The organism is Mycobacterium kubicae, from assembly GCF_015689175.1.
In the GTDB taxonomy this organism is placed as follows: domain Bacteria; phylum Actinomycetota; class Actinomycetes; order Mycobacteriales; family Mycobacteriaceae; genus Mycobacterium; species Mycobacterium kubicae.
Genome location: NZ_CP065047.1, coordinates 2643134 through 2758476, shown reverse-complemented (window position 1 = coordinate 2758476; position 115343 = coordinate 2643134). Strand labels below are relative to the sequence as shown.

Sequence of the window (115343 nt, the reverse complement as noted above, 5' to 3'; positions counted from 1 at the left end):
TCTTGCGCAGCGGTGTAAACGCTTGGGCCGGTATGTCGTCGGCATCGGTGTGGCGGGCGCCAGCAGCCAGTCACTAGCTGCCGCGTGCGACGAGTTCCTCAGCTATGACGCGCTGCCCGGGATAACCACCGATGCCCCGCCGCCGAGTAAGAAGCGTGGCCGCCGAGCAAGCGTAGGCGAGCCGGCGGACGAGCCGGCACCGCCTGATCCGCAGGCCGCTGCCACCGGACTCCTCGAGCGGGCGCTGCGCATCGGCTTGGAGAAGGACGACGTCGAGTGGCTCCACAACTCCGTCGTCAAGGCGCAGATGAAGCGAATGGACCCGTCTTTCAGCGAGAAGTCGCTGGGGTTCAAGTCGTTCAGTGACTTCCTGCGCTCGCGCAGCGACCTCGTCGACCTGGACGAGAGCAGCACCACCCGCATGGTGCGCCTGCACAGCGACACCGACTCCTGAAGCGGCGCATCCAATACGGCCTAGGTGCCCAGTTCGCCGGCGATTCCACGTTCGATAGCGACGCGCGTGTTCTCCGGAAGCACGATCAGGCCGTCGAGCTCACCGCGTGCCAAGCCATACGCCTGCTGGCGCTCCTGCGGTGTCGCACCGACATCTGTGGCCACTCGCAGCAGATTCTGGGCGCGGGTCAGTCGCTGCTGCTCGGACTGGGAGAAGTCGCTTCGGCGTTTGCGCATCGCTTCGGCTTCCGCCGCGGCGAACGCGGTGACGTAATCCTCAACGGCGACGAGATACTGGCGGGCGGCGTCTCGATCGTCCAGAAGATCTTCGGCCCGCAGCGGTCTGAGCAGATCCGCCCGCAGCTTGGCCTTGTGAAACCGCATGGTCGAGGGTTCCCGCATGTCGGTCATCGCCGGAAAGTCCAGCAGTTTCGACGCATCGATCTCGTAATCCAGCCACCGTGAATCTGTCTGGCTGTGCGCGTCGATGGCGCGTCTGATCGCGCGCCAATGCGCCGCCCGCTTCTCGGCGGCGGTGTCGCCTGATTCCCCTGGTTTGCCCGACGGCGGTGCACTGGGCGCCGGGTCGCTATCGCGCTGCTGCGATCGGCGGTTCAGCGACGAGATGGCTTTGAGGCCGGCAAAGATCAGGCCGATCAACGGCACGATCATCAGCAACAATTCGACCAAGCGAAACAGCAGCCCCACTCAGCCAGGATGCCATCACCTCAGCGCTTGTCGGTTTGTCCTGCGGCGACCGCGTCGGCGACCTTGGTGGTGACACTGCCGGCCAGACGCGAGGAGATCTCCGGGGCGTTCGATCCGAACCGGGCCAATGCCCGTTGGCGCAGCGGCGCCACGGTGACCTCCGCGCGGTTGCGTTCAATGGCGCTGACAACGGCGGCACCTACCTGCGCGGGCGTTCCCGCGCCGATCAGCGGGGGCGGCGGCGCGCCCGACTCGGCGAACATTCCTGACCCACTGATGACTCCCGGACTGACCAGCGATACGCCTACCCCAGTAGGTCGTAGATCGTCTCGCAGGCACAGCGCGAAGCCGCGCAGTCCGAATTTGGTGGCGGCGTACAGCGACGCGCGTGGCGTGGCCGTCTTGCCGGAGAGCGACGAGATGTACACGAAGTGACCGGAGCCGCGCTCGACAAACGCCGGGATGAGTTCGCGGGTCATTTGGACCGGCGCCTCGAGGTTGACCCGCAGCGCTCGGTCGACTTGTTCGGCGCTGAAGCTGTCGAGCTTCCCGGATGCCGGTAGTGCGGCGTTGGCCACCAGCACGTCGATCGGCCCAGCGTCGGCGAGTAACCGCAACGCCGCACCGGGCTCGGCGAGGTCGCTCACCACTGTCCGGTGAGCGCTGCCAGCCAGGGACGCGGCGAGCTCGTCGAGTTCACGCTGCTTGCGTGAACTCAAGATCAGGCGCGCTCCCCGCTGGGCGAGGGCAGAAGCGATGGCTCGGCCCAGGCCGCCGGTGGCGCCGGTGAGCAGAACGATCTTGCCGGTGAGGTTCATCTGGATGACGCTAGTCGATGCGGCTGTGCGGGTCAGCACTCGAACCGGTTCATCGGCGCCGAACTGGCGAACCCGCTGGCAGGCAATCGATTCCGGCCAGCTATTAGGCGTTGTTGACGTCGCGCTCCCACGTGACCGATAGTTCGTCGCGTTCGCCGAATCGCACCAGATGTTGCTCGACGACTTCCTGCAGACGGGTGAGCTCCTCGTCGCTGGTGGAAGTGACGCGCAGCAGCAACACCCCTTCGGCGGCTGTCACGATCGCCTGACCACTGTCCAGGTCGATCCACCCGGTGCCGTTGCCGGAGTCCCATTCGCCGCCATGACGGCGGCCAAGGTGCGACACCAGTTGCTTGCCATAACGTTCGGGCCGATCGGTGCTGACGGCCGCACGTGCGGCTGATGAATAGGCGGGCTCGGCCATGAAACTCCTTGCTGTCTCGGGGCGCAAGCAATTGCTTGCGTTCGTCGCACGATGTCCTAACAAGTACCCGCTTTCGCCGGCGCTGCCCGAACCGGTGAAGGTATGGCCAGATATCGATCCGAGTCCGTAGGGTTGACCCGCCAGTGGCCAGTGACAACAGGAGTTCATATGCCGAACAGATTGACCGGCAAGGTCGCCATTGTCAGTGGTGGCGCCCGCGGAATGGGCGCCGCTCATGTGCGGGCGATGGTCGCCGAAGGCGCCAAGGTGGTTTCCGGTGACATCCTCCACGACGAGGGCAAGGCGGTGGTCGCCGACCTCGGTGGCGCTGCGCGCTATGTGGATCTTGACGTCACCGATCCCGATCGGTGGAACGCCGCCGTCCAGACGGCGTTGAGCGAGTTCGGCGGCGTGGACATCCTGGTCAACAACGCCGGCATCATCAACGTGGGAACTCTCGAGGACTATGCGCTGGCCGAATGGCAGCGCATCCTCGATATCAATCTGACCGGCGTATTTTTGGGCATCCAGGCGGTCGTCAAGCCGATGAAAGCCGCCGGCCGCGGCTCGATCATCAACATCTCCTCAATCGAGGGACTGGCCGGAACCATCGCCTGCCACGGATATACAGCCACCAAATTCGGGGTGCGCGGGCTGACCAAGTCCGCCGCGCTCGAGTTGGGGCCCAACGGAATTCGGGTGAACTCCATTCATCCGGGGCTGATCAGGACACCAATGACCGAATGGGTGCCCGACGACCTTTTCCAAACCGCACTGGGCCGTGCCGCCGAACCGCAGGAGGTGTCCAACCTGGTGGTCTACCTAGCCAGCGACGAATCGAGTTACTCCACCGGCTCGGAGTTCGTCGTAGACGGCGGATGCGTCGCCGGACTGGGCCACAAGGACTTCTCCGCCGTCGACACGACTGCTCAACCCGATTGGGTGACCTGACCCGCGGGCGTCCTCAGAAGGCGTTGGGATCGCGCTGGACTTCCTCCGGCACCGGGTGGCGATACAAGCGGGCGGCGTTCTCCCAACTGATTTTGCGGATCACGTCTTGCGGAAGTTCGCCAATTTCTTCATGGATCGCCTGCTGGGTGCGGGGCCAGGTCGAGTCGCAATGCGGGTAGTCGGCTTCCAGCATGATGTTGTCCACGCCGATCCGCTCGTACTGGATGAACGACGACTTGTCCTCGACCGCGCAGAACCAGAAATTACGCTGGAAAACCTCGGCGGGAGTAAGTGTTTCGTTCAAAGCTCGCCAGGTGCCATACATCTCGTGATAGCTCAGCATGTGGTCCAGACGGTCCAGCAGGCCCGCGACCCAGCCAATTCCCCCTTCGGACAGACATATCTTCAAGTCGGGAAATCGGCTGGGCAGACCGGAGTACAGCCAATCGACTGCTGCGGAGATGGCATAGGCGAAGAACAGCACCCCGGGAACATCCGGCGGCGCATCTTCGGTGGTCGACGGGGACGACCCGGATGAGCCGATGTGGAGGTTGACGACCGTGCCGGTCTCAGCGCAGGCCGCCATCATCGGGTCCCAATGGCCGGAGTGAATGCTCGGCAGACCCAGCATTGCCGGGTTCTCGCTGAAAGTGACGGCGTGGAAGCCGCGTTCGGCGTTGTCATAGATCATCTGGGCGCCCAGCGCAGGGTCGAGCAACCAGGGCAACTGGCACGGGATGATTCGGTGCGGGTATGAACCGGCCCAGACCTCCAGATGCCAGTCGTTCCAGGCCCGCACCGAGGCCAGCGCCAGATCGCGATCCGTGGTGACCTGTTGTAGCCGCTGGCCGGCGAAGCCCGGCAGAAACGACGGGAAGTTCAATGACGCGTAGACACCGTTGAGGTCCATGTCTTTGACCCGTTCATGGATGTCCCACGCTCCCCTGCGCATTTCATCGAAACGCACCGGCTCGAAACCATACTCGGCAACCGGTCGCCCAACCACCGCGTTGAACCCGACATTGGGCAGGAAACGACCGTCATACACCCAGGTTTGGCCCCCGTCGGCGGTGTCCACCACTTTGGGCGCGCGGTCGGCGAACTTGCGTGGCAGGCGACCGGTGAAGGTATCCGGCGGCTCGACGATGTGGTCGTCCACCGAGATCACCGTGTAGCGCCGTTCGGCTCGAGGTGGGTCCGGAAGAAACGTGACAGAACGATCGGCGCCGGTCTTCGCGGTGGTGAAGTTCAGGTTGGCAGCCAGCTCATCGATCGATTTCATCTGCGGAAATCTCCCATCGGGTAGTCAGCGCAGAACATCGGCGTCGGCTTTGATCGTCATCCGCGCCGCTCCCGCCCAATAGACGTCGGCGGCGCGCTCAATCAATGACCGTTGCATGCCCGCCATGTCTGCCCATTTCATCTGCAGCGGTTCTTTGCCCGTCAGGAGGATGTCGTAGGCGAGCTTGCATACCCGTTCGATGGATGCCGCACGGTAGACCGCCTCGGCCAGGTTGCGACCGGTTGCGATGACGCCGTGGTTGGCCAGGATCGTCAAGTTGGCTTTTCCGATATGCGCTGCCAGATCGGCTGCGCCCGAGGCGCTATCGATTTCGCCGCCGTAGGTGTCGACCAGGCACAGATCGTCGAGGAACAGCGATCCGGTCTGGTGGACCAGTTCGGGCAACCTGCCCAACGCGGCGAGCACGCACACGTAATAGGGGTGGTTGTGGATGACCACCCGGGCGTCGTCGCGGGCGCGGTGTAGTTCGGTATGGATATGGATGGCCGGGGTGACATCCCACCGGCCGCGCACCACCCGGGCATCGGCGTCTACCGCGCAGATATCGGATGCGGTCAATTCCGACCACCACAGTCCCCACGGGTTGACCAACATGTCGGTCTGCCCGTCGAGTTGCCAGGTGATGTGCCCGGCCATGTTCTCGGCGAAGCCGATCGCGGCCAGGTGGCGGAAGGCCACCGCCAGCGCCTGCTCGTCGGACAACTTCACCCCAATAGGGGGCAGCACCGCGGGCGCCCACACTTCCCGCCCGCCAGGTCGTGCTTCAGGAACGTTCATTCGAGCCTCCCTTGTCGGCCTCGATCCGGGCGCGAACATCTTCGCGCAGTACACCTTTGGCGATCTTGCCGCCCGATGATCGAGGCAGTTGCGCGACGACGATGAGTCGCTCGGGCAACAATTCCTTGGAGACTCCGAGTCCCAGCAGGTGCGCGATCAGGTCACCGAAGGTGATGTCCTGCGAGTCGGCGAGTTCTGCATAGACGCAGACCTTTTCGCCGAAAACCGGATCCGGCATGGCCACCGCTGCCGCTATTGCGACGGCGGGATGGGTCATGACCGCGTCCTCGACTTGACTTGCGCTGATGTTCTTTCCGCCGCGCAGGATGAAATCCGAGGTACGGCCGGTCACGCTCAGGTAGCCATCGGCATCGATCTCACAGATGTCTCCCATACGCATCCACCCGTCCCGGGTGAAGAGTTTGTCGTGGTCGGTGCCGCCCAAGTAGCCCAGGCTCGTCGCCGGGCCCCGGCACGCGGGCTGACCCCGGCCCGCTTCGGTGACGTCCAGCTCGCCGTCGAACAGCCGCACCGACATTTCCGGCACGACTCGGCCACCGGTCCGCAACCGGTGCTGCAGCGAGTCGTGCACCGTTGTGCAGCTGAGTACACCCGTTTCATTAGAGCCGTAGAACTGCAGAATCTTGGCACCGGTGAGTTCCTCGAACTCCGCTGCCGGCCGATACGGCAGGGCCTCACCACCGGTGAAGACCACTCGCAACGAGCTCACGTCGTAGTCGCGGCAGTTCGGGTCGGCCATCAACATGGTCAGTTGCGTGCTCACACAACACAACACGGTCACCCGGTGTTGGGCTATCGCTTCCCAGGCGGCGCTCGTCGAGAACCGGTTGAGGAGGACCGCGGTGGCACCCAGATAGATCGGTGTGGTGTGGCTGGTCCAGATACCGAAACCGAACGGCATCGGTATCACGGGAAGGAAGGTGTCGTTGGGAGTCAACTCGCCGTTGGCGACGGCCTTCTGGTGAAAGTAATGCCACCGATTCTGGGTGTGCACGACGCACTTGGGCAGGCCGGTGGTGCCCGAGGTGGAGTTGATCAACCATACGTCGTCGGGGCCGAGTCGGGATCCAGCACCGACGGCGCCGGGCGGTGCCTGGCCGGTCAGGCGCAAGCCACTGGTGTCATGCCTCAGCACCAGCACCGCACAGCCGCCTGTGGCGGCCTGAGCGGCTGCTTCACCACGCTGTTGGTCGCTGATGATCAGCTTGGGCTGCGTGGTACGCAGCAGATGAGCGGCCTCGCGAGCGCCGGCGCGCGCGCCGATGCCGACGACCACCGCACCGCAGCGCTCGATGGCGACGAACAGCACATGGATGGCGACCGAGTCCCCGTGCCACACCGCCACCCGATCCCCGTGCCGGACGCCCATGCCGGTCAACTGCGCAGCGAGAGCGTCTGCAGCACAATCGAATTCACACCACGTCAGCGATGTTCCGGGATGGTCGACATAGGCGACGCCCTCGGGTGACCGTTGCGCGTTGTGGCGCACCGCGTCGGAAAGCGTCGCATTCGACCACCAACCGGCCGCGTGGTAGTGGGCGGCCTCCTGCGCGGTGAAAGCAGGTGACTGGGCAATGTCCAGAGCACCGGCGACCATAATCAACGATGATAAGCAGGGTCCACGCCGGCGAGTCTGCAGTGACCACACCCACCAGCGGGCGCCCCAAGAATCCGTTGAGGATCCTTCAAGCGCGGTCGCTCACCCTGAATCGTCCGAGAATGCCCGTACCCGTCCAACTCAGGAGTCCGAGAGCAGCTATGGCCATCATGGATTCGCCGACCCACCAGTATCCGCACTTCCCAGCCGCCCCCTACCAGGAGCGGCCCAGGCGTCATCCGTGGGAGATCGGGCTCCTCGTACTGGTCATCATGTCCAGCGTGGTGCTCTACCTGGTAGCCGCTGTCGTCGTGTTGTCGGGCAAAGCCGGCCTGTTGTGGCTATCGGTCCTGGCCACCCCGATCGTGCTGTTTCTGGTGCGCGGATTGACCTACGGGCAGCAACGCGCCAACGGAGTCAAGATGTCCCCGACCCAGTTTCCGGAGGGCTATTGGCTGGTGGTCGAGGCGGCCCGGCGCTTCGGTCTCAGTGAGGTGCCGGATGCATATGTGGTGCTGGGCAACGGGCTCATCAACGCCTTTTCCAGCGGTCACGGCTATCGCCGCTATGTCGTGGTTTACAGCGACCTGTTCGAGATCGGCGGTCAGGCCCGTGACCCCGAAGCGCTCGCGTTCGTCATCGGCCACGAAGTCGGACACATCGCCGCCGGCCATGCGTCGTACTGGCGGCAGCTCAGTCAGCTGGCGATGAAGATTCCGTTCCTGGGACAGTCACTGTCGCGGTCGATGGAGTACACCGCCGACAACTACGGTTACGCGTTCCGTCCGGAAGGCGCGCGTCGGGCCATCGGCGTGCTGAGCGCCGGCAAGTATTTGCTGCGGTTCGTCGATTTCGACGGCATGGCCGATCGGGCCGGCTCGGAGACGGGCTTCTTCGTCTGGCTGGCCAACATGTTGGCGTCGCATCCGGTGAACACCTGGCGGGCGGCGGCGCTGCGTAACCGAGCGGTCGCCGGCGCGTTGTTCTTCCGGCCCAAGCCCCCGGTCGCGCCGCCCATGCCGCCGCAATGGCCTGGGCCGCAGAATGCCGGCTGGGTGCGCTGACCACCTGGCGATCTGGGGTGATCAGCCGCCCTTGAGGCGAATCTTCCAGCGCACGAAGCTGAGGTAGAAGATGCTCAGTACCACCAGCATGGCCATGTCGAATGTCCAGGCGCCGGCCGTGTGCTTCCAGTGCGAGTCCTTCGGGACCTGCGGAACAGGACACAATGTCGTCAGGTCGATGGTGGAAGCCGATGTCGCGAAACCCCACCTCGCCGGGGTAGCCCAAGACATCTGATCGAGCCCCAGACGGTTGGTGACCGGGATCATGCCGCCGGAGAACACCAGCTGCGACATGACGGCCACGACGAGCAGCGGCATGATCTGCTCATTCGACTTGGCCACCGACGACAGCACCAATCCGAGCATGGCCGACGCTACGGTCGTTGCGGCGATGTCGACGTACAGCTCCAGCGCTGGGCTGCCCAGGACGACGGCCGCGGTCTTCGGACCGGGCTTGCCCAGTAGCGCGATCACGGTCACGATGGCCGATTGAATGAGCGCGAGAATCGTGTACACGCACACCTTGGCCAGCAGGTAAGCGGTCGTCGACAACCCAACCGCCTGTTCGCGCAGGAATATAGCCCGCTCGCCGATCAGGTCGCGGATGGTGAGCGCCGTTCCCATGAACACCGCACCGACATTGAGCAGCACCAGGATCTGCGCCGGCTCGGTGGGTGCTTCACTCGTCAGTGGCGGGGCATTAAAGCCGACGTCGCCGGGCACCGACATCGACAATGCACCCATGATGAACGGCAGTATCGCCAAGAAGATGAAATAACCGCGGTCGGAGATGATCAGTCGCAGCTGACGCCTGCCGATCGTGGAGAACTGCCGGAACAGGCTGGTATGTGAGGGGTCGCCCAGCTCGGCCGGCTGCTCCATCGGCGGCACGGGCGGCGGCGGACCGGTGCGCGCCAGATACCGAGCCTTGGCCCCGTCCGGGTCCTCAGCGACCGAGCTGAAGATGTCAGCCCAGTTCGTCGTGCCCATGGCAGGACCGATTTCCCGGGGCGGGCCGCAGAACGCTGTCTTACCGCCGGGCGCCAGCAACAGCACCTGATCGCACACGTCGAGATAGGTCAGGGAGTGGGTGACCACCAGCACTACACGGCCGGCGTCGGCCAACTGCCGCAACATCGTCATGACCTGCCGGTCCAACGCCGGGTCCAGGCCGGACGTCGGCTCGTCCAGGATCAGCAGGGACGGCCCGGTCAGCAGCTCCAGCGCGACCGACGCACGCTTGCGCTGACCGCCGGAGAGTTTGTCGACGCGAGTTTCCAGGTGCTTGGTCATTTCCAGCTCTTCGAGCACCCGAGCGACCACCTGCTCGCGGTCTTCCTTCGTAGTGTCCGGCGGCAACCGCAGTTCGGCGGCGTACATCAGCGCCTGCTTCACGGTCAACTGACCGTGCACCACGTCGTCCTGCGGCACCATCCCGATCCTGCTGCGCAACGAGGCATATTCGGAGTGCACGTTGTGGCCCTCGAACATGACCGTGCCGCTGGTCGGGTGCGTGTATCCGGCGACGAGTCGAGCGAACGTCGACTTGCCCGCACCGGACGGGCCGATCACGGCGGTGAGCATGCCGGGGCGGGCCGTCAGCGAGATGTTGTCCAGCAACGTCTTGTTGCCCTCGATGGTCCACGTCACCCCGCGCACGTCCAAGCCGCCGGTGCGCGTCTCGAGCAGACTCTCCTCGCGGCGCGACAACGCCCCGTTGGCGAAGACGAGGTCGATGTTGCCGATGGTGACCACGTCGCCGTCATGCAACAGCGCCGACTCGACGCGGGTGCCGTTGACGAAGGTGCCGTTGATGCTGCGGTTGTCCCGGATCTCGGTGCCGGTCGCCGTCGGAACCAAGGTGGCGTGATGGCGCGACGCCAAGACCTCGGGAATGACGATGTCGTTGTCGTCGGCGCGGCCGATCTTGATCGCGCCCGGCGGCAGATCGCCGGCCTTGCCCGGGCGCAAGATCTTCATCATCGAGGTCGCGACGTTTCCGGCCGCGGTGTTGCTGCGCGGCGCCACCTGCGGCGCTGGGGATACCGCAGGACCCTGAGGCAGGTTCGACGACGATCGGTAGATGTGCGGGGCCGACTGTGGTCCGCTTTGCGGCCGGACCGGTTGCGGCCCAGACGGGTACCGCGGTTGTTGACCCGAAGGCGGAACCTGCTGCGCTCCTGTTGGCGGTGCCGGGATCCGCGCGGTCGACGGGTGCTGTGGCGGCTGGCCGTAAGGCTGCGCGCCGGTCTGCGGCGGGCCCTGGGTGGGATACGAACCGCTGGGCAACGGCGGCACTTTCATCGCCGTGGTTGGCGGCGGGCGACCGACAGATCCCTGGTGGCGACCCACTTCGAACTCGAGCGCGGGGCCGTCGGGATTGCCGATGTTGATCCGCTGGCCGTCCTGGATGTCGACGACCGGCACTCGGCGGTTGTTCACATAAAGGCCGTTGAGGCTGCCATTGTCGATGGCCACCCATCGGCCCTGGTCAAACCGCAATAGCAGGTGGACTCGCGAGATCAGCGGGTGGGCGACGCGGACGTCAGCCCGCAGGTCGCGTCCAATGACTACGTCGTGACCTGCTGCGAAGGTGCGCTCGGCTCCGTCATACCGCACAGTCAACGCAGGAGGGGCGGCTATTTGGGTCATCGCGTCCAACTGTATCGGCACCAGCGCAAACTGCGTCGCATACCGGCAAGTATTTCCTGACGATGGCACGGCCAGCCGTTGCTGCGGCGGATTACTCCACGGCATTCCCCGCCGCCTCCGCCGGCTGAAGTGGTGCAGTTGCTGCTGGCGCTTGGTGCGGCGGCGTGTTCGTGGTGTTCGACGGGTGATGGTGCAGCCGGCAAACACCGAACCGTCTTCGAGCGGCTTGGCGGCAGCGTAACGCCGACCAGTCCTGGCTGCCTCTGGCGAAGCCCGTTTTCGATCACGAGGGACCGGGTAACCCGCCGTCTATGCACGAGACCGACGGTGTGTTTCCCGACGACGTGCCCATCGCAGATGCCGCCGAGCAGGAGCGGCCTACGGCGGAGTTCCTGTCGTCGTCGTCCGACGACGACTACGTTGGCCCGCCGCGCGGCGACGTCCCGTTAGAGGCCAATCCTGCTGACTGGCAAGAACAAGAAGAGACGGTGCTCATCGATCCGGAATTGGAAGAGCCCACGCAGTTCGACGCGGACGGGGACTGATACTGGCCTTAATGCGTTGCCGCGCAGGCGGTCATCCCGCAGCCGCAGCGACGTGTTGGCCGGATCCGGCAGTCACTTCCTGAATGAACTCGCCGATGTAGTACACCGCGCGCCGGCCTTCGGGCAGGATGTCGGCCGCGATGGGAAAGTCGTGTATCTGTCCTTCCCACAGGTGCAGATCACAACGAATCCCGCTGGCGCTCAAGCGTTGCGCCATCAATTCGGCATCCGGAAGCAGTAATTCGTCAGAGCTGGCGTGAATGGTGACCGGCGGCATCATCGACAGGTCGGCGTCGACGGGCGCGGTAATCGTATCCGGAGTGATCCCGCGCTTGTCTCGCAGCGGCGCCTCACCCAAGAATCGGGCGAACCTGGTGAACGCGGCACTGGTGAACATCGAGCAGCGGCGCGCGTTGCGGTGCTTGAGTTTTGGCGCTGGGTCGGGGTTGGTGAACGGTGAGATCGCTGCCACTCCCGCGGGTGTGGCCAACCGGCTTTTGATGGCAGACAGCGTGGTCATGAATGCCAGGTATCCCCCGGCAGAGTCACCTGCTACGACGATTCGGTCGCCACCGTAACCGCGATCGTGTAACCAGCGCAGCCCGGTCAGGCCGTCGTCGATCGCATCGGTTATCTGTGATGACGGCAGTTTTCGGTATCCGACGGTGAGGATGGGAGCGTTGGCCGCCTTGGACAGCCGGACGACGAGCGACCGGTGAGTGTTGAGTCCGCAAGTGAGAAACGCGCCACCGTGGAAGTAGAGAATCGCGCGGTTCGACGAAACTCCGGGCGCGCGCACCCATTCGGCGGTGCAGTTCTGTAGCTCAACCCGTTCAATCTTCACATCGGACCACCGGCGGGGCAGCAAGCCGGCCATCGCATCTACGTACTCGAAAGGCCAGGGCACATCGGGCTGCAGGGCCCACACCCGCACGAAGTTCTTTATCAGCAATCGACTGGCCACGGACACGCCCAGCGATTGCGGGCTGTGACGACGATGCACTCGACAATTGATCGCCCCATTGCCCCGCGTGCGGCGCCGGTTCTGCGCTCTGCCCATGACGACTACTCCTAATCCCGGGCTCCCGGGGTACCCGAGCCGTCCGACGGCAAACGAGGGAGGTAATCACCTATGTGTGATCTATGCCACGAATGGGTAGTCAGGTGAAGCAGCTCACCCACGCAGAGCGCACACTGGAGCGGCACGTAGCGCGTGTCAAGCATGATTAGTGAACGCATGTAGTATTCAAACGCGGCCAAGTTTTCAACGTTTAGGCTTGGTAACAAGGGAATTCGCGCGGCCGATTTGTATTCAGTATACGACTGTGTACGATTCGACTATGGCCGAACGCGGAGCTACCCCTCAGGTCCCACGCGGCCGGCGACTCTTTCTTCGCGCGGTGCGGCAACTCTTCAGCCCCCTCAAGCCCGACGACTACCTCGAGATGATCAACCCGCTGTGGACCACCAAAGAGTTGCGGGGCAAGGTCGAGCGGATCGAGCAACAGGGTTCGGAAGCCGCCAGCGTGCTGATCCGGCCGGGATACGAATGGCCGGGTCACAAACCGGGTCAATATGTCCGGTTGGGCGTCATCATCGACGGGCGCTACCACTGGCGCGCCTATTCGCTGACCTCAGATCCCGAACCGGAAGACGGTTTGATCAGCGTTACCCCGAAGAAGGTGGACGGCGGCGCCGTTTCGCCGTACCTGGTTGAGCAGATTCAGCCCGGCGAGGTGGTTCGACTCGGCGAAATCGAAGGTGTCTTCACCCTGCCCGAGCCTCTCCCACCCAAGATGCTGTTCATCAGCGCAGGCAGTGGCATCACTCCGATCATGAGCATGCTGCGCAGCCTCGACCGGCGCAACGAGTTGGGTGACGTCGTCGTCATTCACTCCGCACGCACCCGGGAACAAGTGATGTTCCTCGATGTTCTGGAAGATCTCGACCGCCGCCACGAACGACTGCGGCTGGATCTGCGGCTCACCTCCGAACGGGGGCGCATGTCGCCGCAAGATCTGGATGAAGTGTGTCCGGATTGGCGTGAGCGTGAAGCATTCTGTTCCGGCCCGGGCGAATTGCTCGATGGACTGATCGAGCACTGGGAAGCCAACGCTGATCCGGATTGCCTGCACTATGAGCGGTTCCAGCCCAAGATCGGCGGTGACGGGGAAGCCGGTGAGGGCGGTGAAATCAATTTCTTGGAAAGCGAAACAACGGTCGAATGTGACGGCAGCACACCGATTTTGGAAGCCGGCGAGCAAGCCGGTCTGAAGCTTGCCTATGGCTGTCGGATTGGCATCTGCCATACCTGCGTCGGAACGTTGAAGTCCGGCAAGCTGCGCGATCTGCGCTCCGGTGACGTCATCGAGCCGGTCGGACAGGACGTGCGGATCTGCATCCACACCGCAGAAGGTGACGTCGAACTTGAACTGTGATGGAAAGGAGCGACAGTGACTGCTTCACTGGACAAGCCCATAGAAAAGCCACTGCACCGGCTAACCGAACAAGAGCTGGAAAAGCTCGCCAAAGAGTTCGACGCGATACACGACGAGGTATTCGCCGACCTGGGTGATCGTGATCGGCAGTACATCAAGACGGTCATTTCGGTGCAACGCCAGATCGTGGTGGTGGGTCGAGTGCTTCTCTTGGCGTCGCGATCCAGGACCGCGTGGGTACTCGGTACCGCGTGCCTCGGTATGGCCAAGATCTTGGAGAACATGGAGATCGGCCACAACGTCATGCACGGCCAATGGGATTGGATGAACGATCCCGACATTCACTCGTCGGTGTGGGACTGGGACACCGCCTCGACCGCGGAGGCCTGGAAACACTCCCACAACTACATTCATCACACCTACACCAACATCTTGGGCCAAGATAAGGATCTCGGTTACGAGATCATGCGCATCGATCCCGCTCAGAAATGGCGACCGGCCTACCTGGCGCAGCCGCTGTACAACCTGCTGCTCACCGTTTTGTTCGAGTGGGGCGTAGCGGTACACGACATGGATATCGAGGCAATCCGCCGTCGGGAAAAGCCATGGTCGGAAGTGCGTAAGGACCTCAAAGGAATTCGGCGTAAAGCCCGTTCGCAGATCCAAAAGGACTATGTCGGTTGGCCGGTAATCAGCGCGGGCGCCTTCGCGCTGGCGCAACTGGCCCTGCGCGGCCGGCTCGAACAACCGGAGCAGTCACGGATCGGCCGGCGGCTTCGCCGGATCTCCAGCACTGGCCGGGTGGGGGCGACGGCGAATCTTCTCGACCGGTTCCTACCTGGGGTAGAAAGCACCTACCTGCGCACTCTCGCCGCCGATGCGCTGGCCAACGTCATCCGTAACGTGTGGGCGCACGCCATCATCTTCTGTGGGCACTTCCCGGACCAGACCTACACCTTCACCCAGGAAGAGGTCGAGAACGAGACGCGCGGTGGTTGGTATGTGCGCCAATTGATCGGCGCCGCCAACATCGAGGGCAGCCCACTGTTCCACGTCATCAGCGGCAACCTCGGCTATCAGGTAGAGCATCACCTGTATCCCGACATGCCCAGCAGTCGCTACTCGGAGATAGCGCCGAAGGTCAAGGATATCTGTGAGCGCTATGAACTCCCCTACAACTCAGGGCGTTTCGGCAAGCAGTGGTACACGGTGCATCGCAGCATCTTTCGACTAGCGTTCCCCGGCGGAAAGCCGCGGCCCAAGCCCGGCCCGTACCGCGGGGAGGAAAGGTCCACCGGGACACACGAATCGAGTGAGGCCAGCCGCTTCCGGGACCGGGTTCCCGCCGAGCACCCCGCCGCCGGACCCGAGCACGACGCGACCGGTGTGGAGGTCCAGCCGCCACCACGCGGTAAGGACTGATCGCTCGACGGTCAGATGACCGTCACCGGGATGCCGTTCAGCACACCGTTGCCCGACGGCTCGTCGATCAACGTCGGCGGAGAGAGCACGTTGGTATTGACGCCGGGCGAACCGTTAGCCACCGCCATGCGGGTGCCCGGTTTGCCATGGCCCCAGCCGTGCGGCATGGACACCACACCTGGCTTGATTGCGTCGGTGACCTCCACGGGAACCGAAATCTCGCCGGCTTCAGACTTGACCGTGACGACATCGTCGTCGGCAATGCCCCGCTGGGCGGCGTCGTCGGGATGGATCAGCAGCGTGCACCGCTCCTTGCCTTTCATGAGCGCGGGCACATTGTGCAGCCACGAATTGTTTGATCGCAGGTGTCTGCGGTTCACCAGAACCAGCGGTTCGGCGGGCCGCTCGACGCGGGCGGCCAGTCGCGGCAGGTCATCGAGCAGGTAGGGCGGAGCGAGCCGGATCTTCTTGTCCGGCGTGCCGAGGATGTCGGGCAGTTGCGGCACCATCGGTCCGAAGTCAATGCCGTTCGGGGTGACCTTGAGCAGGTCCAAGGTCAGTCCACCGGGGTGCTCGCCGTACCGGTCGCCGAACGGCCCGGTGCGTAGGGTGAGGTCGAGGATTCGTTGCGGGCCGCCCCGGTCGTAGAGCTTGCGGATCTCGGCGCCATCCAGGCCGCGGGTGAACGCGAGGTAGTCGAAGAAGCCGTCGTCGATCGCCGCGACGTCCACATCCTCGGCCGGCGTGCCGGTGCACAGGCCGGTGAGCCTGATCAGAATCTCCCACTCGTGCGGCCGGTCGCCCGGGTCGAATACCGGCTCGGAGTATTTCGCGAAGCTGCGGATGGCGAACTGCAACACCAAGTCATCGTGATGGGGCTGCTCGAGCGCGGAAAGGCCGGGCAGGATGACGTCGGCGTGTCGTGTCGTCTCGTTGAGCCAAAGGTCAACGGAGATCATCGCATCCAACATGGGCAGCACTTCGTCAAGCTTGTCACCGCCAGGTGTGGAAAGTACCGGGTTTCCCGCGACCGTGATGAGCGCCTTGAGCTGACCGTCGCCGGGCGTGGCGATCTCTTCGGCCATGCACGACACCGGCGCCTGCCCGAGTACTTCCTTGGCCCCGCGCACCCGGGTGTGCCACCGCCCGAATTCGGCGACGCCCCCTTCTAGCCCCGGCAGGGGTTGAGTGGTGATGGACCAGGCCGCCGGCCGGGGGAACATCGCTCCGCCGGGAGTGTCGAAGTGACCGGTCAAGATATTGATGACGTCGACCAGCCAGCTGGCCAGACTGCCGAACTCTTGATTACACAGCCCAATTCGGCCATACACCACAGACTTGTCGGTGCCGGCGAGTTCGCGCGCCAGCTGCCGAATCCGATCTTCGCTGATGCCGGTCGCGGCGCTCACCCGACTCGGTGGCCAGTCCCCCGCGACGTCGCGCATCGTGTCGATGCCCTCCACATGCGGTCCCGGATTGATCAGGTTTTCGGTGAAAAGGGTGTGTGCGATGGCGAGCAGCAACGCGGCGTCGGTCCCCGGCACGATCGGTAGCCACTCGTCGGCATGGGCGGCCGTGACGGTGCGGACCGGGTCGATCACAATCACCTTGCCGCGCTTGCGAATGCCGTCAATCAGTCCCATCACGTCCGGGGCGGCCAGCAACGATCCCTGCGATGCGGCCGGATTGGCGCCCATGATGACCAGTAGGTCAGTGCGTTCGATGTCGGGTACCGGAAAGCTCCACCAGCCGCCGTACATCAGGTGCGAAGACAGATTCTTCGGCCACTGATCGACCGTTCCCGGAGAGTAGGTGATGGGCATCCCGGACATGCCCAGCAGGACACCCGAGTAGCGGGCCAGTGAGAAGGAATGCGCCAACGGGTTGCCGGTGTAGGCGGTGACCGCCCCGATTCCGTACTTGCGGATCACCGGGGTCAGCAGCTCGGTGCAGCGCCGGAATGCCGCATCCCAGCTGACCTCCTGCCAACGCCCATCGACCTTGATCAGCGGACTGCGAATTCTGTCCGGGTCGTGGTGCAGGGCACCCAATGACACGCCCTTCGGGCAGATGTGCCCGCGGCTCCAGACGTCTTCACGATTGCCGCGGATGCTGACGACCTGGCCGCTTTCGACGCGAATATCTAAGCCGCACATCGCTTCACACAGCGGGCATGTATGCAGATAGCTGCCACTTCCGAGGGTTGTCACCCACCCAGCTTATTCCGCTACCGCCGGTAGCGGAAGCAGGCATAGAACGCGATGGTTTGCCGACATCGCGCTCGCTTTGATTATTGCTAGGCGTGTCGCCGCTTCTTCGTGTGTGACGTCATTTCGGTCAGCACTGATGGGCTTACCCCACGCGGTGATTCTTCCGCAGCGGCGACTAGAAGGGCGACTGATTCGACTATGCCAGAGGCAATTTCGTCAACAAAAGGTACGTTGTCCGGGCAAACGCATACGCTGATGTCCACCTCGGACTCGTGAGTGATCAAGGTGATGTTCAAGCCGGCGCGGTCCAACAGCGGCGCTGCGGCATGCAGAGCAGTGACCCTGGCGCCAGCGCAATATAGCGGCATACGCACGCCCGGCAGAATCGAGACAACGCCATGTGAGGCAGGGGCGGCGCGGCACGACAGTCCCAGCCCGTTAGATAGCTGCGTGAAGGCGTGGACAGCGCTTGGGGGGAGCAGGGAAACGATCGACGAGAAATCGCCAAGCGGAGCCAATGTCGATATTTTCCGATTGAGCCCCATTTTCAACTTTTCGGTAGCCGTATGGAGGTCGGTAAGTACTTGAACCGGATCATCGAGCTGCACAGGGAAGCGGAGACTGCCGAAAGCGAAATCGTCACTGCGCCGCGCGAAACAAGAGTCCTGAACCGACAGTGATACCTGTAGGGACAGAGGTTCGTCTGGCACCGCGTCATGACGTTTCAACCAGGCACGCAGGGCGAGGGTGCACGCAGCTAGAACTACGTTATCGACGCTGCCCCCGAACGCGCGCGCCACCTTCTTGAGTTGAGCGAACGGAATCGACGCAAACGCGGTTGATCGCCGATCAGTCAGCGGCAAGTTGAAAGGCGTGCGCGGCAGTGGCCCGCGCATCGATGGCGGCGTGCGCGGAAGCTTAAATGCCGGCCCGTGCAGTCGGCGCAGTACCCCTCGCACAAAACCGGGCATAGCGCCGACGATCAGCCAAGCGCCGGTGACCTGGTTCTCGAGGAGCTCACGCATGGTGTCACCGATGAGTTCACGAGCAGAAGGCTGGTCACCCAAACTGGGTTCGGCTCGAGGGTAGCTGGGGGGATTGTCATTCGGACTAGTCACCAGAAAATGCCGCCAAACCGCAGTTAATCCGGCCGCGCCACCACTTAGCGCAGGCGCCATCTTCAGTGCCAACGCCCACCGGCCGCCGTCTAGGCCATCTATTGACCACATCTGCCAAAGCGGTTTGCGCCGATCCAATGGCTCGGCTGTCAGTCCGGCGATCAGGTCGGTGAAACCGCGCTGGCCGGTCGCGGCCGGAACTGTGGCGCAGCGCAGGTGCGGAGAGGGATCGAAGTCGTGGACCTCTGCCCACACCGGCTGCCCCAACCCCAGCGGCTTGCCTACCACCCGAGATCGGAACCGCGCCATCCGTGGCAGCGACAAACTGAACAGCTCATGTAGCCGAGGATGGCTGAGTTGATCGGAAGCCTCGAGGACCACACACGCAACAACGTGTGCCGGCGCGGAGCTCTCGACGTTCATCGCCACCGCGTCCATATCTGCCAAACGATTGACCATCACCGCGCCCTCTGGTCGGGCGCCGAATTTGCTTGGGACAGCAGCGCGACGATTGCCGAATCGACCGTATGCACAGGCCGCTTAACCGTTTTCCTGCCGAGCAACGGTGGACATCACCACATCCTTCGAGAAGGCGCCGCAACGAGTTATGACATTCACCGTTGGTGGCCGCATCACCCACTCTAGCCCTCTTGGCGGCCATAAGCTCGTCGCGAAGCTGACCTGGCAGCCGCGGATAGTCGCGACGCATGTCACCAACGATGGCTTTTCCTAGCAACAGCCGACTGCGGGTGCGACAGCGAATCGCAGCACGAGTCTCCCCGGCTGGCGAATCCGGAGGCACTGGCGCATTATCGCGCTATGAGACGAGAAGTAAGCGCAGAGATGGAAGTCGAAATCTCCGCGCCGACCACGTTGGAATTTCAGATTGCTGTGGCACCGCATCCGGGCACCGAGGTCTTCGAGTCGCTGAGCTTCGTCTTGGACGGTAGAGCCGTACACCCGTTGGAGATCAGCGGCGTGCATGGCAACCGTATCCACAAGTTCGACGCAGCGGTGGGCACATTGACGGTCGACTACGCGGCGACGATTGTGGGCCAGACCGATCCGGCCCCCGTGACCGAGTACGACCAGTCGATGTATCTGCGACCCAGCCGATACGCCGAGGCGGATAAGTTATACGGTTTCGCGGCAACCGAATTCGGCGGCGAGGCCGATTCGGCGAGACTGCTAGAGCACGTCAGCTCTTGGGTAGGAACAAGACTGAATTATGTGCCCGGCTCCAGCGATCCCATTGACGGAGCGGTGGACACGCTGCTCGCCGGCGCAGGCGTATGCCGCGACTACGCGCACCTGGTCGTGGCACTGCTGCGTGCCGTCAACGTGCCGGCCCGATTGGTTTCGGTGTACGCGCCTGGGGCATCTCCGATGGACTTTCACGCAGTGGCCGAGGCTTTCGTCAACGGGCAATGGCGGGTCGTCGACGCGACGCTGCTAGCGCCGAGGCAGACCATGGTGCGTATCGCGACTGGGCGCGACGCGGCCGATACAGCCTTCCTCGACAATCACAAAGGCACAATAACCTTGAACCGGCTGATGGTGTCTGCTGTGGTGGACGGGGATTTGCCGCCAGACTCGATAGATCAGCTTGTCTCCATCCGGTGACTGCGCGGGGCTACGGCCACACACACCATCTACTGATCAAAGTCGAAACTGTTGTACGACAGTCTCTTACCTGCACCCACCGCGCGCCCAGGCTACTGCGCACACATACCCGCTAGTGCCAGAGCATGAAGAGGCGGTTCTGGGACAGCGCGTCGGTAGGTGTTTCGGCAAAGAAGAGTAGACTGGAAGCATCTGCGGTATTTCGCGCCTGGTTATTCAAAGCCACGCCGTCGCCGATTCGAATGATTGGCCGGTCTTGCGGTCAGACGGGAGCGTCGCTATGACGCTGAAACATGACCACACCAAAGTCGAGAGCCGGCCGACTCCGCCGGAACACACACCGAGGTTGAGGCTGAAGCCCAAGGCGCCCGTCAGCGGGTTCGTCGACGGAGCGTGGTGGCCCCACAGTCGCGACCTTGCGGTAGAGCTGCCAGATCTATTGGCGGTGCTGTCGGTTCGCCTCGGACGGATCAACCGCGTGATCTACAGCCTCAGCGAATGGGCATCGTCACCCGCGAAGTTGACAATAAGTGGACACACCGTGCGACTCGGCGGATATCGCTATCAGCCGGTCAACACCGTTGAGGTTCTCGGACTCAATGGCGCCAGAATCGTCCTACTCGTCGTATCCCCGGAGGCGGAGCCCGACCAGGCACACGCCGTGATGATGGCTGCGGCTGGCCCAAATAACGCCTTGACAGTCGAAACCCTGCTCACGATCAGCGCCGAGGACAGCAAGATCTGAAACGCTTCGCTTGAAGCCATTGCGCGAGAACGCATCTGAGCAGGAGGGTCCCGGACGCCCACGAAGCGGGACGGTGTCGCCGCGAATGCCAAGCTTTTAAGCTGTCGAGTTGCTTGTGTTACGGTTGCAGCCGGGTGTAGCTGATTGCGCCCACTTAGAAGAGAGAAGTAAGTATGACACAGGGAACTGTGAAGTGGTTCAACGCGGAGAAGGGCTTCGGCTTTATCGCGCCGGATGGCGACGCGAAGGATGTGTTCGTCCACTACTCCGAGATTCAGGGGGGCGGTTTCCGTTCCCTCGAGGAGAATCAACGAGTCCAGTTTGACATCGCCCAGGGCCCCAAAGGTCCTCAAGCGGTCGGTGTGACCGCGGTTTAGTTATCGAAGCCCCCCAGGGCTAACCCGTTCGGCCCGTTGCAAAGCCGGCCCATGTTGGTCGGCCCTGGGGGTTCGTACGCAGCACATCGCGCCATCCCGTCGCCCCGGCTAGTAGTGCTGTTTGCGCCGCTTGGCTTGGTGCGCCCCGCGATCCATCCTTTCTCCGCCTTGGATTCTCCGATTCGGTACGCCACTGCGCAGTCCGCGAGGACGCGTATCGCCATTTCTCCATAAGCAAGTGATGTGTGGGTTGACGTCGCGAAACTTGTTCTCCGACATCTGAGCTGCGGCTTGCGAATGCTCGTTGCTGGACTCAGCATCGCGCAATGCGACCGGCTTGGAGCGGGCATGCCAAATTCCGTTGTACAACACAGTCGCAAGGCCTGCCGCATGCACGCAGTGGCCACAGCGAGCGGCGGTAACGATGACATTTGAGTGGCGAGTCGGACTCAGTCGGCGAGTTGTCCGTCGCGCGCATGCCTCTTCGATGGTCCGGGGGCTGTCCGCCGCAACCAGTGAGGGCGGCGGTCAGGCCACAAAGCAGATCGAGGACGCGGTCCAATTGGCGGCACCGTCGTAGGACATCAGGCGGATCCAGTGCACGCAGTCGAGGATTTCGGTGATCGCGAGTCGGGGAACAGCAGCAAGTAGATGTGGAAGGTATCCTCGCCGGCGAAGCGGGCGATGTGAGCAGTGCGAGGACGCCGCAGCATTCCGGGCGGCGGCTTGTCCGAGCGAAGTGGCCAGAGGGCGCGTGACCGGCCGCGGCATCACTTTTTGTCGGCTCCGGTTGAATTCTGAGCAGCCTGCTCCGGTTGAAAAGTGAGCAGGTTTACGGGGTTGAGTCTGCCTGACGATCGGCTTCCACGGAGGGTAGGGATTCGATCGCGGTGTGTTTGATGCGGTAGCTGGCGCCTTTGAGGGCGATGACGTCGGCGTGGTGCACGATCCGATCGATCATGGCTGAGGCGATGGTGGCTTCGCCGAAGACCTGTCCCCATCGGGAGAACGGCAGGTTGGAGGTCAGGATGATCGACGATTTCTCGTATCGGGTGGAGACCAGTTGGAAGAACAGGTTGGCCGCTTCGGTGTCGAAGGGGATGTAGCCGACCTCGTCGATGACGATGAGCCCGTAGCGGGAGATTTTGCGCAACTCGGCGTCGAGGCGGTTGGTGCGGTGCGCTTCGGCCAGGCGGGTGATCCAGCCGGTGGCCGGGGCGAACGCAACCCGGTGCCCGGTGTGGGCGGCCGCGATTGCCAGGGCCGTGGCCAGATGCGTTTTACCGGTGCCCGGCGGGCCGAGCAGCACGATGTTGCGGGCTTCGGCCAGCCAGCCGCCGGCTTCCAGGCGGGCGATCTGGGCGCGGTCGATGCCGGGTTGGGCGGTGAAGTCGAAGTCGGTGATCGTCTTGATCGCTGGGAATCCGGCATACCGGATGCGTTGACGGGCACCGGATTCAGCACGGGCATTGGACTCCACTGCCAAGACGGCGCCGAGGTAGTCCTCCAGCGACCAGTTCGCTTCACGGCCTTGTTCAGCTAGCCGGTGGTAGTGCGCGGCGATCCGCGGCGCCTTGAGCAGACGAGCTTGGTGGGCGATCAGCTTGTCGGCCTCACCCGGCGCCGAGGGGCTGCGTTTCGTGGTGGCCATCAGGCGACCTCCCCGGTCCCGAAGTGTGCGTCATAAGCACTCAGGTCGGCGATCTCGACATCTACCTGCAGGTGAGCTCCCTTGGCTGGCCGGGTCCGGAACTGCTCGCGCAGCACCGCCGCAGCCGCCAGATGCTGCGGATCGGTGACCAATCCGGCTGTGCCCCAGAGCCGTTCATGATCAGCGACCAGCCGGTCACCACAGCGGACGGTGATCCGATCCAGGCCGGCGGCCACCGTGATCATCCGCCCGATCACCTCCGGGTTCACCGAGTAGGCGTTGCCGCCGACGCCGACGTAGTAGTCGCGACCCAACCGCGTCGTGATCGTCGTCCCGACCGCCGGAGCCACCGGCGGAAGTATGGCCATCGCCGCCCGGTCCGCCGCCAAGGCCTCGGCAGGGACCAGCCGGGTGCTGGCGTGCACGCGGCGGTTGGCGATCGAGATCAACCAGTCCCACAATTGGGCGTTGAAATCGGCTGCGCAGGTGAACATCCTGCCCGGCAGAAACGACGTCTCAAGGTAACCGTTGACCCGCTCGACCAGACCCTTGGTCTCCGGATCATAGGGCCGGGCCTGAATCAAGCGGGTGCCCAGCACACCACAGAACCCGGCCACCCCCTCAGCCAAACGGCCGCGCCGACCGATACCGGCCTCGTTGTCCCACAACAGAGTCCGTGGCACACCACCGATGTTCCCGGCGATCAACTGCCACATCCCGGCCAACAGATCCCCGGTCACCCGTGACGGGATCATCATCGCGGCGATGAACCGCGAGTACGCAGCGACCATCACCAGCACCGGAAACGACCGCAATACCCCAGCGTGATCGGGAACCAGCTGGCCAGGAAACCACAGATCGCACTGCACCTGCTCACCGGGCAGATGCACCAGCCGATCGCACGGATCGACCGGGGTGTACTCCGGGCGGATCCGCGCAACGTTCTCGGCGAACCACGAGTGCCCGCCAGTCCAACCCACCCGCTGCGCGATCACCGTCGTCGGCATCGTCGGAAACTGCCCCAACAGCACCCGCACCGCCATCTCGACCTGGGCCCACCCCGACATCACCGCCGGCTTGCGTTCATAGCGCGGTGGCGCCTCCGAGCGCAGCGCCTTGGCCACGGTGTTCCGCGACAGACCCAGCCGCCGCGCGATCGCAGCCTGCGACAGCTTCTCCGACCGATACAGCCGGCGAATCTCCGCCCAATCCTCCACAGTGATCACTCTCCAATCAGAAGGGTGCTCACTTTTCGACCGGAACTACCTGCTCACTTTTCGACCGGAGCCGACAACTTTTGAATGACTCAGGGCCAATTGGCGAGAGTTCTGCGCGACGGCACGCAGTCGGCCGAGCCGATTCGGGTCTTCACTGGCCACCGAAAGCTTTTCGAGCACGTGCTCGACGACGTGCCGGTAGAGCATCACCGGATCTCGACCCACCGCTTCATTGAGTCGACGCATCGACAGTCCGTCCACCGTTGCGGCCCAAAATCTTCAGCGCGGCCTGCAGGACCATCTACCGGTTGAGCGGACCTTTGGGGCCAACCGCGATGAACGAGTCCTCGTCGTCAGGGCCCCGAATAGGCCCAGTCGTCTGTCTCGGCTTAGGCGCGAAATATCCAGCACCGGATAATCTTTGGCATCGTTGGCATTCGCCGGCCTAGGAGCTGATGTCGCTGCGCCGGTTGAACTGGTACGGGCCCGGCGATCGAACACGAACTCGAGGGGTTTCGAGATCTCGCCAAAGCTGAACAGGCAGTCCGTTTGTCAAGATGCGCGGCTGGTCGAGAGGTCGCCAGGTCGAGAAGATGCAACCGTCCTACTCCCCTTGTTGACTACTCCGCCGTCGGAATCCCACGCCGAAATGCGGCAGCCATTTTCGTTCCGGCCCGCAGTAGTGGACGAATTAAATACATTTTTTGTTCTTTGCAATTGGAGTACTTGCCACGGCAAATGCAAGAAGGCTCTAATGACGGATTGTCGCGCTGTTGCGCGGACGGCCGCCCATTGGGTCGCGCGCCGACTTCTGGTGTTCAAGCTGTCGGATCAGCTCCCGCTTCGCTTCGCTTATAGCGCGGGTGATGTCCGGGTTCTGGGCGACCGCTATTAGCGGCGCACGGCCGGGCAGGCTGGTGCGCAAAGTGACGCGCTGTTCTTTTCCGCCACGGTCTTGCAACGAGACTTCCACATCGATATCTCGTGCATCCCATCGTCCTAGCAGATGCGGACCAAGCGTCGACAACGTGTCTAATACGTGCTGGCACTCCCTTGCTTTGAAACCCGCACCGACGTGAAGCACGTGGTCCCCGAAGGCGTCTTGCTGTTCGTTTACAGGTTTCATCGTGCCTTCTCCTTGACTAAAGGGGAACGCGGGCACTCAAAGTGGCCCGCGCAATTGTTGTGCGGTGATCGGCTCGAATTTGCCGGTACGACGGAAACTCACGCTCTATCGGCAAATTTCAGTGCAGCGACGGCTATAACCGCCCGCGCTCAATTAAACGCCCCTTCCGGCGGTTATGTCAATAATTCTGACCTGCGGCGTAAATACTTGGACCCGCTAAAAATTCCAGAATTTCGGCGCTCCGTCTGCAGTGAGTTACTACCCCGGCGGAGGTGGACCCCAATCTGGCTTCTTGCGCCGCGTCGGGGCCATAGTTCCGACCTGGGAACCGTTGCCTTAACGCGATCGACTCTGTCGCGCGTGCAGGGCCGCTCGCTGTGTGAAGTTAATCCCTTGACGCGAACCAGGACCCGACCTTTGGTTGGCCGGTTCAAGGCGAAGGTGGGCGTTACTCCTGAGCTGTCGGGGGCATTGAGCTGTGCGGAAGCACTCAAGCGGTGTAGTGTCATAGCTGCTGAAAATCTCAGCTGGTCCGGGGCGGGTTTTCACCGTTCGCTGCCAACCCGAGGAGCCAGTTAGCTCCGAACCCGGACACGCCGGTGATTGCCCGAACGACGGGATCACCATGACCGACAGATCGTTACTCTCTCCAGCCCTGCCCGGACACGCCGGTTTTGATACGCAATTGTCTAAGCCGGAACAAGGCTGAGTTAGCCCGATTTGACACTCAATTGATGGAACCGTCGGTGGCTGTTCTCAGCGCCGACGGCGACATTGACCGACCGAACGCACGGATCCTCGCCGAGTATCCTCTCACCGCCCTGGTGCGTTGCCGTCAACTGATTCTTGATCTGACCCGCCTCGAATTCATTTGTGCTTGCAGGATTCTCGGCGTTGCATAGGATCTTGAGTTAGCTGCGCGCGTGCTGAAATCGACGGGACGTTAGTGCCTATAACCGCTGTACTCCTAGTGTTACGATGCTGCGACTCGGACAGATCGCTGCCAACTGTCGACACCGTCGGTGCGGCACTGCTCGGCCTTCAAAGTTCCGTGTTCGACGCGACCCCGCCCCGTAAAGCCGTGTGGTATCTGTGAGGTGGGGTAGTGACCTGATGGCCGGTCCCGCGAACCGGATAGCCGCGACCGTACGGAACGGTGTCGAGGTGCTCCGGTTTGGTGGGCTTCAGACGGGAACCCGTCCGTCGCCGTTTCAGACCGTTGAACGCTGTGACATGTACCGGCTACGACGGTACTTCGCGGGCAGCGTGAATGATCCGCCACGGCCACCGGTGATACTTGTACCGCCGATGATGATGTCGGCCAACATCTTCGATGTCACTAGAGACCAAGGCGCGGTCGGTGTCCTCCACGACCTGGGTGTGGACCCGTGGGTGGTGGACTTTGGCTCACCGGACCGGGAAGCCGGTGGGCTCGAACGCACGTTGAGCGACCACGTCGTCGCGCTGAGCCGGATTGTCGATTCGGTACATGCACACACCGGGCAAAAGGTGCATTTGGCGGGCTATTCACAGGGCGGCATGTTCTGCTACCAAACCGCTGCCTACCGCCGTTCCGAGGGCCTGGCGAGCATCGTCACCTTCGGAAGCGCCGTAGATTCGTTGGGCGGACTGCCATTTGGAATCCCGGCGGCCCTAGCGGGCCGCGGTGCGCAGCTTGTAGCCGATCACATATTTAACCGTCTCTCCGTATCCGGATGGATGGCCCGTACCGGATTTCAACTTCTGGACCCGATCAAGACAATCCGGGCGCGATGGGACTTTTTACGCCAGCTTCACGACCGAGAGGCGTTGCTACCCAGGGAACAGCAACGTCGATTCCTTGAGGTGGACGGCTGGGTGGCATGGTCGGGTCCCGCCGTCGCCGAACTGTTGCGGCAGTTCGTGGTCCACAACCGGATGATGGCCGGTGGCGCCGTGATCGATGGCACATTGATCACGCTCGCCGAAATCACCTGCCCGGTCCTGGCCTTCATCGGCGAGATCGACGACATCGGCCAACCTGCATCCGTGCGCGGTATCCGGCAGGCCGCCCCCCGGGCCGACGTGTCCGAAGTGTTATTGCAGGCAGGGCATTTCGGGCTCGTTGTCGGATCGACTGCCGCCACCCACACCTGGCCCACGGTCGGTAATTGGGTGCTGTGGAAAGACGGCCGCAGACTCAGGCCGCAGGGCGTACTTACGATGGGGCCCGACCCCAGCGTCGGGGTCGATGGCGCTACCGGACTGTCTGCGCGAATTGGGCACTCGGCCGGTGTGCTGACTGAATTGAGCATCGTCCTGAGCCGGGGATTGGCCGACTCGGCGGTGTGGGCAGTACGCAGCGGCACGGAGATCGCCGGAGAGGCGGCGCGTACCGTACCGCGGCTCGCCCGTCTCGGACGCCTACAGCCCCACACCCGAGTGTCGTTGGGCAGGTTGATAACCGAACGAGCGAACCGAGCGCCCGGTGACGAATGCTTCCTCTTCGAGGACCGGGTACACACCAACGCGATGGTTGAAAACCGCATCGACGACGTAGTTCGCGGCCTCATCGCCGTCGGTGTCCGTCAGGGAGCCCACATTGGTGTTCTGATGGATACCAGCCCCGGCGCAGTGGTCGCGATCGCGGCATTATCACGGCTTGGTGCTGTAGCGGTGTTGCTACCGCCGGACCGCGACCTCGCCGGCGCCGTTCAGTTGTGCGAAGTGGCTGATATCGTGGCGGACCCACACCATGTGGCGGCGGCCGTCGCGACCGGCGCCAGGGTGCTCACGCTCAACCACGGCCGCACCGCGGACCTGCGCCGGACAGATTCGAGCCGGATCGTCGAGCTGGACTGCCTCGACCTGTCGAGTGCACGACTGCCTAAGTGGTACCGGCCGAACCCGGGTCGGGCATGTGACCTCGCCTTCGTGTTCTACAGCACGATGGGAGGCCGCCGGGTGATTCAGGAGGTCACCAATAATCGGTGGGCGCTGTCGGCCTACGGCACCGCCACGGCCGCCGCACTAGACCGCCGCGACACGATCTATTGCCCGACTCCGCTGCACCATCCGCTAGGTCTGATGGTCGGCCTCGGCGGCGCGGTCGCCGGCGGGTCGCGCATCGCCTTGACCCCGAGCGTCGACCCAACGCGGTTCGCCGACGAGGTTCATCGCTACGGGGTCACGGTGGTGACTTATACCGGGACCATGCTGCGTGAACTGGTGGATGCGGCGTCGCCCGAGCTTCAGGAGCATCATCCAATTCGCCTGTTCATCGGGGCTGGAATGCCGACCGGGCTTTGGCATAAGGTCACCGACCGATTCGCCCCGGCCCAAATCTTGGAGTGCTATGCCTCAGTCGAGGGGGACGCGGTGCTGGCCAATATTTCTGGCAGCAAAGTTGGGGCCAAGGGTAGGCCGCTGCCGGGCAGCACCGAGATACGGCTAGGCGGCTACGACGCAGCGACAGGCCGGTTCATCGAGGATGACAACGGTTTCGTGCGCGCGTGCGCGAACGATGAAGTGGGCGTGCTGCTAGCGAAGGCGCTCTCGGGACCCGACGCCGCACGCGGGGCAATGCGCTCGGTATTCGCCGAGGGAGACACGTGGGTTACCACAGACCACCTGTTTCGCCGGGACTACGACGGCGACTACTGGTTCGTCGACAACAGGAGCACCGTCATCCAGTCGGCACTCGGACCGGTCTTTTGTCAGCCGATTTGTGACGCGCTCGGCGAAGTCATGGTCATCGACATGGCCGTCGTCTATCCCGTTGCGACCGACACTCATGATGTCGCTGTCGCAGCCCTGATGCTCGACAACGACGGCGTCCTCACCTCGGCCGCTCTGACCGCCGCGTTGGGCCGCCTACCGGGGGACCAGCGGCCCGCGTTCGTCCAGATCGTTGACCACATACCGCTCACGCCGTCCTACCGCCCGCTATCGGCCGCGCTGCAATCGGCCGGGCTGCCGGCAGCGGGGGAAACGACTTGGTATTACGACCGTGCCGACGGCAATTATCGGCAACTGACCACCACCGGAAGCACGCACAATGTCTAGCTTTGGAATCGCAGACCCGCGGGTCTCGGACAGTCAAGAGTTGGTGCTGTTGGTCGATGCTGACATTGTTGTGTCTCTATTGTGTCAATGGTGATCGCCGCTTATGTCGGCGGCATCGGCGCGCTTCCACGCCTTGCCTTGCGCGAATGTGTAACGTCAACGCATTCGAAATACTCGACACCTCGCTTAGCTCGAAGTGACGGCCCGTCAGGATTTGCGGGAAAGGGGCGTGCTGCGTGCCGATAATTTCGCTACAAGGCTTGCGTCGTGACGCCGGACCTTTCCGCGCGCTACTAGTGCATGCGCGTCCGCCGTTAAGCTCGCCGGCTCACGGTCAGAGGTTAATCGCCCGGCCGACCCGCTGCACCCAAAAGGAACGACCATGAGCGAATTCACTGAAACGATGTATGCCAGCGCTCATTCCAGTTCGAACGGCATAGTTACCGGGGAACCGAACTGCCCTGTCCGGCATACCTGGGGCGAGGTCCATGAGCGGGCCCGCCGGATCTCGAGTGGCCTGGCTACGGCCGGCGTCGGACCCGGCGATGCCGTGCCGGTGCTGGCCGGTGCTCCGGCCGAGATTGCACCTGCGGCACAGGGCATCTGGATGCGCGGCGCCAGCCTGACCATGCTTCACCAACCCACGCCGCGCACCGACCTGCAGCGCTGGGCAGAAGAGACCACCGCCGTCATAAAGATGATCGGCGCCAAAGCGATTGTCATCTCCGACCCGTTCATGCCCGCTGCTCCGTTGCTCTCCGAGTCGGGTATTGGAGTGCTGATCCTCGACCAGCTGCTCGACAGCAATCCGATCGATCCGGTGGAGACAGACGACGACGATGTTGCGCTATTGCAGCTGACGTCGGGATCCACCGGGGCACCCAAGGCTGTGCAAATCACACACCGCAACGTCGTTTCTAACGCCAAAGCGATGTTCATGGGCGCGAACGTCGATATCGAATCCGACGTGATCGTGAGCTGGCTACCGTTGTTCCACGACATGGGCATGACCGGCTTCTTGGCTGTGCCGATGTTTTTCGGAGCCGAGTTGGTCAAGGTCACTCCGATGGACTTCCTTCGGGACACCCTGCTGTGGGCCAAGCTGATTGACAAGTACAAGGGCACAATGACCGCGGCGCCGAACTTCGCCTACAAGCTGTTCGCGAAACGCCTTCGCAAGCTCGCCGAGCCTGGCCAATTCGACCTTTCCACACTGCGATGGGCGCTATCGGGCGCTGAACAAGTCGATCCCGCCGATGTCGAAGACCTCTGCGAGGCAGGCAAGCCGTTCGGATTGCGCCCGGAAGCAATCCTGCCGGCATATGGCATGGCCGAGACGACCGTGGCGGTGTCGTTCACCGAGTGTGGCGCAGGCCTGGTGGTCGACGAGGTCGACGCCGACCTGCTTGCCGTACTGCAACGGGCAGTCCCGGCTAGTAGAGGCAAAACCCGTCGGTTGGCTACCCTTGGCCCTCTGCTGAGCGGGCTGGAGGCACGCGTCGTCGACGAAGACGGCAACATCCAGTCTGTTCGGGGCGTCGGCGTCATCCAGGTGCGCGGCGAACCAGTGACGCTCGGCTACGTGACGATGGCCGGCTTCGTCTCGGCACTGGACGACCAAGGTTGGTATGACACTGGCGATTTGGGCTATCTCACCGAGACCGGCTCCATCGTCGTTTGCGGCCGAGTCAAGGACGTGATCATCATGGCCGGTCGCAACGTCTACCCGACCGACATCGAACGCGCCGCTGCGCGTGTCGCGGGGGTCCGGGCCGGCTGTGCGGTGGCGGTACGCCTGGATGCCGGACACTCGCGGGAGACGTTCGCAGTAGCTGTGGAGTCTAATGACTGGCAGGACCTGACTGAGGTACGCCGAATCCAGCATCAGGTGGCACATGAGGTCGTTGCCGAGGTCGATGTGCGGCCGCGCAACGTGGTTGTACTCGAGCCGGGGATGATCCCGAAAACTCCTTCGGGGAAGTTGCGGCGCGCAAATGCGTTGGTACTCGTCGCCTGAGTTTCTTTGCGATGCAGAGAAACCTGGCGCGCATCACGTTGCACGGGTGCATGGGCGGTTGGTTGACTTCGAGGGGCAAGTCTCAGCCTGCCGCCGCCACCCGAGCACGGCGATCCCGATACCTCTCGAAGGCGACCAAACCCGCGTGCAGGGGCCCCCACTCCATCAGGACGTAATCCCGCGCTCGGACCAAACGCGCAGCCAACTCAGGTGATTCGTCACGAAGGATCTGGCGTGCACGACGCGCGTGGAACGTATTCGATGCGATCTTGATGGCTGGACTATCGGTCATCAACGGCACCGAGTTCACGACGTTCTCGACAGTTGTCCTCGACTGGTCCTCCACGACGACGTTGTGCACCGGCACCCCAAGATGGTGCACCGCGTAATTGGCCATCATCTGCGCCTCGGGAACCGGACCGTGCACGGCGCCACCAGAGAACACGAAGCGAGCACGGTGGGGATCGGTTGAACGCACGGCGATACGAACACGCCAACGTTGCAAAATCGGAAGTGGACATCCCAATACCAACACGCTTTCACCAGACGCGATTCGGCGCGGATCGGTAGCTCCGGTCGGAAGAGCGTCTCGCGACGCCTTCCATGTAGTCCACTCAGCCCATCCAAACACCACGCTCAATACGGCCACAACGCCCGCGACCCAGCTTCTACCAACAGTCATCGACCCATTCGATCACGACCGCCAGGCAGGCTCACCAGAACACCCCCGGGCAAGAATTGATGACGACTCTGTGGCCAAATCACTTGACGAAACCCACCAGCCCGAAGAGTGGGATGCGCTGGATGTTGGGACGCAACCCGATTCGAGACATAAAGTCCCGCATCGATAGTCAGCACCGCTATGTCGGTGCCGGAATGCCACCAGAAGTTTCATGCTGCAGGTGGGACCTCTGGCCCAGCATCTTTGCCGGTCACCGCCTTCGGCCCGCCCAACCCCAGGTCAAACCCTGTACCCGGGTCTTATTCAAAGGCCTCGAGGTCAGCGTCGAAAACCAATATGGGATCGAGGATTACGCCATTGTCCTCCACATAGCTGTCCCACAGCGCCACCAGTTCGGCCAGTTTGTCCGTCCGCACGGCGGCTTGATCGTGAATCTCGCCGGGGTCGGTAGAGAGGTCGTAAAGCTGCCAGGCCCCCGGACCGTACGGCGCGGGCAGGAAGAGCGCTTTCCAGTTGCCCTGACGAATCGCACGCCGGCCGAACAATTCCCATCCCGTGCCGGTGTCCGCGCCATGCACCTGCGGTGCCGAGCCGGAGAGGTACTTTACCAGCGAGCTGCCGCGCATCGATGCGACCTCGCGGCCGCGGTAACTGGTGCCGGGGTGCGTAACGCCGGCAAGCTCCAACAGGGTGGGAGCGATGTCCATGACGGTTGTGAACGCCGTCCCGATCTCGCCCTGTCGCTTGAAACCAGGCCACGTGACGAAGCCGACCACCCGTATGCCGCCTTCGGTGGTGAAGGCTTTGTGCAATCGCGACGGAGCGGTGGCGGCTTGCGCCCAGCGCGGGCCGTACCAGATGTAGGAGGTGGGACCGCCGAGATTGTCGAGGCTGTTGTCGCAATGCTTTTCGATCTGTGCGGCGATTTGAGGACCTCGAAGCGGCATCGCCTCCACGATCGCACCCTCGGCGCCGTTGTCCGAGAGGAAGATGACGACCGTATCATCCAATTCACCTGTCTCGCTGAGGAAGTCGATCACCCGGCCGATGTTCCAGTCCATCCGATCCACCATCGCGGCATAAACTTCCATGCTGCGGGCAGACCGGGCGCGTTCGTCGGCCGTCATATCAGCCCATTCCGGGGCTCCGTCGGCCACAACCGGGTGAGCTTCCACGTCTGGCGGGCACAGGCCAAGCCGCTTCAGCGCCGACAACCGCTCCTCGCGTAGCGCGTCCGGCCCGTCGTCATAGCGACCGCGGTAGGCCGCAATCGACGCCGTGGGTGCTTGCAAGGGCCAGTGGGGCGCTTGAAACGGCAGATAGGCGAAGAACGGTCTGTCGTCCTCGGCGGAACGCTCACGGAAGTAGCGCAGCAGAGTGTCGGTATAGAAGTCTGACGAGTAGAAGTCGTCCCCGACCGTGACGAACCGATCGTCCTCGGTGTAAAGCGTTGGTACCGGCGAAAATCCGGCCCCGGCGGCACCGCCGTAATGGCTGGCGCCGGCCGGCAGCAGTGCGAACGATCGCTCGAAGCCGCGTGCCCATGGAGAAGTTTCGATCGTTGCCCCGAGGTGCCATTTGCCGGCCATCAAGGTCAGATAACCGGCATCGCGGAGCAGCTCGGGTAAGGCGACGACCCGGTCGTTGAGATAGCCCTCATAGCCGGGCGCACCACGGAAGCCGGGAATGGCAACCTCGAGCATCGTGCCGATACCGGCGACGTGGTGATCGGTTCCGGTAAGCAGCATCGCCCTGGTCGGCGAGCATGCCGGCGCGGAGTGGAAATCGGTGAAGCGGATGCCCGCGTAGGCCAGCCGGTCGAGGTTCGGTGTGTTGATCTCGCCGCCGAACGCGCCGATATCGGAGAACCCGAGGTCGTCGGCCACAATCACCAGGAAATTTGGTCGCGTCACGGTGAAGCATCCTGTCAGTTCTGACGTCGGTAGGAAACGGCCGTGGGCAGGCGGTGCACTCGTGACCGAAGATATGAGCATGGTGCAGGCAACAGGCCCGCTGCTTGCCGACCGGGTCGCCGTAGTGACCGGTGGCGGGGGCGGCATCGGTGCGGCGACGTCCCGGCTATTCGCACAGCACGGCGCGGTGGTGATCGTCGCCGACATCGACACCGAACGCGCTCATCGCACCGCCGACGAGATCGGCCCGTCAGCGTTGCCGATCGTCGCCGACGTGCGCCGCGAACACGACGTCGACAGTCTGGCCCGCACGGTGCTCGATCGCTACGGCCGGGCGGACGTGTTGGTGAACAATGTGGGCCACTGGGTGCGCCACCCCGGTAGCTTCGCCGGCACCGACCCGCACCTGTGGGACGAGCTGTACCAGGTGAATCTGCATCACGTGTTCCTGGTCACCCGTGCGTTCCTGCCGGCAATGGTCGCCCAGCGCTCTGGAGCGATCGTCAACGTCTCCTCCGTGGAAGGTCTGCGCGGGTATCCCGAAGATCCGGTGTATGCCGCGTTCAAGGCGGCCATCATCCAGTTCACCCGAAGCTTGGCGGTCCAGGTGGGCGGCGACGGCGTGCGGGTTAACGCGATCGGTCCCGACGTCACGGAATCGCTGCAGGTCCCCTACACACAGTGGTTGACCGCCGACGAGCAGACGCGATGGCCGCAATGGGTCCCGGTCGGCCGGATGGGAGTGCCCGAGGACCAGGCGCGGGTGATCTTGTTCCTGGCCTCGGACCTGTCGGCGTTTGTCACCGGCCACACGATCCCTACCGACGGCGGTACCGGCGCGGCCGGCGGCTGGTTCCGCTCCTCGCGGCGTCCCGGCCGGGAATGGACGAATCGGCCCATCGACCCTTGACGCCTGTGTCCAACGAGTTAACTGTTCGAAGCCGGGCGCCGGACCCGATATCTATTAAATATGTTGGTGGATACGGCTAAAGTCTGTGTGCCGCGATGCCGAGGCGCTGAATATCATTCTTTCCCGGGGAGATCCTGTTGAACGTGCCACCCCTGCGTGCCCCAACGTCGACGCTGCCCCGCAACGTGACCGGTATCGTACTGCTGGTATTGCTGGCCGCGGGGCTCACCTTCGTCGCCGTCAATGGCGGGCAGCAGCACAACAGCACGTCGCGCCCGTCCGGCGCCCCGTCACCGTCGTCGGCGGCCGCACCGGCCAGCACCTTCGCCATCCCGGGTTGCTACACACCGTCGTTCCCGCCTTTCGCCCGTCCCATCCGGTTGAAGATCGTAGGCTGCGCCAGCACAGCCGTTGCGCTACAGGACATGTCATGGAGTTCGTGGGGCCCGCAAGGTGCCGACGGCACCGGCGTAGCCAACTTCAAAATCTGCGATCCCAACTGCGCGCGGGGGTATGAGGTCACGCGACCGGTTGTGGTCCACGCCTGGAATCCCCAGCCGCCACGCCCGGACTCCGGTTGCACCGCCGGTGTGCAGATCTTTGCCGACATCATCCTGGCCTTCCCGCAGGGGCCCCCGCCGGACACCGGTCAATCGATGAATGCGCAGTACAACGGCATGCCGGCAGTGCACTACGTCAACTATTCGGTGGGGAATGCGCCGGATCGCCGATTCATCGGCAATACCTTCTGCAACTGATCAGCGATGCCGAAACGCTCGGAAACCCTTGTCGCACATAGTGATCGATGTGGTTTTGCGACGGCGGCTCGCCGCTCCCCCGCCGATCAGCGCCGTGGCGAACATCATCCACCGAATACTCGCGGCTACCGAGATGCTTAGGCCTCTGGTTCAACGGTTATACAGTGCAGCGCGACCGCAGGTGTTCGCGCCCTCAAGTCTGGTCGAACCCCAGCAGGAAGTCAGGAGACACGGTGACTACGAGTGCCAGTTCGCAGCACACGGCGGCATCGACTGCCAGCGGTGAAGACCGACCTGAAGTATGGCCTGGCAAGGCGTATCCCCTGGGAGCGACCTACGACGGGTCAGGAACGAACTTCGCCGTCTTCAGTGAGGTGGCCGAGCACGTCGAGTTGTGTCTCTTCGACGACGACGGCAACGAAACCAAAGTCGCGATGCCAGAGGTGGACGGATTCGTGTGGCACGCGTTTCTGCCTAGCGTGCAGCCAGGCCAGCGCTACGGATACCGGGTGCACGGCCCCTACGACCCAGGCAACGGACAGCGATGCAATCCGAACAAATTGCTGGTTGACCCCTATTCCAAGGCGATCGACGGCAGCTTCCAATGGGACCAGTCGTTGTTCAGCTACAACTTCGGGGACCCGCAGAGCCGCAACGACGAGGACTCCGCGGCCAACATGCCCAAGTCGGTGGTGATCAACCCATACTTCGACTGGGGAGTCGACCGCCCCCCGGGGCATGAGTACGCCGACACCGTCATCTACGAGGCGCATGTCAAGGGCCTCACCCAGACGCATCCAGCCATCCCCGAGCGGATGCGCGGCACCTACTCGGCGATCGCGCATCCCGCGATCATCGAGCACTTGAACAACTTGGGTGTCAACGCCATCGAGCTGATGCCCGTGCACCACTTCGCCAACGACTCCACGCTGATCGAAAAAGGCTTGTCGAATTACTGGGGATACAACACCATCGGCTTCTTCGCGCCCGACTTCAAATACGGGGCGACGGATACCCCTGGCGGGCAGGTACAGGAATTCAAAGCGATGGTGCGCACGCTGCACGAAGCCGGTATCGAGGTGATCCTCGACGTCGTCTACAACCACACCGCCGAGGGCAACCACATGGGCCCGACGCTGTGCATGCGTGGGATCGACAACGCCGCCTACTACCGGCTCGTCGACGACGACAAGCAGTACTACATGGACTACACCGGCACCGGCAACAGCCTCAATGTCGGCCACCCCCACACGTTGCAGCTGATCATGGACTCTCTGCGGTACTGGGTCACCGAGATGCATGTGGACGGATTCCGTTTCGACCTGGCATCCACCCTGGCCCGGGAGTTCTACGACGTCGACCGGTTGTCGGCGTTCTTCGAACTCGTGCAGCAGGATCCGATAGTCAGCCAGGTCAAACTCATCGCCGAACCGTGGGACGTCGGGCCCGGTGGGTACCAGGTGGGGAACTTCCCCCCGCAGTGGACCGAGTGGAACGGCAAGTTCCGCGACTCGATCCGCGATTTCTGGCGCGGTGAGGACGCCATCCTCAGCGAGTTCGCCTCGCGGATCAGCGGTTCTGCGGACTTGTACGAACACACCGCGCGCCGGCCGGTGGCCTCGATCAACTTCGTTACCGCGCACGACGGCTTCACGTTGCGAGACCTGGTGTCCTACAACGAAAAGCACAATGAAGCCAACGGCGAGGACAACAACGACGGCGAATCGCACAACCGATCGTGGAACTGCGGGGCCGAAGGCCCGACCGACGACCCGGAGATCAACGCGCTGCGCGCCCGGCAGCAGCGCAATTTCCTGGCGACTACCATACTGTCGCAGGGCGTTCCGATGATCTGCCACGGCGACGAACTCGGCCGCACCCAGAACGGCAACAACAACGGATTCTGCCAGGACTCCGAACTCACCTGGATCAACTGGGACAACGCTGACACTGACTTGATCGAGTTCACCAGTGCGGTGACCGCGATCCGCGCCGCGCACCCGGTTTTTCGCCGGCGGCGGTTCTTCACCGGCGCTCCGGTGCGCCGTCGCGGGGCTAAAGGGTTACCCGACATTTCTTGGTTCCGACCCGACGGTTCGGAGATGAGCGACGAAGACTGGGACTCGGGATTCGGCAAGTCGGTCGCGGTCTACCTGAACGGCCTGGGCATTCCGGGGACCGACGCGCGGGGGCAACGCATCACTGACGACTCGTTTGTGTTGTGCTTCAACGCCCACCACGAGCCCATTGACTTCGTGCTTCCGCCAGATGAGTTCGGCCCGGGGTGGATTCCGGTGTTGGACACCACCGTGGCCACTGGTCGTGTCGAACAGGACGGCGCGTTGAAGGCGGGCGGGACGATTACCGTGCAGGGCCGCTCGATGGTGCTGCTACAGGCGACCGCCTAAAACGGCAGGTCATGCCAAAGGGGTTGTCCGCGGGGACGTTTGACTGTCCTTGACGCCGCGGCGGCGGCCGTTGGGTGGTATGCCGGTGAGTGGTGTCGGCTTAACTATCTGCCGATCGGGGAATGAGTACAGATACCCCTGTGCAATCCGCCCGATGAGTGAGGATCACCATGAGTGCGAAGTCGAAAGCCTTGTACATGCCGCTTTCCATTGCCACCAGCGTCACCGGAGGTCTGCTGGCGGGCGCAATCTTCAGTCAGGTGTGGAAGCGGTTCAGCAACGAAGAACAGGCGCCGCCGGACCCGAAGGACTTGAGCAACTCCGCCCGGTCGGCGCTCATAGGTGCTGGACTGCAAGGCCTGATCTTCGGCGTGGTGAAGGCCGCGGTCGACCGGGTGGGTGCCCGCGGCTACCAGGCCGTCACCAACGAGTCCCCCGTTCCCTAGTGTTACGCCGGCCTTGACAGCCACGCCTGAGCGCGGCTAGAACGTGTTACAGTTTGCCCCACCCTTCCACTGGGCCGGGGCGACCGGGCTGTGCGCATCGAAGGAGCCTGCTATGGATCCTGTTCGCCGAAACGCGCTGCAGCACAGGGATTTTGGAATCATCCTCGGCCGCCGCCCGCGATGATGACGAAATCGCGCTCACTGCTGATCGTCGGGGTAGCGTACGTCGTCGCGGTTGGCGTGGCTGCCGCCTGGCTTATCTGGGGCCCGTCCACTGGGCGGCTCTGGCTGGACACGTTGGTCGCCGATGTGCTGGCCACCGTGGTGGTGTTCGCGTTCAGCCGCGCCTACCGCAACTCGAGCTTCTATGACGCGTACTGGAGCGTCATTCCGCCGTTGCTGACCTTCTACTGGTGGAGTCAGGCCGGCGCGGGGGTCGATCAGCCGCGCTGCTGGCTGGTCGCAGCCTTGGTGCTGTTCTGGGCGGTGCGCCTCACCGGCAACTGGGTGTACGGCTTCCCCGGGCTAGACCATGAGGATTGGCGTTATCCGATGTTTCGGGAGCGTGCGGGACGCTGGGCAGTGGTCGTCGACCTCGTCGCGATCCACCTCATTCCGACGGTGCAGGTCTTCGTGGGCATGCTGCCGGTTTACGTTTGTCTCACCCGAGCCGGAACCGGTATCGGGTGGCTGACCGTCGCCGCCTTCGCGGTCGGCGTGGCGGCGGTGACCCTCGAGTTGCTGGCGGACCTGCAGTTGCACCGGTTCGTCCGGACACGGAAACCCGGCGAGGTCATGGACCATGGACTTTGGGGTTGGTCGCGGCACCCGAATTACTTCGGAGAGTTCAGTTTCTGGCTTGCCCTGGCGTTGTTCGGGGTGGCCGCCGCGCCGTCGGACGCATGGTGGTTGTTCGTGGGTGTGCTGGCCATGTTGGGCATGTTCCTGGGCGCCAGCATTCCGATGATGGAAACGCGCAGCCTGCAACGGCGACCCAGCTATCAAGAGGTCATTGACCGGGTGCCGCGTTTCGTGCCCAGGCCGCCTCGCCGGGCTGCGGCATGAGCCGCAAACGCGTGGTTATCGCCGGACTGGGTGATGTCGGTCTGCTGACCGCTATCCGGCTGTCTCGGCACGTCGACGTGGTCGGTATTTCGGTTAAACCCGCGTTGGTGAGCGGCCAAGAACTCGGCTTGCGGCTTTCCCGGCCGAGCGATTGGGTTCGTGATTATTGGATCCCGTTCGACCGGTTCCGCCGACTGGACGGGGTACGGACAGTTCAGGCCGAGCTCACCGGAGTGGACCTGGCGACCCGAAAGGTGTTAGCTCGGGGCCCAGACGGGGCGCCGGTTGTCGAGCGCTACGACGCGCTGGTGATTGCGACCGGGGTGAGCAACGGCTTCTGGCGCCGGCCCACATTGCAATCCGCCGCCGAGATCAGCGCCGAACTCTACGCCGCCCATGACCGACTGGCCGCGGCCAAATCGGTGATCGTCATCGGCGGCGGGGCGGCGGCGGTCAGCAGCGCCGTCAACCTGGCCACCACCTGGCCGGACAAACGGATCGATCTGTATTTTCCCGGCCAGCGTCCGCTGCTCGAATATCACTCCCGGACATGGAACCGAATCGAGCAGCGGCTCAACAAACTTGGCGTGCGGATTCACCCGGGCCACCGGGCTGTCATCCCGACCGGGTTCACCGGTGAGGAGATCACCAGCGCACCGGTCGACTGGAGTACCGGGCAACCACCGGCTTCGGCCGAGGCGGTGCTCTGGGCCATTGGCCGGGTACGGCCCAACACCGGCTGGCTGCCACAGGAGATACTGGACGACGATGGATTCGTCCGGGTGAAGCCCGACTTGCGCGTCCCGGGACATCACGGTGTCTTCGCCGTGGGCGACGTCGCGGCGACCGACCCGTTGCGCAGCTCGGCGCGAAATCGTGGAGACGCCCTGGTAGCGCACAACATTCGAGCGCGATTCGCCGGCCGAAAGTTGCGCTCGTTCAGCCCGCCGAGTCGGAGGTGGGGTTCGGTGTTGGGTAGTCAACCGGACGGGATGGAGGTGTTCTTCCCCACCGGCCATGCCTTCCGATTCCCCGCCTGGGCGGTCGAACACTTGGTGATGCCGTGGATCGTGCGGTGGGGCATGTACCGCGGAGTACGCCCGAATTACCCATTGAAACAATTGGCCGACAACGACGTCGGGTGAGAGGTCGCAGCCATGGAGATGTGGGAGCTGATCGCCCGTGAGCAGATCCGCGACACCCTCGCCCGGTACAACTGGGCGGGCGATGCTGGACGGCTTGACGGACTCACCGAGACGTTCGCCCGCGACGGTGTACTCGAGATCCGCGGCACGGCGGCGCTTTCCGGACGCTCGGAGATTCTGGCGTTCCTCTCCGCGATCACAGAGGGCCTCTCCGGCGCCGGTGGCAGTGCGGCCGGCACCCGCCGCAATGTCGTCCGCCACAACCTAGCCAACGTGCTATTCGATGACGTGACCCCCGTCGAGGCACGCGTCTCGTCGTACTTCACCGTCGTCACGCACATCGGGCTCGACCATTTCGGCCGCTATCGCGACATTTTGGTTCCTCACGGTGACAGGTGGCTGATCAAGCATCGCAAGGTCACCACCGACTGGGCCGCTCCCGACTCGGCCATGGCCCGCCGCTAACCGCGCAGCGGCCGCCGCAGCCAGGAAGCAGCCCAATGCCGTCCAGCCGGCAAAACCGCTCAACCCGTTCTTAGCCAATAGAACCAGCGCGACACCGGCGAGGCACACCAGCGTCCCAGCTGCCACCGACCACCGGCCAGTAGCCCGCACTGGCGCATCCCACCACGGCAAACGGCGATGCTCCAGCGGGGCGAGCAGCCGGAACATCCCGGCCATGACGGCGGCGAAGACCACCGCCCGCAGCCCAAGCAGACCCCAGAACCCCGACGCATGCGGGTCATAGGCGTCGAGGCCGAATGCATGCAAGGAAAAAGCGGCGACCGCAATCGCCGGAATATGCCAGAGATAGAGCGTCATCGCTCCACCGTTGCCGACGGCGACCAGCTGCCATACCCGCGGCCGGGCGGCCCAGCGACGGACCCAACCGGCGACCGCCACAAACGCGCACGACGTCCACGTGCAGTGCAGCGCCAGCAGTAGGGTCGGCGGCGACACGTTGGACATCCGCTCGGCGCCGGTCACGACCAGCGAGACGTCGTAGGCCCCGGCGACGGCCAGCACCAGCTGCCCGGTGAATGCGACGAGAGCCGACATCAGCGCCATCGGGTGGTGATCAGTTGGCGCGCGTAGGCGACACCGACGACGACCGGGATAAGCCACACCACTAGGAAGTTCAGGACCCCCGATTCCGGTGTCCCGACGGCGAATCGGATACCGTCCACCGCGACCGTCGCTACCAGTAGCAATCCGACGACCGTGGTGACCGCACGGCCGCTGCGCAGCCGCGCGCACGCGGGAACGAAGGCGAGTGCCACAAGGTACACCCCGAGGAACCACAACAGCGCCACGCATTCTCGGCCGAGATCGGCAGCGGACGGCGCTCCCAACACCATGCGGACTACCAGCAGTGCGGCTGACCACGCCGCTAGATACCACAACGCCGGCCGACACAGACGTTGCGCCCGCACGAATAACCAAGTGCCCCATGGCGTACCGGCGCGCCAGCCGTATGCTCCCGCCGCTCCCCCGGCCAGGAAGAACAGGGGCATCACCTGAACGATCCAGGTGATGGGCTGCAGCGCGGGCATTTCACCGAGCAGGTTCCCGATGTGCACCCCGGACGAGTCGATGGTGGCCAGCAGCAGGGCGCAGTGCCCGAACATCACCACAATGAGGGCGGCGAGCCGCGCGACGTCGACGGCGCGGTCGCGTTGCGGCGGGGTTTGGGCGGCGAGGCGGCGCGGGTCGGCCATGAGTTGAGCAGGCGTCATGCGACCAGCATGGGGGGCCGCGATGCGCGTCGACATGAGTAGGACTACTCGTCTGGTGCCTGGATCAGCGCCCGAAACCCGCGTCACGCAACGCCTGGGCCATCGATCCGCCCGCGGCCTTCGACGCCCGGCGCTCGGGCTTCTTCTCAGGCGCGCGAGGAGATCGCGACGGCTGACCCGAGCGTCGACCGCGGGAAGCCTGTGGTTCGTCGTTGAGGCGCAGGCTCAACGCGATGCGTTGTCTGTCGAGGTCGACATCGACGACTTTGACGCGGACCACCTGTCCGGACCGCACGATCTCACGCGGGTCGGAGACGAATCGGTCGGACAGCGCCGACACGTGTACCAAGCCGTCTTGATGCACGCCGACGTCGACGAAAGCCCCGAAGGCCGCGACGTTGGTCACCACGCCTTCCAGCACCATGCCGACTTTGAGGTCGGCCACTTTCTCGACGCCCGCGGCGAACGTTGCTGTGGTGAAAGCGGGCCGTGGATCGCGGCCCGGCTTCTCCAGTTCGGCCAGGATGTCGGTGACGGTGGGAACGCCGAATCGGTCATCGGCGAAATCCGCGGGTCGCAGCGAACGCAATGATCTTGTGTCTCCGATGATCTCGCCAAGTGTCACACCCGAGCGGTCCAATATGCGCCGCACCACCGGGTACGCCTCGGGATGGACACCGGACGCGTCCAGCGGATCGTCGCCGTCGCTGATCCGAAGGAAGCCCGCACACTGTTCGAAAGCCTTGGGGCCCAGTCGAGGAACTTGAAGCAAAGCCTGCCGGTTGGTGAACCGCCCTGCCTTGTCGCGATAGGCGACGATGGCTTCGGCCAAGTAGTCGGAGATGCCCGAAACGCGGGTGAGCAACGGAACCGACGCCGTGTTGAGATCGACGCCGACCGAGTTGACCGCGTCCTCGACTACGGCGTCGAGGCTGCGGGCGAGGATGCCCGGGGTCACATCATGCTGGTACTGCCCCACGCCGATCGACTTCGGCTCGATCTTCACCAGTTCGGCCAGCGGATCCTGCAGACGACGAGCGATCGACACCGCGCCCCGCAGCGTCACGTCCAACCCCGGTAGTTCGTGCGCCGCGTATGCCGACGCGGAGTAAACCGACGCACCCGCTTCACTGACCATGGCCTTCACCGGCGGCGGGGCGCCCGCCGCCCGAATGTCGGCGATGAGTTCTGCAGCCAGGGCGTCGGTTTCACGGGACGCGGTGCCATTACCGACGGCGATCAGTTCGACGCCGTGCCGCGCGACCAACGCAGCCAGTGTGGCCTTGGCCGAATCCCATTGCCGCTGCGGCTGATGCGGGAAAATCGCGCACGTATCCACCACTTTGCCGGTGCCATCGACCACCGCGACTTTTACGCCGGTTCGATAGCCTGGATCCAGGCCGAGTGTGGTGCGGGCTCCAGCCGGTGCGGCCAGCAGCAGGTCCTTGAAGTTTTCCGCGAACACCGCGACGGCTTCTTGTTCTGCGCGTTGCCGCAATCGAGTACGGGCATCGACGGTCGCAGAAAACAGCAGTCGGGCGCGCCATGCGAGGCTGACCGTGGTGGCCAGCCACGAGGTCGCCGCGGCCTCGGACGACATGTCGATACCGAGAGTGTGCGCCACCATGGCTTCGTACCCGGCGTCGTGCCCGCCGTCGAAGGTCAGTCCGAGAACTTTCTCCTTTTCGCCGCGAAATACGGCAAGTACTCGGTGCGACGGCACGGTGTCCAGTGCCTCGGTGAAGGCGAAGTAATCGCGATATTTCTGCGCCGCAGCGGAGTTGGCGATTTCCGGCGAGCATGGGGCGGTCCGCAGGCAAGCTTGCGACCAGAACTTGTCTCGAATGCCACCGACGAGTTCGGCGTCTTCTGCGGCGCGTTCGACGAGGATGTGCCGTGCGCCGTCCAACGCAGCGGCCGTGTCGGGGACCTCGTCGCGAACGAAGGCTGCGGCCGCAGCCTCCGGAACAAGGTGGGGGTGGGCGAGCAACCGGTCGGCCAGCGGCTCGAGTCCCGCTTCCCGCGCGATCTGCGCCTTGGTTCGGCGTTTGGGCTTGTACGGCAGATAGATGTCCTCAACCCGCGCCTTGGTCGTCGCGGCCACCAAGGCGGCCCGTAGATCGTCGGTGAGCTTCCCCTGCTCTTCGATGGAGGCCAGCACCGCGCCTCGGCGTTCGTCCAGTTCTCTCAGGTAGCGCAGCCGCTCTTCGAGAGTGCGCAACTGCCCGTCATCGAGGCTGCCGGTGGCCTCTTTACGGTATCGCGCGATGAAGGGCACCGTGGCGCCCTCGTCGAGAAGCCGCACAGCGGCAGCCACTCGGGCCTCTTCAATGGCCAGTTCCTCAGCGAGACGGGCAGTTACGGACTTCACGGTGGCGGTCGGATGCACGCGCAGGACCCTACCGAATACCTGCGACAGAGACAGCAGTCAGCTTCTCAGCGTGTCTGACGGGTTGCGACCGTACGTGCGGCGATACAGCGCAGAGAAGCGTCCGGTGTGGGCAAAACCCCATTGTGTCGCAACCGTTTGCACAGTGGTGGTCGCCGGATCGGCAGCGAGCAGTTGCCGGTGCGCCTGATCGATCCGCACCTTGCGCACGTATTCCATCGGCGAGGTGTTCAGGTGCCGGCGAAAGGTGTATTGCAGCGCCCGAGGGGTGATGAACACGGCGGCGGCGACATCGGTCAAAGCGATGTCTCTGCCGATGTTGGCTTCAATGAAGGCAATCGCCCGCCGCAGCAGCGCAGATTCAGCGGCGCAGCGATCAATCGAGGTCAGTTCCCGCGGCGCGCTGGCGGGGAAAGGCGACTCCACGACGGTGACGCCGTGCCGCTGGAAGCGATCGCGTTCGGGCGTGACAGGGGTCGAGGGAATGCTCAATCTCATAGGCTGCTCCGCACCCGCGTCAGACGCAGGGCCTGCTGCTCAGCCCTCGATGACGTGAACCCTACCGCACGAGGACCGGCCCTTCCCGTCGGCGGCATCTACAGTGGATGCAGTGGAGGACCGAGCTGGCATCCAGCTGAACCGCAGAACCTTTGTCGGGGGCTCCGTCGCGCTCGGCGGGGCCATCGCTGCGAGTGCCGCCGTAGCCGGATCGGATCGCACTGCCCACGATCCCGGCGACAGTCACACCACGGTGGTACGGGCCCAGATCAACGGCGAGCAACGCGAGATCGCCGTCGACAACCGCACCTCGCTGTTGGACATGTTGCGCGAACGCGCCGGGTTGCCGGGCACCAAGAAAGGCTGCGACCAGGGAGCCTGCGGTGCCTGCACGGTGCTGGTCGATGGTCGGCGGATCAACTCCTGCCTGACGCTTGCGGTGATGCATGACGGCGCGCACATCACCACCATCGAGGGTCTTGCCGAGGGCGGCAAACTTCACCCGCTGCAACAGGCGTTCATCGACGAGGACGCATTCCAGTGCGGCTACTGCACGTCCGGCCAGATCATGTCCGCACTGGGCTGCATCGCCGAAGGGCACACCGGGTCTGCGGCACAGATCCGGGAGTCAATGAGCGGCAACATTTGTCGGTGTGGGCGTACACCAACATCGTCAATGCCGTGCAGAGCGTGGCACGAGCAGACTAGCCCGTGTACCAGTTCCACTACAGCAAAGCCGCCGACGAGCAGTCGGCGCTACGGGCCGGTGCGGGCGGCGCTCGGTACATCGCCGGCGGGACCACCCTCGTCGACCTGATGCGGGAAACCGTTGAACGTCCCGAGGCACTGGTCGACATCAATCGCCTGCCCTACACCTCGATCGAGGTACAGTCCGGATTCCTTCGCGTTGGGTCATTGGCACGGATGGCCGATGTCATTGCACACCCGCTTGTGCGCCAACAGTTTCCGGTGATCAGTCAGTCTCTAACGCTCAGCGCATCCGCTCAGCTGCGCAATATGGCGTCTATCGGTGGCAATCTTCTGCAACGCACCCGGTGCCTGTACTTCCGTGACGTGTCCGCCGCCTGCAACAAACGTGTCCCGGGTAGCGGATGCTCGGCTTTGGAGGGGCGCAACCGCACCCACGCAATACTGGGCGTCAGTCGGCACTGCATCGCCACCCACCCTTCGGATCTGGCGGTCGCATTGGTTGCCCTGGACGCCGTGGTGGTGGCTCGAAGCACCGTGGGCGAACGACGGATCCCGATTTCGCAGCTGTACCGCCAGCCGGATGACAGCCCGCAACTGGAACACAACCTGCAGCCAGGCGAACTGATCGCCGCCGTAGAGGTGCCGGTCACCCCGGAAGCCCGTCGGTCCGGCTACCTCAAGGTTCGCGATCGCGAATCCTACGAGTTCGCATTGACATCGGCGGCGGTGGCGATGGATATCGCCGGTGGGGTGATACGTAATACGAGAATCGCGGTCGGAGGCGTCGGCACCGTGCCATGGCGTTTGCCGGCTGTCGAAGCGGCACTACACGGGCGACCCCCGACCCCGGACGTCTTCCGCACCGTCGCCGCCATCGCCGCAGAAGGCGCCCGGTCGTCCCGCGAAAACGGTTTCAAGATAGAGCTCCTCAAGCGCACCGTGGAACGCCAACTCAATACCGTGGCGGCGATGCCATGACGCACGCGCTACCCTCAGCCCATATCACTTCCGGCCAGCCCATCACCCGCGTGGACGGCCAACTGAAGGTGACCGGCAGGGCCGCATACGCCGCCGATAACCACATCGCCGGCGTGGTGTATGCGGTGCTGGTATGCAGCACGGTGGGCTCCGGCGGCATTGAACGCATCGAGACCCGTGCCGCCACCGGGCTCCCCGAGGTGCTTCGGGTGTTCACCGACTTCACGGGCCTGAAGTTGCCCTTCGACGCCCGCCAGGTGTCCTTCTTCGGCCAGCCGGTCGCCGTGGTGGTCGCTACCACGCTGGAGGCGGCGACCCAAGGTGCCTCACTGGTGACCGTGCGGTACGCCGCTCACCCAGCGCTGACGAATATCGATGCGGCTCAAGCGGTGCCGCAGCCGGGGCGTAACACTCGCGACTACGTCCGCGGCGACCCGGAGCACGCGATTCGGGATGCGGCAGTGGTGACAGATCTCGAGTTCAGCATCGCCCGTAACAATCACAATCCGATGGAACTGCCTGCGACCGTTGCCAGTTGGGACGGGGACCGGCTCACCGTCTGGGACAAAGTGCAAAGCATCAGTTCGGCGCGGCAAAACTACGCCAAGGCGTTGGGCATCCCGCCGGAGGACGTGCGAGTGCTCTCCCCGTTTGTGGGGGGCGCCTTCGGTAGTGCGGGCCAGACCTGGCCGCATCAGGTCCTCGCCGCGTTCGCTGCGCGGCGCATGCAACGCCCCGTCAAGCTGGTGTTGACGCGCAAGCAGATGTACAGCGGTATCGGGTATCGACCGACCAGCCGGCAGCGCCTGGCGATCGGAGCCGACCGCAACGGACGCATCGGCGCCATGATTCACGAGGGACGCACGGAGACAGCGAAATACGAGACCTACGAAGACGGCCTGGTCGGCAACCCGCGGTTCATGTATCGGATTCCCAGTGTTCGTTCGACGTATCGCATTGTGCGCCTTGACGTTAACTTGCCAACCTACATGCGGGGTCCCGGCGCCGTCACCGGCATGTTCGCGCTCGAATCCGCCATGGACGACCTCGCGCACCGCCTCGGCATCGACCCGATCGAGCTGCGGATGCGCAACGAACCCGACATCGACCAGACCAGCGGCACTCCGTTTTCCACCAGGCGACTCACCGAGTGCCTCACCGCGGGTGCGGCAACGTTCGGTTGGAACCGGCGCAATCCCGTACCGGCAGCCACCCGCGACGGCGACCGACTGGTCGGAATGGGAGTGGCGGCGGCCGCCTACCACACCTCGCGCAGTCAATGCGCTGCCGCCGCCAAGGTATTGGCCGACGGCACCGCCGAGGTCCGGACGGGAACCAGCGACATGGGACCGGGAACCTACACATCGATGACGCAGGTCGCCGCCGACGCTCTTGGGTTGCCGTTGAGTCGGGTGCGCTTCGCCTTGGGTGACAGCCTCTTTCCGCCGGCGCCTTCCCATTCCGGGTCGCGGACCATGGCCAGCGTCGGGTCGGCGGTCTTCACCGCCACCAGCATGCTGCGGGACAAGCTTATTCGGATGGCCGTGACCGATCCCGCGTCGCCATTGAGCGGCCTGCGCCCGCAGGACGTCACCGTCGCCGACGGCCGCCTGTTCGCCACCGCCGCGGCCGACCGCGGTGAGTCCTATCAGGACTTGCTGCGCCGCCGCGGTTGGCCGGAATTGGAAGCCGAACAGACCTGGACTCCGGACGACGCCGACAAGCGGTATTCGATGTACGCCTACGGCGCGGTGTTCGCCGAAGTCGCCGTCGACTCGCTGCTCGCCACGGTCCGGATCAGGCGGATCTACGCCTGCTACGACGCCGGCCGAGTGATCAATCCCAAGCTGGCCCACAGCCAGGCCATCGGTGGAATGGTGGGTGGTATCGGGATGGCGCTGCTCGAGGCGACCGAACTCGATCACCGCGATGGGCGGATCGTCAACGCGAACATGGCCGATTACCTGGTGCCGGTCAACGCCGACGTGCCCGCCCTGGACGCGACGTTTCTCGCGGCAGAGGACACGATCGCCGATCCCATCGGTGTGAAAGGCCTCGGCGAATTGGTGATCGTCGGGGTGCCCGCCGCAATCGCCAACGCGGTTTTCAACGCCACCGGCAGGCGCGTCACCGATCTTCCGATCACCGTGGAAAAGTTGCTGTAAACGAACTGCGCCGCCTTAAGCTGCGAGTTCACTGGCAAGCCACTTGGTGCCGCGTCGTTGGTCCCCGATGTCGTGTCATGATGATTTATGGCTTTGGGTTCTCTAGACATCTCGCACCGGGTCGCGGCGGGCTGGCCGAGGTAGGACAATCAGCGAGGTGAGCAATGCACACGAGAATGGCTACCGCAACCTCGCGGTGGACCATTTGCGGCCCAACGAGATTCGCTGGGCCCTGAACCACGATGCCGTACACGGAATCGGGTACGCGTTCAAGAACCCGTTGGCCGTCGCCGACGCCAACGACGATCCCGGCGATGACCGCAAGACGTACCTGGTCCGGGTCAAACGCGACGACCTGGTCAAGGCGATGGCCCAGATCAACACCTGGATCACCAGGAACCCCGGCGCGGCCGGTATTGCCGCATACGGCTTTTTGCGCGCGCTGTCCAGAGAGGGAGCTGTCGAGCGCCTCGCCGATGACGAGGATCGTCGTTAGAGGCGCAACTCGGGTCCGCTGCTCTCGAAGAACCTGACCGGGCCTACTCTCGACAGGAAGCGTCCGGGAGGGAGCCGTCTGTGCAACAGCTCAGTTGGACCGATGACATGCTGCTGCGCGCGGAACGGCCGGCGACCCCGCTCCACATTCAGCTCCTGCTGATTTATGACCCGGCGACTGCGCCCGGCGGCAAGGTGACGTTCAAAGGGATTCTCGAGGAACTCGACGCACGCCTGCACCTCGCCGATGTCTTCCGGCGGCGGTTGACCGAGTTGCCGGGCGGACTGCACCAGGCTTATTGGGTCGACGACCCCAACTTCGATCTCGAGTACCACGTCCGTCATATCGGTTTGCCGCAACCGGGCGACTGGCGCCAGCTGTGCATTCAGGTGGCACGTCTGCACGCGCGGCAGATCGACCTGCGACGTCCGCCGTGGGAGATCACCGTCATCGAGGGTCTCAACGCGGTGCCCGGGGTCCCGAAGGGTTCCTTCGCGATGGCGCTGAAGCTGCACCACTGTGCGGTCGACGGCATGGCAAGCGTGCAGATGATTGCGGCGTTGCACGATCTGGCCGCCGACAGCCCCCGCCCCGCCGGACCCGACCGGCACTGGCAACCCGACCCACTTCCCACGACCAGCGACTTGGTCGCGCGCACCGCGATCAACGCCGCCTTCTACCCCCTGCGGGCAGGCAGGGTCATCGCCACCAGCGCCCCGAAGGTGGTCCGCGGCCTGGTCGCGCTGCCGGGCAAAGTGGCCGGCACCGTGATGTCCCGGGTCGCCGGGAGTAGCCCGCCGTCGTTTCCGCCGAAGACGCGTTTCAACCAAGCCGCCTCGCCACACCGCGTCTTCGAGGCCCGTTTTCACGACCTTGCCGACTTCAAGCGGATCAAAGCGCGGGTGCCGGGCGCCACCATCAACGACGTGGCACTGGCCTACGTCGGCGGCGCGTTACGCGAGTATCTGGCCGGGCACGGGGAGCTTCCCGACGAGCCCCTCGTGGCTGCCTGCCCGATCTCCATGCGGGATGCGGCCGACCACAGTGGGCGGGGCAACATGGTGTTCGGCCGGTTGCAGACGCTCGGCACCCACATCGCCGACCCGCTGGAGCGTCTCACCACCATCGCCGAGGAAACCGCCAGCAGCCGAACGGAATCCGAGCACTCCACCAGGTCGCAAGTGCTCGACCTGATCGGCACCATGCCGACATCGCTGCTGGCGATCACGGCGAAGGCGGCCAGCGTACTGCCCTTCTCCGGCCCGACCGTCGCCAATACCACAGTGACCAACGTGCCCGGTCCACCCGATCCGATCTTCTTCCGGGGAGCGCGGTTGGTGCGCGCCACCGGATTGGGCCCACTGGTGGGCGGCCTGAACCTGATCCACGTCATCGCCAGCTACAACGGAACGCTGTCCATCGGCGCCACAGCCGACCGTGACGCCTTGCCGGACCCGGCTCGCTACGCCGAATGCATGGATAAAGCGTTCCAAGAGTTGCTCGCCGCCGCCGGATGACCTGAGCGATTTTGGTCCCGATGGAAAGACTTGACGAGTGACCGAGCCAGACGTCGAACCGTTCGAGAAGCTGGTAGCGCGGCTTAACTACCCGATGTTCGTGGTGACCACCCAAGCCGAAGGGATACCGGCCGGTTGTCTGGTCGGGTTCACGAGTCAGACCAGCATCAATCCGCCCCGGTTCTTGGTCGGTCTGTCCAAGAAGAACCACACTTACCGCATCGCCACCGAGGCCACCCACCTTGCGGTGCATGTGTTCGACCGTGAGCACCTTGACGTCGTGGAACTCTTCGGCAGCCAAACCAGCGACAGGATCGACAAATTCGGCCGCTGCTCGTGGCACCCCGGCCCCGCGGACATGCCCATCCTGGACGACGCGGCCGCGTGGTTCGTCGGTGAAATTTTGGACCGCTTCACCCTCGGCGACCACGTCGGGCACCTGCTGCAACCGGTGGCCGGTGACCCGCCGCACGGATCGGAGGACTTGGTCTCCTTCACCGACGTGCACCACCTTGAACCGGGTCACGAGGCGTGAACGACGCGCCGCGCGTCGGCGTCGTCAGCGGCATCGACGAACTGGCAGCACACTACGCCGAACCCCCGGACGGCGTACGCGCCAACATGATCTTCAGCGCCGACGGTGCAGCGGCGTTCGGCGGCCGGGCCGGTTCCTTGTCCTGCCCCACCGATCAACGGTTGCTGCGCCTGCTGAGAGCATTTGCTGACGTGGTGCTGGTGGGCGCCGGCACCGCCCGCGCCGAGAACTACGGTCCTGTGCACCTCACCGACGACCAGCAAGCCTTCCGAAACCGCGAGGGGCGCACCAGCCCGCCACCGATCGCGGTGGTCAGCCGCAGCGGTGAGCTGCCGAGGCGGCTGCTCAGTGATCCCCAGCAGCCGCCGATCCTGCTGACCTGCGCAACGACCGCGGTGCGCGACGATTTGCCGGAGGACGTGCGAGTGATGGTGGCCGGCGAGGATTCGGTGGACGTGGCCCACGCGGTGGGGCTGCTACGGGAGGAGGGCCTGCGCCGCATCCTGTGTGAAGGCGGCCCGACGCTGCTCGACGAACTGGTGGACAACGACGCCGTCGCCGAGATCTGTGTGACGCTGGCTCCCAAGCTGGCCGCCAGCCAGCCCGTGGGGCAACGCCTGCAGCCCTCGGGACTGGCCCGCCCCATCACGCTGCGACTCGACCACGCCCTGGTGCACGACGACTACTTGTTCTTGAAATACCGGCGCTAACCGCGCGGGTAACCTCGTCGCACGGTCCGGTCGAGAATGCCCAACGTCGCGCGCAGGGCGCCTTCGGTCAACACCGGGAAGATCCCGGCCTCGCGCCACTTCGCGTCGATGTTCGACCAGTCGTAGAACGACGTGACCACGGTGCCGCGGCCGTCGTCGGTGGGTTGCAACCGGTAGCCATACACATGACCGATCTGTGGGCGCAGTTGTCCGAGGATCGTCCATGCGATCAGTCGATCCTGCTCGTACTCGGTGATCGAGACGGTCACGTCGTACCTGCCCAACTCCGGGTAGTCGTTCAACGCCTCCCGGTCCATGTGGACGATGAAGCTGTCGCCTGCGGCTCGGACCGGCTCGCCTTCGGCTTCTTGCAGCATCCCCGAGGAATCGATGGCGACATGGCCCTGCGGGTCGCACAACAGCGCGAAGATGTCCGGGGCAGGGGCCTCGATGGTGCGCTGCACCTCGATGCGTTCGGTCATTTCTGCAAAGTGAACTGGTTGACGTCGATGTAGCCGTCCCGGAACAACTCGGCGCAGCCGGTCAGGTACTTCATGTAGCGCTCGTAGACCTCGTCGGATTGGATTTCGACGGCCTGGTCTTTGCGCGACTCGAGGGAAGCGGCCCAGGTGTCCAACGTCCGGGCATAGTGCAGACGCAGCGACTGCCGGCGCGTCAGGGCGAAGCCCGCCTTGGCCGACTGCTCCTCGACCATCTCGATGGTCGGCGGATGCCCGCCCGGGAAGATCTCCGTTTGAATGAACTTGAGGAACCGCAACAGGCCCATCGTGATCGGCAGGCCGGTGTCGGTCATCTCTTGCCTGGTGAGTCCGGTGATGGTGTGCAGCAGCATGACGCCGTCGGCGGGCAGGATTCGGTATGCCAGGGCGAAGAAGTCGTCGTAGCGGTCGTGGCCGAAGTGCTCGAAGGCGCCGATGGACACGATGCGGTCGACGGGCTCGTCGAACTGCTCCCAGCCGTTGAGCAGCACCCGCCGGGTGCGCTCGGTGTCCATCTCGTCGAAGCACTTCTGCACGTGCGCGGCCTGGTTCTTCGACAAGGTCAGCCCCACGACGTTGACGTCGTACTTGTCGATCGCGCGGCGCATGGTGGCTCCCCAGCCGCAGCCCACGTCGAGCAGCGTCATCCCGGGCTGCAGACCCAGCTTGCCCAGCGCCAGATCGATCTTGGCGAGCTGGGCCTCTTCCAGCGTCATGTCGTCGCGCTCGAAGTAGGCGCAACTGTAGGTCTGCGTCGGATCGAGGAACAGCCGGAAGAAATCGTCGGACAAGTCGTAGTGGGCCTGCACGTCATCGAAGTGCGGCGTCAGTTGCTCGGGCATGCGCGGTAACGCCTTTCTGTGGACCGGAAACGGCCCTCGGTGCATGCCCAATATGCGCCCAGCTAATCCCACTCAGCGGGCTCGGGGCAGGGTATCCCGCATGTTCAGCCGGTCAGCTTCGTCAGCCAGCTGGGATCTTGCATGTTGATGGACTTGGATCCGTCCCATACGAACGGCGTACCGCTGGCGTTGAGGCTCGCCAGCGTCGCGTCGGCGTTGGTGGCTTTTGCTTGAGCGGTGCCCAGGTCGGCGCCGGACTTGATGCAGTTGAGGGCCGAAGTATTGGCACCGCTGGTCTGTGCCAGATGGGCAAGCTCGGCGTCGGTGCGGTCGGAGGCCGCGCCCTCTTGCGGCTGGAAGTCGCTCGCGAAGAGGCCGTAGTAGAAGCTGGTGTAGGCCTTCGGGTCGTTCTGCGCGGCGACGCAGTAGGTGGCTGCAACCGCGCGGGTCGAGTAATTCTTGGTGTGCGACTTGTCGTCGAGGAAGTTGAGCAGGTGGTAGCGCACCGCCAACTTCCTGCCGTTCACCGCGGCGTCGATGTCGGTCGCATATGACCGAATGAAGGCGCCGCACGGCGGACACATCGGTTCGTTGAACACATCGATAGTGTTCGGTGCCGTCGAACTGCCAACCAGCACACCGTCATTGAGAACTTGCAGCTGCACCGCGTCCGGCGGCGCCGCGGAAGGCGACGCTGACGTCGGCCCCGGCGGACCGGGACGGGGCGGATGCACGAGCGCGACGATGAGGGCGCCGGCGAGGGCCAGCACCACGACGACGGCCAGACCGGCCCATAACCACGGCTTGCGCAACAACCCACCGCTCGGCTGCGGCGGCTGACCCCATGGCGGAGCCCCGGCCCACCCCGTCTGGTGCCCAGGCGCCACGGCGCTGGGGGCGGCCGGTGACCACGCACCCGAGGGTGCCGGCCAGGCCGAACCCGGCGGCACACTATGGCTCGACGGTGTGTGGGTGGGCGGTGGATAGAAAGCGGAAGGATTGGCGAATCCCGCTGGCAGTTGTGCCTCTTGGCTGCGTTGCAAGATGTCGCTGGCCCGATCCTGGTCGGGCGTCGTCAGTGCCGCATAGGCGGCTGCGGACAGATCACCGCAAGTCGCATACCGGTCGGCCGGATCTTTGGCCATGCCACGGGCGATCACTTCGTCGAAAGCGACCGGGATGCCCGCCCGGGCGGCGCTGGGCCGTGGGATCGGTTGATGAAGATGGGCTCCCATCGCACTGAGCTGATCGCCCCGGAACGGCGGCGACCCGATCAAGCACTCGTAGAGCACGCACGCCAATGCGTAGATGTCGGCCCGGTAGGTGACTTCGCCGTCACTGAAGCGCTCCGGCGCCATGTAGTACAGAGTCCCGACCGTGCTGCCCAGTTGGGTCAACTTCTCGTCGTTGGTGGCGCTGGCGATTCCGAAGTCGACCAGATAGGCGAAGTCGTTGGCACTGATCAGGATGTTCTCCGGCTTGACATCCCGGTGAGTGACACCGGCGGCGTGCGCGGCGTCCAGCGCCGACCCGATCTGGCGCACTATGGCCACCGCCCGCGGCGGGGGCAGCGGACCATAGCGCTTGATCGTTGCGGCAAGGTCCTTGCCGTCGATCAGGCGCATGTCCACATACAGTTGGCCGTCGATCTCGCCGTAGTCGTGAATCGGAACCACATGCGGTTCCTGCAGACGTCCGGCCGTGCGCGCCTCGCGCTGCATGCGGGCTCGGAAGACCGGGTCGCCGGACAGCGACCGCGACATCAGCTTCAGCGCAACCACGCGCTCACGCACGGTGTCTTCGGCTTCGTAGACGTCGCCCATGGCGCCGCTACCTACCAGCCGTCGCAACCGATACGGTCCGACTTGCGTACCTTCCCGCGATTCCGCGGTGTCACCCATCCCGACTCCTCATCAAGCCATCCACGCGCGGCGAACCGGAGTACGCGGTGGCGTGCCGGGATAAGGCTAACGGCTAGAGCCGCGGTGAGGGGTAATGACGTGACAGCCGGATAGCCGAACCAGCGCGCAAAGCCGCGTGGCATCCTACGATGTCGCTGTGGTCAGCGAAAACACTCGCGCCGCCGATAGCGACCGCAATGACACATGCGAACTGCTCGACGCGGCGCTCGCAGACGGACAACTGTCGACCGAAGAGCACCGCGAGCGGGTGAGCGCCGCGACCAAGGCGCTTACCTTGGGCGAATTGCAGACGCTCGTGTCCGATCTGCAGAATCGAAAGCTACCGACCCAGCCGCCGTCGCGCACGTCGTCCAACCGCACCTGGGGCATTCGCGTCGCGGTGGGGTTGGCGGTGGTGGTGCTCGGCGCTGGGATTGCCTGGGGCTTGCACCCCAAGCCGACCTCGAGCGCTGCGTCAGCGCACCCTCCGGCTCCGCCCGCAGCCATCGTCAGTGTCGGCGACACCGCAATCGCCCCGACGAAGCCGATCGCACCGGCTCCCCCGCAAATGCTGACGCTCACCGGGCTCACCGAGCTGCTCGCCCAGATGCGGACGCAGTTCGGCGACACGCTGGGCTACCAGCTCAACGTCTACCAGGACAAGGCGGTCGTCCAGCGACCTGACACCGCCAATGCCCACAAGATCGTGCAATGGGTCTACCGCAACGGCACCTGGGCGAACCAGGGACCGAGCACAGCGGTCTTTTCCGGCTCCGGTGTGGGTGACCTCAGTCGGTTCGACGTGCAAGCGGTGCTGGGCGTGGTACATGAGGCGCCCACTACTCTGGCGCTCTTCGACGCGCCAGAGACGTTCTTGGCGATCGAAAGCCGCAAAGACGGCACGCTGTACCTCAACATCCACGTCTCGGACAACACGCGACGGAGCGGGTCCATTGTCGTCGGCCCGGACGGCAGCATCGCTGAGATCGACCGTCCACCCCGGTAGTCATCTCATCTGCAGGCCGCGTTTGCGGACCCACATCTCGGCCGCGACCGTTCCGCCTATCCAGACCGCTGTGGCGAACCCCAGGTGCACGAAGCTTTTCGTGTCTCGCCCCAACACAGGACCGATCGCCGCCGGAAGCTGGGTCCAGAACACCTTGTGCTCGACGCCGTCCATCGGGTCGGCGACGTAGTACACCGCATACGGCAAGGTCACCGCCGCAAGCCAGGCGCTGGTCCGGCGCAGGTCGTGGCGCTGCCGCCACCGCCGGATCAGCGGCTCAGCGGCCACCGGATGCAGCACCGAGACGAGATTGCCGACACCGAGCCACGACAAGATCGGCACCGCGACGTTGGGAATCGTAACCGCAAGGCGCTGAGGTGATTCCAGCTGCAGCGTCAACGCCATCGCCACCACCAGGGTGGGCATCCCCACCAGCACGAGCAGCGCCATGTTCTTGATCAACAGCACCCGCCACAGCGGCGTGCCTGCGGCAAGTCCCTTGACGACGCGATAATGGTCGCCGCCAAGGACATTCGTCGTGGTGACGTCGGCCAGCACAAAAGACGAGAAGTAGGTACTGACCAACACCACCCAGTCCAAGTGGTGATGGTGGTAATGACGCGTTTGATGACCATGCGAGGCCAGCGGCTGCACGGCCAGCCAAGCCACCGCCAGACATAGATTCGCCACGACACCCGATAACCAGGTTCGCGGCGGCGTGAACGCCCAGCGGATTTCTGACCACAGCGCGGGCCAGAAACCTTGGTTGAAATTTGTCGCCGCACGCACCGCCGACGCCGGGCGGGGTGCCGACGCACGCACCACCGCTCGCACGACCGCACGCACCTGCCGACGCATCGGCGTCTCCGGCTCCGTCATCCGCGTCCGCTGCCGCCCTAGCTATTGTCAGCGGCCGAGGTCATCTCGACGGTCGCGATCTTGCTGAATCCACTGATGGTGAGGACCCGAACCATCAACGGATGCACGATGACTCGCAGCCGGTCGACTTCATCCGCGTGATCGAACAGGGCGTTGATGCCCGCGCTGTCCACGTACCTCACCGCGCTGAGGTCGATGGTGATCGGGTTGCGGGTGCCCTCACTGGCGGAGCTGAGCGCTTGAGTGAATTGTTCGATGTTGCTGAGATCGATCTCCCCCGTCGCGGTCACTCTCGGCCGCCCGTCCACACCACGGTCGGTGTTCACGGAGAGCTGCGTGGCCATCAGGCGATCCTCGCGTACATCTGCACCGTGGTGCCAGTGTCATCGGAGTGAATGCTCAAGTCCTCCATCAGCCCTCGCATGAGGGTGATGCCGCGGCCCCGACTGACCCCAGGTGTCTGGCGGGGCGGTTTCCAGCTGCCGGAATCGGTGACCGTCACCCATAGCCGGTCCACGACGGCGGTGGCCTGCAACAGGACGGTGCCTTCTGGTCGGTCACGGTGACCATGCTCGATCGCGTTGGCCACGGCTTCGCCGGCGGCGATGAGCACGTCTTGGATCTGCTCGGGTTCGACTCCCGCCTGCCTCAACCAGCTACGCAAAGCGGCACGACTGGGTCCCAAGTGGTTGGCGTCGGCCACGAATCTCATGGTCAGCGGTGCGGGTTGGCGATAAAGCAGGACGGCGACGTCGTCCGGATAACCACCCCCCGGTTCCAGCCGGGACATCAAGTTGTCCGCCACCTCGTCGATGGAGTCGGAACGGCCGCCGTGGACCACGTCGGCAGCTCGGTCCATACCGTCGTCGATAGAGCGGCCGCGGCGTTCCACCAGCCCGTCGGTATAGAGCAGCAGCGTCGCCCGCGGCGGCATGGTCACCCGCGCTTCGGTCCGCGACCAGTCCGGGCGCAGCGCCAAGGGCAGCCCATGCCCGCCGTCGAGCCTTGCTTTGGTGCCGTCAGCGTGCACCAAGATGGGCGGCGGATGCCCAGCGCTGGAATACACCAGTTCACCCGTGTCAAGGGTGAGGACCGCGCAGAATGCAGTGGTGCAGCGCGCCCCCGGTAACCGCGCGGCGAACCGGTCGAGACCCGTGAGCGCGGCGCTGGGACTGGTCTGCTCAAGCAGCAGGGCCCGGCAGGCGCTGCGCAACTGACCCATCACCGTGGCGGCGGACAAGCCGTGACCGACACAATCACCGACGATCAACGCAACGCGGCCCTTGTCGATGTCGACGACGTCATACCAATCCCCGCCGACCTTGAGTGGTCGGCTCGCGGGGTGGTACCGCACCGCGAAACCCTCAGGGAGACTTGCGGGCCCGAGCATCGCATGCTGAAGTGCGACGGCGGTTTCGCGTTGCTGGTCCAATTGATAGACGCGCTGCAGACCCTGACCGAGCCGTCCGCTGAGAACCGTCAACAAGGTTTGGTCCTCCGGGGTGAACGGCCGGTGCTCGGCGAGCTCCACCCAAATGACCAACACACCGTTGGGATGCTGCAATGCAATACCCGCCGCGCCGGCTTCCTCGGCGAGCGGAGTGAGCAGGTCGCCCTCACGTAAAGACGAAATGCGTTGCTGTAGTTGCGCTGGCAAGTCGCTCCATTGTGCCGGTTCTCCGGCGCACACAACATGCGGCGGGACCGTTTTCCCGGCATCGCCGAAGGTTATGGCAAGTATTCGCCGCGCCTGCCATAACCGCAGCAGCTCGGCGGTGGCCTCGTGCAGTGCGTCATCGAGCGTATCTGCCTGCGCCAGTTGCTGATTGAGCGCAGCAAGAGCAGTTTGGCGTTGCACAAGATAATGCTCGGCCGTCACATCGCGGAAGGTGCCTACCATCACCCGCCGGCCCGAGTCGGGATCTTCAGCATGGTTGAAAGTCACCGCAACCCAGCGGCGCTGCCCGTCGCGGTGCGTGATGGGAGCGGTGAACGTGCCGTGGGTGTCGCTCAACATCCCCTCGAACGCGACCTCAACTTGCCGGAACGCTTCGGAGTCGGTCTCTTTGTTCGGCCACCAAGGATGGACGGGGTGGTACGGCAATCCTTCGGGACCGTAGCCGAGTATTTCGGTGAACGCGGTGTTGATCTCGATGACGGCACCGTCTTCGTCGCAGACGAAAAACGCCTCCTGCAATGAGTCCACCAACGCCGCACGCCAGCGGGACTGATGGCCGCGCAAGCGAGCCAATTCGACATTGGCGCGCACCCGGGCGAGAAGCTCTGCAGCGGCGAAAGGTTTGACGAGGTAGTCGTCGGCTCCCGCTAATAACCCTTCGATGGAAGCTTCTTGCCCGGCGCGAGCGGACAGCAGCAGAACCGGTAGGGCGGCGGTGCGTGGGTCGTTGCGCAGCGCCGCAAGCAGCTGCAGCCCGTCGAGGTTGGGCATCATGACGTCGCTGATGACGAGTTCGGGCAACTGCGAGCGGATGACTTCGAGCGCCTGGCTGCCGTCGGTGACGTCCGTTACCTCATAGCCTGAGGTTCGTAGCAAGTTGGTCAGGTACTCGCGCATGTCGGCGTTGTCATCTGCGACCACTACGTGGATCCGCTCGCCAACTTTTTCGGCCGGGGTGATGGCCGTCATGGTGGCGGTGGTGCCGGTGTCCGCCGGTGTGGTGCCACTGGGCAGCCACCGCAGGGCTTCCTGGACATACGGTTGGGCGATCACCCCGGAAACGGCACGGGCGGACTGCGGTGAGCCGATCTCGTCGGCGGGCAGGTGAGCGGTGCCGAAGGGCACACGCACCGTGAAGGCGGTGCCTGACCCCTCCACACTTTCCGCGGTGATGGTGCCACCGTGCAGCCCGACCAGTTCTCTGACCAGTGCCAGGCCTATCCCGCTGCCCTCGGTGGATCGCGCTCGCGAGCTTTCCACCCGGTGGAAACGTTCGAACAGCCGAGGGATTTCGGTGGCAGGCACGCCGATCCCCGTATCGCTGACCGTGACCACCGCCTCAGCACCTTCGCGGCCGACCCGGACGGTGATCGAACCCTCGAAGGTGAATTTCAGCGCGTTGGAGAGCAGGTTGAGGATCACCTTTTCCCACATCTCCCGGTCCAGGTACACCGGTTCGTCGAGCGGTGGACAGTCCACAGTGAACGTCAGACCGGCCCGCTCGATGGCCGATCGGAACACGCTGGCCAGTTCGGCGGTGAGGGAGGCGACGTCGACGGGCTCGAACAGCGCCTGCATCCTGCCTGCCTGGATCCGGGAGAAGTCCAGCAACGTGTTGACCAGCTTGGCCAACCGCAGTCCGTTGCGGTGTACCAACTCCAATTCCTGACGGGTGCGATCGTCGATTCCCGTTGCCTTGGTGCGCAATTCGTCGACCGGTCCGAGGATCAACGTCAGCGGCGTCCGAAACTCATGGCTGATATTGGAGAAGAAAGTCGTCTTGGCGCGATCGAGTTCGGCCAGTTCCTCCGCACGCTGTTGCTGGGCTCGATAGCTGCGTGCACTCACCACCCCGGCGGCGATGTGTCCGGCAACCAACTCGATGAAGCCGCGGTAGCCGTCGTCGAATGGGCGGTACCGGTTGAGCCCGGCGACCAGGAAACCGACCGGTGCGCCGCCCTGCTGTAGCAGCGGCACGACCACCGCCTGTATCGGCGGCTTTCGCCAGGCGCCGGCGGGTAGGTCCGTGGCGCGACCGGCCAGGTCGACTAGCTGTGTTTGACCTTGCTCGGCGTTCTCCAGCGGCCATATCGAATCGCCATCGCGGGTAAGGGTTTCCGGTGCGGCGGGATGCCCCGGGGATATCCCGCTGACTCCCGCGAGCTGAGCATGCCCATCGTCGCCGAACAGATAAGTCGCAGTGAAGGGCAGATCGTACGGGTTGTTGGCGAGCTGGTCGGCGGCGAAGTTCAGCATTTCTCGCTCGGTACGCACGACGCTCGGGTCCGACCCCAGGTCGCGCAGCATCGCCATGCGCCGTTGGGCAATGACTCGTGCGGTGTCCTCGCTGACCACACAAAGCATGCCGACTACGCGCGCGTCCTCGTCACGCAGCGGGCTGTAGGAGAAGGTGTGGTAGCTCTCTTCTGGGTAGCCCGAGCGTTCGAGGATGAGCAGCAAGGCTTCGTCCCAGGTCGCCTCTCCGGTGGACAGGACGTGCTCGACCCGTGGTCCGACGTCCGGCCAGATTTCGGCCCACACTTCGCTGGCCGGGCGGCCCAGCGCCCAGGGATATTTGCGGCCCAGGGTGTCTCGGCGATAAGCGTCGTTGCAGAAGAAGGTCAGCTCTGGTCCCCACCCCATCCACATCGGGAACCGGGAAGCGAGCAGGATGTTGACGGCGGTGCGAAGGCTCTGCGGCCAGTCGTCCACTGGCCCTAACGGGGTTGATGCCCAATCGACGGCGGCAAGATCACGTCCGATCTCCTGGCCTGCGCGGAAGACCACTTGAACCCTCTCAACTGTGACCGTCCCGAACGGGTGGTCAGCGGCAATTCTTCAAGAGAACCACTTAGCGAGATGGCCTCGCCAGTGTTTGCTCAGCTCGACGTCTTGTCTGCGTTGTCCTCCCGTTCGGCGTCGGCCACCGTCAATGGCAACGCCAACTCCTCGAGCGGGCGTTGCTCGGCGGCCACACCCAGCCACAATTCGACCAAGCCGCCGATTGCCATGACCGCAGCCCCGATGAGGAACGACCAGACGACGTGGCCGCGCTGCCCCGACTCGATCAGCTGACCGAACAGCAGCGGACCGGTGATGCCTCCGATCGCCGTTCCCAACGCGTAGAAGAAAGCGATCGCCAGCGCCCGAGTCTCCATCGGGAAGATCTCGCTGACGGTCAGATACGCCGCGCTGGCGCCGGCGGATGCCAGAAAGAACGTCACCGCGAGGACGCCGATGAAGGTCCATACCCCGCCCGTTTGGGTAAGGAACACCACGGCGAGCACAACCGCCACGGCGGCAGAACCGATGTATGACATGGTGATCATCTTTTTCCGGCCGACCGTGTCGAACAGGTGACCCAACAAAAGCGGGCCGGCAAAATTACTCAACGCCCACAAAATGAAGAACAGCGGCACTTTGTCGGAGGCGACGCCATAAAAGCCGCTCAACAGAGTGCCCAGGTTGAACGTCACGCCGTTGTAGAGAAACGCCTGCCCGATGAACAACGCCAACCCCAGGACCGCGCGCTGCGGATACAGGGTGAAGGCCACCCGAGCGATCTCGCGGAATGAGATGGTCTCGCGCTGGCGGATTCTGAGGGGTTCACCTCGCGGTTCGGGAAGCGGTTTGCCGGTGTGCCGCTGCACATCGGCTTCGATCTGACCGACGATTTCCTCGGCCTCCCGGTCGCGGTTGTGGATGAACAACCAGCGCGGACTTTCCGGAACATTGCGCCGAACCAGCAGGACGAAAATGCCGAAAATCGCACCGATACCGAAGGCGAGTCGCCATCCGATGTTTTGCGGAAAATAGGAGGTGTTGAGTAGGAGCAGAGAGCCGGCGGCCCCGGCGGCCGACCCCAACCAATAGGTTCCGTTGATGATGAGGTCGACTCGACCGCGCACCCGTGCCGGAATGAGCTCGTCGATGGCCGAATTGATCGCGGCGTACTCACCGCCGATACCGGAACCGGTCAGGAAGCGCGCGAGGTAGAAGTACCAAGGAGCGAAGGCGAAAGCGGTTGCCACCGTGGCAACCAGGTACACCGCAAGGGTCAGTATGAATAGATTGCGACGGCCGAATCGGTCGGTGAGGTGACCGAAGAACAAGGCGCCCACGCAGGCGCCGGCGATGTAGAAGGCCGCCGCCACACCGATCTGTGCCGGGGTGAGATTGATGCCGCTGCCCTTCTCGGTCAACCGCGACGACACGTTACCGACCATGGTGACCTCGAGCCCGTCGAGAATCCACACGCCACCGAGGCCAACGACGATCCGCCAGTGAAACTTCGACCACGGGAGCCGGTCGAGTCGTGCGGGTACCTGTGTGGTGATGGTCCCGGTTTGCGCGCTCGCGCTCATGCTGGCTCCAATCTGAAGGGACAGAGAACGACGTACCCCACGGCGGCCAGATCTATAACAATTCCGTGTCTCACGCCGGCGAGGAGGCAGCCCGCACGACGCTAGCCGAGCTTGCAGATGGCGGTCAGCCGCAAGAGACCGGCCGACGGTGGGCGGTGTCCTGAGTTCTCCGACAGCCCGGCCAGAACATGAAGCTGAGAATCTTTCCCGTTGCTGTCAAAATCTGTCACATGCGTCGCTTACGACACTAGAGTGCTCTTTCGTGGGCACAGCCGTGTTAGCCAACGGCAGAGGCCGCTGGTTGGCAGTCGCGGCCTCACTCGTCGTTTCTGCCGCCATGGTCTATGCGCAAGCCCAAACGCCGCCGCGTCATGTTGAGGTCCAGGCCCAGGCCCAGGCCCCGACGGCGACCGCCTCCCCACCGGCCGGTGCAACGCACACCGCCAGTCCCGCCGAAGCGGAGATTCTTGCGGCGAACGCGCCAATGGCCGCCCAGGATTTTCAGCTCTCCTTGCCCGCCGGTGTGGCATCGGAGCAGGGATTGCAAGTCAAGACGATCTGGGCGGCGCGGGCTATCAGCGTGCTCTTCCCTCAGATCAAGACCATCTTCGGGTACCGGCAAGATGCGTTGAAGTGGCACCCCAACGGTTTGGCCATCGACGTGATGATCCCGAACCACGAGTCGCCAGAAGGTATCGAGCTCGGGACTCAGATCGCCGGCTATGCCCTGGCGAACGCGAAGCGATGGGGTATCTCCCACGTGATCTGGCGGCAGAAGATCTACCCTGGCGTTGGCTCGGGTAGCTGGACCGCGGACTACGGGTCAGAAACGCTGAACCACTACGACCATGTGCATATTGCGACTGACGGCGGCGGATATCCGACGGGGCACGAGACGTATTACATCGCGTCGATGACCCCTCCGCCGCCAGAATGACGTCTCACTAACCGATTTCGTCAATCGGGCAAGATCTCTTGTCGGGCATCTACTACAGGGCGTAGTATTCGATCGAGTCCCATTCCGTTTGACGGAGGCACACAATGAAGTGGAGCTTCGCCCAAGTCGGCCTGCTGGTCATCAGCGCTTTTCACGTCGTTCAGGCGGTGATCGGCCTGATCGCCGAACCAAGCTTCGCGACCGGACCCAGCGCCCCGACCATCCAACTGCTCGGCATGGATTACAACGGCTGGCATGCCGTCGCCGGTTTGGCGTTGTTCGGGCCGGGTTTCGCGTTCGCGATGCGCAAGTCGTGGTCGGTGCTGTATCTATTGCTGGCCGCGATAGCCGGTGCGCTGCCGGGTATTTGGGCGTTCTTCTCCCATCAGGTCGCTTATGTCTTCACCTTCCCCAACAACACCACCGACGCGGTAGTGCACCTGGTCACTGCGGCGGTGATGGTGTCGGTTGCCGCCATCCAGATCCGCATCGATGGCGGGTTGAAGAATTCGTTGAGCGATCTACGGCAATCGGCTAGCGGCCGCTGACCCCGCTGTCGACGACTTTCACCCGCTTGTTCGGGTAGCGGCGTTCGGCATGCTCCTTGGCGTTCGAGTTGGGCAGCACGTAAAGCGTTTCCTTCTTGTCCTGCAACGGCTTCAAGACCATGTCCATGAAGCCCTTGCGGTCCTCGAGGTACGGGGCGATGACATCTTCTCCCGCCGGACACACCGCGAGGCAGTAGGCGGCTTTGTAGTTGGGCTTGAACGCCAAACTCTGCCACATGGAAGCGTTTTCGGAATCGCTTACCCGAGAACGGAATCGGTTGCATCGCTGCTGTCGGCGATTGTTTGCACCCAGTCGGTGAATCCGCCCATGAATTCGCGGTAGTTGTGCACCGAGCAAGCGACGAAGTCGAATTCGCCCTTCTTTCCTATTGCGCCGACGGGACACGCCGCGACGCACAGCTTGCACTCCAGGCACGGGCTGTAATCCAGCGGCTGGCCGTAACTACTGACCGGAGCATCGACCAAGATGGTGCCAAGCAGGATGAAGTTGCCGAACTTGGGATGAATCACGTTGCGGTGGATGCCCATTACGCCCAAGCCCGCAGCGACGGCGACGGGTTTGTGGGCCACCACCCAGATGCGACCGGGGAAGTTGTCCATTTCCATCGGGAACGTGGCCGACGGATTGAGCGCGCGGTAGCCGGCATCTTGGAGTCGGCGCACGATGCGATGCGCCGCCTCGTTCATGACTTCCCCGCTGCGGTGGAACTCCTGGTTGGCCACACTGCGTGCCGTGGACCGGACGTTGTCGCGGTTCATCCGGACGACCAGCGAGATGAAGCTTTTCGTTCCCGGCAGCGCTGCATCGACGTGCTCTCGCTCAGAAGCGAGGTCGGGATTGTCGACGCTGGCGAACGCGACATCGTCAGCGCCGGCTGCTAGGCATAGCTCGCGCAGCCAGGCCGCGTCCAGCACGCCGGGACGGGGCGTCGAGCGTGATCGCACCTTGCGAACCGTGGGGTGCTGGGCCAGTCGCGCGGGAATTTTGTCCACCATGCTGAGTATAGTACACAATACTTAGATGGCACGGCGCATAAGTCGGAAAGGGCGCCGGCCTGCACCGGCGCCCTCCCGTCAAGGCTCTAACCGATCGGCGTAATAGCCTGCGCGAGTTGCGAACCGAAGCTCAACAGACCAGGGATCAGGCCACCGAGCGGGGTGTTTCCCGAGAGGATGAGCGGCAACATCGTCCCGTCCACGTCGACGATCACTTGCGGAAGGGTGAGCGGCGTGAGAAGGCCGCCGAGTGGGATGTATGTCGTGGATGGAAGGGTGGCGCCCGGGAAGAGACTGACCGAGGCTGGCGGCAGCGCGATGACGGTCGTGCCGTTGAGGAATCCGTCGGCGATGACAGCCGGAGCATCGAGCAATGCCGCGGCTGCCGCCGACGCGTTGCCGGTCTGAACAGCGCTGAGGAACGCTACCGAGCTGGAATTGAGGGCGCTCAACGCGTTGGCTGGTCCGCCGATTCCGTCCAACACGAGTTGCAGAGGTATGCCGAATGTGAGGTTGGCCTTGTCGCTGATACTGAGCGTCGTTCCGAAGTTGGTAGCAGCCGAAAGGACATTCGTCGCGTTCTGGGCGATCTGTGCCGGGATCGAACCGGCGGGCAGAAGGTTGGTGAGGTTCTGCGCCATCTGTGCGGGGATACCGAAGATCGGCGCTAGATCGCCCAACGGGCCGATCGGCACGATGTCGAACGTAGCCAGTTGCCCTACTTGTGCGACGAGAACCCCGTTGAAGCCGGGCAGGAAGGCGTTCACCAGAGCCGAATTGATGTCGCCGTAGGCGGCGACGTTGTTGCCCGCCAGCAGATCGAGGGCGGCCGCCTGAAAGCCTGCCGGCAAGGTCTGCACGCCGGCACCGAAGTCCTGGGCTGCGCTGACCAGACTTGTGCCTATCGTCTGTGCGTAACCGATTTGATTGTTGATGAAGCTTTGTACGTACGGGGCTGGGTTGAACGCCAACAACTGCTGCAGCCCGGCCTGGATGGTCGCCGGCAAGCTGGCCACCTCGGCGGGGAGGTTTTGGATGCCGGTGGCTATCGACGAGGCGATCGTCTGCGCATATCCGGCCTGGTTGCTGGCCAACTGATTCAAGAATGGGAATGGGTGGGCGGCGATGGTGTTGCCGATGGCTTGCAAGTTATTGATGGTGTTGGTGGCCAGCGCTTGATAGGGCGCTACCACGGCATTCGCAAAACTGTTGAAGCCGGTGATCAGTCCCGGCGCGCCACCGGACTCCAGCGCCCCGAGGCTAGCGGTGAAGCCGGCGATCGACTGCGAAAGTGATTGCCCCCCAGTCTGAATAGCGCCCGATAGGGCCGCGGGAGCACCGGTGATCGCCGATGACAACGCGTTGACGCTTACTTGGATTTCGCCGCCGAGATTCGAGGCGACGGTGAGACTTCCGAAAAGGGACTGGGCGGGGGCGGTCAAGCCGCTGAGGAGCGTCTGCTCGACGTTGGCCGCCTCCGCGGTGGCATAAGCGTTGGCACCTGCATTCACCAACCCGACGAACTGCTGATGGAACGCTTGCGCCTGAGCGCTCAAGGCTTGGAATTGCCGGCCGTGGTTGCCGAATAGCGTAGCGATCGCCTGCGATACCTCGTCCTGAGCCGCAGCCACGACGCCCGTGGTGGGTGCCGACACTGCCGCAGCGGCCTCGGCCAGCGAGGATTGAATACCAGCCAGATCTTGGGCCGCACCCTGCAGTAATTCAGGTGCCGCGACGACAAACGCCATAGCAATCTCCTTGATTAATTTGCCCGATGACCAACGGTCACCCCGTTGATTGACATGAGATTAATAGCGAATTTCTTACTTGCAAGTAAGGTGTCGTTACTCGGGAGTAATATCCAGGGAACTCACAGGTTCGTGCGGATGCGGGGCGCGGGTCCGACTGGTACGGCCGCACAGCCGGGGGCGTTCGCAGCTATGAGCGGACGTGGCCGATTCGGGCTAACTCACCCGACCGCACCGCCCGCACTTCAATCGAACACCCGGTGAAATCGCTTGGCGCAGCGGACTCTTCGAATCGATGTCCCTAGCGGCTTGCGGTCGCCGCTTGGGTATCAGTGCGGCCCGCGGTCCCGGGCGAGATCGGTCGCGTCGGCGATGCCGCGAGTCCATGCCTCGCCATGACCTGGTAACACAATCCTGGCGTTGGTGTTGCGCAACACCGCCAGTGACTCCAGGGCCTGTGCACTATCGGCCGTAGCAGCGCCGGACACGATCTGCGGGCCGGTCCCCCCCGTGTAGGGGTCCAACGTCACCAGGGCGTCACCGGTGATCACCGCATCTCGGTCGGGAAAGTGCAGCGCGGTATGGCCGAAGGTGTGCCCCGGGGTGAACACCGGGACGGGTTGACCCGGCACCTCCAAGGAACGGCTGTGGTCGAACACCTCGACGTCGTGGACACCTCGGGTGACAAGCGCGCCCGCCAGTGTCATGCGAGCAATGATCGGAAGCGACCGAGGATGGGTCAGGGGCACCGCGAAGCGATTACGCTCATGCTGATATCGCAGCGGATGCGTTGCGAGTTCTCGCTCATCGGTGTGCGTCCACACCGGCAAGTGCCACTCTTTCTGGATGGCCGAGGCGGCGCCGACGTGATCGAAGTGCGCGTGCGTGAGAACGACCGCGGCGATCTGGTCGGGTTTCGCGCCCACTTCGCCCAATAGGCCCTCCAGATGCGGCCACACGCCGGGCAAACCCGCATCAACCACGGTGTACTCGCCGTGGTCCCCCTCCACCAAGTAGAGGTTGACGTGGGCGTGTTCGATGCGATGAATGCCATCCGCGGCGTTTCGATGCAGCGTTGCCATGATCACTCACTTCCCAGGGCAGGCTTTGGACGCCGTGCTGCCTCATTGCCCCGATGCTGTGCAGTACCCGGTCGCGGGCCAGGGAATCCTCTGCTGCGCGATCGGTTGTGACGCGGCGAACATTGTTTGTGCGCTATTTGTTAGGGCACGATGAAAATATGCGTACCGCTGCCGACGTCGATCCGCTCGCATTGGAGCAGCAAGTCTGCTTTGCTCTGGCCATTACGAACCGTGCCGTGCTCGGGGTATACCGACCGCTGCTCGAGCCGCTTGGTCTGACGCACCCGCAATACCTGGTGATGCTCGCCTTGTGGGATCACCAGAAACAATCTTCGAGTGGCCCGTCACCGATGTCGGTGAAGCAAATTGCCACGGCGCTGCAATTGGATTCGGCCACGCTGTCGCCGATGCTCAAGCGCCTGGAGGCGCTCGGCTTGATCACCCGCACCCGTAGCGCCGTCGACGAGCGATTTACCGACGTCAATCTCACCAAGGCGGGAACCGACCTGAGGCAACGGGCATTGGCAATACCGCCCGCCGTGATAGCGAGTCTCGGCGTGAAGGTGTCGGAACTCGAGCATCTGCACCAAGTCCTCACCCGCATCAACGCGGCCGCTCTGGCCGCCGGCGCACTGCAATCCTGACCCGTCGCCGCCGACTACAAGGAGCCGTCATGGCCGCCGCCAAGCCCAACTTCTGGCAACACCTTACTTACTCATACGGGCGTACCTTGCCGAACTCAATGCGTAACTGGGTCGCCCAAGATCTCGCCGGCGCCGGAGCGATCCGTCGGCACATGATTCGCTGGGCAATACCGCCGTTCCTGGTCTTGGCTCCGTTCTGGCTACTACCCGCTTCGCTATACGTCCACCTGGAGATGACGGCGCCCCTATTCACTTGGGCGCTGCTGATTTCCCTTGCCCTGAACAAGGTTTGGCGTAGACACCGACTGGCACAGCACGGCCTGGATCCAAATCTGGTCGACGCCATCAAGCGTCGAACCCAGGCCAGCATGCACGAAGACTACGTCCGTAGATACGGACCGCGCCCGCAAGAGGCCAACCGGCAGGCCAATAGCAGTCCCTTCTAGTCAGCACGGTCACCAGTGTCCGGGTTCGGCCATCCGGTGGTGAAGGCAAATGGCGGCACCGTAGCGCCGGTCGCCGGGGTCACACCGGCCCATTGGTCCACCGCATCTTCGGCCCATTGGCACCATCGCAGCACCGCCTCGTATTGACTCATCAGCAGTTTGCCGGTGAGGGCGATGACGGGCAGCCGGTCCGGGAAGGAGCCTCCGGTTTCTGCATAATCGGCTGATCTAGACAAGATTTCAGCAAGTCGCGCTTGCGCGTCGGCCCGGATCTCGGCCAAGGCTGGTCGGAGCTGTGCAAGCCGGGTGGCAGGCCATCCTGCTCATCCATCCGGCATCGCGCACCATCCTGGAAGTTCAGCAGCACGACGACAACCGGGGCGAACTGTTCGACCCGCGGCGAACCGGATTCGACCACATGGGATTCAAAGTTGACGATCGCGCTGAGCTTGACGCGTGGTTGTCAAGATTCGAGCAACTCGGCGTGCGCCACTCCCCGATCGTCGAGCGCGACTACGGCGCGGTTCTCACCTTCAAAGACCCCGACGGCATTCAGTTCGAGATCTTCTATCGCGCCGACCACCCTTGATCGACAACTCGAGGCAGCACCTCGCCGCTGACAGAGGTTGCACCGAAATCGTTGTCGAACAAAACCGGCGCAATTGTCGTTTAACTACCCATGGTGCAAGTCGATCGGGCGTTCACCGGAATGTGGAGCCAGGACGATCCGGCCGCGGCGGACAGCAGCGTATCGCGGGCAGGCAGCCCGCACCTCGAGCCCAACATCCGCCGCATCACCGAAAGCGACACGACGGCATGCGGGAGCGTTTGCTATCACGCATTCGCCACGATCGCCCAGCAGCACAGCTTTCCGGCTGACTTCCCGAGCATCGACGTTGCGACGACCTTGGTTTCGAGTCTGATCCAGCACCCCAAGTTCTATGGTGTGGTCGCCGACGTCGAAGCCGAGGTTGTCGGTGCCAACTTCCTGGATGAGCGCTCAACGATTTCGAGCGTCGGCCCAATCACAGTCGACCCGCGCACCCAGAATCGGCGGGTCGGCCGCATGTTGATGGCTGCGGTCTTACAGCGCAGCGCGCAGATCAACGCACCGGGAGTGCGATTGGTGCAAGCTGCCTACCACAATCGTTCGATGAGTCTGTACGCCAAGTTCGGGTTCCAGGTGCGCGAGTCGCTGGCCGTGATGTCGGGCCAACCGCTGCGCACGCACCTGCCTGGCTATCCGGTGCGCGCAGCAACCGCCGAGGACTTAACTGTGTGTAATCTCCTGTGCTACCGCGTACATGGTCACGACCGAGCCGGGGAGCTCATTGATGCGTTGACCGCTGGCACCGCATCCGTCGTCGAGCGTGGGAATAGGATTACCGGATATACGACAGGCGTCGGCTTCTATGGCCACTCCGTCGGTGAAAGCGACGACGACATCGTTGCGCTCATAGCCGCGGCCGAGCAATTCGGTTCTGGCGAAGGCTTCATCGTTCCCCTGAGCAACAACAATCTGATGCGCTGGTGCTTGGCTCGACGGTTTCGGGTCAGCTACATGGTGAATCTGATGAGCCTTGGGCTGTATCAGCAACCACGCGGAGCGTTTCTCGCCTCGATTGGCTACTGAAGCGCCCCAGGATTTGCAGCCTGTCGGCTGTGATTTCAAGACTGGCCCAGACACCGGACTGACTGTGATATGAGCCACTCGACCGGGGCCCGGCTTCCTAAAGCGGTTGTGCGCGCAGCAAATTGACGGCTTCGCCAGATTGTCCGGTCCTTGTCGAGGGAGAACCAAATGCGACCTGATTTGCCGCACCACGCGCGTGGCATCGACCGAGTGCGGAGGTAACCTAGCTGCCATGCAGAACTCCTCGGTCCTGTCCATACTGCGTGAGCGGGCTGGACTGCAGCCCGACGACATAGCGTTCAGATTCACTGATTACGAGCAGGATTGGGCCGGGGTTTCCGAAGCGCTCACGTGGGAGCAGTTGTATCAACGCAGCATCGCTGTCGCGCACGAGGTGCGCCGCCATGGCTCGGTCGGGGACCGCGCTGTGATCCTGGCGCCTCAGGGTTTGGAGTACATAGCAGCGTTCCTGGGCGCCATGCTGGCGGGCCTGATTGCAGTTCCCCTATCCGTGCCGCAGGCCGGCTCACACGACGAGCGAGTCAGTGCCGTCCTTGCCGATACCACACCCACTGTTGTCCTGACGACCTCAGCGATCGAGGAAACCGTTGCGCCCTACGTAACGCGGCAGAACGCAGACAGCAACACCACGATCATCAACGTCGATGCATCGGATCTGAAAACCCAAACTCTGCAAAGCATTCGGGTCAGTAATCCGCCGGGCACCGCATACTTGCAGTACACCTCTGGGTCGACGCGTCTGCCGGCCGGGGTGATGATCACCCACCGCAACCTGATGGTGAACTTCCGGCAACTGATGGCCGACTACTTCGCCCCCACCAACGGCCGGGCGCCCAGTGATCTGACGCTGGTCTCGTGGCTGCCCTTCTATCACGACATGGGCTTGGTGCTGGGCGTCATCGCACCCATCCTCGGCGGCTGGCGCGGTGAACTCACCAGCCCGGTCGCGTTCCTGCAACGCCCTGCGCGCTGGATTCAAGCCATGGCCAACAGCAGCCACTCGTTTTCAGCGGCACCCAATTTTGCGTTCGACCTTGCCGTACGCAAGACGACCGAACAGGACATGGCCGGGTTAGATCTCGGGTCGTGTCAGGGCATCATCAGTGGTAGCGAACGAATACACCCAGCGACGCTCAAGCGATTCTGCGACCGGTTCGCTGCTTACCGCTTCCGGGACGAAATGATGCTTCCTTCCTACGGTTTGGCTGAAGGGACCGTCTACGCCGCCAGTCGCCCCAAGGGGGGCTCGCCGCGGGTGGTGCAGTTCGACCCCGAGAAACTGTCGGCGGGCGCAGCGGAGCAGTCCACAGAACGAACCGGTGCACCGCTGCTGAGCTACGGCACGCCTACCTCGCCCATGGTGCGCATCGTTGATCCTGAGACGTGCGTCGAATGCCCGTCAGGAACGGTCGGTGAGATCTGGCTGCACGGCGACAACGTCGCCAAAGGCTACTGGCGCAAGCCAGAGGAAACGCAGCGCACCTTCGCAGGAATGCTGGCCGACCCCTCCCCCGCCACGCCACAAGGTCCGTGGCTTCGCACCGGAGATCTCGGATTTCTTTTCGAGGGTGAGATGTTCATCGTCGGTCGCATGAAAGACTTGCTGATCGTCTACGGGCGCAACCACTATCCCGAAGACATCGAATCGACGGTGCAGGAAATCACCGGCGGACGGGTCGCCGCGATCTCCGTGCCAGTCGACCAGACGGAGAAGCTTGTGACCATCATCGAAGTCAAGAAGCGCGGCGACTCCGACGAAGAGGCGAAGCAGAAGCTGACCGTGGTGCGAAACGACGTCACCGCGGCTATTTCTCATTCGCACGGGCTCAATGTGGCCGACCTCGTTATGGTGCCACCCGGCTCCATCCCCACCACAACCAGCGGGAAAATTCGGCGTGCCGCGTGTGTCGAACAGTACCGGCGGCAAGAGTTCACGCGACTGGACGCCTAGGCGGATCAGCAAGCTACCAATCCCAAGGGCATTCACAGGTGGTACACGCTCAACGGCCAAGCGGCAGAAGACGTTTTGCAGTAGCGTGAAGTCCGAACTGCATTAAGCGCAGGGCTTCGCAGGCGTAGTGCATTAGACCGCTACCCCTTCGCAGAGCCGCGAACCCGTTGGGGAGAAGCATCGATGAAACGACTGATCGCCGGGGCTCTAACGGCTCTCACCGTGGGCACGGCCGGTGCGTTGGGTCCCGCCGTCGCGGCGGCCGAGCCAGGCAATCCTTGGGACAACCCGTTCCTGCCGCCCACTCCGTCCCCGGTGGGTGAGGCCGCCAATGCCAAGGTCGTCTACGCGCTCGGCGGCGCCAGACCGCCCGCATTCGACTGGTGGTTCTACACCAACCGCGCCGGAAACGGGTTCTACCCCAACGCCAAACGCGACCTCATCGATTACCCCGCTGGCGCCCCGTTCAGCTGGATGCCGACCTGGCTCGTGCCAGGACCGCGCGACAAGGTGACCATCGGCGAGGCGGCCACGCAGGCCACCAACAGCCTCAATGGAGCCGTGCATCGGGGAACGGAGCCGGCGGCTGCCGTCGGTCTGTCACAAGGTAGTCTTGCGCTCGACCAGGTGCAGGCCCGCCTGGCCACAGACCCGACCGCCCCATCACCGGATAAGCTGCAATTCACCACCTTTGGTGACCCGTCAGGGACGAACGGGTACGGCAAGAGCTTCCTGGCAAGCATCTTCCGTCCGGGCAGCTACATCCCCATCATCGATTACCGGATGCCGGAGAAACCGGACAGTCAATACAACAGCAACCGGGTTTTCGCCGCATATGACGGTCTGGCCGACTTCCCCGACCGACCCGACAATCTTCTGGCCCTGTTGAATTGCGCGGCTGGCGCGGCCATTGGCCACACCCCGGCGGCCTTCATCAGACCCGACCAGATTCCCCCGCAGAACGTACGGACCACCGTCAACTCCCGCGGCGCGACCGAGACGACGTACATGATTCCGGTGAACCATCTTCCATTGACGCTGCCGCTGCGCTACCTAGGCTGGTCCGACGAAATGGTGGACCAGATGGATGCCATGCTGCAGCCACAGATCGACGCCGCGTACTCGCACAACGACAACATGTTGAGCCGGCCGGTTTCGGTTGACCCGGTGAACGGCATGGATCCGGTAGCCACGGTGGATCCGGGCATGCGCGCAGGAATCGAGAAGACTTTCGCCCAGCTACGTGACCTGTTCAGTCCGCCGCCCGGCTGATTCAACCCGAAAGCCGTTACCTCTCTTCGGTTGCCGGCTCTGCGACAGCATCGAAAACCGTCTTGTGCCGTGTCACTGTCTGATTCGACATACGGCGCCGCCAGGGGCGCGCGGGCCACCAACTGGCCCGGCCTACCAAAGCGGCGATGGCCGGTACGGTGATGGTCCGCACGACGAATGTGTCGACCAGGATGCCGCATCCGATCACGAAGCCGGACTGGATCACGGTGCTTATGCTGGCGAACACAAGTCCGAACATGGATGCGGCGAAGATCAGGCCGGCCGCGGTAATCACTCCGCCGGTGGAACGCACAGTGCGGATCACGCTGGAGCGCATGCCATACGCAGATTCGTCGCGCAGCCGGGAGGCGAGCAGCATGTTGTAGTCAGCGCCCACGGCGACCAGCACCACAAAAGCCAATCCTGGCACGCTCCACTGCATTTCCTGGTGCAGAATCACCTGGAACATCAGGACCCCGAGGCCAAGCGCCGAGAGGTAGGAGACGATGACCGATCCGACCAGATACAACGGCGCCACGATCGCCCGTAGCAAGGCGACCAGGATCAACAGCACCACGATGATCGTGACGACGACGATCAGCAGGATGTCGTGGCTGTAGTAGTCGCGGGTGTCGCGCAGCGTCACGGGGTAACCGGAGATGGACATGGAGGCATCCGCAAGCGTCGTGTTGGGTTGGGCCCCCTTGGCGACGTTGAGGATGGTGTTCACTTGATCCATGGCCGCGGTGCTGAACGGGTTGAGATCGGTTTGAATGAAGTAACGCGCCGAGTGTCCGTCCGGCGAGATGAACGTTCGAGCGAGCTTCTTGAAGTCCTCGGTGTTGAGTAACTCCGAGGGCACGTTGAAACCCGCCATCGATGGTTGTGACGCGTCGTTGCCCATTTCCATGAGGAACGCCGATGCCTGGCCGAGCCCGTTGCCCATCAGCTTCGTCTGGTCGACCAACATTGCGACGCCGTCAGCGATTTGGCGACCCGCGTTGGCCAGGTCTGTCGCGCCTTTCTGGATGGTCACCATCTTGGCGCTGGCGGCCGCGGGATTGTCCATCCCCAACGAATGCAGCGAGGTCATGATCGAACCGAGCGTGTTACTCAGTTGGGTGACCGTGGAGCCCAGGGTCTGGGAAGATTGCACAGACCCCAGCTGCCGCCACAGGTTGGCGATGTTGTCCAGAGTTCCGTCGTCGGATGCGGTCAGCAGTTTGTGGAATTGACCGCGGGCCTCGCCGCACACCGGGTTGGTGTCGCACACGATGCTGGCGTCCAAAGCCAGGACGACGGCGCCGACCCAGTTGAAGTTCCCCATCATGGTGGAGAAGTTGATCCCCATGGTGCCGCCGAGTTGACGAATGCTGGACACCAGCTTTCCCGCCGTGTCGATCTCACCCAAGGTCTTGCCGCCGCCGAACATGCTTTGCACGGTTGCCAAACCGTCGACGAGGCCGCGGACCCCGGCCACTGCCTGACTGACCTGCGTGCGGACATCACCGAGCTTGTCGGCGAGAAGGTCAGAGCCAGAGGACAATCGGTTGAGATCACTGCTGCGCTCGCTGATCAGTTGTGAGGCACCGCCGAGCTGCTTGCCGACCATGCCCGCCTGAAACGTCGCTCTGGTCTCTTCCAGTGATTCTCCGGTGGGCCTGGTGATCCCGCGTACCTTGGCAATACCTGAAACCTGACTCAGCCGTTGGGCCAACTGCTCGAGGTCGGCGAGGGCCCGCGGGGACCGCAGGTCGTGCGGCGATTGAATCAGCAGGTATTCCGGAATCGTCTGGTTCACCGAGAAGTGGTGTTCCAGCGCGGCGTACCCAACCGAGCTCTGGGCGGAGGCCGGCAATTGTTTGCGATCGTCATAGTTGAAGTGCACCAGGCTGCCGCAGACGGCCAGCGCCAGCAATAGGACCAGGCTGGCGGTCAGATAGGCCGCGGGCCGCCGCACGATTCCCACGCCGGATCTGCGCCAGAATCGCGTGGTCAGACTCCGCTGCGGCCCAACCCATCCGAGGCGCCCGGCCAGTACCAGGATGGCAGGCAACAGGGTGATGGCCGCCAAGAACGCCGAAGCGATCCCGATTGCCAACGCCAGACCAACTGTGGAGAACACTCCCAACTTGGCAAAACCCATGCCGAGGAACGTGACGGCCACGGTTGCCGCGGAGGCAGCGATCACCTTGCCGATCGAGGCCAACGCCCGTTGTACAGCGCGTGTCGAGTCCTCGGCAGACCCATCGCCTTCCCGAACGTAGTCGTGATAGCGGCTGATCAGAAACACCGCGTAGTCGGTTCCCGCACCGGCAACCATTGCGCTGAGCAATACGATGGTTTGGTTGGAGACGGGCAGACCGGTCAACTGCGAGACGACGGCGACCAGCCCCTGCGCGGTCAAGAGCGATGCGCCGATCGCAACCAGCGGGAGCATCAGGGTGAGCGGATTGCGGTATATCACAACCAGAATGACCAATAACATCACAGCAATGGCCAATTCGATCGGCAGGCGATCCTTGGCTCCGGCGTCGGTCAAGTCGGCGACTGTGGACGCCGGTCCGGTGAGATTGGCTTGCAGCGCTGACCCGGCGACGGTCTCCTTGACGATGCCGGTCACGTTGGTGAAAGCACGATAAGCCGACGGTGTGCCGAGCTCGCCGGTAAGGCCGATAGGCAGCAACCACCCCTTGCCGTCCTTGCTGGCAAGCACTTCCCGTAGCGGCGGTGTGCTCAGGAAATCCTGCAGCATCACAACGTCTTTGGAGTCCTTACGCAGCCGGTCCACCAGCGTGCGGTAGACACTTTCGTCAGGGGCTTTCAGTCCCTTGTCGTCCGTCAGGAGCACGACCAGGACGTTCTCCGAGCCCGCCTCATGGAAGGCCTGAGACATGTTCCTGGCGGCGACGGCCGACGGTGCGTCAGACGGCAATATGGCAATGGGATGTCGCTGGGTCATCTCCGTCAACGACGGAACAGTCATCGGAAGAACGAGCGCGAGCAGCACCCAGCAGCCGATCACAATCCACGGATGTCGGGAGACCACTCGGCCTAACCGGGAAAAGATAAGGTCACCCCCCGTTGCGCCGGCAACACCCCGTCAGAGGCTTGGTCCGTCGGCTCCCAATGTGTCTTGGTCACGCAACATTCCGCCAATGTCCGCTTTCGGCGACGCGTTCAAACACCGACTTCAAAGTGGCCAGGTAGCGGGCCACCGATTCCTGGGCGATCGGATTGTCGGGGAACATCACAGTCACCGCCGTCTCCTGCTCAACGCGAATCACGTAGATGCACAGTTGGTAGGAGTAGCGGTTGTCGCTGAAGACACCAATGTTCAAGTTGGCCAGATCCGCGGTGAGCATTACCGACAGCGGAGCGGTACTGGCGTCGAGGAAGTTGATGACGGGGAAGTTCGGGCGGGGCCGGTACACCGTGGGACAGAGTTCGACAACCCGGTCATAGGGAACTTCGGCGAGGTGCTGGCCGGAGTCGAAGGACACTTGCGCGGCACGTGCCGCTTCCCCGAACGACGAGCCGGCGATGGGCACGGTGACCGGAATCAGGCCGGTGAACCACCCTTGTGTCATCACCTCATCGGGGCGGCGAGTGTCTTTCGGGGTGAGGCCGTAATAGGTTTTCGCACCGGTCAATTCGTGATCTGCGAGGCCGCAGCAAGCCATCACGCCACCGATGAAGCGTCCGCCGGCGGCGATGCAGGCCGCTTCGAATCGGCTGGTCTGTTCTTGGTCCAGCATGGTCATGGTGACGATGTCGGCTACGACGGGTTGGGAAACGTCGCCGAGGGGCAAGACGAATTCGGGCAAGCTCCCGTTGTTGGCTTCGGCGAATTGCCGCCACGCGCGTACCGGCGCTGAGTCAGCCGTCAGTGAACTGGTGAACCGCTTTTCGCGCCAGCAGAATTCGTCATAACTGCCCGCCTCGGGAAGCTCCAAGGGACCGGCACCGCTTACCAGGGCGCCGTACATCATGTGGAACTCCATCAGCGTGACAGCGATGATCATTGCGTCTACATGCACGTGGTCGACGCTGACGTAAAAGGTGAAGTGATCACTGCTTTGCACTACCCCGAAACGAAAGCAGCCCCATTGCAATGGGTCAGGAGTGCTCGCGACCAGTTCGCGAAGTTGCTCGAGCGTCAACTCGCCACGGGACACGGGTACGAATTCGATGTCGGCGGGCTCAGCCATGGTGTGCCGGATGATCTCGCCGGCATCGGTGTACTCAAACCAACTGCGATAGGTGTCGTGGCGGCGCAAGTGAGCGTTGATGATGTAATTCACCGCTCGGACGTCGCACTGGCCGGGCTGGTCACAGCTCACGATCATCAGCCGCGAATAGTCCAGCCCTTTTTTCTGCTGTTCGCAATAACCGCGGATGTGCTGGGCCTGCATGTAACTCACCGGAACATTGCTCACCGGCGCTTGGCGCGCGCTCGCGACGGCGGCCGGTGTCGGCTCTTATGAGATGGTCTTGCCCGCCGTCGGTTCCCAGTCGAGCAGTGTGCCCACTGCCAATGGTCCTACTCGCAACGGTCTCTCCTTGACTCGGTCGAACTCGATTGCCCGGGAGCTTGACCCGGGTGTGTGGCCGTCACGTCACTGCCTGCGCTGCTTCAAGTTCTGTCAGCTCGTCACACAAGTGGTCGGCCAGACCTCGAACGGTGGTGATCTTCGTCGGGCTAATGCGCACTCCGGTCTCCGTCTCGATCCGCGTCCGCAACTCCAAGTTGCCCAGCGAATCCAGCCCGTAGTCAGAAAGTGGCCGGTCCGGATCGATCGTGCGCCGCAGCAGCAGGCTGATCTGTCCGGCGACCAGGCGCCGCAGCGTCCCTGGCCACTCCTCGCGCGGCAATTCCTGCAATTCGGCAAGGAATTTGCCCGTATCCGGCCGACCTTGGCCAGCGCTTTGGAACGCTTCGGCGAAACGGCTGCGTTGCGCGAAGGACGTCAGCCACGGGGTGCCCATGATGGGGGCGTAGCCCGCGTACGGACGGTCGTAGCGCAGCAGCGTCTCGAATGCCCGATATCCCTCGGCCGGCTTGATCGCGATGCCGGCGTCTTCAGCCAGCGCGGTAGCGCGCCCCACCTCCGACCAGGCGCCCCAGGCGATCGCCACCGTATGCAGGCCCTGGGCACGACGCCAGTGGGCGAAAGCGTCCAACCAGCTGTTGGCGGCTGCGTACGCGCCTTGACCGGGAGAACCCACCAGGGCGGCAGCCGAGGAGAACACGCAGAACCAGTCCAGCGGCTGATCGCCGGTGGCTTGGTGAAGATTCCACGCGCCGTAGACTTTGGGCGCCCAGCAGCGGTCGATGAGTTCCTCAGTGACATTGGTCAGCGTCGCATCCTCGACCACCGCCGCCGCGTGCAGCACGCCCCGGACCGGAAGCCCGGACGCGGTCGCGCAGGCCACCAATCCCTTTGCAGTCTGTGGCTGTGCAATGTCACCGCATTGGACTTGGATGTCGGCGCCGGTGGCTCGAAGCCGCGAAATGAGCTCCTGCGCTTGGGCGTTCGGTGTGGATCGGGAATTGAGCACAATGCGCCCGCAGCCTGCTTCAGCCATCTGGCCGGCCAAGAACAATCCGAGTCCGCCGATGCCTCCGGTGATGATGTAGGCGCCGTCGGAACGCAGCGGTCGCACCTGTGCGGGAGGTACCGCAGCCACCGTGCGACCGGTCTGCGGCACATCCAGTACCACCTTGCCGGTATGGCCGGCACCGCCGACCAGCCGAACGGCCACTGCGGCGTCGTGCAACGGATAGTGCGTGGTCTGCGGCATGGGCAACACACCGTCTGCCGTCTGGTGGTACACCGTGGTCAGCAGGCGCCGAATCGTCGCCGGATGGGTGTAGGTGAGCAGCGCCAGGTCGACGGCGAATAGCGACAGATTGCGCCGGAACGGGAACAACCCGACCCGGGTATCCCGGTAGATGTCGCGCTTGCCTAGCTCGATGAACCGCCCGCCGAACGCCAGCACGTCAATGCCGGCGCGTTGAGCCGCGCCGGGCAGCGAATTCAGCACGACGTCGACGCCGTAGCCGTTCGTGTCGCGACGGATTTCCGCGGCGAACGCGGTGCTGCGTGAATCGTAGACATGCTCAATGCCCATGTCTCGCAACAGCTGACGGCGCTCGGGACTGCCTGCGGTCGCGAAGATTTCGCAGCCCACCGACCGGGCGATGGCGATTGCCGCCTGGCCGACACCGCCGGTGCCCGAGTGAATCAGCACCTTGTCACTGGGCGCTATACGCGCCAGATCGTGCAGGCTGTACCACGCTGTCGCGGATGCCGTTGGCACCGCGGCCGCGTCGTGCAGGGCGATCCCGGGCGGCAGGGTGACCGCGTGCTGGGCATCGGCAATGACGAACGTGCCCCAGCAACCGTTGCGGGACATACCGCCAACTTGATCGCCGACGTGGTGCTCGGTGACGCCGGGTCCGACCGCAGTCACCACGCCGGCAAAGTCGCCGCCCAGCTGCTGTTGGTAACCCTCGAAGGTGGGATACCGACCGAAGGCCACGAGTACGTCGGCGAAGTTGATGGTCGATGCCCGCACCGCGACCTCGATCTCCCCCGGGCCCGGTGCAACGCGCTCGAACGAGGTGAATTCCAGTGATTCGAGGTCACCCGGAGTGCGGATCTGTAGGCGCATGCCGCTGTGTTCGTGGTCGACGCTGGTGGTGCGCCGGTCTGTCGGGCGCAGTGCGCCGGGACGCAGTCGAGCCGTGTACCACTCGCCGTCCCGCCACGCAGTCTCGTCTTCTTCCGAGCCGCTGAGCAGTTGGCTTGCCACCTGGTCAGCACTGGTTGACTCGTCGATGTCGATCTGAGTGGCGCTCAAATGCGGGTGCTCCGAATCGATTACCCGCATCAACCCGCGTAGGCCGGTCTGTTCCAAGTTGGCTTGGTCGTCGGCCCGCACGCTGGCGGCGCCTCTGCTCACGACGAACAGACGAGGTGGCTGCCCGGCCACTTCGGACAACTCGCGGGCGACGGCGACGAGGTGTGACACGTAGTCGCGGCCACGCCGCAACTGCGTCGAGCCGCTGACGGGCGGCGCGGTCACTACGACAACGCCGGTGAGTCCCTTGAGCACCCCATGACCATTCGAACCGCTCAGCCCACCGCCGCTGAGCAGCGATCGCAACTGTGCCGGGTCCATCCGATGATCACCATCGGAAGCCGGCGGTGAATCCAGGTGTCCGAGCGGCAGGGACACCGTCGTGCATTGGGCTTCACCAGCATTCAACGCCGCAGCCAGTTGCTTGGTCAGCGGGTCGTCGAGGCTGGCCGCGGTGAGCAGTAGCCAGGAGCCAGGCTCGATCTGGGCTGCCTGCGGCAGCTGGCGAGGCTCCCACTCTATGGTCAGCAATCGCTCGTTGAGCGTGCGATGATCGCGTTCGCCATCGGAAACGCCGCCGCCGAGCCGCAGGCCCGCAACCGTCAACAGCACCGTTCCGGACTGATCCATGACGTCGAGGTCGGCTTCGCATTCACCTGCGCGCGTCGCCTTCACGCGGGTCAGGCAGTAATGCGCGTTGCGCAGCGAATGATAGTTGCGCAGGGTGCGCACGCCCATCGGCAACAGCAGCCCACCTCGGCTTGCCTTTTGCACCTCGGGATGGACGATCACCGATTGGAAGCAGGCGTCGAGCAGGGCGGGGTGCGTCGCGTACGCAGATTGCTGGGAACGGATGGTGGGGGGCAATCCCACTTCGGCGAGCACGGTGCTGACCGACCCTTCACCCACGTGCACGGCGGCCAAACCGCAGAACGCCGGGCCGTACTCAATCCCCACGCTCTCGAAGCCTTTTCGCAGCTCGTCACCTTCCACCGCGGACGGATGCGCGGCACGCAACGCATCGATGTCATGCGGGGGCGGCTGGGCCATGTCTTCGAGGGCGTGCAGGACTGCAGTGGCCCGGTGCATGCTCTCCCCCAATTCGTGTGTCTGGACGGCGAACTCGAGCCGGTCCGGCTCGCTGACCGTCGCCGCGCAGGACACCTGCGTGTGATCGTCGAGCAGCAGCGTCTGCTCGAACTTGACGTCGCGTACCTCCGATTTCTCACCCGCGGTGGCGCGTGCAGCGGCCAGTGCCATCTCGCAGTACGCGGCGCCGGGCAACACTGCCACGTTGTGGATTTGGTGATCACCCAGCCATGGGTGAGCTGCAATTCCCACGTCGGCCTGCCAAACGTGGCGTTCGGGTTCCTCGTGCAGGTGCACATGGGCGCCGAGCAGTGGGTGCACCGATTGCACTGCGGCACCGTGCGCGGGTTGATCGGCTGACTCGCGACTGAGCATCAGTTCCCGGTGGGTCCAGGTAGGAAGGGGAGCATCGACCAAACGTCCGCCGGGGTAGACAACCGAGAAATCCACTACGGCACCCGCGCTGTGCACGTCACCGGCGAAACCTCGTAACCCGTAGGGCAAGTGTTGTTCCCGACGCATGGCGGCCAACGCCGTGATCGGCATGTCGAGGCTGGCGGCGTTCTGCTCAACAGCGTGGGTGAGCAGCGGATGCGGCGACAACTCACCGAAAACGCGGAACCCGTCTTTGAGCGCCGCTTGCACGGCGGCCGCGAATCGCACGGTGTAACGAAGGTTTTCCGCCCAGTAATCTCCGTTGAACGACGGCTGTTCGCGCGGATTCCACAGGGTGGCCGAGTAGTACGGCACTTCGGGTCGCATCGGCGCCAGATCGGCGAGGGCTTCGACGAGCTCCTCCAGGATCGGCTCGACCTGGGGCGAATGCGAAGCGACATCCACAGCCACCTCGCGTGCCATTACGTCTTGTTCCTGCCAGGTGGTGACCAGATCACGGATTGTGTCCGCGTCACCGCCGACGACCGTCGACGTGGGTGAGGCGACCACCGATAGGGCCACATCGGATACGCCCCGGATGGAAAGTTCGGAAAGTACCTGTTGGCCGGGGAGTTCCACCGACGCCATGGCGCCACTGCCTGCGATCCGGGTCATCAGTCGCGACCGGCGGCAAATGACGCGGAGGCCGTCCTCGAGCGACAGACCGCCGGCCACAACGGCCGCCGCGGCTTCGCCGAGCGAATGCCCGATTACGGCGCCGGGGCGCACACCATGGGACTTCAGCGCCTCAGCCAAGGCCACCTGCAGGGCGAAGATAGTGGGCTGGACGCGGCCGATACCCGTCACCGTTTCCGGCGCCGTAAGCGCCTGCGTCACCGAGAATCCCGACTCAGCACGGATCACGGGTTCCATCCGCGCAATGGTCTCGGCGAAGACAGGTTCCGCGGCCAGCAACTGCGCACCCATCGCGGCCCACTGAGACCCTTGCCCGGAAAACACCCATACCGGTCCCCGGTCATCTTGCCCGACGGCCGGTTCGAATAAAAGGTTGCTGCCGGCGACTTCTCGTAGGGATTTATGCAGGTCGTCGAAGTCGTTGGCGAACAACACAGTTCGCACCGGTCGATGAGCGCGGCGACATGCCAGCGTGTAGCCCACGTCGCGAAGGGCAATGCGCGTCGACGTGGTGTCGAGCTCGGCGACCCAGTCGGCCAGCCGGGCGGCAGTCTTCTGCAATTGTTCGACCGAGGTGGCCGACAGTGGAAATGGCAGTGGAGCGTCGGAGTGTGCTGGCGGCGCTGCCGGGGCGGTCTCGTCAGGTCCTTGTTCGAGGATGGCGTGCACGTTTGTGCCGGACAGACCGTACGAGGACACCGCCGCGCGCCGCGGCTGATTCCCATCGGTGGGCCACGGGGTGTTCTCCGGCGGCACGAACAGGCCGGTGCTGATTGCACTGATGGCGTCGGGCAGCCGAGTGAAGTGCAGGTTCTGCGGAACCACACCGTGTTGCAGCGCCAGGATGGCCTTCACCATGCCCAACGGTCCCGATGTCGACTGGGTATGGCCGAAGTTCGTCTTGACCGACGCCAGCGCGCAGGGGCCTTCGGTCCCGTAAACAGCGGCGAGGCTGGCGTATTCGATGGGGTCCCCGACCGGGGTGCCGGTGCCGTGCGCTTCGACCATGCCGATGGTGGCGGGGTTGACGCCGGCGGCGCCTAATGCCTTCTTGTAGACCGCAACTTGCGCGCTTTCGGACGGCGCCGCAATGTTGACGGTGCGCCCATCCTGATTGGCTGCGGTTCCGCGTACCACCGCGAGGATCCGGTCGTCGTCGCGCAGCGCGTCCGGCAACCGCTTCAGCAGCAGTACGACGCAACCCTCGCCGGATACGAATCCATCCGCGGCGGCGTCGAAAGAGTGACAGCGTCCGGTGGGCGACAACATGCCCTGCAGCGAACCGGAAACCGACTTGTGTGGTTCCAGTGTCACCGACACACCACCGGCGAGCGCTAATTCGCTTTCACCGTCGTCCAGGCTGCGGCAAGCCTGATGGATGGCCATCAATCCAGAGGAACACGCAGTGTCCACGGTGACCGCTGGGCCATTGAGGCCCAGGGTGTAGGACACTCGGCCGGAGGCGAAACTATTGGAAGTACCGGTGAATCCGTACGGGCCCTCGGCGGCGCCGGTGTCGGCGGACAGCAACTCGTAGTCGCCATGAGTCAGTCCCACAAAGACACCGGTCTCCGACTGCACCAGCGCCGATGGGTCAATGCCCGCATGTTCGATGGCGTCCCATGATGTTTCCAGCAACAGGCGATGCTGTGGGTCGATCGCGGTGGCTTCACGTTCGGTCATCCCGAAGAAATCGCAGTCGAAGCCGCCGACGTCGTCGAGAAAGGCACCCCACCGTGACACCGACCGGCCCGGTACGCCGGGCTCCGGGTCGTAGTACAAGTCCGCGTCCCAGCGGGCGGCGGGAATCTCACCTACTAAGTCGTCACCACGAATCAGCGCCTCTCACAATCGTTGCGGAGAATCGATGCCCCCGGGAAGTCGGCAGGCCATTCCAATGACAGCAACGGGTGTGGCGGTTGCGGAGCGCAATATTGAGTCCTTCTTCAGTCGACCCTTAGACATACAGCAGACGATGAAAGTTTCGATGCGAGAAGGCGCTTCGCGTAGTCACGCCGGCCCTCAGAGTGCATCCGGGCTTGGCATCAGTCAGTTGCAAACGTCAGCCTAACGACAAAATGGCACGGGTGTGCCCTCCGACAGCGGCTTTCAGGGGATTAATAGAGCGGAGTGAGCAACGACACAGTGGCCACTTCTTCGAGTCGACAACCTACAGTCAACGCACAGCCAGGAACTCTTGCGAGACAGGAGATTTGCAGCGATCATCCCGGTGCTGCCTGGCGAGGAGAACACGGCCCCGAAGGTTCATCAGGATTCGCTCGAGCAACGGGCGCACAGACAACACGTGCCGAGGCTGCACCCGCGAATTCCGTTCTGAGCAAACGGGATCCAGCCGGATCGCGCATTACCCGTTATCGCCACCACGTCCGCGCTTCGCCTCCGAGTTCGCGTGACTCCTCGAATCCCGTTGCCTCTTATAGATTTTGCTTGCTCGAGAAGAGCGACTTTGCTGTGGGGTGCCCAGGATGGCGCCGCCGCGGTCGCGCCGCTGGGCGGCCCCGAACCGAACTTGCGCCGTTGACGGTTGCCGATCGGCGATCGGCGCGTCCGGCTCGGTTCGCGCCGTCCCGCCCGGACTACACCCGACGGCGTGGATAGGTTCGGTTGCGGCTGCCCCGGGCGGTGTTTAGTCGGGTTGCTGGCGGTTGCTGCAGCGGGCGGGCACGCAGTCCGACGCCGGTCTCCGCGTCGCTTAGCCAGGAATGGCCATATCGCGATTGTCGTTGTCGCTGTGTCGTGCGCTCCGCCAGACGCCGCAGATGCGGCGGCTCTACTATCGGTGCTGGCGGGTAGGTGCACGACCGGGAGGATCTCAGCAGTCGCTGACTGGTCGGGTTCCTTCACCGCAAAACCGACGGACGCTGAATCCTTTCGGGTGGAAGCGCTGGGCCGCTCGATGCGGCAAGGCCTGCGGACGGTCGAGTTTGATAGAAGTGTTGCCCAGGATGGTATTAGGGAAGTCGATTCCTGAACGGGCCTACGACGTCGACGGAGACAACACTCATGGCCAAGCTACATATCGCCGTTCTGCTCGCGTTGGGTTCTGCGCTGTGCGTCGGTATGGGAGACGTTCTCCAGCAGCATGTGGCGCACCGGTTCACCGACAGGTCGGTCGGCCATATCGCGATGGTGCTCAAACTCCTACGGGATAAGTGGTGGCTCCTGGGTGCCGTGTTGCTGGTTTCGAGCATCGGGTTGCAGGCGGCGGCGCTGGGCCTGGGTTCAGTGCTGCTGGTGCAACCGTTGTTGATGCTTTCGCTGCTTTTTGCCCTGCCGGTCAATGCGCGGTTGTCGCGGCGAGGCGTGAGCGGCCGAGAGTGGATCTGGGCCGGTCTGTTGACCGCGGCGGTGATCGTGATCGTGACGGTAGGCAAGCCCCAAGCCGGTAACTCGAGCGCATCGCTTCAGAGCTGGGCGGTTGTGGCCGCGGTGTTGGCACCCTTGCTCATTGGATGCGTCGTCGCGGCGGGAATCTTCGGCGGTGTGCTGGCCGCGGTGCTGTTCGCCTTCGTGGCGGGTTCGCTGTGGGGGGTCTTCGCCGTCTTGACCAAGGAGGTCGTCCATCGGCTCGGAGAAGGCGGATGGGTAGTGGCCCGCACCCCCGAGTTGTATGCCTGGTTACTCGTCGCACTGGGCGGATTCGTATGGGGGCAGGCGGCGTTCCGCGCCGGCCCCCTGACGGCATCGATGCCGACACTGCAGGTGATGCAGCCGATCGTGGCGGCAGTGCTGGGTGTCGTGGTCCTCGGCGAAACGCTCGATACGGGTCGCGCCGGCATTGTCGCCCTAGCCGTAGCGGCGGTGGTGATGACGGGGGCAATCTTCGAGCTGGCGCGTGTTGAGGCCGGCGCGGCACGCGATCGCGCCGAGGAACTCGATGGGGCTGTGAACCAACCTGCCTAGTTGGCTCGATCGCCTCGGGGGTCCGGGAGTGCGCACCGGCTAACTGGCATCGGATACCGAGGATGCTCGCTGCTCGTCGAGATCGGGCGTCAGTGGGGCCGCGTCGGCCGCCCATCGCTGGCGACCTACCGCAGCCGCGGCGCCTTCACCGGTCACCAACCGTTCTCGTTCATGCAGCCAGGCCAGCGGTTTGGGTGCCCACCAACTCCACGGACCCAGCACGTGAATGAAGGCCGGAACCAGGACCATGCGCACCAGAGTGGCGTCGACCAGCACGGCGAGCGTCAAGCCAAGTCCCAGCATTCGCATGAATGACACCTGCGCTGGAATCAGCGCGGCAAAGGAGATCGACATCACCAATGCGGCTGCGGTGACAACCCGCCCAATGCCTGCCAAACCCAGGGCCGTACTTTCGTCGTTCGCGGCGCGCAGGTTCGCTGGGCTCGATGCGTTGCCGTGGTCGGCCTTGGCGGCCAGCCAGTACTCACGAATCCGCGAGACGATGAAGACCTCGTAATCCATGGAGAGCCCGAAAGCGATGCAGAACAGCAGCATTGGAATGTTGGCGTTCAACGTCGAGGTAGGGGTGGTCCCCAACGCGCCCAGGTGCCCATCCTGGAAGATCCACACCATCGCACCGAATGCCGCGGTCAACGACAACACGTTGCACACGAGCGCTTGCAGCGGCAGCACCACGCTCCCGGTGAGCACGAACAACAGAGCGAAGGTGATGAGTGCGATCAATCCGAGCACCGTAGGCAACCGCGTGGTGATGGCGTCGACGCTGTCGCGGTTGGTCTGCGCCAACCCCGCCATCTCCACGGACCGTCCCGCCGGTCGGGGTACCTGGTGTAACCGGTCGAGCTGGGCGGCCGAAGCCTCGGAGAACAGCGGCGCGGTGCTGGTCACGGTCAAAAACGCGCTGCCATTGGCCAGGCCGGTAGGTGCGGCGGGCGGGCCCGCGCGCTGCCCGGCGACGAATGTCGCGGTCGGTGCGGTCACCGCCGACACGTCCGGCACCCGAGACAGCTCGGCAGCGTAGCGCTCGAGATCGGCGGGGCTCACGCCCCGGGCATCGGGAACGACCGCGAACACCGCCATACCCAGGTCGTCGACGAAATCGTGTTCCAACGCATCGGCGACTTGGCGCGCCGACGTTGTTTCGGGCAGCACACGCTCGTCGGGGAAGCCCCACTTCACTCCGAGGAAGGGCAGCCCCAACAGCAGGAGCAACGCCACCACAGCCAAACCGACCGGCAGGGCATGGCGCAAGACGAATTGGGTCGACCGGTACCAGAACATGTCGTGGACCGGTTTGCTCACGCGGTTAGGGGTGCTCTGCCCCCAGAACACCCGGCGCGCGAGTGGGCGCACATCCACCGCGTCCAGACGCGGCCCCAGCATTACGATCACCGCCGGGGTGATGACGATGGCGGTAATCGCCACGATGGCCGCGGTAGCCACAACGGTGTAGGCGGACGACTTCAAGAAGTACATGGGGAACACCATCAGCACCGCCATCGACAAGGCGACGGTGGTCGCAGAGAACAACACGGTTCGGCCTGCGGTGGCCATGGTTCGGAACAGGGCCTGATCTCGGTCACCGCATTCGGCCAGCTCTTCGCGGTAACGGCTGATGATCAACAAGGTGTAATCGATCGCCAGGGCGAGACCCATTGCCACGCTTAGGTCCAGCGCGTACGTCGACACGTCCGTGGTGAAGCTGATGAGTCGCAAGACCGACAAGGTGCCAACGATGGCCAGCCCGCCGAACACGATGGGCAGCGTCGCCGCGACCAGACCGCCGAACACCCACACCAGTACCGCGAAGCTCAGCGGAATGGCGATCGATTCCATCACCACCAGATCGCGCTGGTTCTGCTGGTTCACCTGGTTATAGGCCACCGCCATGCCGCCGGCGCGCACGATGACGCCGTCGCGGTCGTGCACCAGTTGCTGGGAAAGTGTGTTGGCGTACTTCTGCGCATTGTTTTCTCCGCCCCTGAGGTTGGCCACAATCAACCCGGATTTGTTGTCCTTGCTGATGAGCCGGGCAGCGGCCTGCGGCGGAGAGGTCCACGCCGAGGACACATCGAAGACCCACGGTGACTTCTTCAGCTGGTCGACGATATCGGTGGCGACCCGACGGGCTTGATCGCTGCGGGCACCGGCGGGTGCGGTGACCAAGATGATCATTTTCTGATCGGTCTGCTGAAACTTCTCCCTCAGCAGGATGGTCGCCTGCGCAGACTCGGAGGTGGGGTCTTGAAAGCCGCCGGGCGAGAGGCTGTTGATTACCGGAACGCCGAAAATCGCCGCGGCCAGCGCAATGAAGACGGCAAGTACGATGATCCGTCGTGGCGCGGCGATAGCAAGTCGAGTGATTCCGTGCAGCATCTCGACTTCCTTCCGCTGTAAGTTCCTGAGCCGCACTCGCTACACCCAGGAAGGTCTGACCGCCCACACCACTGATGTTGCATAAGTCCGATGGCCGGTTATGCATTCCCTCGATCATTGCAGGAGCCGGATCTTGAGCGGCGTCGACGAATACCGGGTCAAGCTGAGTGCTGCTTACTCAACTTCTGCCGGTGACCACCCTCGCCCATGTTCACCGACGGGCAAGTGTAGCTTCGTTTCGCGGTCCAACACTCGGGTACCGATTCCGAGCGACACCTCAATGACCAGCGATGTGGGATCGGTGGAGGCGCCGGTTCAACTGAGCCACTATCGAATTGGATGAGGATGAACACAACGGACGAATCCCTCAGGATCAGGTTCGCGACGGAAGAGGATTGGCAGGCGGTCTACGAGAACCAGGCTCGCGCGTACGGAGTTTCGGTGGAGGCGCCCGACGTCGAAGCTTGGAAACGCCGGGTCAACCTCGAGGACATCCTGGTCGCCGAGGATGTCACTGACCCGCAGGAGCCGTTCCTAGTCGGAACTTCCCTCTACTACCGGCTGCGGCTCACCGTGCCTGGTGGCGCCAGTCTCGAAGCCGGGTGGCTGGCCATGATCGCGGTCGCGGCCACGCATCAAGGGCGGGGAGTCTGGCAGCAGCTCAGCATCCGGGGCTTCGGCATCCTGATGGACCGCGGCTATTCCATCCTCTGTGGCGTTCCGACCCAGCCAACGGTGTACGAAATCCTGGGCGCCGGCGTGGCCAGTTACTCCCGCACCTACAACCTCGAGCCACGATTCACCGAACTACGAACCAAACCCGGCCGGACTCGGGCGCGTGAGGTCGACGCTTCCCAGGCGAGGCGCCATCTACCGGATATCTACGAGCGATGGTGTGCCGTAACCCATGGGGCGCTGAGCCGGCAAAGCGGGTGGTGGGACGACTACTTGGAGGACCGGGTCAGTCAGCGCGACAATGCATCAGCGCTGAATTTCATCATCCACCCGGACGGCTTCTTGACCTACCGGGTGACGGGAGCGTCGCCGCACTCGTTTCGGCGTCCTTTCGGTGACGCGATCATTCAAGACTTCTGCCCGATCACAGACGAAGCACATACCGAATTGCTTGCTGCCCTGATGGGATTGAAGATGTTCGACAACATTGTGATTGAAGTCCCGGTCGATGATCCGCTCCCCCTCAAACTCAAGGATCCGCTTGCGACTCAAACGACGGGCCTGAGCGATTTCCTGTGGATGCGCATCATGAATGTGCCCGAGGTGCTCAGCGCGCGTGAATACTGGGCCGATATCGACGTCGTGCTGGAAGTGACAGATCCGCTCGGCGTGGCCGGAGGGGTATTCCGTCTCCAAACCCGCGATGGTGTCGGGACATGCACTCCCCACGACGGTCCCCCAGACATCACGATCGGTCTGGCTGATCTGGGAACGATCTACATGGGGGCGCATCGAGCAGTGGAGCTGCATCGAGCCAGCCGCATCACCGAACTGCGCAGCGGTGCGCTACGGCAGCTGGATGCCGCCTGCAACACCGAACGCGCACCCTACTGCGGCACCCTTTTCTGAGGCACGCCCCCAGCTCACAGGCTGCGCAGCCGACGAACTACCTTCAGAAACGCGCCGGTCGACGCCAGGCCCTTCCGCAGGCTCGGCTGAAGGTAACCGACGTTGCACACCACCAGGTAGCTGGCTCCGTGGTCCCGCCATACCGCGGCCTGGTCGACGACGTCGTCAACAGTGCCCGTCAGAGCGGCCTCACGCAACAGCGACGGCGGTACCTGCGCTGCGTACGCCAAAGCGGTTGCGGCGTCCATTGTTTGGGGAACCAGGTCCTGAGATCCGCTGAATTGACTGCCCAGCGGATGGGTGGCGCCGTGGCGGCGCCACTGGTCACCGGATAGGCCGAGCGCGATGAGCTTCGCGATGTCCGAGTCGAGCGCTGCGGCGACGTCGTCGCGGGTGGGGGCGGCATTGACGAACAGCCAGATCGCCGGGACAACGGCCATCGGATCGCGACCCGCATCGGATGCGGCTGAACGCACGACGTCGAGCCGCTCGGCGTACTCCCGCGGAGTCTGCGGAAAACCTGGAAACCACGCGTCGGCGTAGCGGCCGGTGATTCCGAGCATGCGAGGTCCGTGCGCGGCGATCCAGATCTCTGGCCACTTCCCTCGATAGGGCGGGAGGTCGAAGACGGCATTGTCCAGCGGGAAATACGGTGAATCCCGCGACACGAGTCGGCCGCCGGAATCCCACAGCGCCCTGATTGTGGCGACGGCCTCCTCGAACCGCCCGACCGGCTCGCGCCAATCGACGCCATAGGGCTGATTGCCGACGCGTTCGCCGGTACCGATGCCCAGTATTGCGCGGCCACGGGTGATGAGGTGCAAGGTAGCTGCCGCCTGCGCCGTAACGGCGGGACTGCGGCGGCCCGAATCGGTCACGCCGACCCCAAGTCGCAACCGGCCGAGCCGATTCCATGCAGCGATGTGACCGAGCACCGTCCACGGTTCGAGGTAGGCATCAATCTTCGGTGTAAATCTGGTGGTACCGAGGTATTCGGGCGTCGCGAGCGAGCGCGGCAGCAATGCGTTCAGGTGGTCGGGGAGCCAGAACGAATCGACACGGCTGACAACCGCTGCTAGATAGTTGAGTCGCAGCAACGCGGTGGACGAGAACCGGGTGTTGACCGGTTCGGCGACGACCCCGACCTTGACTTGCCTGCGCCTCAAGGGGTTCCGTTGCGGCTTACGAATGTGGGATCGGTGAGACCGAGAACAAGAAGCAGTCGTCCGATCGTGACGCTATCCAAGTTCAGCACTGCTTCGAACACCTGCTCGCGTAGTCGCAAACTCGGACGGGCCTTGGCGTACCCACACACGGATACCAGATGGGTCACCCGCTCGGGATACATTGCGGCAACCTTCATGGCGAGCGGACCTCCCAACGATGCGCCGGCGATTGCGAACCGGCGCAACCCAACTCGCGAGGTGACAGCGACGATCTGTGCGGCTACGGTGGCGGCTTCGATGGGTGCTGCGGGCAACGGACTGTCACCCGACCCGGGGAGGTATGGCAGAACGACCGTATGCGATTTCGCCAATGCTTCCACACACGAACCCCATGTTCCGTGGGGTGTGCTGCTGGTTCCGTGAATCAGGACCAGGCCGGGACCGGTGCCCGCCACTTCATATGCGAGATGCTGCAAACTTCACCACTCCCCTGATGCGGTGACGAGTTCCGCCAATCTGTCCAGTTCACGAAGGCTGTCCTGTTCGGGCATTGTCGGCAACAGAAAGGCCGATTCGTTCACGCCGGCCGCCGCGTACTCGACTAGCGCCTTCGGGTTCGCAGTCGCGGCGAACAGGGTGATAGCGATGTCACCCCGGCCGTTGTCAGCCAGCCATTGTCGCGCTTGGGCGATGTCGTTGGCGGGCATAGGAGGAGCCAGCCAGCCGTCACCGACATCGCGCAGCCGTCGTAACGCGGCGCGACTGCCCCCGCCGACGTAGATCGGTGGGTGTGGACGTTGTACTGGTTTGGGCCATGAGTAAATTGGCGCGAAATCAACGATGCGGCCGTGGAATTCGGCGATGTCTTGGGTCCATATCTGTTTCAGCGCGCGGACCTGTTCGGTCATTTTGACACCCCGGGTCACCGGGTCCACGCCGCAATGCCGCATCTCCTGCTCGTTCCATCCGACGCCGACACCCAGCCTGAACCGGCCCTGGGCAACGAGATCAAGACTGGCCACCTCCTTCGCCGTGTAAAGCACATCGCGCTGGGGAAGCAGGATCACTCCGGTCATCAGTGACAGGTTTCGGGTCGCCGCAGCCGCCGCGGTCAACACGACGAACGGGTCCAACGTCCGGAAGTACTCGCGTCCCGGCGTGCCCGCCCCTGCGTATGGTTCGTGGTAGGCAACCGGCATATGGGAGTGTTCGGTGACGATCAACGAGTCGAAGCCGCGCTCTTCGACCGCCACAGCCAGCCGATCGGGCGCGATGCCCTCGTCCGTGACAAAAGTCGCGATGGCATATCTCATGCAACGCACACGCGCTCTGACACAACGGGTCCTACTTCCAATCAGGACGGCGAATCTCCTTGACCAGTATCGTCGTCGGCTTGCCTGAGGTCGTTGCATCTGCGCGCAGAAGTATGGACGATGCGCGCACGGATTCGATCGGGCGCCTAGGCGCACAGGTGCTCGGTGAAGAAGTCTCGAGCCGCCGACTTTGCGATGTTGCTCGACGGTCCGAAGTAGGCCTCGAAGTGACCACAATCGATCGTGACCAGGCGCTTTGGCCCGAAAGCGTTTTCGTACGCTGCGAGCGCCAGTTCGCCCGCCGTCAGCCGGTCCCGTGTCGCGATCACCATCAGCACTGGCGTGGCAGTGATGTGCGAGAGGTACCAGCCCGGCTCGTAGCCGAAGCAGTTCTCCACGCTGCGGGCGGTGATGCGGTTGGCGAAGCTCGGGTCCCGTTCTGCCACGCCGCCTGGACCGAAGAAGTACTGATAACTATCCGGGGTCGGTAATGCCGCTCCGGCACAGGGGTTTTGATCCGCTATCGGCAGGTACGCCGCCTCGTCGCCGCGGGCCCTGGCACGCCTGTCGGCGGCGAACGATGCGAAGGTGGCCTCGCGCGTGTCGGCGGGGAGCAGATCACCGATGTGGCGGCTGCCGCTGATGAAGGGCACCTGTCCGACGACGGCTTTGACGCGCCGGTCGATCGCCCTGAGGACATACACATGACCGGCCGACAGGCTGGTCCCCCACGCGCCGATCCGGTCCGGGTTCACATCTGGACGATTTTGCAAGTAGGTCACCGCGTGCTGGTAGTCGCGGATCTGCTGGAACGGGTCGCTTTCGTTGCGCGGCATGCCCGACCCGGTGTCGGATCGGCCCCAACCGCGGTGGTCGTACACCAATGTCGAGAGGCCCGCCGCGGCGAAGACTTCGGCGTAATCGGTGATGAAGTGGGTCACCTCACCTGCCAGCCCGTGCGCCATGACTACCGCCGGTGCTGGTGCGGGTCCATCGGCTGCCGGAAAGAACAAGCCGCGCAATATGACACCTTCGGCGTCGAATTCAATGTCCTGATGCTGGTTCATCCTGCTCCTCAGCCGCAATGGTTCGCGCGTGCCCCGCTTGATGCCGGCGACGGCTAGCGTAGGCTCGCCGAGCGCAATCGGGTCTGGGAGCTCCCGATGTCATCGGTCGACAACCCTCAGTGCACGCACACCCGACCTTTCGTCGCAGTCACTCCGACGACCACGATGCACGGCGCGCGAGAGTTCATCTGCGCCATCTTCGATCGGGCTGCGTGCAATGGGCTTCCTCGAGGATGGCAATCTCGGCGGTCAGCACCCGCCGGATATCACCGCGCGATAGGCCGTAGGAAAGGAAACATTTCTCGATGTCGATTCTTTCGATGCCGGTCGTGGCGGACACGCTTGCGCGAGTGTTCGCCACGGTGGTCAATGCAGGCCCCAAGGCCGGTGTGCGATTTCCAGAAATCGACGGCCGCACTTCAGCAGAGGTCATTCCCACCCGGCACGGCCCTACGGCTGCGACCGTCTATCACCCGCCGACCAGCGCCGGCAAACCACCCGTGTACGTCAACGTCCACGGCGGCGGATTTGTGATCGGGCAGCCTGAACAAGACGACCCATGGTGCCGATACCTGGCCGCAAAAGCTGGTGTGGCCGTGATCAACGCCAGCTACGTGCTTGCCCCGGGACACCGTTTCCCCGCAGCGGCACAACAGATCTACGACATCGTGTGCTGGGCGGCGCGCACTGACCACGACTGGGACGGCACCCGGCTATGTGTGGGCGGTCAGAGTGCCGGCGGCAACCTGAGCGCTGCCGCCTCCCGGCTAGCCCTGGAGAACGGCGGTCCTCGGATCGCGCTGCAAGTGCTGCATTACGCACCCCTTGACCTGGTGACGCCCTCGGCTGACAAGCCGTCCGTGGTCGGGCGGCGCGCCATCATGAAGCCGTGGATGGGTGAGATCTTCGACACCGCCTACGTTCCTGACCCGGCGCAGCGGCGCCACCGGCTCGTCTCTCCGGCCTGGGGTGCCAACGCCGACGGAATAGCCGGCATCGCCCCCGCTCTCGTCGTGACAGCCGAGCACGACCGACTCCGCAACGAAGGTCGCCGATACGCAGACAAGCTCGATGCCGTCGGCGCATTGGTCGAGTACTACGAAGTGCCCGGTGTCGACCACGGCTACAACATCATGAGTGAGGCCGTTGATGTCACGCGCCGGGCGTACGCCCATATCGCCGAACACGTCGCCCGGGCTACGGACGGGAGGACTCGCGCGTCCTCGACATAACCGAGGTTGCATATCGAGAGCATCGTGATAGATTCCGATACATCGGTAAGTCGGTTGGTCGCAGACGCTGCCGACCACCGCGACGGCTTCGATGATCGGACAACTCCAATGACAGACGTGATCGACTGGGACGAGGTCTACGGGCACGACGGGGGTCCCTCGTGGAATATCGGCGAACCTCAGCCGGAGATGCTCAAGGTGATCGAGCGGGCTGGCACGGTTCGTGGCGAGGTCTTGGACGCCGGATGCGGGTATGCGGCTTTGTCATTGGCTCTCGCTGCGCGCGGGCACACTGTGGTCGGCATGGACCTGTCAGTTCGTGCCGTCGCGGCAGCTACCGAAGCCGCCCGCCAACGGGGGTTGGACAACGCACGGTTCGTTTCGACCGATATGACCTCGTTGACCGGATACGACGGTCGCTTTTCGACCATCTTTGATAGCGGACTGCTGCACGCCATACCGCCCGAGCGCAAACCGGACTATCTCCGTTGCCTACATCGGGCGGCGGCTCCGGGCGCGACGCTCTACATACTGGCGTTCGCAGCCGGCGCTTTCCCGGGGCACACCGAAGCGTTACCCACGCAGTTCACCGAAGCTCAACTGCGCGAGCTCATCTCAGAGCTCTGGCATGTCGATGAGATTCGGCCGGCCCGGCTTTATGGATTGACCGACCAGTTGCCCGGCGTACGTCCGTCAGCCGGTCCGCTGCACGACGGGCGCGGGCGGGCCTATTGGCCCGGCTATTTCGTCACTGCCCATAGCCAGCTTCAATGATTCTTTATTCGTCTGGGACGCAATGTGATCGAGTTGCGTCAACCGCCATTGACAAGGTTCGCGAGGAACGCCGGTAATCGGCCCGCCCCAAAGTCATAGAACCGCGCCCAGTGTGGCTCGATCGAGATACGCACCATCTGCTGATACGTCGACCGCACGTTGCGTTCGAACTCGGCAAGTTCGGCTCCGTCCATCGAACTTCTGGCTGATGCGAGGTATTCGTCGGTGACGCCGTCGACCGTTTCGAGAGTGGCGATGCCCCGCACCAAAAGGGCCTTTGCTTCTTCTGGCGTGGAGCCGGTGTCGATCGTCAATGCGACTTGAGGGCGGGAGGAAAGGGCGCGTGCTTTGGGAGCTGTCGGCGCCGTGGAGACAACAATGCGTTCGCCGGTCCAATGAAATCCGACCGGGATCACCCGCGGGAAGCCATCTCGTCCGTTGTAGGCCAGCCGGGCCATGGAGCCGGAGAGCAGCTTCTGGGCGCCGGGGTGGCCGAGTTCTCGGGCCAACTCCTGCTGGTTCATCACACCGTCCTCTCCTCCGCCGCATGCACACGTTTTCACCCGCCGCCGGAATCGTAGAAGCTTGGGTAACCCCGACCGAGCACCGAGGGTTCGGGTGCCCTCGGTGCTCGATCAGGGCCCAGCTCCCACCTTGTGACCGTCCCGGTCAGTTCCGTCACCGCTCGTCGGGCACCAGAATCGTCTTGCCGGGCAGGCGCCCGGCGTCGGCGACGGCGTGCACGGCTGCGGCCTGCACGAGCGGACGGCGGTCGGCGACGCCGATGCGCAGTTGACCGGCGTCGACGCGGCTGACGAGGCCGGCCAGTTGCTCGGCGTCGCTGCGGACGAACACGCGCTGAGTGCGGACCTGACGACCGGGGTCCTCGGGCCCCGACGTCATGGTCCCGACGTGAAACCCGCCGTCTGCGATCACGCTGATGAGGGCGTCGGTCTGCTGCGGCGACGTACTCACCAGATTGAGCACCACGTCGAACGGCGCGCCATCGACGACGATCGGCGAGTGTCCGTAGTCGAGGTAGCCGATGAGCCGATCCGCGCCGTAGCCGCGCAGCCGGTCGGCATCACGCGGCTTGGAGGTCGCGGTGACGACCGCTCCGGCTTGCTTGGCCAGCTGAACCGCATAGCCGCCGACGGCACCTGATGCACCGTTGATCAGGATCGTCTGACCGGCCGTCACACCGGCGACTTCGAATAACGCCTGCCATGCCGTCAGCCCAGCCACCGGTAGCGCGGCCGCATCCGCCAGTGACACTGACCGCGGCGCAGCGGCCAGCACCTCGGCCGGTGCGAGCACATATTCGGCGGCAGCGCCGTCGGATTCCATCGGCAGCAGCGCCACGACGGGGTCACCGACGTTCCATCCCTGCACGCCGTCTCCGAATTCGGCGATCGTGCCTGCGACGTCGATGCCAGGTATGTGCGGGAACGTGATCGGGAAAACGTCCGTCAGGTACCCACCGCGAATCCCCGCGTCGACCGGGTTGAACGAGGTCGCGGCGACTTTGAGCAGGACCTGGCCGGGGCCGGGCGTCGGCCGTGGCACATCTTCGTATTGCAGGACCTCGCTACCGCCGTAGCGGTGGAATAGCACAGCCTTCATGACTCCCCTTCCTCAGTTGCTTCGATTTCGAAGCAGATACCCATGGCGTAACTTGCTTCGATCTCGAATCAATTCCGACGGAAGGTGTGATCGTGGCCACTTCGCTTCGAAGTCGAAGCATTATGCTCGACTCATGCCCCTCGATCCGGCGCAGATGCGTACGTACTTCGCCCTCACCGAGGCGGTCAGCTTGCTGCAGTACGCGGTGCGCCAGCAGCTGCAAGCTGAAGGCGATCTCAGCTACGTGCAGTTCGAGGTCTTGGCCAAACTTGCCGCGGCCGAGCGCCCGCTCACGATGACCGACCTGGCCGACGGAGTGGTCTACAGCCGCAGCGGCCTGACTCATCAAGCGGGGCTATTGGAGAAGGCGGGCCTCATCACCCGCCAAGGCAGCTCCCACGACCAGCGCGCCACCGTCGTCGAGATCACCGAGGCGGGCCGGGCCCGCGTTGACAAGGTCCTACCCGGCCACGTGCAAGTCGTGCGCGACCTGTTGTACGGCGCGCTGTCGGATCAGGACGTGCGCACGCTGGGCGACCTCATGAGCCGCGTCCGCGACCACATGCGCGGCCGGCCACCGCGTTCGGCCACCTCGCGGAGGCAGCACGCCGGTAGCGACTGATCAGGTAAGCGCTGCCCGCCGCTACTTGTCCTTGGACTCGTCGGAGTCCTTCGAGTCGTCCTTGTCCTTCGACTCTTCAGAGTCATCCTCGTCGTCGGAGTCGTCCTCGTCGTCGGAGTCCTTGGACTTGTCCTTCTTCGATTTGTCGGAATCTTTGGACTTGTCGGAGTCCTTCGATTTGTCCTTGTCCTTCTCCTTGTCCTTCGAGTCGTCCTTGTCTTTGTCCTTGTCCTTCGAGTCGTCGGAGTCCTTGGATTTGTCGCTGTGGTCGAGCTTGTCTGCGAACTTCGTCAACAGCTCAGCTAGTTCGCGAGCCTCGTCAGACGCCAAGGAATCATCGAATAACCGCTTGTTGGCGTCCGAGACACGCGCGATGTAAACCGCATCTTCCTTGATGCCGACGTCCCACCGGCCTCCATCTTCACGACCCATCTGTTGCCACCTTCCGACTACTGACCTGGTTTGCAAATCGGCGCGTCGGGCGCGCTAGTGCGTTGTCTACCCACTTGTGCCGCTGCCGTCTCATGCAGCCGTGCCCGCAAATGCTTGGGTATCCGCAACAGAGGGGTTGAGAAGAGTGCTGGTTCTGCGCCGTCGCGCTGCGTCTCGACACGGAGCTGCTCGGCGCACGGCGACGCGGGTGGAAACGGCCTACAGGCGTCTACCTGTGTGTTGTTCGGTCGGGCTGACAGTGTGTGATTTCTCGACATAGTTGGCAGCTGTCTCGCGACATAGTTGACACTTCTGCACATCGGGAGGTCAGCCATGTCGAAGGCGCAGCTCGTCATCACTGCCGTGGTCCTCGAAGGACGCAGCAAAAGCGCCGTGGCCCGCGACTACGGCGTCTCCCGACAATGGGTCCAGCAACTGTGCAAACGCTACGAGGCCGAAGGCGACGCCGCCTTCATCTCCCGGTCACGGCGACCCCACCACAGCCCGCAGGCTGTCACCACCGAGGTCGAGGAGCGCATCGTGCGGCTACGCAAGACCCTGACCAAACGCGGTCTCGACGCCGGCGCCGACACCATCGCCTCCCACCTGGCCACCGATCCCAGCCTCATAAATGTGCCTGCCATATCAACGATCTGGCGAATCCTCAAACGCCGAGGTTTCATCACACCCCAACCCCACAAACGCCCCCGCTCCTCGTGGAAACGCTTTGCCGCCGAACTACCCAACCAATGTTGGCAGGCCGACACCACCCACTGGCACCTCGCTCACGGCGGCGGCGCCGAAATCCTCAACATCATCGACGACCACTCCCGCCTCGACATCACCAGCCTGGCCCGCCACACCATCAACGGCCCTGACGTCACCGCTGCCTTCACCACCGCCTTCACCCGCTGGGGTCCACCAGCCTCGGTACTGACCGACAACGGCGCCATCTTCACCGCCGCGCCGCGCCGGGGCGGACGCACCTCCCTGCAAATCACCCTCGGCGAACTGGGCGTGCGCTACCTGAATTCACGGCCCTACCATCCCCAGACCTGCGGCAAGGTCGAACGCTTCCACCAAACCCAAAAGCGATGGCTCACAGCCCATCCCGCCACTACACTGACCCAGCTCCAACAACGGCTCGACGAATTCACCGAGTATTACAACACCGTGCGCCCCCACCGCGCGATCAACAGAACCACCCCCATCCAGGCATTCAACGCCCGCCCCAAAGCCACACCGTCTGGCTACCTCATCCCCGCCCACTGCCGCGTACGCACCGACATCATCGACGCCGCCGGCGTCATCACCGTCCGATACAACAGCCGCCTGCACCACATCGGCCTTGGCAAACGACGCACCGGCACCAAAGTCACCGTTCTCATCGACGACCTCAACATTCGCGTCCTCGACCGCAACACCGGCCAGCTCATCCGCAAACTCATCCTCGACCCGACCCGCGACTACCAACCACGCGGCGTCAAATGCGGAAACAGCCCAGAAAACCGGGACCAGGTGTAAACCATGTCTCGGGACACCCGTCAACGATGTCCCGAGACAGGACACGGTCGGGCTGACAGGATTTGAACCTGCGACCACTTGACCCCCAGTCAAGTGCGCTACCAAACTGCGCCACAGCCCGGTGCCGCCTGATCATCGGCAGCAGGTCGAAAGCCTACCGCACGGCCGGCTCAGTACCGGCGAGTGTGCGGCCATGGCCTCGACTGTGTGTCCAGGGCGGCGAAAACGCCGAGATCCCGCTGTGGCTGCACGCTCGAAACCGTGGGCGCACACTCGACGCCAGCTGGGCGCCCGAGCCCAAGACTTAGCGGCGCTTGGCGCCGCGCTTCTCGCGCACCCGGACGTTGATCCGGATCGGGCTGCCCTCGAACCCGAACGTCTCGCGCAGCCGTCGCTCCAGGAAACGCCGGTAGCCCGCCTCGAGGAACCCGCTGGTGAACAGGACAAAGGTAGGCGGGCGTGCCGTGGCCTGGGTGGCGAACAGAATGCGGGGCTGCTTGCCGCCGCGTACCGGCGGCGGGGTGGCCGCGACTACTTCCTTGATCCAGGTGTTCAGCGGACCCGTCGGGATGCGCGCGTCCCACGACGCCAGCGCGGTCTCCATCGCCGGCACCAGCTTCTGCACCGCGCGGCCGGTCTTGGCGGAGATGTTCACCCGTTGCGCCCAGCGCAACTGCACCAGCTCACGTTCGATTTCTCGTTCCAGCAGCTCGCGACGATCCTCGTCGACCAAATCCCACTTGTTGAAGGCCAGCACCAGCGCGCGCCCGGATTCGATCACCATGGACAGCACCCGCTGGTCCTGTTCGGTCAACGCCTGCGAGGCGTCGATCAGCACGATCACGACTTCAGCGGCGTCGATGGCACCGTGCGTGCGCACCGAGGCGTAATACTCGTGCCCGCTGGCCTGGCCCACCTTGCGACGCAAACCCGCGGTGTCGACGAAGCGCCACACCTTGCCGCCCAGCTCGATCAGCGAATCCACCGGATCGACTGTCGTGCCGGCAACATCGTGCACCACCGACCGCTCGTCACCGGCCAGCTTGTTCAGCAGAGAGCTCTTGCCCACGTTGGGTTTTCCGACCAACGCCACCCGCCGCGGGCCGCCACCGCCCGTAGCCTTCTCCCCCACCTCAGGCAACGCGACCAGGACTTCGTCGAGCAAGTCAGCCACACCGCGGCCATGCATGGCACTGATGGGATGGGGTTCACCCAGACCCAAGGACCACAATGCGGCGGCGTCGGCCTCGCCGCGCTCGCTGTCAACCTTGTTGGCCGCCAGGAACACTGGCTTGCCCGACCGAACCAGGATGCGGGCGGCGGCCTCGTCCGCGGAGGTGGCGCCGACGGTGGCATCTACCACCAAGATGATCGCATCGGCGGTGCGCATCGCGACCGACGCCTGCTCGGCCACCAACTGCTGCAAGCCCTTCGCGTCGGGCTCCCATCCCCCGGTGTCCTGCACGACGAATCGGCGCCCGGTCCATAACGCGTCGTAAGACACCCGGTCGCGGGTGACACCGGGAACGTCTTGAACCACCGCCTCGCGGCGGCCCAGTATGCGGTTGACCAAGGTCGACTTCCCCACGTTGGGCCGCCCGACGACCGCCACCACCGGTGCCGGACCCGCCTCGTCCAGCTCGGCCAACTCGGAATCGTCGAGCTCCCATTCGCTTTCGTCTGACCAGGTGCCGTCCTGACTCACCGGACTGCCTCACTTCGCTGCATCACCAGATCCCGCAGATGAGCCACCACTTCGCTTTCCGTCATCTCGCTGGTGTCGACGATCACCGCATCCGACGCGGGGCGCAGCGGCGACACCGCCCGGGTGGAATCCAGATGGTCGCGGCGGCGCACGTCGGCCAGCACGCCGTCATAGTCGTCGGTCAAACCGGCCGCGACGTTTTGGTCGTTGCGGCGCTTGGCGCGGGTCTCCGGCGACGCGGTCAAGAAGATCTTCACCGGCGCGTCGGGAAGCACCACGGTTCCGATGTCGCGACCCTCGACAACGACGCTGTCCGGGCCGTCGGCCAAGGCGCGCTGGATGTCGACCAGTCTGGTGCGCACCGACGGGATGGCCGATACCGCCGACACCGCCCGGGTCACATCGTCACCGCGAATCTGCGACGAAACATCTTCTCCCGCAAGATAAAAGCAACTGCCTTCGGGGTCGTACCCGACCGACATCTGCACGGTCGACGCAAGCGCCTCGACCGCCGCGGAATCCGCCGGATCGACGCCGGCTCGTAGCACTGCCAGGGTCACCATCCGGTACATCGCACCGGTATCCAGGTAACGCGCGCCCAGTTCACGCGCCAAACTCTTTGAAACCGAGGACTTTCCGGTTCCGGCCGGACCGTCTATGGCAACGACGATGCCGTTCACAATCCCACCGCTTTGTAGAGTTGGCCGATCTCATCCCGGCCCAGCGCCCGGAAGCTGCCGGGGCGCTGGTTGCCGAGCGTGACCGGTCCAATGTCGGTGCGCACCAACGTCTCCACCGGATATCCGACCGCCGCGAGCATTCGGCGCACGATCCGGTTGCGTCCCTCGTGCAAGGTGACCCGCACCAGCGTCTTGCCCGGGATGGCGTCCACCACCGCGAAATCGTCGACGCGCACCGGACCGTCCTCCAATTCGATTCCGGCCCGCAATTTCTTGCCCAGTCCCCGCTGCACCGTCCCCGCCACCGTCGCCAGATAGGTCTTCGGCACTTCGTGCGACGGGTGCATCAACCGGTGTGCCAGTTCCCCGTCGTTGGTCAGCAGGATCAACCCTTCGGTGTCGGCGTCCAACCGCCCAACATGGAAAAGCTTCTTGTGGCCGCGCACCTTTCGTTCGACCAGATCACCGATACAGGGCCGACCGCGGTCATCGGACATGGTCGAGTGCATGCCACGCGGCTTGTTCAGCGCCAGATACACCAGCGAATCGTCGAGAACGACCCGGGCACCGTCAACGTGTATGACCGAGGCATCGGGATCGACCCGGGTGCCCAACTCGGTCACCAGCTTTCCGTCCACCTCGACGCGGCCCTCGATAATCAACTGCTCGGCCGCGCGCCGGGAGGCAACCCCGGCCTGGGACAACACCTTTTGCAGACGAGTTCCGCGCGGCTCTTCCGCGTCGCTAATCACTCGCGGTCCACGTCGAAGGTCAGCGGCTGATCCGAGCGCTGGGCGCCGCCGAGTTTCATGAAACGTGGCTCGCTGTCTAGGGATTCACTCAGATCGTCGATGGTGTCGACGTCGGGCAGCAGCGGAGCAATGTCGGGCAGATCGGCTAGAGAGGTCAGCCCCAGCCGCTCCAAGAACAGTTCGGTAGTCGCGAACGTCATCGCGCCGCTGTCTTCGTCGAGCCCGACCTCGGTGATCAACCCACGAGCCAGCAGCGTGCGCATGACGGCGTCGACGTTGACCCCACGCACCGCGCTTACCCGCGCTCGCGTGACCGGCTGGCGGTAGGCGACCACCGCCAAGGTTTCCAGCGCGGCGCGGGTCAGCTTGCTGCGTGCGCCGTCCAGCAACAGCTTTTCGACGTAGGGGGCGAACCGGGCGCGGGTATAGAGCCGCCAGCCCTCACCGGTCTGACGCAGGTCAATACCGCTGTCACGTTCGGTGAATTCGTCGGCCATGACCCGCAGCTTGGCGTCGACGCGGTAGACCGGTTGTTCGGTAGCGGTGGCCAGCGCCTCGGCGGTCACCGGCGTGTCGACCACGAGCAGCAGCGCCTCGAGCACCCGGCCGAGCTCGTCGGGGTCCATCTCTGCGGGCTCAGCGATGTCGATGCCCAGATCCTGATCACTGGTCTGGTCGCTCATATGAGCGCCGCTCCTCCTCATCGCCGGTGGTAGGGGGCCGTTCGCCGGTCCACGAAACCTGGAGCACGCCAAGGGGCTCTGACTGGTCGAATGCTACCGCCCGGGACCGATACAGTTCGAGCAGCGCCAGGAACCGCCCGACGATCTCGACCGGCGCGGTGCAGTCGGCGACCAGCTCCGAGAACGACGCCCACTCGCCGGTGCCGCGCGTTTGCAGCATCGCCAAGATGTGTTTGGCCTGCTCGGGCACCGAGACCTGCAGGTCATGCAGGTGCCCGGTGGCCACCGTCGGCGTCGGGCGCGGCGTGAAGGCGACGGCGGCGATCTCGGCGAATCGCGTCGCGTCGACGCCCAGCATCACCTCGGGAAGCAGGCCGGCGAAGCGGTCCTCCAGCGACACGGAGCGGGGATAGCTGCGCAGCGCGGTGGCTTCCAGCTCGGCAAACATCTCGGCGACGTGCTTGAAGGCGCGGTACTGCAGTAGCCGGGCGAAGAGCAGATCGCGCACTTCCAGCAGGGCCAGGTCTTCGTCGTCGTCGACCTGACCGGCCGGCAGCAAGCGAGCCGCCTTGAGGTCCAGCAGAGTCGCGGCAACCACCAGGAATGCGGTCGTCTCGTCCAGGTCCAGCTGCGCCCCGATCGCTTTGGTGTAGGCGATGAAGTCGTCGGTGACCTGGTGTAACGCCACCTCGGTGACGTCGAGGCGGTGGGCGAAGATCAGCTGCAGCAGCAGATCGAACGGCCCTTCGAAGTTGGTCAGCCGAACGCGGAAGCCATCCGAGTAACCGTTCCCGGACGCCGCCTGACCGTGGGTGCCGGCGGTCACATGCCGAATCGGTCGATGAACTCGCGAGCCAGCGCGCGGTAAGCCAGGGCGCCACCCGACTTGGGCGCCCACGTCGTGATGGGTTCACCGGCGACGCTGGTCTCGGGGAACCGCACCGTCCGGGTGATCACGGTGTCGAACACCAGGTCACCGAACCGCTCCACCACGCGCGCCATCACCTCCCGGGAGTTGACGGTCCGCGGGTCGTAGCGGGTGATCAGAATTCCGCTGATGTCCAGTTTCGGGTTGAGCCGGTCGCGCACCTTGTCGACGGTGTCGGTGAGCAACGCCAGACCGCGCAGCGAGAAGAACTCACACTCGGTGGGGATCACAACTCCGTCGGCGCAGGCCAAGCCGTTGACGGTCAGCAGCCCCAGCGACGGCTGGCAGTCGATCAGCACATAGTCGTAGCGGTCCAGCACGGGGTGTAGCGCCCGGGCCAGCGTCTGCTCTCGGCCCACTTCGTTGACCAACTGAATCTCGGCGGCCGACAGGTCGATGTTGCTGGGCACCAGATCCAGGTTCTTCACCCGGGTGTTCAGTAGCACGTGTTCGATCGATGCTCGCGGCTCGACCAGCAGATTGTGGACGGTCTTGTCCAGCTCCCAGTGCGGCACGCCCAGGCCTGCGGAGAGCGCGCCCTGCGGATCCATGTCCACCAGCAGCACGCGGCGGCCGTATTCGGCGAGCGCGGCACCCAGGTTGATCGTGGACGTGGTCTTCCCGACTCCGCCCTTCTGGTTGCACATCGCGACCACCTTGGCCGGGCCGTGCGAGGTCCGCGGTTGGGGGTCAGGGATCGCCCGCGGCGGCCTGCCGGTCAGGCCGATCTCAATGGCGCTGTCCGGGTCGTCGGTCATGCCCGGCTAATGGTGACGGGCGTCGAGGTGGGCATCGCAGGAAAGTCTAACGGCTCGTTCCGCCTGCGCAGGGAGACCCGCAGGCAACCGCCGAAGCTGTCGACTCCAGACCACGGGCCTACGTAAGGTGACCTCGTGAGCCTGAAAGCACGCTTCCCGGTGTTGCGGTGGTCGGTCTGGCGGATGGCCGCCGGGAACCGCAACATCACCACAACCGGCCAGATCGGTGACGGCCGAGAGGCGGCCGCGGTGAACTATGTTCTCCGGCACGCCCGCGTCGGAGACATCGATCATGTCCTGGCCACCATCGACAAGTTCGCCTACGAGAAATCCATGCTGATCAACGTCGGCGACGAGAAGGGACAGCTGCTCGACGCCGCAGTGCGCCGCGCCCAACCGGCGCTGGCTCTCGAATTGGGCACCTATGTGGGCTACGGCGCGCTACGCATCGCCAGGGCGGCGCCGGCCGCCAAGGTGTACTCGGTCGAGCTGGCGGAGGCGAATGCAGCCAATGCCCGGCGCATCTGGGAGCACGCCGGCGTGGCCGATCGGGTGACGTGTGTGGTCGGCACCCTCGGCGACGGTGGGCGCACCCTCGACGCGTTGGCCCATGAGCACGGGTTCACCGCCGGTGCGGTTGACTTCGTCTTCCTCGACCACGACAAGAACGCGTACCTGACGGACCTGAAAAGCATTGTGCAGCGAGGATGGCTCCATCCGGGCTCCATCGTGGTCGCCGACAACGTCCGGGTGCCCGGCGCGCCGAAGTACCGCGAATTCATGCGTCAGCAGCAAGGCAAGGCGTGGAACACCGTCGAGCACAAAGCGCACCTGGAATATCAGTCCCTGGTGTCCGACCTGGTGCTCGAGTCGGAATACCTGGGCACCGCCTAGGTGGCGCGCGGATGGGCTCCGGCCCACACTTCCCGCAGCGCGTGCACGGTGACCAAGGTGTAGATCTGCGTCGTTGTCACCGACGCGTGGCCCAAAAGCTCTTGCACGACACGCACATCGGCGCCACCCTCGAGCAGATGCGTGGCGAACGAGTGCCGCAGCATGTGGGGTGACACGCCCGAGGTGATGCCTGCCCGATCGGCCGCATCCTGCAGAACCTGCCACGCGCTTTGTCGCGACAAGCGGCCACCGCGCGCATTGAGGAAAATGGCCGGCGTGCCGCGGCCGCGACGGGCCAGATCCGGGCGCCCCCGCACCAGGTAAGCGTCCAGCGCCTGCACGGCGGGCCGACCCACCGGCACCAGTCGCTGCTTGCCGCCCTTGCCTTGCAACAACACTGACCGGGCCTGGGTGTCGATGTCGTCGACGTCGAGGCCGACCGCTTCGGAAATCCGCGCCCCGGTCGAGTACAGCAACTCCAGCAGCGCGCGGTTGCGTAAAGTCAGTGGGCCGTCGGACGCGTCTTCACCGCCGGCCCCTTCCAGCAGAGCCAACACTTCGTCGAGTGACAGGCTCTTGGGTAACCGCCGGCCCGGCGTCGGCGGCCGAACCGCGCGGGCCACATCCAATTCCGCGAGCCCTTCTGCGGCGGCGAAGCGGTGCAGTCCGCGTACCGCGATCAGCGCCCGCGCCGCCGACACCGCCGACAGCCCGACCGCTCCGGCTTCGGGGTCTCCGCGCCGCAGCGACACCAGGAACTCACTGACATCGTCCTCACCCACCTTGGCCAGGTCGTGAATACCGCGTTCTTCCAGATGTTTTGAATAGCGGCGCAGATCGCGGCGGTAGGAACTCAACGTGTTGGCCGCCACCCCGCGTTCGATGGTCAGGTGATCGAGATAGCCCTGTAACTGTGTCTGCAGCGTCGGCGCTGTCACTGCTCTTTCTTCTGATTCTTTCTGGTCATGAACGCTGTGGGCCGGTCGACCCACGCGGTGTCGACGGGACGCGCCTGGGCGGAGCCGGTCACAACCGCGTAGGCGGCCAGGATCCCGCCAATGGCAATGGAATTGACGATCTCGCCGCTCAACACGCGATGCGCCGCCTCGGCGATGGGAAACCAGCGCATCGTCATGTCGGCTTCTTCGTCGTGCGCGTCGGGACGCTGTACTTCGGCCAGACCGGTGGCCAGATAGATCCGCACCGATTCGTCGCTGTAGCCCGGTGCGGTGTTGACGTCGACGAGCACCTGCCAGGTGCTGGCCTGCAGACCGACCTCTTCTTTGAGTTCGCGGGCGGCGGTTTCCTGCGGCGGCTCACCCGCCTCGTCCAGAAGCCCAGCAGGCAGTTCCCACAGGCGCCGACCGTAGGTATGGCGATACTGGTAGACCATTGGAATGTTGTTGTCGTCGTCCATCGCGACGACCGCGACCGCCCCATAGTGTTCGAGCACTTCCCGCTTGGCGACATTGCCGCCCGGCATCCGCACTTGATCGCGGCGCAGCGCGAAAATGGCGCCCTGATAAAGGGTTTCGGACGATATGGTCTGAAAGTCGTGTTCAGCCACGGGTTGCGGGCTCAGGTAGCGGCTGGCTGACGCCTTCTCGATGCTGGTTGCCGTTGGAGACGTGCTCGGGGATTTCCACCGGCAGCAGTTCGCCGGCCTTGTAGTCGAGGGCCGCTCCGACGAACGCAACGAACAAGGGGTGCGGGCGGGTGGGACGGCTCTTGAGTTCCGGGTGCGCCTGGGTGCCGACCACGAACGGGTGCTGCTCGGGTGGGTATTCGACGAACTCAACCAGATGACCGTCGGGTGAGGTGCCGGAGAAGCGCAGCCCGCTTTCGGCGATCTTCTCGCGGTAGGCGTTGTTGACCTCGTAGCGGTGTCGATGCCGTTCGGACACCTGCGTCGTTTGATACGCTTGGGCCACAACGGATTCCGGCTGCAGCACCGCAGGGTAGGCGCCCAGGCGCATGGTGCCACCGAGGTCGGCTTCACCGGCCACGATGTGCTCTTGGTCGGCCATGGTGGAGATCACCGGGTCCGGTGTGTTGGGCTCGAATTCGGCCGAGTTGGCCTCGGCGAGACCCACCGAGCGGGCGGCTTCGATGACGATGCATTGCAGGCCCAGGCAGAGTCCCAACACCGGAAGGCCGCGGGCCCGGGCATGCGCGATGGCGCCGATCTTGCCCTCGATGCCCCGAATGCCGAATCCGCCGGGGATCAGCACCCCGTGCACGTCGCCCAGTGTCGTAGCGGCGCCGTGGGCCGTCTCGCAGTCATCGGATGCCACCCAACGGATCTCGACCTTCGCGCGGTGCTTGAAACCGCCGGCGCGCAGCGCCTCGGTGACCGACAGGTAGGCGTCGGAAAGCTCGACATACTTGCCGACCAACGCGATTCGCACCGTCTCATGCGGTTCGTGCACTCGCCGCAGCAGATCGTCCCATTCGGTCCAGTCGACGTCACGGAACGGCAGATTCAACCGTCGCACCACGAAGGCGTCGAGTTCCTCCCGGTGCAACACCTTGGGGATGTCGTAGATCGACGGCGCGTCCGGGGTGGAAATGACGCCGTCGATGTCCACGTCACACATCAACGCGATCTTGTTTTTCAGCGCTTCGGGGACAACGCGGTCAGAGCGCAGGATCAGCGCGTCCGGGGTGATACCGATGCTGCGCAGGGCGGCCACCGAGTGCTGTGTGGGTTTGGTCTTGAGTTCTCCCGACGGAGCGAGGTAAGGCACCAACGAGACGTGCAAGAAGAAGACGTTCTCCCGGCCCAAGTCATGGCGGACCTGACGCGCGGCCTCGAGGAACGGCTGCGATTCGATGTCTCCGACGGTCCCGCCGATTTCGGTGATGACCACGTCCGGGCGGTGGCCGCCGGCGTCCGGTTCGGCCATCGCCATGATGCGGCGTTTGATCTCGTCGGTGATGTGCGGGATGACCTGGACGGTGTCGCCGAGGTATTCCCCGCGACGCTCCTTGGCGATCACGGTCGAATAGACCTGCCCGGTGGTGACATTGGCCGAGCCGGACAGATCGCGATCCAGGAACCGCTCGTAGTGGCCGACGTCGAGGTCGGTCTCGGCGCCGTCCTCGGTGACGAAGACTTCGCCGTGCTGGAACGGGTTCATGGTGCCCGGGTCCACATTGAGATACGGGTCGAGTTTTTGCATCGTGACGTGCAACCCGCGTGCGGTGAGCAGCTGTCCGAGGCTACTGGCGGTGAGACCCTTGCCGAGCGAGGAAGCAACGCCGCCCGAGACGAAGAGGTGCTTGGTGACGGCTTGCGGGTGCCTACGCAATGAGCAACCTCCGTGAAGACGGGCAGGGCTTGACGAATCTAGCCTGTACCAGCTGGGGCCTGCCGACCCACGGAAACCCACCCTAACATCCACGGCCTTTTGCCGTGGCTAACACGCCCGACTGCGGCTTACTGGGGCACGGTGACCGATGTGGCGCCGTGACCGGTGCCGTAGTGGCCAGGGCGGCCGCCGCCGACCAGATCATGCAGGCCCAGGATCGCGGTGATCCGCCCGGCTTCGGCGTCGACGTCGTCCACGGTGCTGATGGTTGCTGCCATACCGGCGTCGGCGCGGGTCACGGCGACCGCGGCACTTCCAGATGCCGCTCCGTCCCGGCCGGCGAGCAACGTGCCCGAGCCGTGTGGTGCCAGGGCGGCGGCGAACCTCGCCACGCTGACCCCCTGGTTGCCGGCGTCGGCGGGCAGCCCCCCGCCGGTGATGACGATGGCGGCATTCGCCGCTGCCATGTGGTCGGTGGGTTGGTAGGTGATGAAGCCCGTTTCGCGTAGAGCTGCCAGCACGGTGTCGCGCTGGGTGTCGTCAACGGCGGGCGCGTCCGGCTTCGGGTTGGCCAGCAAGGCGATGCCCAGCAGGTCACCCGCCTGCGAGCCTTGGTCGACGAGCTTGGTGCTCAATTGCGTGCCCGCGGGAAGGACCGACGAGTTGACCACCGACCGCAGCTTCTCCGCGGAGTTGGCTTCGACGAACTCGTGGGTCAACGACACGGTGCCGGTGACCGTGCCCCCGGACTGTCCGATGATCTTCGAGACCGCCGCCACGTCGTCGTCTTTGGCGTCGGGAGTCCGGAACAGCACTACTGTCTTGCCGGCCAACGCGTCGTGCACGATCCGGCCCAGCACCTGGTTGTCGAAATTGTTTGCAGCGCTGAGCTTTTCGTTCAAGACGTTGCGCTGGTCGTTGATGGTGTTGATCTGGGCGGCCATATCGCGTTTCTCGTTACGCAGGCTGGACAGCAGGGTGTCCGAAAAGAATCCGGAGCCCAGTACCACGCCGATGGCCAGCGCCAAGAAGACAGCTGCCAGCGAGAAAGCATGTTGGCGTAACGAGATCATGACCTACCGTCCTAGCTCACCAGGTGCTGTATCCAGAGGGTGAATCGGTTCCAGTAGTCGATGAGCCAATGCACGACCACACCGTCGGTCCGAGACACCCACAGCACGACGATGATGGCGATCAACATCGTCAGGGCCAGCAGCGCGATTGCGCCACCAGAGATGTGGTTGCGGTACAACGTGGCGACCGCCCTGGCGTCGACCAGCTTCTCCCCCACCCGCAACCGGGTCAGGAAGGTCGAGGGGTTGCTTTGCGAGCGGGTGCGATCGAAGAAGGTCTCGATGTTGGCGGTGTGACCGGCCGTGACCAGCAATGCCGCGCCGTGGTGATCGGCCAGCAACAGGGCCAGATCCGTTGCCGACCCGGCCGCCGGGAAGGTCATGGCTCCCACACCGAGATCCTGGATGCGTTCCAGGCCGGGTGCGTGGCCGTCCGCGTCGGCCGGCAGTACCACCTGGGCGCCGCATTTGAGGACTTCGGCGCTGATCTGGTCGGGATCGCCGACGATCAGCTGCGGCCGGTAGCCGGCCTTGCGCAACACGTCGGCGCCGACGCCGACGCCGATCAGCACCGGTTGGTATTCCTTGATGAACGGCTTGAGCGCCTTCAAATCGTCAGCGGCGCTGGGCTCCTCGGCGACGATCACCACGTGCCGGCGGCGCATGTCCACATCGATGTCGGGGATGCCGATGCCGTCGATCAGCAGGGGGCTTTCGCTGCGGATGAACTCGATGGTGTTGCCGGCGAATGCCTCGAGGTGTGCGGCCAGTCCGCTCTTGGCTTCGCGCATCAGGTCGGCGATGTCGTGGTCGGTGCGCTCGGTGCCGCGGATCAGCCGCCGGTCACCGGAGTACACGCCGCCTTCGTAAAGGCGAATCTTGGATCCGTCCTTGACCTTCTTGAAGATTTCGGGGCCGGTCTCGTCGATCAGCGTGACGCCGTTGTTCACCAGAACCTCGGGGCCGAGGTTGGGATAGCGGCCGGAGACCGACGGGGAGGCGTTGACCACGGCGGCGATGTCGGCTTCGACCAACGCGTCCGCGGTGATGCGGTCCAAGTCCAGGATGTCGAGGACCACGATGTCGCCGGGGCAGACGCGGCGCAGCAGTCGGTCGATGTTCCTGTCGACTCGGGCGGTGCCGACCAATCCTGGCCGATCGTTGTTACGGGACAGAAGCGCTGACATCTTCATGAGGGCCGATTCTGTCGGCGGAGCGCGGCTAGAGCGAGTAGGCGCGCCGTAACATCCGCCTCATTAGTTATCCAGAGTCACAGCAGTCACAGTTGTGTGGGCGTCTGGTGACGGGGTGGTTTCGGGGGTGGGGCGTCGAGTGTGCGGTGGGGGCGTCGAGTGTGCGCTGACGGTTGAGCGGACGTCGATTCCCCGACCCGAGAGCACACTCGAAGCCGTCATTGCACTGTCGAGGCCGAGTGTGCGGTGGGGGCGTCGAGTGTGCGGTGGGGGCGTCGAGTGTGCGCCCACGGCGCCGAGCGTGCGCCCACGGCTTCGACTGTGCGCCGACGGTTGAGCGGACGTCGATTCCCCGCCTTGAAAGCACACTCGAAGTCGTCAGTTCACTATCGAGGCCGAGCGTGCGCTGACGGCGCCGAGTGTGCGCCCACGGCATCAACTGTGCGGTGACGGTTGAGCGGCCGTCGATTCCCCGCCTTGAAAGCACACTCGAAGCCGTCAGTGCACTGTCGACGCCCAACGCGGGAACGTTAGAGCTCGTCCTTCTGCGCGGCGTCCAGCAGTTCGCGAGCGTGCGCCCGGCCGCTGTCGGACTCCCCCAGCCCTGACAGCATTCGGGCCAGTTCGGCTACCCGATCGTCGCTGGTCAGCCGCCGCACACCGCTGGCGCCGTTGCGCCCGGTGCTGTGCACCATCAGATGCACGTCGGCGTAGGCAGCGACCTGCGGCAAGTGGGTGACGACGATGACCTGATGGGTGCGGGCCAGCCGGGCCAGCCGACGGCCGATCTGCACAGCGGCCCGGCCGCCGACGCCGGCGTCCACCTCGTCGAACACCATCGTGGTGCCCTCGGCCGACGCCGCCAGCACCACTTCCAACGCCAGCATCACCCGGGACAACTCACCCCCGGACGCGCTTTTGGCCAGCGGCAAGACCGTCATCCCGCGATGCGCCGCGAAACCAAACTCCACCACGTCGATGCCATCTGCCCCGGCGCGGACCAGCTCTCCGGTGGACAACTTCAGGGCCGCCGGATCGTCGGGTTCGGCGAGGTCGGTGGTCACACCGATCGTGAATTCGGCGTCGGCCATCGCCAGACCGGACAGCTCCGCGGTCACTTCTTTGGCCAGCTTCTTGGCCGCCTTCCGCCTGACCTTGCTCAGATCGACTGCTGCTGAAGCCAACTCACCGCCTAGCTCGCCGACACGGCGCTCCAGGGCGGCCAAACCTTCTTCGGACACATCGAGTTGCGCAAGCCGCTCGCGGGATTGGTTGGCCCAGTGCAGAACGCCGTCGATGTCGGCGGCGTACTTGCGGGTCAGCGTGCGCAGTTCGGCTTGACGGGCCAGTTTGGCATCAAGGGCGCTGGCGTCGGCGGGTAAGTCGTCGATGTAGGCGCCGAGTTCGCCGATGGCATCGACGACGACTGTCAGCGCCTCCCCGATCTGGGTCGCCAAGCCTTGCAGCGTGGCATCGTCGGTCGCTTGCAGCGCCGCTTTAGCCTGACCCAAACCCGTTGCGCCAGCACGGCTCTCGCTGTCGTCCGAGTCACCGCCCAGCGCGGCGCGCGCGGTCATTGCCGCTTCGCGAAGGGTGTCGAGTTCAGAGAGGCGCACAATCTCGGCGACGAGTGCGTCGTCTTCGCCCGGTTGCGGGTCGACGGTGTCGATCTCGTTGAGGGCGAATTTGAGCCGGTCTGCTTCCTGGGCGAGTTCACGTGCCCGGTCACGGCGGTCGATGAGGTCGCGGCGGGCCGACAGCCAGGCGCCGCGCAGTTTGCGGTAGCGCTCCAGCGCCGAACCGGCGGCCGCGAATCGATCCAGAGCTCCGCGCTGCTCCTCGGGTCGCA

Annotated in this window: 91 protein-coding genes, 1 tRNA gene and 4 pseudogenes (2 of these 96 running past the window's edge); 42 read left to right on the top strand and 54 right to left on the bottom strand. The window is 64.1% G+C overall.

What is annotated here, in order from left to right; all coding sequences use genetic code 11:
* Window positions 1–454: the 3' portion of an NYN domain-containing protein gene (locus I2456_RS12865; protein WP_085074157.1), read on the top strand. Its footprint begins 416 nt before the window's first position; the window shows 454 of its 870 coding nt (coding positions 417–870); its start codon lies beyond the left edge, outside the window; the stop codon is at window positions 452–454.
* A 20-nt stretch (window positions 455–474) separates the two neighbouring features.
* Here the strand turns inward: I2456_RS12865 and I2456_RS12860 are convergent, their stop codons facing one another.
* The 3 genes from I2456_RS12860 to I2456_RS12850 form a co-directional block, all read right to left on the bottom strand.
* Window positions 475–1161 (bottom strand): hypothetical protein, encoded by a 687-nt coding sequence (locus tag I2456_RS12860; RefSeq protein ID WP_085074158.1) that lies wholly within the window; start codon window positions 1159–1161, stop codon window positions 475–477.
* Window positions 1162–1181: 20 nt separating this feature from the next.
* A complete protein-coding gene (locus I2456_RS12855) occupies window positions 1182–1979 on the bottom strand; it encodes an SDR family NAD(P)-dependent oxidoreductase (RefSeq protein ID WP_085074159.1) in 798 nt (265 codons plus the stop codon).
* A gap of 103 nt (window positions 1980–2082) precedes the next feature.
* Window positions 2083–2403, bottom strand: a complete 321-nt coding sequence (locus tag I2456_RS12850; protein ID WP_068158972.1) for a DUF2218 domain-containing protein — start codon at window positions 2401–2403, stop codon at window positions 2083–2085.
* Between the two features lie 168 nt (window positions 2404–2571).
* Here I2456_RS12850 and I2456_RS12845 point away from each other — a divergent pair, with 168 nt between their 5' ends.
* Window positions 2572–3354 (top strand): SDR family oxidoreductase, encoded by a 783-nt coding sequence (locus I2456_RS12845; protein WP_068158974.1) that lies wholly within the window; start codon window positions 2572–2574, stop codon window positions 3352–3354.
* 13 nt (window positions 3355–3367) lie between these two features.
* On the opposite strand, the gene I2456_RS12840 is transcribed toward I2456_RS12845, so the two are convergent.
* Genes I2456_RS12840 through I2456_RS12830 form a run of 3 tightly spaced genes read right to left on the bottom strand, consistent with a single transcriptional unit; the run spans window position 3368 to window position 7052 of the window.
* Window positions 3368–4636, bottom strand: coding sequence for an amidohydrolase family protein (locus tag I2456_RS12840; RefSeq protein WP_085074160.1), 1269 nt, complete (start codon window positions 4634–4636; stop codon window positions 3368–3370).
* A gap of 24 nt (window positions 4637–4660) precedes the next feature.
* Window positions 4661–5434: a class II aldolase/adducin family protein gene (locus I2456_RS12835; protein WP_085074161.1), complete on the bottom strand. Its 774-nt coding sequence runs from the start codon at window positions 5432–5434 to the stop codon at window positions 4661–4663.
* Window positions 5421–7052 (bottom strand): class I adenylate-forming enzyme family protein, encoded by a 1632-nt coding sequence (locus tag I2456_RS12830; RefSeq protein WP_085074162.1) that lies wholly within the window; start codon window positions 7050–7052, stop codon window positions 5421–5423. The genes I2456_RS12835 and I2456_RS12830 overlap by 14 nt, the downstream gene beginning before the upstream one ends.
* A gap of 161 nt (window positions 7053–7213) precedes the next feature.
* On the opposite strand from I2456_RS12830, the gene I2456_RS12825 reads away from it, so the two are divergent.
* The gene (locus tag I2456_RS12825) at window positions 7214–8116 is read left to right on the top strand and encodes a M48 family metallopeptidase (protein ID WP_068158979.1); all 903 of its coding nucleotides are present in this window, start codon (window positions 7214–7216) and stop codon (window positions 8114–8116) included.
* A 21-nt stretch (window positions 8117–8137) separates the two neighbouring features.
* Here the strand turns inward: I2456_RS12825 and I2456_RS12820 are convergent, their stop codons facing one another.
* The gene (locus I2456_RS12820; RefSeq protein WP_068027498.1) at window positions 8138–10768 is read right to left on the bottom strand and encodes an FHA domain-containing protein; all 2631 of its coding nucleotides are present in this window, start codon (window positions 10766–10768) and stop codon (window positions 8138–8140) included.
* A gap of 311 nt (window positions 10769–11079) precedes the next feature.
* Here I2456_RS12820 and I2456_RS12815 point away from each other — a divergent pair, with 311 nt between their 5' ends.
* Window positions 11080–11313, top strand: a complete 234-nt coding sequence (locus I2456_RS12815) for a hypothetical protein (protein ID WP_068027276.1) — start codon at window positions 11080–11082, stop codon at window positions 11311–11313.
* Between the two features lie 31 nt (window positions 11314–11344).
* Here the strand turns inward: I2456_RS12815 and I2456_RS12810 are convergent, their stop codons facing one another.
* Entirely contained in the window at window positions 11345–12373 is a 1029-nt protein-coding gene (locus tag I2456_RS12810; protein ID WP_085074163.1) for an alpha/beta hydrolase, read from the bottom strand.
* Between the two features lie 280 nt (window positions 12374–12653).
* Here I2456_RS12810 and I2456_RS12805 point away from each other — a divergent pair, with 280 nt between their 5' ends.
* On the top strand, window positions 12654–13751 hold the full coding sequence (locus I2456_RS12805) for a ferredoxin reductase (protein WP_085074164.1): 1098 nt from the start codon (window positions 12654–12656) through the stop codon (window positions 13749–13751).
* 15 nt (window positions 13752–13766) lie between these two features.
* Complete coding sequence (locus I2456_RS12800) at window positions 13767–15173, top strand: fatty acid desaturase family protein (protein WP_068027267.1); 1407 nt, start codon at window positions 13767–13769, stop codon at window positions 15171–15173.
* Between the two features lie 11 nt (window positions 15174–15184).
* On the opposite strand, the gene I2456_RS12795 is transcribed toward I2456_RS12800, so the two are convergent.
* Together I2456_RS12795 and I2456_RS12790 are read right to left on the bottom strand one after the other, a co-directional pair.
* Window positions 15185–17329, bottom strand: coding sequence for a molybdopterin-dependent oxidoreductase (locus tag I2456_RS12795; protein WP_241007984.1), 2145 nt, complete (start codon window positions 17327–17329; stop codon window positions 15185–15187).
* A gap of 140 nt (window positions 17330–17469) precedes the next feature.
* Window positions 17470–18960 (bottom strand): wax ester/triacylglycerol synthase domain-containing protein, encoded by a 1491-nt coding sequence (locus I2456_RS12790; protein ID WP_139823154.1) that lies wholly within the window; start codon window positions 18958–18960, stop codon window positions 17470–17472.
* Window positions 18961–19320: 360 nt separating this feature from the next.
* Here I2456_RS12790 and I2456_RS12785 point away from each other — a divergent pair, with 360 nt between their 5' ends.
* The 3 genes from I2456_RS12785 (at window position 19321) to I2456_RS12775 (ending at window position 21246) form a co-directional block, all read left to right on the top strand.
* Window positions 19321–20124: a transglutaminase-like domain-containing protein gene (locus tag I2456_RS12785; protein WP_068027259.1), complete on the top strand. Its 804-nt coding sequence runs from the start codon at window positions 19321–19323 to the stop codon at window positions 20122–20124.
* 280 nt (window positions 20125–20404) lie between these two features.
* Window positions 20405–20869, top strand: a complete 465-nt coding sequence (locus tag I2456_RS12780) for a DUF5994 family protein (RefSeq protein ID WP_068027255.1) — start codon at window positions 20405–20407, stop codon at window positions 20867–20869.
* A 173-nt stretch (window positions 20870–21042) separates the two neighbouring features.
* Window positions 21043–21246, top strand: coding sequence for a cold-shock protein (locus tag I2456_RS12775; RefSeq protein ID WP_068027252.1), 204 nt, complete (start codon window positions 21043–21045; stop codon window positions 21244–21246).
* An 832-nt stretch (window positions 21247–22078) separates the two neighbouring features.
* On the opposite strand, the gene istB is transcribed toward I2456_RS12775, so the two are convergent.
* The 4 genes from istB to I2456_RS28475 all read right to left on the bottom strand — a co-directional run bounded on the left by istB (window position 22079) and on the right by I2456_RS28475 (window position 25240).
* The gene (gene istB / locus I2456_RS12770) at window positions 22079–22897 is read right to left on the bottom strand and encodes an IS21-like element ISMyma9 family helper ATPase IstB (protein ID WP_085073773.1); all 819 of its coding nucleotides are present in this window, start codon (window positions 22895–22897) and stop codon (window positions 22079–22081) included.
* Window positions 22897–24114, bottom strand: coding sequence for an IS21 family transposase (istA, locus tag I2456_RS12765; protein WP_085073774.1), 1218 nt, complete (start codon window positions 24112–24114; stop codon window positions 22897–22899). Before istA ends, istB begins: the two co-directional genes overlap by 1 nt.
* Window positions 24115–24159: 45 nt before the next feature.
* A complete protein-coding gene (locus I2456_RS12760; RefSeq protein ID WP_139823295.1) occupies window positions 24160–24360 on the bottom strand; it encodes a hypothetical protein in 201 nt (66 codons plus the stop codon).
* Between the two features lie 505 nt (window positions 24361–24865).
* Complete coding sequence (locus I2456_RS28475; RefSeq protein WP_241007929.1) at window positions 24866–25240, bottom strand: hypothetical protein; 375 nt, start codon at window positions 25238–25240, stop codon at window positions 24866–24868.
* Window positions 25241–25974: 734 nt separating this feature from the next.
* Here I2456_RS28475 and I2456_RS12750 point away from each other — a divergent pair.
* The 3 genes from I2456_RS12750 to I2456_RS12740 all read left to right on the top strand — a co-directional run bounded on the left by I2456_RS12750 (window position 25975) and on the right by I2456_RS12740 (window position 31301).
* Window positions 25975–26142, top strand: a complete 168-nt coding sequence (locus tag I2456_RS12750) for an STAS domain-containing protein (RefSeq protein WP_163703835.1) — start codon at window positions 25975–25977, stop codon at window positions 26140–26142.
* Between the two features lie 211 nt (window positions 26143–26353).
* Window positions 26354–29284, top strand: coding sequence for an AMP-binding protein (locus I2456_RS12745; protein ID WP_085075252.1), 2931 nt, complete (start codon window positions 26354–26356; stop codon window positions 29282–29284).
* Window positions 29285–29666: 382 nt separating this feature from the next.
* Window positions 29667–31301 (top strand): fatty acyl-AMP ligase, encoded by a 1635-nt coding sequence (locus tag I2456_RS12740; RefSeq protein ID WP_085075251.1) that lies wholly within the window; start codon window positions 29667–29669, stop codon window positions 31299–31301.
* Window positions 31302–31383: 82 nt separating this feature from the next.
* Here I2456_RS12740 and I2456_RS12735 read toward each other — a convergent pair whose 3' ends face one another.
* The gene (locus tag I2456_RS12735; protein WP_241007928.1) at window positions 31384–31779 is read right to left on the bottom strand and encodes a YdcF family protein; all 396 of its coding nucleotides are present in this window, start codon (window positions 31777–31779) and stop codon (window positions 31384–31386) included.
* A 503-nt stretch (window positions 31780–32282) separates the two neighbouring features.
* Window positions 32283–33896: an arylsulfatase gene (locus I2456_RS12730; protein ID WP_085075249.1), complete on the bottom strand. Its 1614-nt coding sequence runs from the start codon at window positions 33894–33896 to the stop codon at window positions 32283–32285.
* 73 nt (window positions 33897–33969) lie between these two features.
* Here I2456_RS12730 and I2456_RS12725 point away from each other — a divergent pair, with 73 nt between their 5' ends.
* The 7 genes from I2456_RS12725 to I2456_RS28470 all read left to right on the top strand — a co-directional run bounded on the left by I2456_RS12725 (window position 33970) and on the right by I2456_RS28470 (window position 41093).
* The gene (locus tag I2456_RS12725) at window positions 33970–34806 is read left to right on the top strand and encodes an SDR family NAD(P)-dependent oxidoreductase (protein WP_085075257.1); all 837 of its coding nucleotides are present in this window, start codon (window positions 33970–33972) and stop codon (window positions 34804–34806) included.
* 185 nt (window positions 34807–34991) lie between these two features.
* Entirely contained in the window at window positions 34992–35564 is a 573-nt protein-coding gene (locus I2456_RS12720; RefSeq protein WP_068027234.1) for a hypothetical protein, read from the top strand.
* 233 nt (window positions 35565–35797) lie between these two features.
* Window positions 35798–37972 (top strand): glycogen debranching protein GlgX, encoded by a 2175-nt coding sequence (gene glgX, locus I2456_RS12715; RefSeq protein ID WP_082952117.1) that lies wholly within the window; start codon window positions 35798–35800, stop codon window positions 37970–37972.
* A gap of 170 nt (window positions 37973–38142) precedes the next feature.
* Window positions 38143–38418, top strand: a complete 276-nt coding sequence (locus tag I2456_RS12710; RefSeq protein ID WP_068027231.1) for a DUF4235 domain-containing protein — start codon at window positions 38143–38145, stop codon at window positions 38416–38418.
* A 183-nt stretch (window positions 38419–38601) separates the two neighbouring features.
* Complete coding sequence (locus I2456_RS12705; RefSeq protein WP_174814194.1) at window positions 38602–39483, top strand: DUF1295 domain-containing protein; 882 nt, start codon at window positions 38602–38604, stop codon at window positions 39481–39483.
* Window positions 39480–40628: an FAD-dependent oxidoreductase gene (locus I2456_RS12700; protein ID WP_085075248.1), complete on the top strand. Its 1149-nt coding sequence runs from the start codon at window positions 39480–39482 to the stop codon at window positions 40626–40628. Before I2456_RS12705 ends, I2456_RS12700 begins: the two co-directional genes overlap by 4 nt.
* Before the next feature lie 12 nt (window positions 40629–40640).
* Entirely contained in the window at window positions 40641–41093 is a 453-nt protein-coding gene (locus I2456_RS28470; RefSeq protein ID WP_085075247.1) for a nuclear transport factor 2 family protein, read from the top strand.
* Here the strand turns inward: I2456_RS28470 and I2456_RS12695 are convergent.
* From I2456_RS12695 to I2456_RS12685, 3 genes and pseudogenes are all read right to left on the bottom strand, one after another.
* A pseudogene (locus I2456_RS12695) lies at window positions 41082–42364 on the bottom strand (acyltransferase family protein); the annotation flags it as partial. The gene I2456_RS28470 and the pseudogene I2456_RS12695 overlap by 12 nt on opposite strands.
* Before the next feature lie 64 nt (window positions 42365–42428).
* The gene (locus I2456_RS12690; RefSeq protein ID WP_085075246.1) at window positions 42429–44753 is read right to left on the bottom strand and encodes a Tex family protein; all 2325 of its coding nucleotides are present in this window, start codon (window positions 44751–44753) and stop codon (window positions 42429–42431) included.
* A 39-nt stretch (window positions 44754–44792) separates the two neighbouring features.
* Window positions 44793–45245 carry a helix-turn-helix transcriptional regulator gene (locus I2456_RS12685; RefSeq protein WP_241007927.1) on the bottom strand — a complete coding sequence of 151 codons (453 nt, stop codon included), beginning with the start codon at window positions 45243–45245 and terminating at the stop codon, window positions 44793–44795.
* Between the two features lie 118 nt (window positions 45246–45363).
* Here I2456_RS12685 and I2456_RS12680 point away from each other — a divergent pair, with 118 nt between their 5' ends.
* The 7 genes from I2456_RS12680 (at window position 45364) to I2456_RS12650 (ending at window position 52363) form a co-directional block, all read left to right on the top strand.
* Window positions 45364–46068 (top strand): (2Fe-2S)-binding protein, encoded by a 705-nt coding sequence (locus tag I2456_RS12680; protein ID WP_169717213.1) that lies wholly within the window; start codon window positions 45364–45366, stop codon window positions 46066–46068.
* Window positions 45963–46940: an FAD binding domain-containing protein gene (locus I2456_RS12675; protein WP_085075245.1), complete on the top strand. Its 978-nt coding sequence runs from the start codon at window positions 45963–45965 to the stop codon at window positions 46938–46940. Before I2456_RS12680 ends, I2456_RS12675 begins: the two co-directional genes overlap by 106 nt.
* Window positions 46937–49105: a xanthine dehydrogenase family protein molybdopterin-binding subunit gene (locus I2456_RS12670; RefSeq protein WP_085075244.1), complete on the top strand. Its 2169-nt coding sequence runs from the start codon at window positions 46937–46939 to the stop codon at window positions 49103–49105. The genes I2456_RS12675 and I2456_RS12670 overlap by 4 nt, the downstream gene beginning before the upstream one ends.
* 157 nt (window positions 49106–49262) lie before the next feature.
* A complete protein-coding gene (locus I2456_RS12665) occupies window positions 49263–49601 on the top strand; it encodes a hypothetical protein (RefSeq protein WP_241007926.1) in 339 nt (112 codons plus the stop codon).
* Window positions 49602–49681: 80 nt separating this feature from the next.
* Complete coding sequence (locus tag I2456_RS12660) at window positions 49682–51118, top strand: WS/DGAT/MGAT family O-acyltransferase (RefSeq protein WP_068159007.1); 1437 nt, start codon at window positions 49682–49684, stop codon at window positions 51116–51118.
* Window positions 51119–51212: 94 nt separating this feature from the next.
* Entirely contained in the window at window positions 51213–51653 is a 441-nt protein-coding gene (locus I2456_RS12655) for a flavin reductase family protein (RefSeq protein ID WP_390639564.1), read from the top strand.
* Entirely contained in the window at window positions 51650–52363 is a 714-nt protein-coding gene (locus I2456_RS12650) for a pyrimidine reductase family protein (RefSeq protein ID WP_068027207.1), read from the top strand. Before I2456_RS12655 ends, I2456_RS12650 begins: the two co-directional genes overlap by 4 nt.
* Here I2456_RS12650 and I2456_RS12645 read toward each other — a convergent pair.
* The 3 genes from I2456_RS12645 to I2456_RS12635 form a co-directional block, all read right to left on the bottom strand.
* Window positions 52360–52845, bottom strand: a complete 486-nt coding sequence (locus tag I2456_RS12645) for an SRPBCC family protein (RefSeq protein WP_068027202.1) — start codon at window positions 52843–52845, stop codon at window positions 52360–52362. The genes I2456_RS12650 and I2456_RS12645 overlap by 4 nt on opposite strands.
* Window positions 52842–53705, bottom strand: a complete 864-nt coding sequence (gene mmaA2, locus I2456_RS12640) for a cyclopropane mycolic acid synthase MmaA2 (protein ID WP_068159011.1) — start codon at window positions 53703–53705, stop codon at window positions 52842–52844. Before mmaA2 ends, I2456_RS12645 begins: the two co-directional genes overlap by 4 nt.
* 104 nt (window positions 53706–53809) lie before the next feature.
* Window positions 53810–55606 (bottom strand): serine/threonine protein kinase PknE, encoded by a 1797-nt coding sequence (locus I2456_RS12635; protein WP_085075242.1) that lies wholly within the window; start codon window positions 55604–55606, stop codon window positions 53810–53812.
* A gap of 157 nt (window positions 55607–55763) precedes the next feature.
* Here I2456_RS12635 and I2456_RS12630 point away from each other — a divergent pair, with 157 nt between their 5' ends.
* Window positions 55764–56612 carry a DUF1707 SHOCT-like domain-containing protein gene (locus tag I2456_RS12630; protein ID WP_163703833.1) on the top strand — a complete coding sequence of 283 codons (849 nt, stop codon included), beginning with the start codon at window positions 55764–55766 and terminating at the stop codon, window positions 56610–56612.
* On the opposite strand, the gene I2456_RS12625 is transcribed toward I2456_RS12630, so the two are convergent.
* The 4 genes from I2456_RS12625 to I2456_RS12610 form a co-directional block, all read right to left on the bottom strand.
* Window positions 56613–57491, bottom strand: a complete 879-nt coding sequence (locus I2456_RS12625) for a hypothetical protein (RefSeq protein WP_174814193.1) — start codon at window positions 57489–57491, stop codon at window positions 56613–56615.
* Between the two features lie 17 nt (window positions 57492–57508).
* Window positions 57509–57835, bottom strand: a complete 327-nt coding sequence (locus I2456_RS12620; protein ID WP_085075240.1) for an STAS domain-containing protein — start codon at window positions 57833–57835, stop codon at window positions 57509–57511.
* Window positions 57835–61956: a SpoIIE family protein phosphatase gene (locus I2456_RS12615; protein ID WP_241007925.1), complete on the bottom strand. Its 4122-nt coding sequence runs from the start codon at window positions 61954–61956 to the stop codon at window positions 57835–57837. Before I2456_RS12615 ends, I2456_RS12620 begins: the two co-directional genes overlap by 1 nt.
* Window positions 61957–62048: 92 nt before the next feature.
* Window positions 62049–63533: an MFS transporter gene (locus I2456_RS12610; protein WP_085075238.1), complete on the bottom strand. Its 1485-nt coding sequence runs from the start codon at window positions 63531–63533 to the stop codon at window positions 62049–62051.
* A 262-nt stretch (window positions 63534–63795) separates the two neighbouring features.
* Here I2456_RS12610 and I2456_RS12605 point away from each other — a divergent pair, with 262 nt between their 5' ends.
* The gene (locus I2456_RS12605; protein ID WP_085075237.1) at window positions 63796–64470 is read left to right on the top strand and encodes a VldE C-terminal domain-containing protein; all 675 of its coding nucleotides are present in this window, start codon (window positions 63796–63798) and stop codon (window positions 64468–64470) included.
* A 104-nt stretch (window positions 64471–64574) separates the two neighbouring features.
* A complete protein-coding gene (locus I2456_RS12600; RefSeq protein WP_085075236.1) occupies window positions 64575–65018 on the top strand; it encodes a DUF4383 domain-containing protein in 444 nt (147 codons plus the stop codon).
* Here the strand turns inward: I2456_RS12600 and I2456_RS12595 are convergent.
* The 3 genes and pseudogenes from I2456_RS12595 to I2456_RS12585 all read right to left on the bottom strand — a co-directional run bounded on the left by I2456_RS12595 (window position 65005) and on the right by I2456_RS12585 (window position 68865).
* Window positions 65005–66035: pseudogene (locus I2456_RS12595) on the bottom strand (epoxyqueuosine reductase). The gene I2456_RS12600 and the pseudogene I2456_RS12595 overlap by 14 nt on opposite strands.
* An 86-nt stretch (window positions 66036–66121) precedes the next feature.
* On the bottom strand, window positions 66122–67783 hold the full coding sequence (locus I2456_RS12590; protein ID WP_085075235.1) for a PE family protein: 1662 nt from the start codon (window positions 67781–67783) through the stop codon (window positions 66122–66124).
* 329 nt (window positions 67784–68112) lie between these two features.
* The gene (locus I2456_RS12585; RefSeq protein WP_085075234.1) at window positions 68113–68865 is read right to left on the bottom strand and encodes an MBL fold metallo-hydrolase; all 753 of its coding nucleotides are present in this window, start codon (window positions 68863–68865) and stop codon (window positions 68113–68115) included.
* A 158-nt stretch (window positions 68866–69023) separates the two neighbouring features.
* Here I2456_RS12585 and I2456_RS12580 point away from each other — a divergent pair, with 158 nt between their 5' ends.
* Both I2456_RS12580 and I2456_RS12575 read left to right on the top strand, forming a co-directional pair.
* The gene (locus tag I2456_RS12580) at window positions 69024–69509 is read left to right on the top strand and encodes a MarR family winged helix-turn-helix transcriptional regulator (protein WP_085075233.1); all 486 of its coding nucleotides are present in this window, start codon (window positions 69024–69026) and stop codon (window positions 69507–69509) included.
* A 29-nt stretch (window positions 69510–69538) separates the two neighbouring features.
* Complete coding sequence (locus I2456_RS12575) at window positions 69539–69955, top strand: DUF5313 domain-containing protein (protein WP_085075232.1); 417 nt, start codon at window positions 69539–69541, stop codon at window positions 69953–69955.
* Here the strand turns inward: I2456_RS12575 and I2456_RS12570 are convergent.
* Window positions 69952–70236 (bottom strand): hypothetical protein, encoded by a 285-nt coding sequence (locus I2456_RS12570; protein WP_085075231.1) that lies wholly within the window; start codon window positions 70234–70236, stop codon window positions 69952–69954. The two genes, I2456_RS12575 and I2456_RS12570, sit on opposite strands and share 4 nt — an antisense overlap.
* A gap of 14 nt (window positions 70237–70250) precedes the next feature.
* Between I2456_RS12570 and I2456_RS12565 the strand changes: the two genes are divergently transcribed.
* The 4 genes from I2456_RS12565 (at window position 70251) to I2456_RS12550 (ending at window position 74832) form a co-directional block, all read left to right on the top strand.
* On the top strand, window positions 70251–70544 hold the full coding sequence (locus I2456_RS12565) for a VOC family protein (RefSeq protein ID WP_163703832.1): 294 nt from the start codon (window positions 70251–70253) through the stop codon (window positions 70542–70544).
* A 93-nt stretch (window positions 70545–70637) separates the two neighbouring features.
* Window positions 70638–71588, top strand: coding sequence for a GNAT family N-acetyltransferase (locus tag I2456_RS12560; RefSeq protein WP_205880202.1), 951 nt, complete (start codon window positions 70638–70640; stop codon window positions 71586–71588).
* A 232-nt stretch (window positions 71589–71820) separates the two neighbouring features.
* Window positions 71821–73560, top strand: a complete 1740-nt coding sequence (gene fadD21 / locus I2456_RS12555) for a fatty-acid--AMP ligase FAAL21/FadD21 (protein ID WP_085075229.1) — start codon at window positions 71821–71823, stop codon at window positions 73558–73560.
* Window positions 73561–73743: 183 nt separating this feature from the next.
* The gene (locus I2456_RS12550; protein ID WP_085075228.1) at window positions 73744–74832 is read left to right on the top strand and encodes a PE-PPE domain-containing protein; all 1089 of its coding nucleotides are present in this window, start codon (window positions 73744–73746) and stop codon (window positions 74830–74832) included.
* A gap of 16 nt (window positions 74833–74848) precedes the next feature.
* Here the strand turns inward: I2456_RS12550 and I2456_RS12545 are convergent, their stop codons facing one another.
* From I2456_RS12545 to pks2, 3 genes and pseudogenes are all read right to left on the bottom strand, one after another.
* The gene (locus I2456_RS12545; protein ID WP_139823296.1) at window positions 74849–77857 is read right to left on the bottom strand and encodes an MMPL/RND family transporter; all 3009 of its coding nucleotides are present in this window, start codon (window positions 77855–77857) and stop codon (window positions 74849–74851) included.
* Between the two features lie 115 nt (window positions 77858–77972).
* A pseudogene (locus tag I2456_RS12540) lies at window positions 77973–79385 on the bottom strand (condensation domain-containing protein).
* Between the two features lie 61 nt (window positions 79386–79446).
* Window positions 79447–85791 (bottom strand): annotated as a pseudogene (gene pks2, locus I2456_RS12535) (sulfolipid-1 biosynthesis phthioceranic/hydroxyphthioceranic acid synthase).
* 1092 nt (window positions 85792–86883) lie between these two features.
* Between pks2 and I2456_RS12530 the strand changes: the two are divergent.
* On the top strand, window positions 86884–87783 hold the full coding sequence (locus tag I2456_RS12530) for a DMT family transporter (protein WP_085075227.1): 900 nt from the start codon (window positions 86884–86886) through the stop codon (window positions 87781–87783).
* A 39-nt stretch (window positions 87784–87822) separates the two neighbouring features.
* On the opposite strand, the gene I2456_RS12525 is transcribed toward I2456_RS12530, so the two are convergent.
* Entirely contained in the window at window positions 87823–90180 is a 2358-nt protein-coding gene (locus I2456_RS12525; protein WP_085075226.1) for an MMPL family transporter, read from the bottom strand.
* A 345-nt stretch (window positions 90181–90525) separates the two neighbouring features.
* On the opposite strand from I2456_RS12525, the gene I2456_RS12520 reads away from it, so the two are divergent.
* Entirely contained in the window at window positions 90526–91764 is a 1239-nt protein-coding gene (locus tag I2456_RS12520; protein ID WP_068034636.1) for a GNAT family N-acetyltransferase, read from the top strand.
* Between the two features lie 14 nt (window positions 91765–91778).
* Here I2456_RS12520 and I2456_RS12515 read toward each other — a convergent pair whose 3' ends face one another.
* The 4 genes from I2456_RS12515 to I2456_RS12500 form a co-directional block, all read right to left on the bottom strand.
* Window positions 91779–92930 carry an LLM class flavin-dependent oxidoreductase gene (locus I2456_RS12515; RefSeq protein ID WP_085075225.1) on the bottom strand — a complete coding sequence of 384 codons (1152 nt, stop codon included), beginning with the start codon at window positions 92928–92930 and terminating at the stop codon, window positions 91779–91781.
* Entirely contained in the window at window positions 92927–93310 is a 384-nt protein-coding gene (locus I2456_RS12510) for an alpha/beta hydrolase (RefSeq protein WP_241007981.1), read from the bottom strand. The genes I2456_RS12515 and I2456_RS12510 overlap by 4 nt, the downstream gene beginning before the upstream one ends.
* Before the next feature lie 99 nt (window positions 93311–93409).
* Window positions 93410–94243, bottom strand: a complete 834-nt coding sequence (locus tag I2456_RS12505; protein WP_068034631.1) for an LLM class F420-dependent oxidoreductase — start codon at window positions 94241–94243, stop codon at window positions 93410–93412.
* 146 nt (window positions 94244–94389) lie between these two features.
* Window positions 94390–95310 (bottom strand): alpha/beta hydrolase, encoded by a 921-nt coding sequence (locus I2456_RS12500; RefSeq protein ID WP_085075223.1) that lies wholly within the window; start codon window positions 95308–95310, stop codon window positions 94390–94392.
* A 389-nt stretch (window positions 95311–95699) separates the two neighbouring features.
* Between I2456_RS12500 and I2456_RS12495 the strand changes: the two genes are divergently transcribed.
* Together I2456_RS12495 and I2456_RS12490 are read left to right on the top strand one after the other, a co-directional pair.
* On the top strand, window positions 95700–96542 hold the full coding sequence (locus I2456_RS12495) for an alpha/beta hydrolase (protein ID WP_085075254.1): 843 nt from the start codon (window positions 95700–95702) through the stop codon (window positions 96540–96542).
* 108 nt (window positions 96543–96650) lie between these two features.
* Window positions 96651–97316: a class I SAM-dependent methyltransferase gene (locus I2456_RS12490; protein WP_085075222.1), complete on the top strand. Its 666-nt coding sequence runs from the start codon at window positions 96651–96653 to the stop codon at window positions 97314–97316.
* Window positions 97317–97354: 38 nt separating this feature from the next.
* Here I2456_RS12490 and I2456_RS12485 read toward each other — a convergent pair whose 3' ends face one another.
* Together I2456_RS12485 and I2456_RS12480 are read right to left on the bottom strand one after the other, a co-directional pair.
* On the bottom strand, window positions 97355–97840 hold the full coding sequence (locus I2456_RS12485; protein WP_085075221.1) for a pyridoxamine 5'-phosphate oxidase family protein: 486 nt from the start codon (window positions 97838–97840) through the stop codon (window positions 97355–97357).
* Between the two features lie 154 nt (window positions 97841–97994).
* Window positions 97995–98939, bottom strand: coding sequence for an NADP-dependent oxidoreductase (locus I2456_RS12480; protein WP_085075220.1), 945 nt, complete (start codon window positions 98937–98939; stop codon window positions 97995–97997).
* Window positions 98940–99072: 133 nt separating this feature from the next.
* On the opposite strand from I2456_RS12480, the gene I2456_RS12475 reads away from it, so the two are divergent.
* The gene (locus tag I2456_RS12475; protein WP_068034620.1) at window positions 99073–99561 is read left to right on the top strand and encodes a MarR family winged helix-turn-helix transcriptional regulator; all 489 of its coding nucleotides are present in this window, start codon (window positions 99073–99075) and stop codon (window positions 99559–99561) included.
* 21 nt (window positions 99562–99582) lie between these two features.
* Here I2456_RS12475 and I2456_RS12470 read toward each other — a convergent pair whose 3' ends face one another.
* Window positions 99583–99993 carry a hypothetical protein gene (locus tag I2456_RS12470; protein ID WP_085075219.1) on the bottom strand — a complete coding sequence of 137 codons (411 nt, stop codon included), beginning with the start codon at window positions 99991–99993 and terminating at the stop codon, window positions 99583–99585.
* Window positions 99994–100326: 333 nt separating this feature from the next.
* Here I2456_RS12470 and I2456_RS12465 point away from each other — a divergent pair, with 333 nt between their 5' ends.
* Complete coding sequence (locus tag I2456_RS12465; protein ID WP_085072847.1) at window positions 100327–101517, top strand: IS481 family transposase; 1191 nt, start codon at window positions 100327–100329, stop codon at window positions 101515–101517.
* Window positions 101518–101564: 47 nt separating this feature from the next.
* Here I2456_RS12465 and I2456_RS12460 read toward each other — a convergent pair.
* The 7 genes from I2456_RS12460 to I2456_RS12430 all read right to left on the bottom strand — a co-directional run bounded on the left by I2456_RS12460 (window position 101565) and on the right by I2456_RS12430 (window position 107023).
* Window positions 101565–101638, bottom strand: a tRNA-Pro gene (locus I2456_RS12460).
* A gap of 183 nt (window positions 101639–101821) precedes the next feature.
* On the bottom strand, window positions 101822–103222 hold the full coding sequence (gene der, locus I2456_RS12455; RefSeq protein WP_085075416.1) for a ribosome biogenesis GTPase Der: 1401 nt from the start codon (window positions 103220–103222) through the stop codon (window positions 101822–101824).
* Complete coding sequence (gene cmk, locus I2456_RS12450) at window positions 103219–103905, bottom strand: (d)CMP kinase (RefSeq protein WP_085075417.1); 687 nt, start codon at window positions 103903–103905, stop codon at window positions 103219–103221. Before cmk ends, der begins: the two co-directional genes overlap by 4 nt.
* Window positions 103899–104654, bottom strand: coding sequence for a pseudouridine synthase (locus I2456_RS12445; protein ID WP_139823314.1), 756 nt, complete (start codon window positions 104652–104654; stop codon window positions 103899–103901). Before I2456_RS12445 ends, cmk begins: the two co-directional genes overlap by 7 nt.
* A complete protein-coding gene (scpB, locus tag I2456_RS12440; RefSeq protein ID WP_085075418.1) occupies window positions 104651–105337 on the bottom strand; it encodes an SMC-Scp complex subunit ScpB in 687 nt (228 codons plus the stop codon). The genes I2456_RS12445 and scpB overlap by 4 nt, the downstream gene beginning before the upstream one ends.
* Window positions 105318–106172 carry a segregation/condensation protein A gene (locus tag I2456_RS12435; protein WP_139823315.1) on the bottom strand — a complete coding sequence of 285 codons (855 nt, stop codon included), beginning with the start codon at window positions 106170–106172 and terminating at the stop codon, window positions 105318–105320. The genes scpB and I2456_RS12435 overlap by 20 nt, the downstream gene beginning before the upstream one ends.
* Complete coding sequence (locus tag I2456_RS12430) at window positions 106160–107023, bottom strand: ParA family protein (RefSeq protein ID WP_068159052.1); 864 nt, start codon at window positions 107021–107023, stop codon at window positions 106160–106162. The genes I2456_RS12435 and I2456_RS12430 overlap by 13 nt, the downstream gene beginning before the upstream one ends.
* A 135-nt stretch (window positions 107024–107158) precedes the next feature.
* Between I2456_RS12430 and I2456_RS12425 the strand changes: the two genes are divergently transcribed.
* Window positions 107159–107917: an O-methyltransferase gene (locus I2456_RS12425; protein WP_085075420.1), complete on the top strand. Its 759-nt coding sequence runs from the start codon at window positions 107159–107161 to the stop codon at window positions 107915–107917.
* Here I2456_RS12425 and xerD read toward each other — a convergent pair.
* From xerD to recN, 6 genes are all read right to left on the bottom strand, one after another.
* Entirely contained in the window at window positions 107914–108855 is a 942-nt protein-coding gene (gene xerD / locus I2456_RS12420; RefSeq protein WP_068159068.1) for a site-specific tyrosine recombinase XerD, read from the bottom strand. The genes I2456_RS12425 and xerD overlap by 4 nt on opposite strands.
* Window positions 108852–109484 (bottom strand): NUDIX domain-containing protein, encoded by a 633-nt coding sequence (locus I2456_RS12415; protein ID WP_085075421.1) that lies wholly within the window; start codon window positions 109482–109484, stop codon window positions 108852–108854. Before I2456_RS12415 ends, xerD begins: the two co-directional genes overlap by 4 nt.
* Window positions 109477–111228: a CTP synthase gene (locus I2456_RS12410; RefSeq protein ID WP_068029896.1), complete on the bottom strand. Its 1752-nt coding sequence runs from the start codon at window positions 111226–111228 to the stop codon at window positions 109477–109479. The genes I2456_RS12415 and I2456_RS12410 overlap by 8 nt, the downstream gene beginning before the upstream one ends.
* A 128-nt stretch (window positions 111229–111356) precedes the next feature.
* Window positions 111357–112301 (bottom strand): copper transporter, encoded by a 945-nt coding sequence (locus I2456_RS12405; RefSeq protein ID WP_085075422.1) that lies wholly within the window; start codon window positions 112299–112301, stop codon window positions 111357–111359.
* Window positions 112302–112312: 11 nt separating this feature from the next.
* Window positions 112313–113494 carry a putative cytokinetic ring protein SteA gene (gene steA, locus I2456_RS12400; RefSeq protein WP_068159075.1) on the bottom strand — a complete coding sequence of 394 codons (1182 nt, stop codon included), beginning with the start codon at window positions 113492–113494 and terminating at the stop codon, window positions 112313–112315.
* Window positions 113495–114024: 530 nt separating this feature from the next.
* Window positions 114025–115343, bottom strand: the 3' portion of a protein-coding gene (gene recN / locus I2456_RS12395; protein WP_085075423.1) for a DNA repair protein RecN. Its footprint extends 430 nt past the window's final position; 1319 of the gene's 1749 nt are visible here — the last part of the coding sequence; the start codon falls outside the window, past its right edge; it ends in the stop codon at window positions 114025–114027.

Excerpts from the sequence above, each read along its gene's own strand:
- I2456_RS12855 (WP_085074159.1), bottom strand. The coding sequence starts at position 1,979 with ATGAACCTCACCGGCAAGATCGTTCTGCTCACCGGCGCCACCGGCGGC.
- I2456_RS12850 (WP_068158972.1), bottom strand. The coding sequence starts at position 2,403 with ATGGCCGAGCCCGCCTATTCATCAGCCGCACGTGCGGCCGTCAGCACC.
- I2456_RS12845 (WP_068158974.1), top strand. The coding sequence starts at position 2,572 with ATGCCGAACAGATTGACCGGCAAGGTCGCCATTGTCAGTGGTGGCGCC.
- I2456_RS12840 (WP_085074160.1), bottom strand. The coding sequence starts at position 4,636 with ATGAAATCGATCGATGAGCTGGCTGCCAACCTGAACTTCACCACCGCG.
- I2456_RS12835 (WP_085074161.1), bottom strand. The coding sequence starts at position 5,434 with ATGAACGTTCCTGAAGCACGACCTGGCGGGCGGGAAGTGTGGGCGCCC.
- I2456_RS12830 (WP_085074162.1), bottom strand. The coding sequence starts at position 7,052 with ATGGTCGCCGGTGCTCTGGACATTGCCCAGTCACCTGCTTTCACCGCG.
- I2456_RS12825 (WP_068158979.1), top strand. The coding sequence starts at position 7,214 with ATGGCCATCATGGATTCGCCGACCCACCAGTATCCGCACTTCCCAGCC.
- I2456_RS12820 (WP_068027498.1), bottom strand. The coding sequence starts at position 10,768 with ATGACCCAAATAGCCGCCCCTCCTGCGTTGACTGTGCGGTATGACGGA.
- I2456_RS12815 (WP_068027276.1), top strand. The coding sequence starts at position 11,080 with ATGCACGAGACCGACGGTGTGTTTCCCGACGACGTGCCCATCGCAGAT.
- I2456_RS12810 (WP_085074163.1), bottom strand. The coding sequence starts at position 12,373 with ATGGGCAGAGCGCAGAACCGGCGCCGCACGCGGGGCAATGGGGCGATC.
- I2456_RS12805 (WP_085074164.1), top strand. The coding sequence starts at position 12,654 with ATGGCCGAACGCGGAGCTACCCCTCAGGTCCCACGCGGCCGGCGACTC.
- I2456_RS12795 (WP_241007984.1), bottom strand. The coding sequence starts at position 17,329 with ATGTGCGGCTTAGATATTCGCGTCGAAAGCGGCCAGGTCGTCAGCATC.
- I2456_RS12790 (WP_139823154.1), bottom strand. The coding sequence starts at position 18,960 with ATGGTCAATCGTTTGGCAGATATGGACGCGGTGGCGATGAACGTCGAG.
- I2456_RS12785 (WP_068027259.1), top strand. The coding sequence starts at position 19,321 with ATGAGACGAGAAGTAAGCGCAGAGATGGAAGTCGAAATCTCCGCGCCG.
- I2456_RS12780 (WP_068027255.1), top strand. The coding sequence starts at position 20,405 with ATGACGCTGAAACATGACCACACCAAAGTCGAGAGCCGGCCGACTCCG.
- I2456_RS12775 (WP_068027252.1), top strand. The coding sequence starts at position 21,043 with ATGACACAGGGAACTGTGAAGTGGTTCAACGCGGAGAAGGGCTTCGGC.
- istB (WP_085073773.1), bottom strand. The coding sequence starts at position 22,897 with ATGGCCACCACGAAACGCAGCCCCTCGGCGCCGGGTGAGGCCGACAAG.
- I2456_RS12760 (WP_139823295.1), bottom strand. The coding sequence starts at position 24,360 with ATGCGTCGACTCAATGAAGCGGTGGGTCGAGATCCGGTGATGCTCTAC.
- I2456_RS28475 (WP_241007929.1), bottom strand. The coding sequence starts at position 25,240 with ATGAAACCTGTAAACGAACAGCAAGACGCCTTCGGGGACCACGTGCTT.
- I2456_RS12750 (WP_163703835.1), top strand. The coding sequence starts at position 25,975 with ATGGAACCGTCGGTGGCTGTTCTCAGCGCCGACGGCGACATTGACCGA.
- I2456_RS12745 (WP_085075252.1), top strand. The coding sequence starts at position 26,354 with ATGGCCGGTCCCGCGAACCGGATAGCCGCGACCGTACGGAACGGTGTC.
- I2456_RS12740 (WP_085075251.1), top strand. The coding sequence starts at position 29,667 with ATGAGCGAATTCACTGAAACGATGTATGCCAGCGCTCATTCCAGTTCG.
- I2456_RS12725 (WP_085075257.1), top strand. The coding sequence starts at position 33,970 with ATGAGCATGGTGCAGGCAACAGGCCCGCTGCTTGCCGACCGGGTCGCC.
- I2456_RS12710 (WP_068027231.1), top strand. The coding sequence starts at position 38,143 with ATGAGTGCGAAGTCGAAAGCCTTGTACATGCCGCTTTCCATTGCCACC.
- I2456_RS12705 (WP_174814194.1), top strand. The coding sequence starts at position 38,602 with ATGACGAAATCGCGCTCACTGCTGATCGTCGGGGTAGCGTACGTCGTC.
- I2456_RS12700 (WP_085075248.1), top strand. The coding sequence starts at position 39,480 with ATGAGCCGCAAACGCGTGGTTATCGCCGGACTGGGTGATGTCGGTCTG.
- I2456_RS28470 (WP_085075247.1), top strand. The coding sequence starts at position 40,641 with ATGGAGATGTGGGAGCTGATCGCCCGTGAGCAGATCCGCGACACCCTC.
- I2456_RS12670 (WP_085075244.1), top strand. The coding sequence starts at position 46,937 with ATGACGCACGCGCTACCCTCAGCCCATATCACTTCCGGCCAGCCCATC.
- I2456_RS12655 (WP_390639564.1), top strand. The coding sequence starts at position 51,213 with ATGTTCGTGGTGACCACCCAAGCCGAAGGGATACCGGCCGGTTGTCTG.
- I2456_RS12645 (WP_068027202.1), bottom strand. The coding sequence starts at position 52,845 with ATGACCGAACGCATCGAGGTGCAGCGCACCATCGAGGCCCCTGCCCCG.
- mmaA2 (WP_068159011.1), bottom strand. The coding sequence starts at position 53,705 with ATGCCCGAGCAACTGACGCCGCACTTCGATGACGTGCAGGCCCACTAC.
- I2456_RS12635 (WP_085075242.1), bottom strand. The coding sequence starts at position 55,606 with ATGGGTGACACCGCGGAATCGCGGGAAGGTACGCAAGTCGGACCGTAT.
- I2456_RS12625 (WP_174814193.1), bottom strand. The coding sequence starts at position 57,491 with ATGACGGAGCCGGAGACGCCGATGCGTCGGCAGGTGCGTGCGGTCGTG.
- I2456_RS12620 (WP_085075240.1), bottom strand. The coding sequence starts at position 57,835 with ATGGCCACGCAGCTCTCCGTGAACACCGACCGTGGTGTGGACGGGCGG.
- I2456_RS12610 (WP_085075238.1), bottom strand. The coding sequence starts at position 63,533 with ATGAGCGCGAGCGCGCAAACCGGGACCATCACCACACAGGTACCCGCA.
- I2456_RS12600 (WP_085075236.1), top strand. The coding sequence starts at position 64,575 with ATGAAGTGGAGCTTCGCCCAAGTCGGCCTGCTGGTCATCAGCGCTTTT.
- I2456_RS12590 (WP_085075235.1), bottom strand. The coding sequence starts at position 67,783 with ATGGCGTTTGTCGTCGCGGCACCTGAATTACTGCAGGGTGCGGCCCAA.
- I2456_RS12585 (WP_085075234.1), bottom strand. The coding sequence starts at position 68,865 with ATGGCAACGCTGCATCGAAACGCCGCGGATGGCATTCATCGCATCGAA.
- I2456_RS12580 (WP_085075233.1), top strand. The coding sequence starts at position 69,024 with ATGCGTACCGCTGCCGACGTCGATCCGCTCGCATTGGAGCAGCAAGTC.
- I2456_RS12575 (WP_085075232.1), top strand. The coding sequence starts at position 69,539 with ATGGCCGCCGCCAAGCCCAACTTCTGGCAACACCTTACTTACTCATAC.
- fadD21 (WP_085075229.1), top strand. The coding sequence starts at position 71,821 with ATGCAGAACTCCTCGGTCCTGTCCATACTGCGTGAGCGGGCTGGACTG.
- I2456_RS12550 (WP_085075228.1), top strand. The coding sequence starts at position 73,744 with ATGAAACGACTGATCGCCGGGGCTCTAACGGCTCTCACCGTGGGCACG.
- I2456_RS12530 (WP_085075227.1), top strand. The coding sequence starts at position 86,884 with ATGGCCAAGCTACATATCGCCGTTCTGCTCGCGTTGGGTTCTGCGCTG.
- I2456_RS12525 (WP_085075226.1), bottom strand. The coding sequence starts at position 90,180 with ATGCTGCACGGAATCACTCGACTTGCTATCGCCGCGCCACGACGGATC.
- I2456_RS12520 (WP_068034636.1), top strand. The coding sequence starts at position 90,526 with ATGAACACAACGGACGAATCCCTCAGGATCAGGTTCGCGACGGAAGAG.
- I2456_RS12505 (WP_068034631.1), bottom strand. The coding sequence starts at position 94,243 with ATGAGATATGCCATCGCGACTTTTGTCACGGACGAGGGCATCGCGCCC.
- I2456_RS12500 (WP_085075223.1), bottom strand. The coding sequence starts at position 95,310 with ATGAACCAGCATCAGGACATTGAATTCGACGCCGAAGGTGTCATATTG.
- I2456_RS12490 (WP_085075222.1), top strand. The coding sequence starts at position 96,651 with ATGACAGACGTGATCGACTGGGACGAGGTCTACGGGCACGACGGGGGT.
- I2456_RS12485 (WP_085075221.1), bottom strand. The coding sequence starts at position 97,840 with ATGAACCAGCAGGAGTTGGCCCGAGAACTCGGCCACCCCGGCGCCCAG.
- I2456_RS12480 (WP_085075220.1), bottom strand. The coding sequence starts at position 98,939 with ATGAAGGCTGTGCTATTCCACCGCTACGGCGGTAGCGAGGTCCTGCAA.
- I2456_RS12475 (WP_068034620.1), top strand. The coding sequence starts at position 99,073 with ATGCCCCTCGATCCGGCGCAGATGCGTACGTACTTCGCCCTCACCGAG.
- I2456_RS12470 (WP_085075219.1), bottom strand. The coding sequence starts at position 99,993 with ATGGGTCGTGAAGATGGAGGCCGGTGGGACGTCGGCATCAAGGAAGAT.
- I2456_RS12465 (WP_085072847.1), top strand. The coding sequence starts at position 100,327 with ATGTCGAAGGCGCAGCTCGTCATCACTGCCGTGGTCCTCGAAGGACGC.
- scpB (WP_085075418.1), bottom strand. The coding sequence starts at position 105,337 with ATGAGCGACCAGACCAGTGATCAGGATCTGGGCATCGACATCGCTGAG.
- I2456_RS12430 (WP_068159052.1), bottom strand. The coding sequence starts at position 107,023 with ATGACCGACGACCCGGACAGCGCCATTGAGATCGGCCTGACCGGCAGG.
- I2456_RS12405 (WP_085075422.1), bottom strand. The coding sequence starts at position 112,301 with ATGATCTCGTTACGCCAACATGCTTTCTCGCTGGCAGCTGTCTTCTTG.
- steA (WP_068159075.1), bottom strand. The coding sequence starts at position 113,494 with ATGAAGATGTCAGCGCTTCTGTCCCGTAACAACGATCGGCCAGGATTG.